This is a genomic window from Halorubrum persicum (genome assembly GCF_002727125.1).
In the GTDB taxonomy this organism is placed as follows: domain Archaea; phylum Halobacteriota; class Halobacteria; order Halobacteriales; family Haloferacaceae; genus Halorubrum; species Halorubrum persicum.
Genome location: NZ_NHOA01000149.1, coordinates 1 through 104,259, shown reverse-complemented (window position 1 = coordinate 104,259; position 104,259 = coordinate 1). Strand labels below are relative to the sequence as shown.

Here is a 104,259-nt window from a genome sequence, read left to right as displayed (position 1 = left end):
GCGTCGATCTCGTCGAAGAAGACGATCGCGGGCGCCGCCTGCCGGGCGCGGTCGAACAGCTCCCGGACCGCCTTCTCGGACTCGCCCACGTACCGGTCGAGCAGCTCGGGACCGGCCACCTGGATGAAGTTCACGCCGCTCTCGCCCGCGATCGCCCGCGCGAGCAGGGTCTTCCCGGTGCCCGGCGGCCCGTGGAGCAGGACGCCGGTCGGCGGGTCGGCGTCGGCGGCCTCGAACAGCGGCCCGTACGTCAGCGGCCACGTGACGGCGCGCTCCAGCCGCTCTTTCGCCTCCGGGAGGCCGCCCACGTCGGCGAAGTCGGTGGTCGGCTGCTCGGCGACGTACTCGCGCATCGCGCTCGGCTCGACGTTCGCGTGGGCGGCCTCGAAGTCGGCCTTCCCGACGGTCACGTCGTCGAGGGCCGCGGCGTCGGACTCGCGGGCGCGCCGCAGCGCGGTCATCGCCGCCTCCTGCGTGAGCCCCTCGATGTCGGCGCCGACGAACCCGTGGGTCCGCGACGCGATGCGGTCCAGGTCCACGCCGTCGGCGAGGGGCATCCGGCGCGTGTGCACGTCGAGGATCTGCCGGCGTCCCGCCTCGCCGGGGACGCCGATCTCGATCTCGCGGTCGAACCGACCGCCGCGTCTGAGCGCGGGGTCGAGGGTGTCGACGCGGTTGGTCGCGCCGATGACGATCACGTCGCCGCGGGCGTCGAGCCCGTCCATCAGCGAGAGGAGCTGCCCGACGACGCGGTTCTCCACGTCGCCGCCGTCGTCGCGCTTCCCCGCGATCGAGTCGATCTCGTCGAAGAAGATGATGGCGGGCGCGTCCTCGCTGGCCCGCTCGAACACGTCCCGCAGACGCTCCTCCGACTCGCCCTTGTACTTCGACATGATCTCGGGGCCGTCGACCGTGATGAACGTCGCGTCGACCTCGTTGGCGACGGCGCGGGCGATCAGCGTCTTCCCGGTGCCCGGCGGCCCGTGGAGCAGGACGCCCTTCGGCGGGTCGATCCCGAGCCGGGTGAACACGCCGGGCTCCGAGAGGGGGAGCTCGATCGTCTCGCGCACCAGCTCCAGCTCCTCGTCGAGTCCCCCGATGTCCTCGTAGGTCGCGCCCGCGGTGTGCTCCGCCGGAGGTGTGGTCCTGCTCCCGCCGGACCGAGCGTCGGGTCCGGAGGTCCCGGTTCCCGAGCTGTCGCCCCCGGCGGAGCCGGCGGACCGGTCCGCGGGAGAGTCGCCTCCCGATCGCGCTGCGGGAGCGCTCCGGTCGTCGCGCCGGGCGCTCGTGTCGGACCGCGACTCCGCCTCGCCCCCGTACGTCACCGACACGTCGGTCAGGGTCGTGACGCGGACCGTGCCCGCCGGCTCCGTCTCGGCGACGACGAACCGGATTCCGCCGAGCCGCTCGACGTGGACGGCCTCGTCCTCGGTGACGGGGCGGTCGCGGAGGTCGCGGGCGAGCGCGCGCTCGACCACCTCGCGGCTCACGTCGACGTCGGCGAGCTCCGCGGGCGCGGTGAGGACCACGCGGTCGGCGTCCCCGACCTCGACGGGAGCGACCGTGACCGTGTCTCCGACCTTCACCCCGGCGTTCGCGCGCGTGTCGGCGTCGATGAGGACGGAGCTCTCTCGCGCGTCCGCGCCGCCGGGCCACACCTTCGCGACCGCGGTGCGCTCGCCGCGGATCTCGACGGTGTCGCCGCTGAGGAGGCCGAGTCGCTTCCGGGAGGATTCGGGGAGCCGAGCGATGCCCCGGCCCGCGTCCCGCTTCTCGGCGGCACGCACCGTGAGCCGGAGGCCGGCGGTATCGTTCATACGCTCCGTTCCGGCCACTGACCCTTTACCCTTACCCGGCAGGGGCCCCTCCGCCGCCGAACGTCCGCTCCCGTCGCCGACCGCAACCCCCTTACCCCGGCCGGACCCGTCGTTCGATATGCAACCGACAGGGCACCTGCGCGGCGACGCCGTTCACGTCGCCGGCGACGCCCGCCAGCGGTTCCACGACTCCGGCGGCTACGGTCGCCCGCTCGAGGGCAACGAGATCGCGCTCTCGCGCGTCGAGGCCGCTCACCTGCTGTTCCGCGGGGACCTCTCGGGGGTCACGATCGACGCGGACGGCGACGAGGCCGGCTTCGAGCGCTTCTTCGTCGAGAGCGCCGCCGCGGCCGACCGCTTCGCGGTGCGCTACCTCGTCTACGCCGACCTGCGCGACCGCGGCTTCTACCTCTCGCCCGCCCGCGAGCCGTGGCCGGGCGGCGACATCGACGCGCCCGACGCGGTCGACTTCATCGCCTACGAGCGCGGCTCGACGCCCGACACGGGGAACGTCAAATACCCCGTGCAGGTCGTGGGCGAGCGCGAGTCGCTCCGGGCGGCCGGACTCGCGGGACGCACCCTCGCGGTCGTCGACGAGGAGTCGGACATCACGTACTTCGCGGCGACCGAGGGCGGCGTCTCTGGCGCGACCGACTACGAGCCGCCGAACCGCCTGCTGGGCGTCCTCCTCGCCGACCGCGTCGTCGTCTGGGACGCCCCCGAGGGGCTCTACGAGCGCGGCTTCTACGGTCAGCCGCTCACCGGCCGCGCCGCGGCGATCGAGGGCGCGGTCCAGCTCTCCCTCGTCGAGGCCGCGTCGCTCGCGGCCGACGGCGTGCTCTCGCTGTCGGCGTCGGTGGACGCGGCGGGCCACTCCGCCGGCGAGGCCGCCACAGAGGCGGACGGCCCCGCGGCCGCGGTCGTCGCCCGCGGTCGCGACGTGGAGGGCGAGCGCTTCGACCGCCGGCTCGCGGTGTACAGGCGCCTCCGGGAGGCCGACGCCGTCCCGAAGACCGGCTTCAAGTTCGGCGCGGACTTCCGGACCTACCTCGACGTGGAGACGGTCGAGGACCTGCCGCACTCCGAGCACCTCGTTCGCGTCGTCGAAGCCGATCACCGGTTCTCGCCGCGCGAGCTCTCGCTCGACGTGCGGCTCGCGGGCGGCGTCCGCAAGGAGATGGTGTTCGCGCTGACCGCGGTGGGCGACGACGGCCGCGGCGGGACCGCAGATGAGGGCGGGGTCCGCGACGCCGACGTGGAGTGGGCCTCGATCGGCCGGCTGACGCCGTAGCCGACTGGATATCCGGCCTGCGAACGGTTCACGACACCGTCACGGTGTCGTCGAACAGCGCGGAGAACAGCTTGCTTTCGGCCGCGCGGAGGTGCTGTGTGAACGTCGTCTGAGAGATGTCCATCATCGACGCCACCTCCTCGCCGGTGTGGTCGCGGGGCCACTCGAAGAACCCGGCGAAGTGCGCGGTGCGCGCCGCTTCGCGCTGTCGGTCCGTCAGCGCTCCGGCCAGCTGCTTCCGGAAGCCGGCCTCGGTCTGGATGTCTCGCTCGCGCTCGCGCTGCGCGATGAGCGTCAGCCCGTCGTACGCCGTCTGGAGGGCGTCGACGACCGACCGGATGTCGTTCGAACTGGCGACGTGGGCGACCAGCGTCCCGCTCGTCCCGGCGACCGAGAGAGCGTCGATGCCCGCCCCGTACTGCGCCAGCGTCGCGACGATCGACCGCTCGTCGATCGAGACCCGGAACAGAGAGCGCCCCTCGTGGGTGTAGACGTGCTGTGCCGCGTCGATGCGGTCGGTCTCGGCGACGTACTCGGCGACGGCCTCCGGCTCGGCGTCCGCGACGGTGACGTACTGGACGCGATCGCCTTCGCTGCCGCCGACGTACTCGACGCCGACCGTGCAGTCGAGCCGCGCCGCCATGTTCGCCAACGGCTCGTCGATCCCGGTCAGCTGGAACTCCAGTTCGGTGACGCTGTCCGCGGCGAGCGTCCGCTTGGTCTCGACGGCGCTGATCGCGTCCGCGACGGTGCGACCCAGTTCGGCGAAGATGTCGCGTTCGATCAGGTCGAACGCGTCGGCGTTGCGGGTCATCACGACGAGCACGCCGTACTCCGCGCCGCGGTACGCGAGCGGCACCACGACGCAGTGCGCCTCGCCGGGACGCCCGGCGAGGTCGTCCGTCTCGGTGAACACCGGACGGGAGCTGTCGAGCGCCGCTTCGATCGGCGTCGGATCGGTGTCACACAGCCCCTCGATATGGCCGTGGAGCGAGTCGATGTCGGTCCCCGCACACGAGCGCGGACTGACGGTGCCGTCGACGAGCCCGCGGCCGCCGGTCCACGCCACGTCGAAGAGCTCCGAGGACGCGAACTGCTCGCACACCTCGGATTCGATCTCCTCTCTCGTCGACGCCGCGACGAGCTCCCGATTGACGTCACGGAGCACCTCGTTGGTGTTGTTCAGGAGGGTCAACCGCTCGTTCTGGTCTTCGATGCGCAGCTCGCGCTCCTTCCGTTCGGTGACGTCGCGCTCGATCGCGACGTAGCGCTCCGGCTCCCCGTCTTCGGTGATCGGCGCGATCGTCGCGTCGATCCAGCAGAGCTCCCCCGATTTCCGGCGGTTCGTCAGCTCTCCCTCCCAGACCGAGCCGGATTCGATCTGTTCCCAGAGCCCTTGGTAGAACTCGTCGTCGTGTTTCCCCGACTGCCAGAGTCGCGGGTTCTCGCCGATCACCTCGTCCGGTTCGTATCCCGTGACCGTCTCGACGGCCGGGTTCGCGTACTCGATCGTCCCCTCCGGATCGGTGAGGAAGATCGCGTGACCGGCGTGTTCGATGGCTTTCCGGAACCCTCGGAGCCGCTCGTTCGCGCTCTGTAACTGCGCTTTGACGGCGTCCTCCTCGTCGATGTATTCGGAGAGGTAGTACACCGTCAGCAGGGTGAGCCCGCTCACGATGAGCCCGGGGAGCTCCTCGATCCCCGTTGTCGCCGTTCGGACGGTGAGCAGCTGCCGCAGCGTCATGAAGGCCAAAAGCAGCGTCAGGAAGCCGAACCGCCGATCGCGGGTGCTCGCGAGCAGCATGATCGAGTACCCGACGCCGAGCAGCCGAAGCCCGATCGAGAGCGCGATGATCCAGTTCATGCGCTCCGTCGCCCCCCTCGGCGGACGGTCGTCGCCGCTCCGCCGACCGTTCGTCTCGGTCGGTACGATTCGTTCATAATCGGGAGGTGTCAGTTCTCGTTGATAATGTCGGCGGTCGGCGGCGCGCGGCGCGAAGCGAACCCGTTCGGGGGAGCGACCCCCCGATCCAAACAGTATTGGTACCCGGAGTATGGGGTATCTCTTCGGGAGTCACCCGGGGCAAACTGTATTGGTATCACCCTTTCCACCGGGCTCTGTGTACGTTTACGTGTATGAGTTCCCGGACCAACCCGCCGGCGCGGCCCCGACCGCTCGGCGACGAGACGACTGGCAACGGGTGGTGGCGATGAGCACCGCTGACGACGGGGACACCCTCCCCGGTATCCCGAACGTCGGGAAGGCCGACCTCGACGCGATGGTGGAGAACGAACGGCCCGACCCGCGGGAGGAGCTCGCGGACGTCGAGGCGGACACCGACCTCGGCGTTTCGATGGCCGAAGACGCCCAGAGCGTCGCCCGGGGTGAGATCTCCGGCGACGAGTACTGGGAGAAGTACGACGAGGCCGCCGCCGAGGAGTTCGGCGACGCGTACCGCGAGACGCCGAACCCGGCGGTCGACGCCGGCGACCAGACCGTCTCGACGGAGACGGCCGAGTCGCTGAGCTGCGCCGTCGGATCGATGGACACGGTCTCGACGGAGACGGCGCAGGTCGACGACGGCGAGGGGGGGATCGGCACGGGCGGCGAGAAGTGGGGGATGGTGATCGACCTCCAGAAATGCGTCGGCTGTGACTCGTGTACGGTCGCGTGCAAGTCCGAGAACCGGACCCCGCCCGGGGTCTCGTACAACGTCGTGATGGAGGAGGAACACGGCGAGTTCCCGAACGTCACGCGGACGAACGTCCCGCGCCCGTGTATGCAGTGTGACAACCCGCCGTGCGTCCAGGTGTGTCCCGTCTCGGCGACGTACAAGATGGACGACGGCGTGGTCAACATCGACTACGACCGGTGTATCGGCTGCCGGTACTGTAACATCGCCTGCCCGTACGGCGCGCGGTACTTCGACTTCGGCGAGAACTACGACGACGAGGTCGAGGGAGCGGGCGAGATCACGAGCCCGGAGTACGGCGTCGACCGCGGATCACGCGAGGAGGGGAAGTCGCCGATCGGCAACATCCGCAAGTGTAGCTTCTGTACGCATCGGCTGGAGCGAGGCGAGGAGCCGGCCTGCGTCGAGACGTGCGTCGGCGACGCCCGGAACATGGGCGATCTCGAGAACCCCGACAGCGACGTCGCACAGATGGCCGACTCGTCGCGCGCGTTCCAACTGAAAGAGGACGAGGGGACCGACCCCAACGTCTACTACCTCAAGTGACCCATGTCAACACAACGCTCACGCTTCGAGTTCGATCCGGGGTTCGAGGACGACAGGTTACGCGTCGCCTGGTACGCGGTCGTCGGCGTTCTCGTCGCCGTCGGCGCGTACGCGACGTACCTCCGGCTCACGGGCGGCATGGCGAGTACCAACCTCACGAGCATCGTCCCGTGGGGCGCGTGGGTCGCCTTCTACATCTACTTCGTCGGCCTCTCCGCCGGGGCGTTCCTCGTGAGCACGATGGCCAACGTCTTCGAGGTCGAGGGGATGCACAGGATCGACCGCGAGGCGCTGTTCGCGGCCATAATCAGCATGGCGGTGGCGCTGCTGTTCGTCTGGATCGACCTCGGGCGGATGGACCGGATGTACTTCCCGTTCATCTGGCGCCAGCTGACCTCGGCGCTCTCGTGGGAGGTCCACGCCTACGTGGCCTACATCGGGATTCTGGTCACGGAGCTGTACTTCTCGATGCGGATCGACCTCGCGCGGGTCGCCGAGCGCACCTCCGGGCTCAGAGAGCGGTTCTACGCGGCGCTCGCGCTCGGCCGACTCGACACGAGCGAGGAGTCGCAGGCGTTCGACCAGCGCTGGCTCAAGCGGGCCGGCATCGTCGGCATCCCGCTGGCGATCTTCATGGTCCACGGCGGCACCGGCGTGCTGTTCGCCGTCTCGAAGGCCCGTCCGTACTGGAACAGCGGACTGTTCCCGGTGATCTTCGTCGTCTCGGCGCTGCTCAGCGGGACCGCGCTCGTGATGATGATCTACGTGCTTCGGACCCGACTGTTCGACGGCGATTCGGTCGATCCGGACCTGCTCGATCGGCTCGCACAGCTGCTGATCGGGTTCATCATCGTCGACGCCGCCCTGACCGCCATCGAGACGTTCATCGCGATCGCCAGCCTCCACCCTCACGAGATCGAGACCTGGCAGGTGATCATGTACGGCCCGATGTCGTGGTCGTTCTGGTGGTTCATGATCGGCTTCAGCTGGGTGTTCCCGATGGTGCTGTTAAGCAAGCGGTCCTGGCGGCGCACGCCGTCGGTGATGGTGCTGGCCGGACTGAGCGTCGTCATCGGAATCATCGCGGTGCGGTTCAACATCGTCGTTCCGGCGCAGGTCATGCCGGTGATGGAGGGGCTCCCCCACGGGTCCTACTTCCCGACCCTCGTCGAGTGGGGGACGAGCGTCGGCATGATCGGCGTCGGCCTGCTGTTGTACACGCTGGGTGCGGAGACGCTTCCGCTGACCCCGCTCTCTGGAGGTGACCACGAATGAGTACTGACGATTCCGGCGAGGACGGCGCGGGCATTTCGCGCCGCGACTTCGTCAAGGCGGCCGGGAGTATCGGAGTCATCGCGGCGGCGAGCAACGCCGCGGTCGAGGTCGACGTCGACGACCTGTGGACGGACGACGAACACCACTACGTCGGCGACGAGTACGGCGAGTACGGCGCGAGCGACGTGATACACACCACCTGCGGCCAGTGTAACACGTTCTGCCCGATCAAGGTACAGCTCGCGGACGGGAGCGGCACCGGCGAGTACAGCTCGCTCGTCCGGAAGCTCGCCGGGAACCCGTACTCGTTCCTCAACACGCAGCCGTTCTCGCAGGTGCCCTACGAGAGCGATCCGGAGGACGTGGCGATGGGCGACGTCGAGGGGAGCGGCGACGTCGACACCGATCGGTGGTCGCTCTCGGGCGGCCGGATCTGCCTGAAGGGACAGGCGGGCATCCAGACCGCTTTCGACAGCTACCGCGTCCGACAGCCGATGAAGCGCGTCGGCCCGCGCGGCTCGGGCGAGTGGAAGACCGTCTCGTGGGAGCAGGCGATTCAGGACATCGTCGAGGGCGACGACGACCTCGGCCACCCCGGACTCGAAGACATCTGGGGATACGCCCCGCAGGAGGCGGTGATGAGCGACTGGGAGGCCGTCCAGAACGGCGAGCTGTCCAAGTCGGAGTTCGACGAGAAGTACGCGGACGACCTCATCGACACCGACCACCCCGATCTGGGCCCGAAGTCCAACCAGATCGTCGACGTCGGCGGGTTCCGCCGAAACTTCATTCGAAACCGGCTCTGGCACCAGGGGCTCGGATCGATAAACAGCATCCACCACGCCGGGACCTGCGGGGTCTCGAGCGTGATGGGCAACGTCCGCTCCCACGGCGCCAAGAAGAAGCGGCAGTACCCCGACATCGAGAACTGCGAGTACCTCATCGCGTGGGGGACCAACCCCATGGTCGCCAACAAGGGGCCGACGTGGCTCGCGCCGAAGCTGACGAACGCCATCGAGGACGGCATGCGGATGGACGTCGTCGACCCGCGGCTGTCGAAGACCGCGGAGAAGGCCGACACGTGGGTGCCGGTCGAACCCGGCGCGGACGGCGCGCTCGCGCTCGGGATGGCGCGGTGGATCATCGAGAACGACCGCCACGACCTGACGTACCTCCAGAACCCGTCGCAGTCGGCCGCGAGCGACGACGACGAGCCCACGTGGAGCGACGCGACGCACCTCGTCCTCGTCGACGAGCCGGCGGGACCGAAGGCGCGCGCCGGCGACCTCGGGCTCGTTCCGGAGGACGCCGACACCGCCGACGACTTCGTCGCCGTCGACGCGGCGACGGGCGAGCCGCGCCCCGCGAGCGAGGTCGACACGGCGGTCCTCGACGTCGACGTGACGGTCGACGGGAGGGCGGTTCGAAGCGTCTGGAGCCAGTACCGCGAGCGCGTCTTCGAACACACCGTCGAGGAGTACGCCGAGATGGCCGGCGTGCCCGCCGACCAGATCGCCGAGATCGCGGACGAGTTCACCAGTCACGGCAAGCGCGCGGCGATCATGGCCTACCGCGGCCCGGCGAAGCACACCAACGGCTTCTACAACACGCGGGCGATCGCCACCCTCCAGCACCTCATCGGGAACTACGACTGGAAGGGCGGCCAGATCACGCCGTACGCGGGCTACGACACCATGTCCGGGCGGTACGAACTCGGCTCCGTCCCGGACGGGCACTCGCCGTGGGGGATCCCCCTGCTCCGGGGCGGCGTCAACTACGAGGACACCTCGCTGTTCGACCGCGACGACGGCTACCCGGCGAAGCGGCCGTGGTTCCCCGTCGCGCCGCCGCAGGCGACCCAAGAGCTCTACGGCAGCGCCGCCGACGAGTACCCGTACGGGGTCGAGGCGCTGTTCATCCGGCCCTACTCGAACAACCACGTGATGGCGGTCGCCGGCGGCGACGAGATCCCGGCGATCATCAAAGACACCGAGACGATCCCGCTGATCGTCGCCTCGGACACGGTCATCGGGGAGACGAGCCGGTACGCCGACTACATCCTGCCGGAGCCGACCTACCTCGAACGGTGGGAGAACTTCGGGACGTACCCGAACAAGCGGCTGGCCGACGAGAAGATCAGTCAGCCGGCGGTGTCGGTCGTCCCCAACGCGCGTCCGTTCGAGGACGTGCTCATCGAGCTGTGGTCGGAGCTCGACCTGCCCGGCGTTGGTGAGGGTGCCATCCCCGACGCGAACGGCGACCTGTGGCCGCTTGAACGGGCCGAGGACTTCTACCTGAAGCTGGCCGCCAATATCGCGTATAGCCGCGACCCGGTCGAAGACGCGAGCGAGGACGAGCGACGGGTGTTCCGGGAGAGCCACGAGAGCGGCCTCGGCGAGGGGTTCGACCTCGACCGCTGGAAGGCAGCGGTCACCGACGAGGAGTGGCCGAAGGTCGTCACCGTGTTGAACCGGGGCGGCCGCTTCGAGGAGCCGACCGAGGGCTACGACGAGGCGTTCGCCGAGCACGGTCACGGCTACGACTACGCCGAGCGCGGGGACGACTCGAACGCCTACGACGGCGATCACATGCGGTACAAACTCGGGTCGCGGGTCGACTTCTACAGCGAGGTCGTCCCGAACGGGAAACACTCCTTCACCGGCGAGCGGTTCGACCCGCTTCCGAAGGTCGACGACGTCGAGCACTACGACGGCACCGTACAGGCCGCGGTGAGCGGCGACGACGACCGGGAGCGGCCGTTCCGGCTGATCAACTGGAAGCCGCGGACCCAGGGGATGCACCGCACCCAGAACAGCCCGTGGCTCCGGGAGACGCGTCCCGAGAACCCGCTGTGGATCAACGCTCAGGACGCCGAGGAGCGGGGCATCGAGAACGGCGACGAGATCGCCATCGACGCCGGTCGCAAGACCGTCGACGGCGTCGCGATGGTCACGGGCGGCATCCGTCCGGGCGTCGTCGGCGCGATGTGGGGCTGGGGCCGGACCGGTGACGGGGCGACGGCCGAGACGATCGACGGCGAAACGCAGCCGGCGGTCGAGGCCGACGGCCACAGCGACTACCAGTTCGACGAGCCGATGAGCGAGGAGGCCGGGTACGCGAAGGGCCGCGACGCCGGCTTCGCGATCAACCACATCCAGCCGTTAGACGAGAGACTCGGCGACACCGGCCTCTCGGACCTGGTCGGCGGGAGCAACGCGCAGTACGACGCCTTCGTCGACGTGGAGCGGCGGTGATCCGCATGTCCGGACCCACTCCCGACACCCTCGACGAGGCGGCGATTGCGACGGCCCGTGCGCGGCTATACGGCCTGCTGGCCGCGACCTTCGACGGCGAGGCCGAGACGATCGCTGCCGCGCTCGAAGGGGAAGCGTTCGCGGCCGTCGCCGAGGCGTTCCCGATCGACATCGCGACGGCGAACCTCCGCGGCGACGGCCACGACGCGGAGTCGCTGAAGATCGGGTACGACAACCTGTTCGTCGTGCCGGGACGCCACTACGTTCCGCCGTTCGCGTCCGCCCACGCGGTCGACCCGAGCGAGGAGTTCGAGTCGGACTCCCGGTACCACACCGCCGGGGAGGCCGGCGAACTGCTCGGCGATCCGGCCGCCGACATGGCGCAGCTGTACGCCGCCGCCGGCTTCTCGCCCGAGCGGGGCGACGACATCCCCGACCACGTCGCCGCCTCCTTCGAGTTCATGCGCGCGCTCTGCGAGCGGGAGGCGGCGCTCCTCGAGGGCGACGGACGCGAGGGGAGCCTCGACGCGGTCCGCGACCTCCAGGCCCGGACGCTCTCCCGGCTGGGGTGGATCGACCGGTTCGAAGACGCCGTCGCGGACCGCGACACCGTCGAAGGCGTCTTCGCCGCGATCGCTCGCCTCGCGCGGACGTTCACCGCCTGGGACGCACAGGAAGTCGTCGACGCCGACGACCGGCCGTCCGAAACCACACCCGCGTAACCACACGACCAATGACAACCACCGACATTTCAGACGCAGACCTCCGCGATCGCCTCCGCGCCGTCGACGACCCGGCGCTCGGTACAGACATCGTCAGCGCCGGCCTCGTCACCGACGTTGCCGTCGAGGACGGGACCGCCGCCGTCGAGCTCGCGCTCGGCGCGCCGCACGCGCCGGACGAGGCCGCCATCGCGGAGCGCGTCCGCGAGGTCGCCGACGGCGCGGGGATCGACACCGAGCTCTCGGCGAGCGTGCCGCTGTTCGACGCCGCCGAGTCGTCGGTCCTGCCGGGCGTCAAGAACGTGATCGCCGTCGCCTCCGGCAAGGGGGGCGTCGGGAAAAGCACCGTCGCCGTCAACCTCGCCGCCGGCCTCGCCGACCGCGGGGCGAACGTCGGGCTGTTCGACGCCGACGTGTACGGCCCGAACGTTCCCCAGATGCTCGGCGCCGACGCCGACCCGGACGTGGCGACCGTCGACGGCGAGGACCGGATCGAACCGCCGACCGCTCACGGGCTCAAACTGATGAGCGTCGGCCTGCTGATCGACGAGGACGATCCGGTCGTCTGGCGCGGACCGGTCGCACAGAACACGCTCACCGACCTCTTCGAGGACGTGTCGTGGGGATCCCTGGACTACCTCGTGGTGGACCTGCCGCCGGGGACCGGCGACGTCCAGTTGACGGTGCTGCAGAACCTCCCCGTCACGGGGACGGTCGTCGTCACGACACCGCAGTCCGTCGCCGTGGGCGACACCCGCCGCGGCGTTCAGATGTTCGGGGAGTACCAGACGAACGTGTTGGGCGTCGTCGAGAACATGAGCGGGTTCGTCTGCCCCGGTTGCGGGGACACACACGACATCTTCGGCGAGGACGGCGGCCGGACGCTCGCCGATTCGGTCGATGTCCCGTACCTCGGATCGCTGCCGCTGGATCCGGCCGTCCGCGCGGGAGCCGACGACGGCGAGCCGATCGTGACCAGTGACGACGGCGACGCCGCGGCGGCGTTCCGCGACCTGTCGGCCGCGGTGGCGAACAAAGTCGGAGTCCTCCGCCGCCACCACCGACAGCAGCAGAGCGAGGAACCGAACTAAGCCGAGAGGCGCACCGGGGTCGACCCCGTCGTGCGGCGGTAGAGCGGAACCGAACTGCTACGCCGCGCCGCAGACGCGGAGCCCCTCGATCGGTCGGCTGACGCCGTCGTTCACTCCGTGATCCGGAAGGGGATGACGTAGGTCCGGTCGTTCGCCCGGAGCGAGAAGACGTACTCGCCCGACCGGTCGAGCACCGCGTCGCGGCGGTCGGACGCGTCCGACGCGGTCGGATCGTAGCGGAGCTCCCACGTCTGCGTCTCGTCGGGTGCCAGTTCGATCACGGTCAGGTTGTGCGTTCCCGCCGGCGCGTTCGCCGCCGTCCGCCACTCGGGCGCGTCTGCTCCCGAGCCGGCGGCGTTCCGGAAGACTGCCCACCGGTCCGGGTTGACCGGGACTGCCTCCTCGCCCACGCTCGTGGCGGTGACGCGGACGGTCTCGCCGTCCCGCTCGAGGGACAGCGAGAGGCCGCCCGCCTGTTGGTCAGGGCACACCGGATCGTCGACCCGTTCGCCGTCCGGTCCTATCTCGGGGCAGGCCGGAGCCCCGCCCGACAGGCAGCCGGCGACGACGACGAGGCACCCGATCGCGACGAGCGCGAGTCGAGACATTACCGTCACGACGGCGCGCCGGCGAAAAAGGTGTGCCGAAGGCTACGGCGATCGCTTGAGCCACCGCGTCCGGGCGCGGGCGCCGTCGGGAGAGCGGGAGGTTTTTCCGGCGGTGACGCGCTTCGACACCCATGACCGATCCCTCCAGGTCCCCGTCCGCGCCGAGCACGTACGACATCTCCACGGTCGACCTCGACGGCGACCGATACGAGGTGACGCAGTCGATGGTCCGAAACAAGTACACCGTCCGCGACGGCGCCGGCGACGTCGTCTTGCGCGGGAAACAGAAGCTGTTCAAACTGAAAGAGGAGTTCCCGTTCGTCACCGGCGACGGCGACGACGCGTTCTCGGTGAAGGCGGGCGGTATCATGGACATCGCGGGGAACTACGCGATCACCGACGCGGGCACCGGCGAGGAGGTCGTCGTCCTCGACGAGGACTACTCGCTGTTCATGGAAAACTGGACGATCCGCGACCCCGAGACCGGGGAGGCGCTGGCGACGATTCGGTCGAAGAACAAGCTCTTGGCGGCGCTCCGGCACCTCGTCGGCGCCGCGAACCTCGTCCCGAACAAGTACGAGATATTCGACGCCGACGGCGACCACGTCGGCGACATCGAGGGGAAGTTCTCCCTGCGCGACGCCTACACCGTCACCATCGACGACGCCAGCGACGTGCCGAAGGAGGCGGTCATCGCCTCCGCGTGTATCCTCGACGCGCTCGAAAACAAGTAGCGGCGGTGACGAGTTCGGCGGAGGACGCCTACTCGCCGCCCAGCTTCGACTCGCCGACCGCGTCGTGGCCCTCGATGACCTCCGTGCCGCCCATGTACGGGCGCAGCGCCTCGGGAACGGTGACGGTGCCGTCGTCGTTCTGGTAGTACTCCAGGATGGCGACGACGATCCGCGGGACCGCGAGCCCCGACCCGTTCAGCGTGTGCAGGAACTCCGCGGACTCGTGGTGCTCCTCGCGGTACCGGATCCCCGCGCGGCGCGCCTGGAAGTCACCGAAGTTCGAGACCGAGGAGACCTCCAGCCAGCGGCCGCCCCGTGCGGGGCCCTCGTCCATGTCGTCGGCCGGCGCCCACACTTCGATGTCGTACTTCTTCGCCTGCGTGAACCCCAGATCGCCGGTGCACATCTCCAGGATCCGGTACGGGAGCTCGAGGCGTCGGAGCACCTCCTCGGCCTCGTCGACGAGCCCCTCGAAGCGCTCGTCGCTCTCGTCGGGCCGCACGAAGTTCACCATCTCCACCTTGTTGAACTGGTGGACGCGGACGATGCCGCGCGTCTCGGTGCCGTGCTCGCCGGCCTCCTGCCGGAAGTTCGGCGTGTACGCCTGGTACTTCAGCGGGAGGTCCTCGCCCAGGAGGATCTCGTCGCGGTGGAGGTTGGTGACGGGCACCTCCGCGGTCGGGAGCAGCCAGAGGTCGTCGTCGTCGTACGCCTCCTCGTTGGTGCCCTCGACGCGGTAGGCGTCCTCGGTGAACTTCGGGAGCTGGCCGGTTCCCCGCATCGACGCGGAGTTGACCGGGATCGGCGGGAACACGTCTTCGTACCCCTGCTCGCGGTGCACGTCGAGCATGAACTGGATCAGCGCGTGCTCCAGCCGCGCGCCGTCCCCCTTCGCGACGTAGAAGCCGCCGCCGGCGACCTTCGCGCCGCGCTCGAAGTCGAGGATCTCGAGCTCCTCGCCCAGGTCGTAGTGCGGCTCCACGTCGGCCGGGAGCTCGCGGATGTCGTCGAACCCCTCGCGGCGCCGCTCCCGGTTCTCAGACTCGTCGGCGCCGACCGGCACCGACTCGTCCGGAATCTGCGGGAGCTCGAGCAGGGACGCCTCCAGTTCGGCCTCCAGCTCGTCGGCGCGCTCCTCGATCTCCTGCAGCTCCGACTTGAGCTCCTGCGAGTGCTCGATCGCCTCCTGGGCCGCCTCCTCCTTCCCGTCGGCCTTCAGCTCGCCGATCTTCGAGGAGACCTCGTTGCGCTCGTGCCGGAGGTCGTCGCCGCGGCTCTTCAGGTCTCGCCACTCCTCGTCGACGTCGAGTATCCGGTCGAGGTCCACGTCGACGCCCTTGTCGGCGAGCGCCTCGCGGACGACTTCTGGGTTCTCCCGGACGAACTGTCGAGACAGCATTTGTCGGGGATTCCGCGGGACGACCCAAAACCGTATCGGAGCGTCGGCACCGGTTGGCACGGGGTCGACCGGTGATCGGTCGGGATCGGCGGTCAGGGGAAGATCGCTTGGCTCGTGAACAGCATGAGCAGCGCGAGGCCGGCGACGACGACGCCCATGATCCGCATCAGCAGGAGCCGCGTCCCGCTCGGCTCGAGCCGTTGCGTCGAGCCGTCGGGGGAGCGCAGCTGCCACGCGGTCATCCGCCGGGGGAACGCGGCCATCGCCAGCGCGCCCGCCGCGACGAGGAGGGGGACGACGACGAAGAACAGTCGGAGGGGTGCGGGGAACATGTCGACTGGTAGCCCGCTCGGGTCAACAAAGTGTTACGATACTGAACGCACCCGGTACTGAACGCGCCCGGACCGCCCCTGCGATCCGCCGTGCCGGCCCGGCCACGGTCGTTGTCAGTACCCGCCCGGTAGCGCGAGCCCAATCGACAGCGCGATCAGCGGCACCGCGGCGACGAGCGCGTACCACAGCCCGGCGGCGACGAGAAGCGCCCACGTCCCCGGCCCGTATCCGGTCGGGTCCCAGTCGACGCCGAGCCGCGGGAGCCCGAGCACGGCGAGCGCCGGGACGCCGGCCCCGACGCCGATCCCGCCGAACAGCGCGGTGTCGATGAACCCCTCGCTCCAGCCGGGGCCCGCCGAGTCGACGAGTCCGACGGTGAGCAGGATCCCGGCGAGGTACGGGACCGAGAGGGCCAGCGCGACGCCGACGTACGATGGCACGAGCCGGTCCGCCGGCGGGAGCGCGACGAACAGCGCCCGGAACCGCGCCGCGAGCAGGAAAGGGGTCCAACACACGGCGGCGACGACGCCGGGGAGCGCGACCAGCACGAGCGTGAAGAGCCAGCCGATCGCCGTGTCGATGACCGCCGGGACGGCCGCGGCGACCGGAGCGAGGTCGCCGACGGGGACGGCGTCAAGGCCGGACCGAACGGTGTGAGGGTCGGGGCGAACGGGAACCGCGGAGAGCGCGGAAAGCGGGGGGAGGGCCATACCGCAACTGGGTCTCGCGCCCGACAAACGCTTTGTGGTGGGCCGCGCGTCGTCCTCACGGATCCGCCGAGGTCTCGACCGCCGCGACCGAGGCGTCCGAACCACACGGTTTAAGCGGCGCGCCGCGAGCGCGTACCCATGCTCATCACGGGTGCGGAGCTGGCCGACGGGCGGGTCCGCGACGTTCGGGTTCGCGACGGGACGGTGGACGCGGTCGAGCCGACGAATGCCGGCCTCGACGCCGACGCGGGCGAGCGCGTCGTCGACGCGCGGGGGCGCCATCTCCTGCCCGGCGCGGTCGACGTGCACGTCCACTTCCGCGAGCCGGGTGCGAGCCACAAGGAGACGTGGACCTCGGGCTCGCGGGGCGCGGCCGCCGGCGGCGTCACGACCGTCGTCGACCAGCCGAACACCTCGCCGCCGACCGTCGACGGCGACGCCTTCGACGAGAAGGCCGACCTCGCCGCGCCCGCGCTCGTCGACTACGGGATCAACGGCGGCGTCACCGCCGACTGGGACCCCGAGAGCCTCTTCGAGCGCCCCCTGTTCGCGCTCGGCGAGGTGTTCCTCGCCGACTCGACCGGCGAGATGGGGATCGCGCTGGACCTGTTCGCGGAGGCGCTCACCGAGGCCGCCGCCCGAGACGTGCCCGTCACGGTCCACGCGGAGGACGAGACCCTGTTCGACGAGGGCGCGCTCGACGGCGACCTCGGGGGCGTCGGCACCGCCGCGAACGCCGACGCGTGGTCGGCCTACCGGACCGCCGAGGCCGAGGCCGCGGCGGTCGAGCGCGCGCTCGAGGCCGGCGCGGAGAGCGACGCGCAGGTCCACATCGCGCACACGTCGACGCCCGAGGGGGTCGACGCGGTGACCGACGCGGGCGCGACCTGCGAGGTGACGCCGCACCACCTCTTCCTGTCGCGCGAGGACGCGGGGCGGCTCGGGACGTTCGGGCGGATGAACCCGCCGCTCCGCTCCGAGGAGCGGCGAGCCGGCGTCTTCGAGCGGCTCCGCGACGGCGACATCGACGTGGTCGCCACCGACCACGCGCCCCACACGGTCGCCGAGAAGCGGCAGGGGCTCGCCGACGCGCCGAGCGGCGTGCCGGGCGTGGAGACGCTTTATCCGCTCCTCTTGGAGTCGGTGCGGAAGGGCAACCTCTCGCTGGAGCGCGTCCGCGACGTGGTCGCCGCCAACCCGGCGTCGATCTTCGGGATCGAGAGCAAGGGTCGGATCGAGCCGGGCGCCGACGCCGACCTCGTGTTGGTCGACCTGACGAACCCCCGCGAGATCGAGGCCGGCGCGCTCCACGGCGCGGCCGGCTGGACCCCCTTCGAGGGGTTGCTGGGCGTGTTCCCGGAGCTGACGACGGTCCGGGGCGAGGTCGTCTACGAGCGGGACCCGGTCACCGGCGCGGAGTCGTTCGGCGAGCCGGTCGGCCGGAACGTGCGGGAGCCGTAGGCCGTCGAGGGCGGTCGGAACGCGCGCGAGCGACGGCGGTCGAGGAGAATCGGAGGCGTCCAGAGGTAGTCGGAGAGACGCCGACACGGCGTTTCGGCGGAACGCATATCCCGCTTCCATCCTAATCCGAGATACATCTATGTCAATGGGTGCCACTCGCATGGTCTCTCCGGCTGGTCGGCGTGCGCCCAGATCGGAGCGGTGCGTTCCCGGGCCGAGCCTGGCGGCTCGGCCCGCGACCCACGGTGTGGACGACGAGCGACGCCGATGACTGATCCGGGGGAGACGGGGCCGCTGGGGCCGGGTGTCGACGGCGACGACGGTGGTGACAGCGATAGCGGCGTCGGCAGCGCCGATGACGACGGCGCCGCGGACGCCGGAAACGCCACGATGGAGCCCGCGGCGGTGGCCGCCCTCGCCGAGCGCGTCGCCGACAACGTCGAGGAGGTGATCGTCGGGAAGCGGGAGGCGGTCGACCACGTCGTGGTCACCCTGCTCGCCCGGGGCCACCTCCTCGTCGAGGACGTTCCCGGCGTCGGGAAGACGACCCTCGCGAAGGCGGTCGCGCGCTCGATCGACGGCTCGTTCAAGCGCGTCCAGTTCACCCCGGATCTGCTCCCCTCGGACGTGACGGGCGTCAACGTGTTCGACCAGCGCACCGACGAGTTCCAGTTCCAGCCGGGGCCGGTGTTCGCGAACGTCGTGCTCGGCGACGAGATCAACCGCGCGCCGCCGAAGACGCAGTCGGCCCTCCTCGAAGCGATGGAGGAGCGGCAGGTGACGACCGACGGGGACACCCGCGAGCTGCCGGACCCGTTCTGCGTGATCGCGACCCAAAACGACGTGGAGCCCGGCCAGACGTACGACCTGCCGGTCGCCGAGGTCGACCGGTTCACCAAGAAGATCCGGCTCGGCTACCCCGACACGGACGAGGAGGCGGAGATCATCGGCCGGATGGCCGGCGACCACCCGGTCGAGGCGGTCGAGCCGGTGGCGACGATCGGAGACGTTCGGCGCGCCCGGGCCGCGGTGGCCGCGATCGAGGCGACCGAGGCGCTGCGCCGATACGTAGCGCGGCTGGCGGTCCACACCCGGCGGAACGCCCGCCTCGGCGTCAGCCCCCGCGGGAGCCTCGCGCTGCTGCGAGCCGCGCAGGCGCGCGCCGCCCTCGACGGGCGCGACTACGTGATCCCCGACGACGTACAGGCCGAGGCGCCGACGGTGTTCGCCCACCGGATCCGGTCCGACTCCGGCGACGCCGACGGCGCGGAGATCGTCGCCGACGCGCTCGACCGGGTCTCCGTGGAGTGAGCCGATGCCGAAGGCGACCCTCACCCGGCGCGGTCGCGTCGTCGGCGCGGCCTGCGTGATCGGCGGGCTCCTGGGGCTGGCGGCGGGCGGACGCGCGCTCGACGCGGTCGTCCTCCCGGGGGTCGTCGCGCTCGTCGCCGGGTACGTCCAGCTGGCGAGAGTGGAGGACCCCGAGGTGCGCCGGGTCCCGCCTCGGGACGGGTTCGTCGGGGAGCGCCGCGAGGCCCGGATCGAGCTCCGACCGGCGACCGCCGGCGCCGCCGGGACGTATCTGGCGGCGATCGACGACGAGACGGACGACGGGCTGGAGGACCCCGAGGGGCCGATCCGCGCGTCGATCGGGGCGGGGCCGGTGACGTATCGGGTCCGGTATCTGAAACGGGGGGAGCGTCGGCTGGGGCCGGTCAGGGTGACCGCGACGGACGTGTTCGGGCTCTTCGACCGCGAGGTGGTCGTCGACGACACGGACGCGGCGACCGCGTATCCGGTCTGCCACCCGATCCCCGCGCGGTTCCGGCGGGAGCTGTACGCCGACGACGCGGTCGGCGCGAGCCGGCAGCGCGAGGAGTTCGACCGGCTGCGGGAGTACGCGCGCGGCGACGCGCTCCGCGACGTGCACTGGCCAACGACGGCGAAGCGCGACGAGATCGTGGTCAAGGAGTTCGCCGCGGAGACGCGGCGCGGGCGGGTGGCGATCGCGGGAGAGACCACCGGCGAGCGCGGGGGGGCCGACGCCCTCGCGAGCGCGGCCGCGAGCCTCGCGCTCGCCCTGCTCGACGACGGGGTCCCGGTGGACCTGACGCTGCCGGCCGGGAGCGTGTCGGTCCGGCCGGGACCGCAGGGGCGACGCGCCGTGCTCGAGCTGGCGGCGGTGACCGGTCCGGGCGCGGTCGCGGTCGACGACGCCGACGTGGCGGTGCTCGCCGACGCGGACGGTGCGCGGTATCGGACCGGGGGCCGGACCGTCGCCGTCGACGACCTCCGAGCGGCGGCGGACGGTGAATCCGAGGCGGAGCGTTCGAGAGCGACGGCGGCCGCTCCGACCGAGACGGAGGTGCGCGGGCGATGAGCGGTGGCGCGTCCGGGGATCGGGGGCGGGCCGAGGCCGCGAGACGGCGCGCGTCGGGAGCGCTTCCGGACCTCGGCGGGGCGGTGGCCGACGAGCCGGCGGACGACTGGCGCGGCTTCGCGGACCCCGCGGTCGTCGGCGTCGCGCTCGTCACCGCGGCGTACCTCGCCGTGTTCCTCGGGGCGACCGACGTGGTCGGCGGGACGGCGCGCACCGCCGCGGCCGTCTCGGTCGCGGGGGCCGCCGGCGCGGTCCTCGCCCGGGTCGTCACCGAGCGCACCGCCGTGCGGCTGACGGCGGCGCTGTTCGCGGCGGCGCTCGCGGGGTACTACTTCGCGGTCCCCGCGAGCCGGCGGGCCCTCTTCTCGGTCGAGAGCGTCGCGATCGACGTGGTGTCGCTTCTGACCGGGCTCTCCATCCTCCGGCTCGCGCTCGCGGACGTGTGGATCCTCGCCGTCGCGCCGGCGCCGACGTTCCTCGTCGTGTACCTCGTCGGGCGGGGGCGCCACGTCGAGGCGACCGCGGTGGCCGGCGGAACCCTCGGGTTCCTCGTCTGCACCGGCGACGCTGGAGGGCTGGCCGCGCTGGTCGGCGTCGTCGGCGCCGCGCTCGCGGCCGGGCTCTCGACGCTGTCGACGCCCGACGCGCTCCGGAGCCACGGCGACCAGCTCGCCGCGGTGTTGGCGGCGATGATCCTCGTGAGCGCGACGGTGACCGTGCTGCCGGCGGCCACGGCGCAGCCGTGGACGGGCGACCGCAGCCAGACGCTGGAGTCGTCGCTCGGCGCCGGCGACGAGGTGGAAGTGGTCGGCCCGACGCGGCTCTCCCCCGAGGTACGGTACGAGATCGAGAGCCCGGTCGCGTCGAACTGGCACGTCGCGGCCTACGACACCTACACCGGCGACGGCTGGGTGCGGTCGGGCGATCGGTCGACGCTGGACGGCTCGCTCGACGGGCCGCCCGGCGAGACGACGGCGGCGAACGTCACGGTCACCGCGCGGGTGGAGTCGACCGCGCTCCCCGCGCCGTGGCAGGCCGTGGACGTGCGCGGCGCGGGCGCCTCGGCCGTGCAGGTCGACGAGCGCGGCACGCTCCGGCTCGGCGCCGCGCTACGGCCGGGCGAGTCGACGACCGTCGAGAGCCGGGTGCTCGACGCGGAGCCGGCGGCGCTCCGGAACGCCAGCGCGGCGTACGACCCCGCGATCGAGGACCGCTACACGCAGCTTCCGGAGAGCACGCCGGACCGGGTCGGCGAACGCACCGAGGCGATCGTCGAGGCGGCGGACGCGGAGAACCCCTACGATCGGGCGGCCGCGATCGAGCGGTACCTGATCGAGGAGTACGACTACTCGCTCGCCGTCGAGAAACCCGAGGGCGACGTGGCCGACGCGTTCCTCTTCGAGATGGACGCCGGCTACTGCACGTACTTCGCGACGACGATGGTCGCGATGCTGCGCTCGCAGGGGATCCCGGCGCAGTTCGCGACCGGCTACTCCGAGGGCGATCGGGTCGGCGACGACCGGTACGTCGTCCGCGGGCAGGACGCCCACGCGTGGGTGCAGGTGTACTTCCCGGACCACGGCTGGGTCGCGTTCGACCCGACCCCGCCGAGCGAGCGCGCCGAGGCCCGGAGCGAACGGCTCGCCGAGGCCCGCCAGAGCGACGAAGCGGGGGTCGACACCGCGGCGTCGGAGCCGAGCGGCGGCCCGACGCCGGACCCGGGGGACGACGCGCCCGCCGGCGCGGAAGGCGAGCCGTCCCGGGAGGCGAACGGGAGCAACGGGGCCGGCGGCGACGAGGCGGGCGACGCCAACGGGACCGGCGCCTCGCTCGCCGAGGGGGGGTTCCCACAGGAGCGGCTCATCCAAGAGGGAACGCCCGCCGGCGTCGGCGGCCCGGGCGCTGGCGAGGGCGACGAGGGCGGGCTGCCGGTCCCGTCGCGGGAGGCGGTCGCGTACTGGCTGTTCGTCGTGACGATCGGCGTCGCCGGCGCGCGGCGGCTCGGCCTCGGTGGGCGCGCGCGCCGCGCCGTCCGGATCCGGACGCCTTGGGGGCGCGGGGAGCCGACCGAGGACGCGAAGCGGGCGTTCGCCGATTTGGAACACCTGCTGGCCCGGCGCTACCGGGAGCGGCGACCCGGGGAGACGCCGCGAGCGTACCTCGACGACCTCCCGCTCCGCGACGGCTCCGTCGACGAACGCGCGCGAGCGGTCCGCGAGACCTACGAGCGGGCAACGTACGCCGGAGCGGTGACGCGCGCGGAGGCGGACGAGGCGCGGCGAACGGTCCGCCGGCTCGCGCTGGAGCGGACGCCCGTGATCGGCCGGCTGTTCGCCCGGGAGTGACCGCGGCGCGGGTGAGCGGTCGCCGCCCTCGGCGTGTGCGACGGCCGCACTCCCGACACTATTTAATACGGGCACCATGTAGATTCAGCCGTAATGTCGGAAGTCTGCTCGACGTGCGGACTGCCCCAGGAACTCTGCGTCTGCGAGGACGTCGCGAAGGAGTCCCAGCAGATCAGCATCCGCATCGACGAGCGCAGGTACGGTAAGGAGGTAACGGTCATCGAAGGATTCGACCCGAAGGACGTGGACATGAGCTCCCTCTCGTCGGACCTCAAGTCCAAGTTCGCCTGCGGCGGCACCGTCGAGGACGGGGCCATCGAGCTGCAGGGGAACCACTCGGGTCGCGTGGAGGACTTCCTCCGCGACAAGGGCTTCAACGTCGCGTGACCGTCACCTGACCGTCCGCCGTCGAGCGAGCGACGTATCGCTGATTTTTGCCGATCTCGTTGGAAGAGCGACAGCGATAGCGATCGCACGGAATCGTCGGCGATCGCACGACGGCGTCGGCGACCGCACGTTGTCGGCCAACGCGCACGCTCGTTTCCGTCTCCGTTTCAAACCAACAACGCGGCCCGGCCGACGACGAACGCGACCGCCGCGAGGAACGTCCCGTACTTGAATCGCTGCTGGGCCGCCGTCGGGTCGGCGAACGCCTCGTAGCAGGCGTACAGCATGACCGCGTCGGCGACCCCGACGAGGACGAGGTAGGCGCCGCCGAACGTCTCGGTGAGGTACGGGAGCGGGCTGGCGGCGACGGCGACGGAGAGCGACCCCGCCGCGATCCACAGCGACCGGCGCTCGCCGATCGCGACGGGGAGCGTCCGGAGCCCCTCCTCGCGGTCGCCGACCACGTCTTCGACGTCTTTGATCACCTCGCGGGCGAACGTCGAGAGCGCCGCGAGCAGCGCGAGGACGACGACCGCCCCGGGGCGGCCGACGGCGGCGCCGCCGAACAGGAAGGTCGACCCCACGAGATACGAGACGAGGGCGTTGCCGAGCCCCGGCGTCCCCTTGAACACCGTCGTGTAGGTGACGAGGGCGACGAGGTTGACGGCGGCGATGGCGAGCGCCAGCCGCGGGAGCGCCAGCGCGAGGACGACGGCGGCCGCGAACCAGACGGCGGAGATCCCGAGCGCGCCCCGCGGCGACACCGCACCGCGCGGAATCGGACGGTCGGGCTGGTTGATCACGTCGATCTCGCGGTCGAAGTAGTCGTTGATCGCGTTGCCGGCGGCGACCGCGAACGCGGTGGTGACCGCGGCGATCGCCGCGGGGGCGAGCGCGTCGCCGGCGCCGGCGACGAACGCCCCGGTCGCGGTGAGGACCGCGGCGGCGACGCAGTTGCCGAGGCGTGCCAGTTCGAGGGCTCCGCGTGCTGTCTCGCGCACGTCATCTCCGTTCACCGCGGCGCGGCACATAAACGGCGCGGGATCTGACGGGGGCAGGAGCGGGGCCGGACTCCCGTCAGCCGCGTTCGACTACCACGCGCTCGGACCGGCCACGCGCGGGCCGACGCCCGTCGCACGCGTTCTCGGACACTGGGGATCCGCCGAGCCGCTAAGCCGCCGGGCGGTCAAGTAACTCCATGGCCGAAGTCGCAGGGGACGAGCGTCGACTCCGCGTCGACCTCGACATCGATCCGAGCGACGACTGGGACTGCCCGATCGTCTCCGAGACCCCCGACGCCAGCGACGTGGCCGTCAACGCGGTGGGCCACGAGTGCACCGCCGACGTGCAGCCGGTCGACGGCGACGGGCCGGTGCGCGCCCGCGGCGAGGTCTCCGACGACTGCCTCTGCCGGACCTTCCAGCGGTTCGGCTGCGTGCCGCAGGTCCAGCGGGTCGAAGGCGGGACGATGCTCGTGACCACCTACGTCGACGACCGGGACACGGTTCGCGACGTGGTCGGCGCGCTCAGGGAGACGCTCGACTACGTTCGGCTGGTCCGACTCGCGGTCGTCGAGGGGCCCGAGGCGACCGAGCAGGCGACGTTCGACCTCTCCGAACTCACGCCGAAACAGCGGGAGGGGCTCGAACTCGCCGTCGTCCGCGGCTACTTCGACGACGACGGCGACGTGGCGCTCGGGGACCTGGCCGCCGAGCTCGACATCAGCAAGTCCGCGCTCTCACAGCGCCTGCGGACCGCGCAGGCGAAGCTCGTCACCGACGTGTTCGACGGGATCGAGCGATGAGGCGCGCGGCGCTCGTCGGTCCGACGGGCGCTGCTCTCAGACGTGCGGCACCGCCGAGGAGCCTCCGGAGAGGCGCGGTCGGGCGTCGACCACTCCCGACGGCGACCGACCGGGGCCTCAGTCCGCGTCGGCCGCGGAGCCGCCCTCGATCCGGCTCATCGCCGCGTTCCCGTCGCGCTCGGCCTCGGTGAGGTAACACTTCGGGTCGGGCGCGAAGGGGTCGCCGTGGGCCGCCAGCGCGCGGAGCCGCGAGCCGCCGCGGCAGATCTCCCGATAGGCGCACTCCGCGCACTTCCCGGAGAGGTGGTCCTCGCGCTCGCGGAGCCCCGCGAGCAGCGGGTTCGACTCGTCCGACCAGATCGCGCCGAACGACCGGTCCCGGACGTTTCCGGGCGAGTACCCCTGCCAGAACTGGGTGAGGTGGACGTTGCCGACCGGGTCCACGTCGGCGACGCGCTCGCCGGTCGGATCGCCGCCGTTGCGTTGGAGGTACCGGTGGATGAGCCGCGCCCGGTCGGTCCCCATCTCGCGGTCGGCGTACTCGACGAGGTGGCCCGCGTCGGCGTAGTTGCCGACGAGCAGCGTCTCGATCTCCTCGCCGGAGTCGTGGTACTCGCGGGTGAGGTCACACAGGTCGGTGACCGCCTTCCGCGTCGCCTCGGGGCTCAGGTCCACGTCGGCGATGTCGGCGCCGCGACCGCCGTAGTCGAGGTGGTAGAAGCAGAACCGGTCGACGCCAACGTCGACGAGGAGATCGACGACGCCGGCGAGGTCGTCGACGTTGTGCTCGGTGATCGTGTACCGAAGCCCCGTTTTGAGCCCCACGTCGAGACACGCCTCGATCCCCCGAACGGCGGCGTCGAACGCGCCCTCCTCGCCCCGGATGCGGTCGTTGCGCTCGGGGAGCCCGTCGACCGAGACGCCCGCGTACTTGAGTCCCGCCTCCTTCAGCTCGCGGGCGTTCTCGCGAGTGAGGAGGGTGCCGTTCGTCGAGAGGACGGGACGAACGCCGCTGTCGGCGGCGTGTGCGACCAGCTCCGGAAGGTCCTCGCGGACGAGGGGTTCGCCGCCGGAGAACAGGAGCACCGGCACCCCGAAGTCGGCGAGGTCGTCGATGAGCGCCTTCCCCTCCGCGGTGGAGAGCTCGTTCGGCGCGCCCGCTTGGTCGGCCGCCGCGTAGCAGTGCTCGCAGTAGAGGTTACACCGCTTCGTGGTGTTCCACACGACCACCGGGCGCTGCTGTTTGTCGTCGGTGATCTGGGGTTTCTTCGATCCGTCGGCGGCGTCGTACCGGAGCCCGTCGCTCTCGGCGTCGAGGTCGCAGAGGAGTTTGCTGACGGAGATCATCGGGACCCCTCCGTGTCGTCGACAGGCGCCCCGCCGCACGAGACCGTCGGGGCTCCCTCGGTCTCCTCGTAGACGCGCGGTTCGTCGGGATCGCGTCCCGCCGCGTCGGGGTCGCCGGATTCCCCGTCGCCGCCCGCCTCGGCCGCCGACTCCTCGTCCGCGAGCGATTCGGCGGAGTACCGGTGCGTTTCGTCGGCGGGACACACCCACACGTCGCGGGCGTACCACGCGAAGAGCTTGCTCGCCTCCTCGTGGGCGGCGTCGGGCGTCGGCGCCGCGACGGTGCCGACGTGACGGAGCGGGTCCGCCTCCTCCTCGCGGACGAACACTTCGAAGCGCCGGCCGTCCGCGGAGCGCGCCCCGTCCGATCCGCCGGTTCGGTCCGTCTTCTCGACCATACCCGGAGTACGCACGACTCACCGAACCCGCTTTCGAGGGTTCCCACGGCCGCGAAACGCGCCCGAACACGTTCGGATCCGGGACTCATAAACCGTTCTTCGGTATATCGAATCGTCATTCACGGGGAGTTCACGCCGGAGGGCGCACACAGATTCGGTCGCGGGGCGCGTGTTGCCGCGGCGGCGGCTCGGGACACGCGTTATTACCGCCGGGCGCGTATCGGGGGCCATGCGCGAACTCGTCTTCGCCCTGGAGTACGAGCCAGGGCGCAACAGGGTGGCCGACGCGCTGGCCGACCACTCGGGGGCTCGGGTCCGGTCGCTGTCGGTGCACGCCACCGACGACCACCTCTGGCGCGTCGACCACGCGACCGGCACCCCGGCCGCGCTCGACGACGTCGAGGCCGCCTTCCTCGACGGCGACTACTACGCCGACTGCCTCGCGTCGGAGCACTGCGGCGCGGCCCAGACCACTCGCGTCCTCGACCACACGGACGACACGCTGGTGTTGTACACCGACTGGGAGCCCACGCCGGTCTGCGCGTCCGTCCCGCACATCGCGCGCGACCATCTCGGGGAGAGCGTGCTGTTCGAGACGCGCCACGAGGGGCGCCACTACACCTGGCGACTCATCCACTCCGGCGAGGGCGACGTGGGCGACTTCTTCGACGCGCTCCGGGAAGCCGTGGGCGACGCCGCCCGGACCGAACTGCTCAAGACGGCGAGCGTGTCGGGCGCGACCGGCGGATCGGGAGCCAGCGAGAGCGATATCGGCCTCAGTCCCGAGCAGGAGGCCGCGCTCAGGGCCGCCGTCGAACACGGCTACTACGAGTCCCCCCGCGAGGTCGACGTCGGCGGGCTCGCCGACCACCTCGACGTGCCGCGGTCGACGCTCACCTACCGGCTCCGTCGGGCCGAGGAGCGGCTCGCGAAGGCGCACGTCGCCGAGGGCCGGGTCGTCGACGCCGGGCCGGCCTCGCGGTGAGATCGGCCGCCTGCGGGAGCGTCGGGTCCGATCGGAGCCGGCCAGTTGGAATGTTCCAACCAAGGCTTATCGAGATACGGCCCGTCTCTCCACGTAATGACAGACGGTTCGGACGACGGCGACGGGGCCGGCGAAGCGGGACGCCGCCGAGAGCTGACCGCCAGCCTCGCGGTCCCCGAGATGGACTGCCCCTCCTGCGCCGGGAAGGTCGACAACGCGCTCGGACGCCTCGACGGCGTGACTGACGCGGCGCTCAACCCGACCGCCGGGACGGCGAGGGTGACGTACGACCCGGAGGTCGCCGACGAGGCGGCCGTGATCGCGGCGATCGAAGGCGCCGGGTACGAGGTCACCGAGGGGCGGACGGGCGGCTCCGAGGACGCCGACGGCACCGAGGCCGGTGGCGACGGCGCGGGCGCCGGCGGGGTCGCCGTCGCGCCCCCCGCCGAGGTCTGGACGAGCGCGCGCGCCAAGAAGACGTGGGTGGGCGCCGGGCTCGTGACGCTCGGGCTCCTGTTCGAGTTCGTCTTGACGGGGCGGAACACCGCGGTGGCGAGCGTGCTCGGCGCCCCGCTCACGCTCGCCGACGCCCTGTTCATCGGCGCGGTCGCCGCGAGCGGGGTTCCCGTCATCCGCGGGGGGTTCTACTCGGCGCGCAACCGGAGCCTCGACATCGACCTCCTGATGGGGACGGCGATCATCGCGGCGACCGGGATCGGCTACTTCGTCGAAGCCGCCACGCTCGCCGTCCTGTTCAGCATCGCCGAGCTGTTGGAGGACTACGCGATGGACCGCGCGCGCGACTCCCTGCGCGAGCTGATGGAGCTGTCGCCGGACGAGGCGACCGTTAAGCGCGACGGCGACGAGGCGACCGTCCCCGCCGACGACGTGGCGGTCGGCGAGGTCGTGGTCGTCCGCCCGGGCGAGAAGATCCCGCTCGACGGGACCGTCGTCGAGGGGGAGAGCGCGGTCGACGAGTCGCCGATCACCGGCGAGAGCGTCCCCGTCGACAAGGCCCCCGGCGACGAGGCGTTCGCGGGCGCGATCAACGAGGAGGGGTACCTCGAGATCGAGGTCACCTCGACCGCCGGCGACTCCACGCTCGCGCGGATCATCGAACTGGTGCAGGGCGCGCAGGCCGAGAAGACCGAGACGGAGCGGTTCGTCGACCGCTTCGCGGGGTACTACACGCCGGTCGTGGTGGTGCTGGCGATCCTGACTGCCGCGGTCCCGCCGCTGGTCATCGCGGACCCGATCGCGGTCGAGATCGCCGGCTACGGGGTCACGTTCGCCGCGGACTGGGGGACGTGGTTCGTCCGCGGACTCACGCTGCTCGTGATCGCGTGTCCCTGCGCGTTCGTCATCTCGACGCCCGTCTCGGTCGTCTCCGGGGTCACGAGCGCGGCGCGGAACGGCGTCCTGGTCAAGGGGGGGAACCACCTCGAAGCGATGGGTGACGTGGACGCGGTCGCGCTCGACAAGACCGGGACGCTCACCGAGGGGCGGCTGACGGTCACCGACCTGCTCCCGCTGGGCGACGCCGACGAGACGGCCCTGCTGCGCCGGGCGGCGGCGCTGGAGCGCCGGAGCGAACACCCGATCGCGACCGCGATCCTCGACCGCGCCGAGCGGGCCGGGACGAATGACCTCCCCGAGGCGACCGGGTTCGAGAGCCTCACGGGGAAGGGGATCCGGGCCGAGATCGACGGCGAGACGTACTACGCCGGGAAGCCCGCGCTGTTCGAGGAGCTCGGGTTCGACCTGTCGCGGGCGCGGGCCGAGACCGACGGCGGGGTCGTGACCGGAGACGACGAAGTCGGAGCCGCGGCCGAGGGGGACGGTTCCCCCGGTGCGTTCGGCGAGGGCGCCCTCGCCGCGCTGGAACGCGAGGGGAAGACGGTGGTGCTCGTCGGGACGGCGACGGAGCTGACGGGCGCCGTCGCGGTCGCCGACGAGGTCCGTCGCGACTCGGCGCGCGCGGTCGAGCGCCTCCAAGCGCTCGGCGTGGAGCGCGTCGTCATGCTGACCGGCGACAACGAGGGGACCGCGCGAGCGATCGCCGAGCAGGTCGGCGTCGACGAGTACCGGGCGGACCTCCTGCCGGAGGAGAAGGTGGCCGCCGTCGAGTCGCTGCAGGCCGAGTACGGCGAGGTCGCGATGGTCGGCGACGGGATCAACGACGCGCCCGCGCTGGCGACCGCCGAGGTCGGCATCGCGATGGGCGCCGCGGGGACGGACACCGCCCTGGAGACCGCCGACATCGCGCTGATGGGCGACGACGTGGCGAAGCTCCCGTACCTCTACGCGCTCTCGCACACCGCCAACGGCGTCATCCGCCAGAACATCTGGGCGAGCCTCGGCGTGAAGTTCCTGCTGGCGCTCGGCGTGCCGCTGGGGCTGGTGAGCGTCGCCGTCGCGGTCGTCGTCGGCGACATGGGGATGAGCCTCGGCGTCACCGGCAACGCGATGCGGCTCTCCGGCATCGAGCCCGAGTCGTTCGAGTAGGGGGCCGGACCGGCCACCCCGCGACGCGAGAACAAACATGAACAATTATTAAGGATGCGCTCATCCGTGGGGATGTGCCACCCGTAGTACACGGCTGATCCAGGCTCGGAATCGGAGGCGGCGGTCGGTCCCGAGGGTCCGAGCACGTGCGAGACGAGTATCGAGACGGAGACAGCGGCGTCGACCGACGGAGACGCGGCCTGCCGCGAGGCGGGCGACGACCTCCCGACCGCGGCCGAGGCGGTCGCCCGCTCCGCGGCGACGTTCGACCCGACGGACACGGAGCGGATCCCGAACGGAACCGGCCGGTGGAACGCGTACGCGGGGTCGTGTCACGGCGACGAGTGACCGACCTCGGCCCGATTTTTCGATCGGCGAACGGCGCTCCGGGAGCGACCCGGCCCTTTTAGGCGACGAGCCGACTACGAGCCACCGGCCGATGACGATGCACCGCTCCGAGCTGCCTCGGCACCAGCGATGACGAGCCCTATGAGTGCCGAGGCCGCTATTTTTGACGGTAGAAGGAGCGTCTGAGACGATCTTGTTGGGACCACTGTGGTGGACAGAGGCCCCAGTCAGTCCCGTCCGATCAGGCAGACACGGATTTGACAACGTTGCTGAGCAGCTGTACCACATGGCCGCCGAAATTTCCGACCGGGTCCTCGACGGCGAACTCGACCGCGCGGAAGCCGTCGAGCGCGTCGGTCGGACGAGAGTCGAGCGAGCGGATCGAGAGCGTGAGGGCGTCGAGGAGGATGTGGACTGGGGCCTGAACGCGTGACGTTCGCAGCGGTTTCGGACACCGGACGCAAACATTGGCCGGCGCGTGAAAATCTCATCGACGCCATCACCCAAAACGCGTCACTTTGACTATCTGTTCCGGCAGACGGCGAAGACTCGTGGCCCTGGTCCTGCGGTCGTCGGCGCTGCGTTGCCGGATGTAGTCGAACCGGACGAGGAGCTTCGTTGTACGTTTCTACAGCCGCGGTTGCTGGCATTCCGACTTCCATGCCGAGTGGCGGCGATCGGATCGAGGGGCGTGCGAGCGCAGCCGTGAGATGTCCGCCAGCATCAACGAGAGACTGCACCTCGTCACCGCGGTGGACACGCGTTCGAGATCGACGATCGCAGACAGCTGGATAGACGCCGGACCTGTACTTGATATCGCGGTTATCGATTTATCGCCGCGAAACGGGGCGGTCGGACGACCCGATCGACGCCCTCGAAGAGTGGGTTCCGCCGGCTTCCGTCGCTCGGGGGAGCCGGCGGTCGCCTGCGTCCGCCGTTCAGAGCGGGGCGTCGATGGCGTCGTTCGCGCGCCCGATCCCGGCGAGCGCCTTCGGATCGATCGCCTCGACCGCGGCGTCGTCGTAGCCGGCTTGGTCGTCGGTCGCGAACGCGTCCCGGACCTCCCGCAGCGACGAGGCCGACGCCGAAAGCCGGTCGTCGGCCGCCCGCTCCTCGCCGTTCGCCGCGGCGTCGACCGCCCCGGCCGCCGACTCCCTCGCACGCGAGATACCGTCGCGCACCGGGTCGGACGCGGTTCGGTCGCGCTGCCGGTCCCCGTCCGTCTCGTTCTCGGCGGTTGTGTCTTCACCGTCGTCCCCGTCGGGACTGAGCGACGCCGCGAGCGCGGACAGCTCGTCGAGCTCGCCGCGGAGCGTCCGCGCGAGCGCGAGCTTCCCGGTCCGGACCTCCCGGCGAACCGCGTTGCCGTCGTCGTCGAAGGAGTCCGGCGTCACGCGGTACGCCCCGCGGGTCCCGTCGCGGTCGACCACCTCGACCGTGTACCGGCCCGCGCGGTGGACCGCGACCGCGAATCGGTCGGTCTCGACCGGCTCGCCCTCGTAGACGACGCCGGCGTAGTCCTCGACGACGCGCACGCGGTCGACCCCGTTCGCCTCCCTCGCGTCGCCCCGGATCCAGCCGGCGTCCTCGCGGGCGACGACCGTGAGCTCCCCGTCGCCGCCGACCCGAGCGAGCCCGCCCTCGTGGACGAACCGGGACGCGACCGGGGCGAGACCCGGACCGTTGGCGACGAGGAGATGCGGGCCGGGCTCGACGCGGAGGTACTCGAAGACCCCGCCGCGGGTGACCGTCGCGGTCGGGGCCTCGCTCGCGAGCCGGACGGCCACCTCCGTCGAGAGCGGGAACAGCGACACCCCGGCGACGTCCGCGACCGCGTCGGCGGCCCCGTCCGCGACCCCGTCGAGCGCGCCCGCCGCGCCGGCCCGGAGCCGCCGGACCCGACCGACGACGCGGTTCGCGAGCCCCGCCGGCTCCGCGCCGTCGATCCGCCGGCGGTGTGCGGGGTCGGTGACGTCCGAGAGCGGGTCCGTGAACCGCTCCTGCTCCCAGGGGATGCCGACCGACGTGATGTGGCTCGCGAGCGCGTCCTCGGCGAAGCCGGGGATCGCGAACTCGAAGCTCAGCTGCGGCCCGACGAAGTCGTCGATCGCCTCGCGGAGCGGCGGGAGGGGTTCGAGCGCGTAGGTCGCGTCGGCGTCGACGGCGCTGTCCGGGTGAGCGATCACGAGTCCGGGGTCGCGCAGGGGGAGGTCCGCGGGCGGGGTCGGGAGCCCGCGCCACGCGCCGACCGTCACCCGCTCGTCGATCAGGTCCGTCCGCTCGATCGACAGCGACGGGTGTTCGTGGAGGGGGGCGCCGTCGAGCTCCGGGAGGACGAACGGGAGCCGCGCCCCCTCGTCCCGGGGGAGGCCGTAGGCGAATGGGGCGCGGAGCGTCGCCGAGACGTCAATCGCGTCGTTGGTCACGTCGGAGACCAGATCCCCGGTCGGGAGCCGCTCGAAGCTGGGGACGAGCCCGTTGACCTCGCTGGCGCTGGAGTGTGACCCCACCTCGGAGAGGATCCCGGGACGCGACCCCTCGGGGATCTCCGGGCCGAGGAACTCGTTGTTCGGGCTGGCGCGGGAGTGCGCGCTGGCGGAGAGCAGCAGCGGGTCGCCGCTCTCGCGGTCCACGAACACCTGCAACAGCTCCCAGTCGTGCCAGTGGAAGTTGACCGTGAACTGGTCGAACGCCGAGTAGAGCCAGTACTGCACCGCGTCGACGCCCGGCGCCGCCTCGACGACGTTGTAGAACACGGTGGGCGCGGGCGGCGACCCGGTCTCGCGGAACGCCGCCGAGTAGTCGTCGAGCGCCGTGAACCCGTCGACGACGGCGCCGTCGTCGGTCTCGACGACGTACGGACGCGGGTCGGTGGGGTACCACCGCTCTAACGCGCCGAAGTACAGGTCCGGCGCGTATCGGCCGACCACCGCCGGGATCTCCTCGAGAGCGTCCGCGGGTGGCTCTTCCGCCCCGTCGGTGTCGTCGGGCTCGTCGGGCTCGTCGGCCCCCTCGTCAGTCGCGCCTCCGTCGGCGGAGTCCGGCCGCGAGACGTACCACGCGCCGGCGGCGCCGCCCGCCGCGAGCGCGGCGACTCCAGCGTACCCGAGCACGCGGCGTCGCCGGCGATCCGCGGGAGCCCCGCCGCTCGGCGCGGGCTCGGCGCTCGGCTCCGAGGTTTCCGTCCCGTCCGCGTCGTCTCGGCCGGTCATCTGATTCCGTGAGATGAGGGCCCGGAGTGCGTTAAACGTTACCAATAAACGATGGTTTCGAAACGCCGGAACCGTCCGGGGAGACGTTTAACATCCCGCCGGCGAACGTGTGGCCATGGATCCAGACGTGGACCGGTTCGGCTCCCGGCGGTCGACGGTGTACGGACAGCGCGGCGTGGTCGCGGCGAGCCAGCCCCTCGCGAGCGAGGCGGGGATCGAGGTGCTCCGCGACGGGGGGAACGCGTTCGACGCCGCGGTGGCGACCGCGGCCGCCCTCAACGTCGTCGAGCCCACGTCGACGGGGTTGGGCGGCGACGTGTTCGCGCTGTACCGCACCGCCGACGGCGAGGTCGGCGCCATGCGCGCCTGCGGCGGCGCGCCAGCGGGCGCGACGGTCGAGAAGGTCCGGGAGTCGCTCGCGGCCGACGACGACATCGACGAGGGCGACCCGAGCGGGGTCGAGATGCCGACGACCGGGGCACAGACGGTGACGGTCCCGGGGACCGCGCGGGGGTGGGAGGCGACCGCCGAGCGGTTCGGCGAGTTCGGCCTCGATCGGCTCCTGCAGCCGGCGATCCGCTACGCGACGGAGGGGTACCCGGTCAGCGAGGTGATCGCGGACCAGTGGACGCAGGGCGAGGACCTGTTCGAGAGCGACCACGCCCGCGAGGCGTACCTCTTCGACGGCGAGTCGCCCTCGGTCGGACAGCGGGTGACGCTCCCCCGGCTCGGCGAGTCGATGGAGCTGATCGCCGAGGCGGGCGCCGACGCCGTCTACGAGGGCGAGATCGGCGAGGCCATCGCCGCGGAGGTGCAGGCGGCGGGCGGCTTCATGACCGTCGAGGACCTCGCGGACTTCGAGGTGGAGTGGCCGGAGCCGGTGTCGACGACGTACAACGGGGCGGAGGTGTACGAGCTCCCGCCGAACAACCAGGGGCTCATCGCGCTGGAGGCGCTCAACGTCGCGGCCGAGGTGGGCGCCGGCGAGCACGACTACGACGCTCCCGAGCGCGTCCACTACTTCGCGGAGGCGCTGAAGATGGCCTTCCACGACGGCCACCGCTACATCACCGACCCGGCCTACGAGGAGGTCCCACCGCTCGCGTCCGCGGCGTGGGCGGAGCGACGGGCGGCCGAGGTCGGCGAGACGGCCAACCGCGACGCGAGCTTCGGCGTCCCCGACGCCAACGCCGAGGACGCCGACACCGTCCTGTTGACGGTCGCCGACGAGGCGGGCAACGTCGTCTCGTACATCAACTCGCGGTTCGCCGGGTTCGGGTCCGGGCTGGTCGCCGGCGAAACCGGGATCGCCTTACAGAACCGCGGCTCGTCGTTCTCGCTCGATCCGGACCACCCGAACCGGCTCGAACCCGGCAAGCGACCGTTCCACACCCTCATGCCCGGGCTGATCCGATTCGACGAGGACGACTGGGCCGCCTTCGGCGTGATGGGCGGCTACATGCAGCCGCAGGGGCACGTGCAGGTGGTCTCGAACCTCGTCGACTACGGACTGCCGCTCCAGCGCGCGCTCGACGAGCCGCGGTGGCGGTACCGCGAGAGCGGCGAGTTGGCGCTCGAACCGCGCGTCGACGGGGCGGTCGCCGCGAAGCTGTCCCGGAAGGGCCACGACGTCCGAACGCTCCCGCCGACCGCGTTCGGCGGCGCGCAGATCGCGCGATCCCGGGAGGGCGTCCTCTCGGCGGCGACCGAGCCCCGGAAAGACGGGAACGCGCAGGGGTACTGACCGAAACGGTCCCCGGCTGAGAAACCCCCTCGCGGCTCGTCACGCGGACCGTCCGCGCCGTCGCCGTCCTTGCGCCGTTGCGTCGTTCGGAACCCGATCAGTGGCCGGACCGGCGGACGCGTCGGAGCGCGCCGGCACCGTCGCAGTCGCCCCCATTGGTAGTCAATATCATATATACACTTGAGATTGTACTTACATGGCCAAATGAGGCATACGTCGGGTGATTTAGGGTAGAAAACGTCTTATACGTTGGTTCATACGCTATGGTGAGGAGTGTTATCACGTGAGTGTCTCTGAAACGTACGTCCGTTACCGCCAAACCCTCAGCGAGGAACCGCTCGCCATCGGGGTCCTGCTCGTGGCCCTCTGGATGGCGTGGTCGCTCGCCTCCGGGCTTCTGAGTGGGGGAATTCAGGTTAGCAGCCTCGCGTCCCTCATCTGGGACGGGTTACTCAGGGGGCTGATAATCGGTCTGGCAGGTATCGGACTCTCGATGACGTACAGTATTCTCAACTTCGCGAACTTCGCGCACGGCGACTACCTCACCACGGGGGCGTTCGCCGGGATGGCGACGAGCTATCTCGTCGCCGGGATCGGCGAAAACAGCGTCGGCGCGCTCCTGCTCGTCGGTGCGGGCGGTTCGGTGTTCGGCGGGGCGCTGGGTATCGGGGTCACGACCGCGCCGCTCGCCGTCGTGCTCGGGGCCCTGCTCGCGGGGATCGCCACCATCGCGCTGGCGCTGGTGATCGACCGGTTCGTCTACCGGCCGATCCGCGGCGAGAGCGGTATCGCGCTGCTGATAACCAGTATCGGCGTCGCGTTCGCGCTCCGATACCTGCTCCAGTTCGTCTTCGGAGCGGGCGTGCGCGGGACGACCGCCGCGGGGTCGGTTCCACGCGTCAACGTGCCCGCGATCGACGGGACGTTCCGGGTGACGGCGCACGACATCAGTCTCGTGGTCGTCGCGGCCGGCCTCATGCTCGGCGTCCATCTCCTGCTCCAGCGGACGAAGCTCGGGAAGGCGATGCGCGCGATGTCCGACAACGAGGACCTCGCGCGGATCACCGGGATCCCGACGGAGCGGGTCATCCGCACGACGTGGATCGTCGGCGCCGGGCTCACCGGCGTCGCGGGGTACATGTTCGTCCTCTGGAAGGGGACGCTCGGATTCAACGACGGCTGGCTGCTCCTGTTGCTCGTGTTCGCCGCGGTCATCCTCGGCGGTATCGGGTCGATCTACGGCGCGATCGGCGGGGGGATCATCATCGGGTTGACGGCCTCCGTCTCCGTGGTCTGGATCCCCTCGGAGTTTGGTCGCGCGGCCGCCTTCCTCGTGATGATCGTGATACTGCTGTTCAAGCCTGAAGGCATCTTCGCCGGGAGGACCACAGCATGAGCGCGAGTGACGTTCGCGCGCGCTTCAGGGGGCTCTTCGAGCGGGACGTGACGCTCGTCCTCGCCGTCCTCGGCGCGCTCTACGTGGCGTACATCCTCGCCGGAGTGGTGTTCGGCTACGGGCTCCGCGGACAGCTGAACTCGATCGCCAACCTCACCTTCTACATCGGCGTGTTCGGCATGCTCGCGCTGGCGTTGAACCTCCACTGGGGATACACCGGGCTGTTCAACATCGGCATCGTCGGCTTCATGGGAATCGGCATCTACGTGACGGCGCTGGTCTCGAAGCCGCCGGTCGCGGAGGGGGGCGCCGCGCAGGTCGGCGGCTTCGGCCTCCCGCTGGTCGTCGGGGTGGTCGCCGGCGTGGTCGCGGCCGGCCTCTTCGGTCTCCTCGTCGCGCTGCCGGCGCTCCGGCTCCGGGCGGACTACCTCGCGATCGTCACGGTGGCGTTCTCTGAGATCGTCCGGTTCACGATGATGTCCCGGACGTTCCAGACGTTCACGGTGCCGGACACGATCGACCTCTGGCTGTTCACGATCGACCCGACGGCCGACACGGTCGGGCTCGGCGGCGGAGGCGGGCTCATCCTGAACTACACCGACCCGCTCGAAGCGCTGTTGCGAACGCTGTTCCTCTGGGAGCCGTACCTCGGGTTCGTCGCGGTGGTCGAGCGGACCCTCATCCCGAACAACCCCAAGCCGGTGATCGACGGACTGGCGTACGGGGTCCTCCTGCTCATCGGCGTCGGGCTGTTCTATCTCCTCCTCTCGCGGACCGGAAAGTCGCCGTTCGGGCGCGTCCTGAAGGCGATCCGCGAGGACGAGGACGTCGCGAACGCCCTCGGGAAGGACACCGACCGGTTCAAGCTCACGGCGTTCGTGCTCGGCGCCGCGCTGATGGGGCTCGGCGGCATCCTGTGGTACTCGAGCCGCGGGAGCATCACGCCGCCGTCGTTCCGGCCGAACATCACCTTCTTCATCTGGATCGCGCTGATCATCGGCGGTTCGGGGTCGAACACGGGGAGCTTCCTCGGCGGCGCGATCTTCGCCGGAGTGTTGTACGAAGGGCCGCGGTACTTCAAGAACCTCGTTCAGGCGGCCTTCGATCTGGGCGACGCGCCGCGGAACTTCGGCGAGGCGATGGCCGGGTTCGCGTCGCTCGACCCGATGCCGTTTATCCTGTACACGCTCGACAGCGTCAGCCAGCTGCGGCTGGTGATCATGGGCGTGGTGCTGATCTGGCTGATGCACAACCGCCCCGAGGGGCTGCTCGGCCACCGCAAGGAGACGGCGTCGAGCGTCGACCTCGCTCGACCGGGAAGCGACGGCCCGACCGGGAACCCGGCGGCCGCGGACGGGGGTGAGAACCAATGAGCGAGACGGACGAGTCCCCCACCGAGTCGAAGCCGTCGGACCCCGAAGCGGGCAGCGACGCCGACGACGCCGCGTCCGGGGCCGACCTCTCCGGAGTGATGGGCACCGAGGCCGACGTTCCGAGCGCGGACGACGGGGCCCGGTACGCCCCCCTCGAAGTCGAGGGGCTCCGGAAGGAGTTCGGCGGTATCACCGCCGTCGACGGCGTCAGCTTCGACGTCGAGGAGGGGACGCTCACCGGCCTCATCGGTCCGAACGGCGCCGGGAAGTCGACGACGTTCAACCTCATCACCGGGATGCTCGACCCCACCGCGGGGACGGTCCGGTTCAACGGCGAAGACATCACCGGGCTCCAGCCCCACGAGATCGCGAACAGGGGGCTCGCGCGGACGTTCCAGATCGCCCGCGAACTCGAGGAGATGACGGTCCTCGAGAACATGATGCTCGCACCGAAGGGACAGGTCGGCGAGTCGCTGTGGCGATCGATCATGCCGATGACCCGCGGGTCGGTCCGCGAGCAGGAGACGGAGCAGCTCGAGCGGGTCTGGGAGGTGCTCGACTTCTTCGAGATCGACCACCTCGCCCAGGAGTACGCGGGGAACCTCTCCGGCGGGCAGCGGAAGCTGCTGGAGATGGCTCGGGCGCTGCTGACCGATCCAGACGTGCTGCTCCTCGACGAGCCGTTCGCGGGCGTCAACCCGACGCTCGAAAAGCGGCTCCTCGAGCACATCCACGAGCTCCGCGAGCGGGGGTACACGTTCCTCATCGTGGAACACGATATGGACCTCATCATGAACAACTGCGAGCGCGTCATCGTCATGCATCAAGGCCGGATCCTCAAGGACGGAACCCCCACGGAGATCAAAGAGAGCGAGGAGGTCATCGAGGCCTACCTCGGGGGTGAAGTGTGAGCCTGCTCGAAGTGCGCAACCTGGACGCCGGCTACGGCGACCTCCAGATACTCACCGACGTCGACCTCGACGTCGACGACGAGGAGTACGTCACCATCGTCGGCCCGAACGGCGCCGGCAAGTCAACCGTCATGAAGTCGGTGTTCGGGCTAACGACGCATATGGGCGGGACGGTGACGTTCGCCGGCGAGGACATCAGCGGGACGAAGCCCGAGGACGTGATCCACAAGGGGTTGGGGTACGTCCCGCAGAGCGAGAACGTCTTCGCGGAGCTCGACATCGAGGAGAACCTGGAGATGGGGGCGTATATCCTCGACGAGGTCCCGCAGGACGCGCTCCGGACGGTGTACGACCGGTTCCCGATCCTCGAAGAGCGGAAACACCAGCAGGCCGGCACGCTGAGCGGCGGCCAGCGGCAGATGCTCGCCATGGGCCGAGCGCTGATGCTCGATCCGGAGCTGCTCCTGCTCGACGAGCCCAGCGCCGGCCTCGCGCCGGACCTCGTCGACGAGATGTTCGACAAGATCGACGAGATCAACGAGACGGGGACGGCGGTCCTGATGGTCGAGCAGAACGCCAAGGAGGCGCTCCGGCGCTGCGACCGCGGCTACGTGCTCGCGAACGGCCAGAACCGGTTCGAGGACGAGGGGACCGCGCTGCTGAACGACGAGGAGGTCCGCCGGGAGTTCCTCGGCGGATAGCCGTCGGCGATCGCAGACTGCAGTACCGCGCGGCTCTTTTCCGGATCGACGCGAGATCAGCCGAGTGTCCACGGCCGTGCTCGCCGCTACGTGGTCGGTTCGCGCGAAAAATAACGGGGCTCCGCCGGAGCGCGCCGGGCGCCTCAGTTCCCGCCGGAGAGCGCCTGCTCGACGACGTTGGAGTACGACGACTCGCCGATGTTGAAGCTGATCTGGTCGTACACCGTGCCGCCGAACGTGTCCTCGAACACGCTGCTGAACCGCTCCGAGAGCTGCTGGCCGTAGTCGTTGTTGACGTACAGCGTCGCGGCGGTCGACGCACCGAGGCGCTCGGACGCGACCTGTGCCATGACCCGGCCCTGAAGCTGGTCGCTCGGGGCGGTCCGGAAGATGTAGTCGTCGTCTTCGAGGTTCGTCACCGACAGCGCGGTGCTGGACGGCGAGCAGCCGACGACCTCGTTCGGGATGAGCGTCTCCTGACAGACGGGGACGTTCACGCCCGAGGAGGCGGTCCCGCAAATCGCCGGGACCCCCGCGCTGACGAGGGACTCGGCGCCGCTGACCCCCTGGTCCGGGGAGGTGTTCGTGTCCTCGAACTGGGCGTTCACCGTCAGGTCGAGGTCGGACTCGTTGATCTGCTGGGCCGGGATCTCGGCCGCACGGATCATCGGCTGACCCGTCGACGCGAGGTCCCCGGTCTCGGGAAGCAGGATTCCGACGCTCACCTCGCGGCCGAAGCCGCCCGGCGAGGAGTCAGCAGTGGGACCGGCTCCGTCGGGGTTCTCGCCCTCGAAGCTCTGGGTCTCCTGGACGCTGACGGAGTCCGCGTCCAGCCCGGCGAACTCCCAGATGGAGTAGGCCGCCGACGCCGGATCGCCGTTCTGGTCGAAGTTGACGGCGCTCGACGCGCCCTGGTAGTTGATGTCCTCGCCGTTCGCCGCCGCCTCGACGGCGTCCAGGAACTCGCCCGGTCCGTACGAGGTGCCTCCCGGGTTCGCGATGCGACGGAGCTGGTCGCGGATCGCGGTGCCGCTGTTCTCGCCCGCCGCGACGTTCGCCAGGATCAGCGCCGCCGCGGAGTCGTACGACTGCGACGTGAACACGCCCGGCGTCTCGTCGTACTCGTCCTGATACAGGCTCTCGAACGCCGCCTGGTTCGGACCGCCCGCCGCCGGCGCCGTCCCGGTGACGTTGGCCATCTCGTTGCCGACCTGTCCGGGGAGCGAGGGGTCCTGTAGCCCGTCGGGGATGAGGATGTCCTCGGCCCCGTCGGACGCGGCGTAGTAGTCGCGGAACAGCTGGATCCCGCTCTCGGGGTAGCCGATGACGGTGATCAGGTCCGGACCGCCGCCGCCCGAGCCGCCGTCGCCGCCGTCGCCGCCGTCCATTCCGTCGTCGCCGTCGCCGCCGTCGCCACTGTCGCTCCCGTCGCTGCCGTCACCGCCGTCGCCACCGTCGCCACCGTCGCCGCCCGCACAGCCTGCGAGTCCGACCGCCCCGGCGACACCGACAGTCTTCAACACGTCACGCCGTCTTTTGTGGTATGACATAACCACTCATATAGAGCCCACTTTCATAAGTATATCCCTGTCAACATCCGCACAGGTAGTGTCAATAACATCCATATAAGGTGTATTACGTTCCGGGTCGACGGGTGTTTTTTCGCCGCGCAGCGTTTCAAAAGCGTGAGTGGTTGCGTCGGCTCCGGGTCGGGATGGGGCGACTCACACAGCGGCCGCTCGTTCCGGGGGAGACGGAGCGTCGAGAGCGCGTCGAGAGCCCGAGACGACACCTCGGTCGCGGCTCCCGCGGGTGCCGGTCGCTTCCGGCGGCTTCAGTCTCCGCCCGCGGCCCGCGCGTGTCGCCGGGCGTCTTCCGGGGCGCGTCCCTCCCGGAGCAGCGCCTCGACGAACAGCTCGCCGGCCTTGTACGACGAGCGGACCATCGGTCCCGAGGCGCAGTAGAGGAAGTCGAACTCCGCCTCGGCGACCGCGCGCCACGTCTCGAACACGTCGGGGTGGACGTACTCGAACACGTCGAGGTGCGAGCGCGAGGGTTGGAGGTACTGGCCGAAGGTGACCACGTCGACGCCGACTTCGCGGAGGTCGCCCAGCGTCCGGTACACCTCGTGGTCGTACTCGCCGACGCCCAGCATGAGGCTCGTCTTGGTGTGGATGTCCGACTGGCGGTCGACCCGATCGAGCACCGCGAGCGACTGCTCGTAATCGGCCCGTCGGTCTCTGACCGGCCACTGGAGCCGCTCGACCGTCTCGACGTTGTGGGCGATCACGTCCGGCCCCGCGTCGATGATCCGGTCGATCGCCTCGGGGTCGCCCTGGAAGTCGGGGATCAGCGTCTCGACGAGAATCTCCGGGTCGCGTCGTTTGATCTCGCGGATCGTCTCGGCGAAGTGCGCGGAGCCGCCGTCCGCGAGGTCGTCTCTGTCGACCGACGTGAGCACGACGTAGTCGAGCCCGATCTCGTCGACCGCGTCCGCGACGTTCGCCGGCTCGTCCGGGTCGAGCGGCTCCATCCCTCCCGTCTCCACGTCGCAGAAGTTACACCCGCGCGAGCAGCGGTCGCCCATGAGCATGAACGTCGCCGTGCCGGGGCCGGCCTCGGCGGCGTCCGCCGCCTCGCCGTTCGGGGGCGCGTTCGCGCCCCCGGACCAACACTCGCCCATGTTGGGACAGTTGGCCTCCTCGCAGACGGTGTGGAGGTCACGCTCGCGGAGGCGCTCTTTGATCTCCGTGAACCGAGAGCCGGACGGGGGACGCGACTTCAGCCAGTCCGGCTTCCGACGGCCGCGTTGCATACCCGAACCACGGCGGCCGGGCGCAAAAACGTGCGGGTCCGACCGACCGCCGGCGCGAGAAGACGTATGCTATCTAACATCAGTAGCGTTTTATTATCCCCAACCGATTCGGAACTATTCGATGTTCGACGTCGACCGCGAGGCGATCACCGGCGGGCCGGTAGGGAGGGTCCTCCTGCTGCTCGCGGCCCCGCTCGTCGCACAGAACCTCGTGTACGTCGCGAACGCCCTCGTCGACACGTTCTGGCTCGGTCGGGTGAGCGAGGACGCCGTCGCCGCGGTCGGGCTCAGCCTCCCCATCCAGTCGCTTCTGGGCGCGGCGGTGGTCGTCGCGGCCCTCGGGACCCAGATCCTCGTCGCGCAGCGCGCCGGCGACGGGGACGCAGCGGGGGCGCGCCGCGTCGCGGTCACCGGCGCGGCCGTCGCGCTCGCGGTCACGGGCGCGATCGCGGTTCCAGTCGTCGCGTACTCCGAAGAGCTGGTGCGGCTCCTCGGCGCGGACCCCGTCCTGGCCGGCACGACGGCGACGTACCTCGCGATCATCGTCGCGGTCCTCCCGCTCGGCGCGGTCGGTGACACGGTGGAGAACTGCTTCACCGCCTACGGCGACACGCGAGCCGTCCTGCACGTGAGCGTCGCCAGCGTCCTCGTCAACCTCGTCGCGGCACCCGTGCTCATCTTCGGCGCGGGGCCGGTCCCGGCGCTCGGGGTCGCGGGCGCGGCGCTCGCCACCGCGATCTCCGCCGTCGTCGGGCTCGGGCACGTCCTCGCGTACGCGGCGGGGATCGGGCGTGACACGTTCCGGCTCACTCGCGAGGCGGTCGCCGCCGATCGCTCGACCGCACGGGAGATCCTCCGGGTCGGGCTCCCGCTCGGCGGCCAGCGCGGGGCGAGCGAGCTGGTGCGCGTGCTCGTCGTGGGGCTGGTCGCGGTCGCCGGCGGCGCGGCCGGCGTCGCGGCGTACACGGTCGGCGCGCGCGTCGCCACGCTCGCCGTCGTTCCCGCGCTCGGGATGCAGCAGGCGGCCCAGTCGATGATCGGCCAGAACCTCGGCGCGGACGCCCCCGAACGCGCCCGGCGGACGACGGTCGTGGGGACCGGGATGGTCGTCGCGGCGTTCCTCGCGCTCGGCGCCGTCCAGTTCCTGTTCGCCGGCGCGATCACCGACTTTCTGGCACCCGACCTCACGGCGGCCGGTCGGTCGCTGTCCGCGTCGTACCTCCGGATTCTCGCGGCCTCCTACTGGGCGCTCGGAGGGACGTACACGCTGTTGGCGGGCTTCAACGGGGCCTCCCGCACCCGCACCTCCCTCGTCGCGGACCTGGTCAAGTACTGGGGGGTCCGGTTCCCCATCGCGGTGGGCTCGGTGCCCGCGACGGCGACGTTCGGCGCGTTCGGCGTCGCCGTCGCGCCCGGACTCGGATGGGGGGTCGAGGCCGTCTTCTGGGCGGTCGCCGTCTCGAACGTCGTCGGCTTCTGCGGGCTCGGCGCGTACTTCCGGTACACGACCCGACGGGGACTGTTCGGGAACGCCGCCGACCGCGCGAGCGACGACGGGAACACGGAGCCGGCCGGCGACTGAGGCGGCTTCGGGTCCGTCAGACCGTACGCGATCCCCGGCCGGTTCACGCGATGTCGCCGCTCTCGACCACGGTCGCGAACTCGCCGTCGAGGTGGGCGAGCGCGACGCGGTGAGAGGTCTCCGGGTCGATCCGCTCGCCGTCGTGGGTCGTCCTGGCGTGGGTCGCGGTGCCGTCGGCGACGACGAACACCCCGTAGCCGCGGTTCTCGGCCATCCGGGCCGTCGTCGAGACGCAGTGGTCGGTGGTGAGCCCGCAGACGACGAGGGTGTCGTGGCCCCGCTCGCTGAGCCACTCGTCGAGGCCGGAGTCGAGGAGCGCGCCGTTGACCGACTTCTCGAACGCGGGCTCGTCCTCGGCGGGCGCGGTCTCGGGCTTCCACGCGAACCCGGGGGCGTCCGGGCGCAGCGGGGAGCCGGGCTCGGTCGAGGCGTGTCGCACGTGCGCGACCGGGCGGTCGGCCTCGCGCCACCGCGCCAGCAGCGCGGCCGCGACCGCCTCCGCGTCGGGGTTGTTGCGCTCCCCCCACCCCGGCTCGTCGAAGCCGGTCTGGAAGTCGATCAGCAGGAGGACGGCGTCCGAGGGGAGCGCGGAACCCGCGTCGGAGCCCGTCACCGCCTCCGACGAGTCAGTCATCGCCCAACCCCGTGGTCAGGGTCGCGTCGTCGCCGGGCGCGGAGGGGTCGGCGAGCCGGCGCCACGCCCCCGGCTCCAGCAGCGCCTCCGGCGCCTTCGGGTGGTCGCGGGTCGGACGCAGGGGGCAGGCGTCCGGGCTCGCGTCGTCGTCCTCGCGGAACAGGTACTGGGTCCACTCGCGGTCGCCCTCGACGCCCCAGTCGCCGAGGTCGGCGTGGGGGCAGACCCCGTCGTAGTCGCCCATGCGGTCGCGGATGGTCTCGCGGGCCCGCTCGCCCGCCTCGGTGTCGGCGGTGATCCCCTCGAAGACGGCGCGGGGCTGGACGGTGATCTCGAGGCCGATCGGCGAGTACCGGCTCTTGCGCTCCTCGTAGAACGGCGCGCGGGAGGTCGGGAACAACGGCTCGCCGCCGAAGCAGAACTCCCACCGGGGGGTGTCGGGGTCGGTCGGGATCTCGTCCGGCCACGGCTCCGGGTCGTGGACGTGGAGGAACTCCAGGACGTGCCAGAGCCGCTCGTGGTAGTGCGCCTCGCCGCGGTCGCCGGCGGGCGGTTTGAAGAACACCGCGAGCGGCGCGCGGTCGGCGTGATCCTCGTAGGTGTCGAGGTACTCCAGGATCACGTCGCGCAGCCGGAGCAGGGCCGCGGGGTCGGTGGGCGACTCGCAGGCGGCGTACAGCAGGTCGCCCTCGCGCTCGACCTCGATACCGAAGTAACAGGGGAACGGGGAGCCGTCGCGCTCGCCGAGCATCGACTCGCGGAAGGTGCGGTAGTGGTCCCGCAGCCAGCCGGGTGCGTCGTCGAGCCGATCGTGGAGCGTCTCCTGGTCTAACAGCACGCCCTCGGTACCGGGCTCGTTCATACCGATCGTGGGGGGTAGATCGGCTTTTGGCTTTCGGCGGTCACCGGCGACCGGGAACGCCGCGACCGGGAACGCCGCGACCGGGAACGCCGCGGCTCGCGGACGACGGGGCGCCATCGGTCGCGAACCGATCCGCCGTCGCTCCGAGCGCGATCGCTGTCGGCCCCGCGCGGCAGCGGTTTTTTCACCGCGCGGACTCCTAAAACGAGTATGAGCGATCCCGATTCCGACGCCTCCGACGCGGCCGACGGTCCCGCGGTCGTCCTGTTGGACGTGATGCCCAACGGGCGGCCGGACGACGACCGCCCGCAGTACCGAAAGTCGCCGGTCGCGTACGGGCTCGGGACGGACACGTTCGGGCTGTACGAGCTCGCGCTCGACGAGGCGACGGACGTCTCCGTGAGCGACCGGATCGCGCTCGACGGCGCCGTGGTGGGCCGGTACCGCGAGGTGTCGTTCGACGACCTCACCCGGAACGCGGCGGCGGAGATTGAGTACGCGGTCGAGGACATCGTCGACGCCGACGAGGAGCGGTTCGTCGACTTCTACAACGAGGCCGGCCCGATCACCCTGAGACTCCACCAGCTCAACCTCCTGCCGGGGATCGGCAAGCAGCTCCGGAACAAGGTGCTCGACGAGCGGAAGCGCGGCCCCTTCGAGAGCTTCGCGGAGGTCTCGGAGCGCGTCGGCGGGCTCCACCGCCCGAAGGAGGTGCTCGTCGAACGGATCGTCGAGGAGATCCGCGAGGAGGACCTCAAATACCGGCGGTTCGTCGGCTACGAGGAGTGAGGCGGGACGGGGGACGAGTCGGGCGCGGGCCCCCTCGGACGCCCCGAAACGGGACTTTTACCCCGAACGGCGGAGTAACGCGGCCATGACCGACTCATCGACGGGCGCTGGCGCGGCGTACGGGGACCGCGACCCCGACGCGCTCGCCCGGCGGGCGGGGGAGCGCGCGAACCCCGACCGCGACCAACACTTCCTCGTCGACGACCGCGTGCTCGATCGGATCCCCGCGTACCTCCCAGACGACGTCGACGCGAGCCACCTCTTGGAGATCGGTGGGGGCGCGGGAGCGCTCACCGACCGGCTGCTGGCGGTGGCGGCCGACGACGGTTCCGCCGACACCGACGCCCAGCGCCGGCTCTCCGTGATCGAACGCGACGGCGTCTTCGCCGGCTTCCTCCGCGAGGAGTTCGCGACGGCGATCGACGACGGCCTCCTCGACGTGATCGAGGGCGACGCGCTCGACGTGGATCTGCCGCCGTTCACCGCCTGCGTCGCGAATCTCCCGTACGGCGTCTCCTCGGAGATCGCCTTCCGGCTGCTCCCCGAGGGGAAGCCGCTCGTGTTGATGTTCCAGGCCGAGTTCGCCGAGCGAATGGTGGCGTCGGCCGGCGACGCCGAGTACGGTCGGCTCTCGGTGTCCGCCCAACACTACGCCGCCGTCGAGATCGTCGAGCGCGTCCCGAAGGAGGCGTTCGCCCCCCAGCCCGCCGTCGAGAGCGCGGTGGTCCGGTGTACGCCCCGTGACCCCGACTACGAGGTGGGCGACGAAGCCTTCTTCCTCCGGTTCGTGAAGGCGCTGTTCACGCAGCGGCGCAAGACGGTCCGAAACGCGATCCGAAACACCGGCCACATCTCCGGGTTGGACGATCCGGAGGCGGTCGTCGACGCCGCGGACGAGGACCTGCTCCGACAGCGGCCCGGCGACCTCGACCCGTCGGCGTTCGCGGCGCTGGCCGAGTTGGCCCGCGATCACGGCTCCCCGACGGAGGTCTGAGTCGATGAGCTGGTCGATGGGGCCGCTCGCCGTCCAGATCCCGTGGTACTGGCGGTGGGCGCTCCGGATCCAACAGCGGTTCCGGAGTACGACCGAGCAGTACGTGGCGACGATCGCCGCGATCGCTGCGCTGCTGCTCCTCTCCGCCGCGCTGGTCGTCGGCGGGCGCTGGGCGAAAGAGCGGGTCACCGGCGACGTGGTTCGGACCGCCCAGTGGGCTATCGTCACCGCCGCGACGTTCGCGTTCACCGGCTTCCTCATCGGGGTCTGGGAGCTGACCGCCGAGGTCCAGGCCGCCTTCGAGTTCATCGCCATCGGCCCCGCCGACCTGATCCGCGTGTTGGTGACGGTGATCGTCTTCGCCGGCGCGTACACCGCCACGCTGCTGACGAGGCGGGCGATCGCGTACGGAACCGCCCACGAAGTCGTCTCGAAACACCAACAGGAGATCGCCCACCACGTCGTCCAACTGGTCCTGTTCGTCCCCGCGATCGCCTTCGTCGTCACGCTGTGGGGGATCCCCGTCCAGAGCCTGTTCCTCGGCGCGGGGGCGCTCGGCGTGGTCATCGGGTTCGCCGCACGGAAGACGCTCTCCGGGGCGCTCTCGGGGTTCGTCATCCTGTTCGCGCGCCCGTTCGAGGTCGGCGACTGGATCGCCGTCGCGGACCGGGAGGGGATCGTCACCGAGGTCACCCTCTACAACACCCAGATCCGGACCTTCAACGAGGAGCACGTCCTGATACCCAACGACGAGGTGACCGGCAGCGAGGTGGTCAATTTCACGCGAACGGACTCGCTCCGGCTGACGACCGACGTGGGGATCGACTACGACGCCGACGTCGCGACCGCCGCCCGCGTCGCGACCGAGGCCATGGAGGAGTGCGACGCGGTGAACGACACCCCCGCTCCGGACGTGATCCGGAGCGGGTTCGCCGACTCGGCGGTCGTGCTCCGGCTCCGCTACTGGATCCAGCCGCCGACGATCCAGCGCAAGTGGAACGCGCAAAACGCCGTGATCGAGGCCGTCAAGGCGGCGTTCGAGCGCGAGGCGATCCGGATCCCCTTCCCGCAGCGCGAACTGTCGACCCGACCGGGTACCGCGGTGTCACCGGGCAACGGGGAGTTGGGGGGCGACAGGGAGGCGGCGAGCGGCGGGGAGGCGGCTGATCGCAGCTCGGTCGCAGACGGAGGGGAGCCGTGATCGCCGCTCTCCTCGCGCAGAACGCGACCGCCCTTCCCGGCCCCCTCAGCGACTTCTACGGCGTCCTGACGGGGAACGTCCAACGCGCCGTGGTCTCCGCGCTGATCGTCGCCGCCGTGGTCGGCGTCCGGCTGCTCACCGGGTGGCTGAAACGGCGGAACGGGGAGCTCTCCTCGAAGCGCCGGCTCCTGCTGTCGGTCGCGGTCGCCGGGGCCACCGCGGTCGGGGCGCTCTCGCTGCTCGCGGTGTGGGACCGGAGCGGCGCGCTCCTCAACGCGTACGAATCGGCGGCGATCGCGGACCAGCTGTCGAACGTCGTGCTCGCGGTGGTGCTCTTGGCGAGCGCCTACGCGGTCACCGACTTCCTCGGGGGCGTCATCCGCGAGATCTCCGCCGAGAGTACGGCGCTGTCCGACCACCAAGAGGAGGTGATCCGGCGGCTCACGCAGCTCTCGGTGTACACCTTCGCGCTGCTGGTCGTGGTGGGGCTGTTCACCGACAACGTCGGTGGCCTCCTCGTCGGGGCCGGGTTCCTCGGGATCGTGGTCGGGATGGCGGCCCGCCAGACGCTCGGAGCCATCCTCGCCGGCTTCGTGCTGATGTTCTCGCGGCCGTTCGAGGTCGGCGACTGGGTGGAAGTCGGCGATCACGAGGGGACCGTCACGGAGATATCGATCATGAGCACCCGCCTCCGGTCGTTCGACGGCGAAGTGGTCACGCTCCCGAACGACACGGTTCGGTCGGGCTCGATAATCGACCGGTCGCGACGGAACCGCCTGCGGATCGAGGTCGAGGTCGGCGTCGACTACGACACCGACATCGAGCGCGCGGCGGCGGTGATCGAGGAGACCGTCACCGGGGTCGAGGGCGTGGCCGAGATGCCCGAGCCGAACGCCGTGACGAAGCGGTTCGCCGACTCGGCGGTCGTGCTCGGGCTCCGCTACTGGATCCGCAACCCGAGCATGCGCAAGCGCTGGCGCACCCAGACGGCCGCGATGAACGCGATCAAGGCGACGCTCGAGGACGAGGGGATCGTGATCCCCTTCCCGCAGCAGACGCTCTCGGCGCGGGCCGAGGGGGCCTCCGGCCCGCAGTTGGACGCCTCGGTCGAGGGGCGCGCGGCGACGCGGGGCGGGTCGCGCTCGGGCGGCGAGAGCGGGGGAGCGGACGCCGAAGGCGACGGAGCGTCGGAGGCCGACGGAAGCGACGGTGACGGCGACGATGGCAGCGGGAGCGGGGAAACGGGGGCGACGGACCGATGACCGGAGACGACCGCGACTCCGGCCTCGCGGAGCGGCGCGGGGTCGACGACGCCGTCGTCTACCAGCCGGCCGAGGACTCCGGACTGCTCGCGGAGGCGGCGATCGACCGGGCGCACGGGCGGGTGTTAGAGGTCGGCACGGGGTCGGGGTGGGTCGCCCAGCAGATCGCCGACGAGCGCGGACTCGACGTGGTCGGCAGCGACCTCAACCCCCACGCGGCGCGGCAGGCCAGCGAGCGCGGCGTCGAGGGGGTCGTCGCCAACCTCCTCTCGCCGTTCCGGGCGAACGCGTTCGACACGGTGTGTTTCAACCCGCCGTACCTCCCCACCGACCCGGACAACGAGTGGGACGACTGGATGGAGCACGCGCTCTCCGGGGGCGAGTCGGGCCGCGAGCTCATCGAACCGTTCCTCGACGACGTGGGGCGCGTGCTCGCGCCCGACGGCGTGGTGTTGCTGTTAGTCTCGTCGCTGACGGGGTACGACGAGGTGCTCGAGCTGGTGGCGGACGCCGGCTTCGCGGCCGAGCCGGCCGTCGAAGAGTCGTTCCCGTTCGAGACGCTCACCGTGTTGGCGCTGCGGCGGGAGTAGGACGGGCCCCGTCCCCCGGCAGTTCCGGCCGATCCAATTACTGTAGGACATAAAATGTATTAGCAAATATTATACGACGGCATACCGAACCAACGGTGATGACTGAACGAGTCGCGGCGACGCCGGGGTTGTATCCGCTCCCGGACTGGGCGAAGGAGACGCTCTCCGACCTCAAGGGGCACCAGAAGGGTGACCTCCTGAGCGGCGACGAGAGCGAGGCGATCGTCGAGGAGTACGCTGACGTGCGCGCCGAGTACGTCGACGACCAGCTCGACGCCGGCCTCGACCGCGTCGTCGAGGGACAGGGGCGCTGGGACGACATGATCGCACACCCCCTCACGGTCCACGACAGCGTCGAGACCGGCGGGATCGTGCGGTACTACGACAACAACAACTTCTACCGCGACCCGCGGGTCGTCGACGACCTCGACTTCTCCGGCGACGTGGCGCGCGAACTGGAGCGGGCGACCGACCTGATCGACGGCGAGGCCCCCCTCGCCGCGACGCTCCCCGGCCCGTACTCGCTCGCGGAGCTCGCGACCGACGAGCACTACCGCGACGAGGCCGAGTTCCAGGCGGCGATCGCCGAGTTCCTCGCGGGCGAGGTCGACGCGTTCCCCGCCCACGAGACCCTGTTCCTGCTCGAACCGTCGCTCGTCACGAACCCGCCCGCGGAGGGTGAGGAGTCCGCCGCGACCGACGCGATCGCGACGGTCGCCGCCGCGACCGACGCCGACGTGGTCGTCCAGACCTCGTACGGCGCGCTCGGCGAGAAGCTGTACGCCCACCTCGTCGACGAGGCGGGCGCGGACGCGCTCGGGCTCGACCTGGTCGCCGGCGACCGCGACGACACCGTCTACAACGTCCAGGAGTTCGGCGCCACCGACTCGCTCGCGCTCGGGCTCGTCGACGGGCAGAACACGCTCGTCGAGGAGCCGGAGACGGTCGCAGAGCGCGTCGAGTGGTTCGAGTCGCAGATCCCCGCCGAAGGGTTCGACCGGACCTACCTGACGCCGAACACCGAGCTGTTCTACCTGCCGACCAACAAGTACCGCGCGAAGCTGAACACGCTCGCCGCCGCCGCGGAGGTGCTCGACTAATGGTCCGAACCCCAGAAGCCAACCGCGAACAGTTCCGCCCGCACGACCACGCGAACGACGCGTTCCTGCTGACGACCGTCGTCGGGTCGTACCCGAAGCCGAAGTGGCTCAACCGGGCCGACGAGCTCGTCGACGACCCCGACTCGAAGTTCGACGCATCGGACCTCGAGGAGGCCCACGACGACGCCTGTCGGCTGATCACGCACGAGCACGAGCGCGCCGGGCTCGACACCGTCGTCGACGGCGAGATGCGCCGCAACGAGATGGTGGAGTTCTTCGCCGACCGCATCGACGGCTACGAGTTCAACGGCCCCGTGAAGGTGTGGGGGCACAACTACTTCGACAAACCCTCCGTCGTCGAGGAGGTCGAGTACGACGAGCCGTGGCTCGTCGACGAGTTCGCGTTCACGTCCGACGTGTCCGAGCGTCCCGTCAAGGTCCCGATCACGGGGCCGTACACGCTCGGGTTCTGGGCGTTCAACGAGGCGTACCCCTCCACCGAGGAGCTCGTCTACGACCTCGCGGACCTGGTCAACGAGGAGGTCGAGAAGCTCGTCGAGGCCGGCGCGCGCTACATCCAGATCGACGAGCCCGCGCTGGCGACGACGCCGGAGGACCACGCCATCGTCGGCGAGGCCCTCGAGCGCATCGTCTCGGGCATCGACGAGGAGGTCCGGATCGGCCTCCACGTCTGCTACGGCGACTACTCGCGGATCTACCCCGAGATCAACGACTACCCGATCGACGAGTTCGACGTGGAGCTGTGTAACGGGGACTTCGAGCAGATCCCGACGTTCACCGACCCCGAGTTCGAGCCCGACCTCGCGCTCGGCGTCGTCGACGCCCACACCGCCGAGGTCGAGCCGGTCGCGGAGATCAAAGAGAACATCCGGCAGGGGCTCCGCGTCGTCCCGCCGGAGAAGCTCACGATCTCGCCCGACTGCGGGCTGAAGCTGCTGCCCCGCGACATCGCGTACGGGAAGATGGAGAACATGGTCACCGCGGCCCGCGAGGTCGAGGCCGAGATCGACGCCGGCGAGATCGACGTCGACAATCCGCTCGCGGACGACTGAGTCCGGGCCGTCGAAACGCCGGCCCGCCGGTCGGTCCGCGCTCGTCGTCCTCGAACGAGCCCGAACAAGCCCGAACAAGCCCGACCGAGCGCAGTTAGTTGACCGCCTTGGACAGCTCGGCCCCCGCCTTGAACTTCACGACGCGCTTGGCGGCGATCTGGATCTCCTTCCCGGTCTGCGGGTTGCGCCCCGTCCGCGCGGAGCGCTTCGAGATACTCGAGACGCTCGAGACGCTGAACGAGCCGAAGTCGGCGATCGAGAGGCGATCGCCCTTCTTCAGCGCCTTCGTCGCCGCGCTGGTGAACCCGTCGAGCGCCTTCTTCGCGTCGGCCTTCGACAGTCCGGCGTGTCGTCCCATTCGCGTTTCGCGGGCGATCCGCTCCGCGTCGATCAGGACGTCCGCCTTGCGGCACCGGGAGCCCGCCTCGGCGCGGCGCCCGTCACCGTTGCCGGGGGTGAGGTCGAGCGCCGCGGCGAACTCCGGGCAGGCGTCGAAGTCGACCGGCGACCGCTCGACGACGTCGTTCCCCTTCCCGTCGAAGCCGTTCGACGACTCACCGGCGCGTCCGGCACCCGCCCGCTTACCGACGCGCTTCGGGACGCTGAAGGCGCCGAAGCCGGCCACGGCGACGCTGTCACCGTTCGTCAGTGCCGTCGTCGCGGCGCGGACGATACCGTCGAGAGCCGCCTTGGCGTCGGCCCCGGATACGCCGGCTTCGCTCGCCATCGCCTCGATCAGTTCCGCTTTGTTCATCGCCGCTACCCCGCCGGTCGACGTCGCCAAGCCCGCCCCGAGACACGCCGAGAGAACGGCTCCCCGTACGAGGACGGTCCGCCGCGAGATCGTGGTTTCGGCCGCGTTGTTCGCATTCATAATACTATAACGATCGATTAGTATATAAATATATTTGTAATATCAGCAGCAGTATATCTATCGCGTACTCCGTGGAGGAGCGGTCGACACGGTACCGCACATCCGGTCCGGTCGCGAGCGGACTCCGAGTTCGGTCCCGAGCAGACCTCGGCTTCGGTCCCGGTCGGCGTCCCGGATCCGGTTCCGGCATCCGTTCAAAGGGCGACGAACGGCGGGCGTGGGTCGGAGACACAGCGCGTCGCCGACACCGCAACAACATCGCCGAGTCGACAGCATCATTTATACAAACCCGCCGACCCCACCGTCGACATGGACATCGGCCTCACCGTCGGCGACGACCTCGATCGGCTCGCGGCGTCACCGACGCGGTTCGACTTCTGCGAACTCGGGGTCGGCGAGCCGACGCTCGTTCCGGGCGAGATCGACCGCGGACGCCTGACGGACGCGCTCGCCGGTCGGGACCTGCTCGTCCACCTCCCGTACAGCCAGCGGCTGGCCACCTACGTCCCCGAAGTCAACGACGCCATCGTCGACTACCAGCGTCGGCTGCTGGAGGCCGCCGGCGAGCTGGGCGCGGAGAAGGCCGTCCTCCACGCGACCTCCGCCGACCGCGACGACGTCGACTTCCGCGAAGTCGCCGCCGATCAGCTCCGGCGCGTCGCCGACGCCGGCCGCGACGCCGGCGTCGAGGTCGTCGTCGAGAACGTCGGCCACCAGCACGCGGGGCTCCAGCTGTCCGTCCTCGGCGACCTCGCTCGGGAGACGGACACCCCGATCTGCTTCGACGTGGGGCACGCGTACATGGAGGGCGACAACAAGGCGATAAAGCGGTTCCTCCGGAGCCACGGCGACCGCATCTCGCACCTCCACTGCCACGACGTGCGCCGCCGCGGCGACACCCACCTCCCCGTGGGGGCCGGCGAGGTCGACTACGACCTCGTGGAGTCGGAGCTCGGCGACTTCGACGGCACGGTCGCCCTCGAAGTGTTCACCGACGACCCGACCCTCCTCCTCGACTCCGCCGAGCGGGTCGCGGAGCGGCTGGGAGCGTCCTTCTGAACCCGCCTCTGTTTTAGGTCGGCCAAAGGATCGAAAGCGGTAAAAACATTTAGGGCAGCCTAAATCGTATGGGAACTGACCAGGCATCCGAAGCGAAGTCGACGCGGCGGAACTATCTCGCGACCGGCGGCGCGGTCGCGGCCGGCCTGCTCGCGGGCTGTGTCGGTGGCGACGCCGGAGCCGGCGACGGCGGGGACGCCCCCGCCGACGGGTCCGACGGCGGCTCGTCCGACGGAGAGTCGGCGGCGGACGAGGAGCAGTCGGACGACGCCCCCGCCGACGAATCGTACACCGTCTCGATGGCGTCGGTCGGCGAGGTCACCTTCGACGCCGTCCCCGAGAGCTGGGCCGCCAACAACGGCAGCTGGGCGGATATGGGGATCGCGCTCGGCCAGCAGCCGCCGGAGGCCGTCTACCTCGCTTCGCGGTACCACACGCAGCTCTACGACGACATTCCGGGCGTGAGCGTCGACAAAGCGGGAATGACATCGCTGTGGGAGAGCGAGCTCGACGTGGAGGAGTTCCTCGCGCTCTCCGAGACGGTCGACTTCTTCGCGATGGACCCGAACTTCCTGCTCGGGCGGACGAGCAACTGGGAGGCGGACGACATCGATCAGATCGAGTCTGCCGGCGCACCGTTCTTCGCCAACAGCATCTTCTCCCGCGGCTACGAGTGGCACGACTACGACTACCTCACGCTGTACGAGGCCTTCGAGAAGCTCGCGGAGGTCTTCCAAGAGGAGGAGCGCTACCAGGCCTTCGAGGCGCTCCACCAGGAGTTCCAGGCGGGGGTCGACGAGATCGTTCCCCCCGAATCGGAGCGCCCGTCGGTGGCGATCATGTGGCCCCAGCCGATCGATCAGCCGGAGGCGTTCTCCCCGTACCTCATCGACGAGGGGACGAGCTTCAAGCAGTGGCGCGACCTCGGGGTCAAGGACGCGTTCGCGACGACCGATGTCAAGGACTTCCACGCGGACCGCGGCCAGGTGGATTACGAGCTGCTGCTCGACATCGACCCGGACGTGCTGTTGCTCCGCGGAAACGAGGCGAAGACGGCCGAAGAGTTCCGCGACACCGTCGTCGCGTTCATGGAGGACCACTCCGTCGCCAGCAGGCTGTCGGCCGTCGAGAACGGCGACGTCTACCGCGGCGGGCCGCTGTATCAGGGACCGATCACGAACCTCGTGCTCACAGAGCGGGCGGCCGAGCAGGTGTACGGCGTCGACGAGGAGCTGTTCGACCGCGAGCGCGTCGCCGACATCGTCAACGGCGAGTTCTAGTCGGTCGATCGCCGACCTGTCCGTTACTCTCGATCGGGTTTTCCGGAGTCGTCCGTGTCGTCACCGCTTTCGGCGCTCTCGTCGTGCTCCTCTTCGGCGCCGTCGACGTCTCGCTTTATCGATTCCAGCTCGGACTCGACGTCGACCTCGGGCGACTCTGCGGCGTCGCCGCGGGATCCGTCATCGCGCGCCTCGTGATCGGACCGGTCCTTGGTGTCCGGGTCCGTCACGTCGATCCGGACGGCGCCGTCGTCGGTCGCCGCCCCCGACCCGCGGTCGGGCGACTCGTCGGGCGCAGTTCGGTCGCGCTCCTCGTCTCGGTCCCGCAGGCCCCCTCGATCGGCGTCGGGTCGACGGGCGCGCGCCGCGTCGGCCTCGCGGCGGCCGTCGTCGATCCGGGCCTCGATCTCCGCCGTGAGGTCGCGCGCGTCTTCGATGATCGAGCGGGAGGCGGCCTCCTCCGGAAGGTCGGCCTCGGAGAGCGCCGTGCGGAGCTCCGAGAGCGACCGCGACAGCCCGGCGCTCGCGCCGTCCCGGACCCCTCCGAGGCGGTCGGTCGCCGACCCCGCCTCGTCGAGGCTCCGACCGGGGTCGGCGAGCCGGAGCGTCCCCTGTACCAGTTCGAGCGACTTGATCGTCGTCTCGAGGAGCGCGATCACCGTGGGGATGGTGTACCGCTCGGTGAACCGAACGAGCTCGGAGAGCCGGGGCGGTCGAGGGGGGCCGCGGCGGTCCCGCTCGGTCTCGCGGAGGTCGCGGCGAAGGTCGCTCAACACGCCCTCGAGCTCGTCGAGCCGCTCCTCGAGCTCGTCGTCGCGTCGGTCGTCGCGGGAACTCATGTCGCGTCGTAGGCGGTCCGCGGGTAAAAAGCCCGCCCGGGGGAGACGAGACGGGGAAGACGGGCGCCCGCACCGACCGCCTCAGAACCCCTCGCGCAGGTGCGTCGTCCGCGGCGGGAACAGCGCGCGTAGGTCGGCGGCGACCCCGGAATCGACCGCGAGTCCGCCGCTCCGGACCGCCTCGTCGACCGACGCGTACCCGACGTACAGCTGCGAGAGGCTCCCGATGTCGACCGCGGCGTCGGCTCCGTCTGCTCCGCCGGCCGCCGACTCGACCGTCACCGCCCCGGCAGCGACGCCTACCCGGAAGGTGTCGTCGTTCCAGTCGACGAGGGGATCGGCGACCGACAGCGAGAAGGCGGTCTCGATCGCCGGGTCGGGGTCCAGCGCCTCGAGGGCGGCGGCGACGTCGACGAGGCGGACCATCGGTCCGGCCCGGAGCTTGCAGTCGATGGCGCGGGGGTCCTCGACGAGGTCGAGGGCGGGCGCGTCCGGCGGGGCGCGGATCCGGACCTCGGCGACCTGCGAGTCGTGGTTGCGGAAGAGCCGGAGGAGCTGGAACCACGCCTCGTCGTCCGCGGCGACGACGTCGGAGACGCGCATCACGGTGTCGTCCGCGTCGTCCGCGTCGTCGTCGAAGGAGTACCGGCAGATCGCTCGGAGCTCCCCGTCGCGCTCCCACCCGTAGACGAACGGGTCGGTGTTCCACCCCTGAAGGGCGCGCTCGCGCCACCACTCCTCGGTCCAGTCCATCGTCAGGTCGTAGCGGTCGGCCGCCGCCGCGATCACCGGTTTCACGGCCGCGTAGTCGTCCCCGTCGAGCCGGCGGAACGCACCCGCCCCCTCGCCGTCGGTCGCGATCAGGTCGTCGACGAACCCGAGTTGGTCCGGCGGCGCGGTGAGGAGGCGATAGCGGGAGGCGGTCGCCCACCCGTAGCCGGCGTAGAAGGGGTACTCGAAGGGCCACAGCGTCGAGACGTCGACACCGCGGTCGCGGTACTCGGCCAGCGACTCGCGGAGCATGCGACCGACGTTTCCCTGCCGGCGGTGCTCCGGGGGAGACGCCACGGCGGAGAGCCCCGCGACCTCGCGGTCCGCCCCTCGAAGCCGCAGCGAGAAGTAGTGGTGCGCACAGACCGCGACCGGGTCGCCGTCGGCGAACAGCCCACGAGTCTCCGCGATGGTGTCGTGGTCGTCTGCCTCTTCGGGGTCGTACGGCCCCTCCGCCGGAGAGAACGCGTACCGCATGAACGCGTCGAACTCGTCGGCGCGCTCGTCGGGGAACTCTCGGTACTCCATGTCCGGTCGGCTCGCGGGAGCGGAATAAGTCTTCCCGGCCCGTGCGAGGGAGTCCCGCGCGTCCCCCTCAGTCGAACTGCCCGCGCCGGTACTGCACCGGCCACTCAACGTCCGCGCCGAGCTCGTGGGCGGCCTCCAGCGGCCAGTAGGGGTGACGGAGCAGCTCCCGGCCGAGCGCGACGAGGTCCGCCCGCCCGTTTTGGACGAGGGCGTCGGCGTGGGTCGGCTCCGTGATCCCGCCGACGGCGGCGACCGGCACGTCGGTCGCCTCTCGGATCGCCTCGGCGTACGGCACCTGATACCCCGGCCCCGTTCCGGGGAGCTGCTGGTCCGGGTGGATCCCGCCGCCGGAGACGTCGATCAGGTCGGCGCCGGCCTCGGCGAGCAGGGGTGCCAGCCGCACCGAGTCGTCGGCGTCCCACGAGTCGCGGTCGGGGAGCCAGTCGGTCGCGGAGATGCGGACGAAGATGGGTTTCCCGTCGGGCCAGACGTCGCGGACGGCCTCGACGATTTCGCGGAGGAGCCGGGTGCGATTCTCGAAGCTCCCGCCATACGCGTCGTCGCGGTCGTTGGTGACCGGCGAGAGGAACTGGTGGAGCAGGTAGCCGTGGGCCGCGTGGACCTCGGCGATCTCGAAGCCGGCGTCCCGCGAGCGCTCCGCGGCGGCGGCGAACGCGTCGGTCACCCCGGCGATGCCCGCGTCGTCCAGCCGGCGGGTCGCCGCCAGCTCGTCCTCGTCGGCGTCCGGGTCCGGGTACGGCGCGTCGGTCGCGGAGACCGTCTCCCACCCCTGCTCGGCGTCGGCGGGGATGGGGGCACCGCCCTCGGCCGGTGGCCGGTGCGAGGCCTTCCGGCCGGCGTGAGCGAGCTGGATCCCGGGGGTCGCGCCCTGCGATTTGACGAACTCCACGATCGGCTCGATCGCCTCGGCGTGCTCGTCGGACCAGATTCCCAGACAGGCCGGGGTGATGCGGCCGCGGGACTCGACGGCGGTCGCCTCGGTCATCACGACTCCCGCCCCGCCGGCGGCCCGGGAACCGAGGTGGACCCGGTGCCAGTCGTTCGCGAGCCCGTCGTCCGCGGAGTACTGGCACATCGGCGACAGCATCACGCGATTCCGGAACTCGGTGTCGCGCAGCGTGAACGGGGTGAAAAGCGAGTCGGGCATGATATCGGCCGACGGTGGCCACGGGGTAATGGGCTCCGGTCCCCCACCCGGATCGCCGCCGAACTGCCCCCGTCGGTTTTCGAGGTTTAGGTCGACCGAAACCTATAACCCCCCGCTCCCCTGACCCAACGGTAATGACCGCTGGGGACCGGATCGAACACGAGGTCGAGGAGTCGTCGGACGCACGGCCGCGGGTCGAGGCGAGTCGCTGCTCGCCGGAACGCACCGTGTTCACGGAGGAGGGGAACACGGACGCGTGGATCGCGACCGATCTGACCGTCGAACTGGAGCGGTAGCGACGCGACGCGAACCGCGCGTTCTCGCCGGAGGCGCTCAGTCCAACCGCTTCTCTACCGCCCGCCACAGGCGACCGACGATCCCCGACTGGCTCGACCGCTCGGGCTCCGACAGCGCCCAATCCGCCTTCTCCGCCGCCTCGTCGATCGAGAGGTATTCGAAGCCGACGTGGGTGGCGACGCGCCGGTTCGCGTCGGACGCGCCGACGAACACCGCCCGCGGAGCGTCGGTCTCCTCGTAGACGTCTTCGAGCGTCCCCCACTTGTCCCAGTTGCGGAGCGCGTAGTCGTTCTCGACTCCCGTCTCGCGGACGAAGCGCTCGACCGCGTCCGCGTCGTTGGCGACGATCCCGACGTGGCGGCTCCACTCGCGCGCGTCAGCGAGCGTCGCCTCCGGCTCCGCGAGCCGCCGTGCGGCGCCCAGCGAGAGGACGAGCGTCACCTCGCCGGTGCGGTCGACCGGGTCCGGATCGTCGACATCGATCCCCATCGTTCGGAGGCCCGTTCGTGCCCGAGCGGCTAAACGGTGGGGGCGGAGCGCGGCGCGGACGACCCCCGTGTGGTGAGACTTATGCGCCGCGGGGGTCTTCGGTCGACATCATGGAGTTCGAGGCCACCTTCGGAACCCGCGCGCCCGTGATCGGCATGGTACACCTCCCGCCCCTCCCGGGAGCGCCGAAGGCGCCGGACGACGGTGCGACCGCGATGCGGGACGCGCTCGACCGCGCCGCCGCCGACGCCCGCGCGCTCGACCGGGGCGGCGTCGACGGGATCATGGTCGAGAACTTCGGGGATGCCCCGTTCTATCCGGACGACGCGCCGAAACACGTCGTCGCGGGCGTCACGCGGGCCGCGACGGCGATCGCGGCCGAGACCGACCTCCCGCTCGGGATCAACGTCCTCCGCAACGACGCGGACGCGGCCCTGTCGGTCGCCGCCGCGGTCGGCGCCGACTACGTCCGGGTGAACGTGCACACCGGCGCTCGGGTCACGGACCAGGGCGTCGTCGAGGGGAAGGCCCACGAGACGATCCGGCTCCGCGACCGGCTCGGCGTCGGCGTGGGCGTGTTCGCCGACACCGACGTGAAACACTCCGCGCCGCTCTCGGCCGAGGGGTTCTCCGCGGAGTCGTTCGCCGACACCGCCGAGCGGGGGCTCGCCGACGCCGTGATCGCCTCGGGGCGCGGGACCGGCGAGGCGATGGACCCCGAGGCGCTCGAGGCCGTCGTCGACGACCGCGACGCGCACGGGCTCGACACGCCGGTCCTCGTCGGCAGCGGCGTCCGCGCCGACACGATCGGCGACGTGCTCTCGGTCGCCGACGGCGCGATCGTCGGCACCGCGCTCAAGGAGGGCGGCGAGACGACCGCCCCGGTCGACGCCGAGCGGGTGGCGGAGGTCGTCGCACGGGCGGACGAGGTGCGGTGAGCCGGGTCAGCGGCGGCGAGCCGGTCTCCCGTCAGTGCGTCGGCCGCCGGGCTCCGCTCAGCGTCCCCGCTCAGCGAGGAACGCTTCCACTTCGTCTCGGGTCGGGAGTCCGCGCTGGGCGAAGCGGGACGTGCAGTTGATCGCGGCGACCGCGGCCGCGAACCGGACCCCGTCGGCGACGCCGACACGCCCGCCGTCGGCGAACCACCGATCGATCAGCCCCGCGACGAACGCGTCGCCGGCGCCGGTCGCGTCGACCCGGTCGACGTGGAACGCGTCGTACTCACTGACGTTCCCGTCGGCGACGACGGTCATGCCGTCGGCGCCGTGGGTGAGGACCGCACGGGGCCAGCCGTCGCCGCCGAGCGATGACCGATCGGGGTCACCGCGCGCGCGCTGTGCGGCCGCGATGCGATCCACCGCGGCGTCCGGCCCGCCGAAGTAGGCCGCGGCCGCCACGTCGCCGGCGACGAACAGGTTGGCGGCGCGGAGGAGCCGGTAGATCGTCTCCGGCTCGGTCCCGCGGCCGACGAGCTCCTCGACCGGACCCGAGAGGTCGAAGGCGAGCGCGGGCGGGTCGGCGGCCGACTCGACCGCATCGAGCACCGCCCGCGAGACCGAGTCGGGCGTGTACCCGGTGAGAAAGACGGCCTCGGTCGCGGCGAGCGCCTCGCGGTCCGCCGCGTCCAGCCGGAGGCGCCGGAAGCTCTCACCCGCCGTGACGATGGCGCGCTCGCCCGCGGGATCGCTGAGTATCACCGACCGCGTCGAGGGGTCCTCTCCGACCGAGACGCGAGAGGCGTCGACGCCGGTGTCGGCGAGGTACTCGCGGGCCCGCCGGCCGTACTCGTCGTCGCCGACGCGGCTCACGAGCCCGACCTCGCGCCCGAGCCGGTCGAGCGCGACGCAGACGTTGGCGCCGACGCCGCCGAACGCGGTCGTCACCTCCCTCGCGAACGCGCCGCCGTCGGGCTCGGGGAGGTTGCTGACGGCGTACCACTCGTCGATCGCCGCGGCGCCGACCGCGAGAACCGGCGGCGGTCCGGTCATCGGTGCCGCGCCCCCCTTCGCTGGGCCGAGCTACGCGTCACCGTACACCGACTCGTGGAGCTCCATCGCGGCCGACTCGGCGATCGGTCCGTCGACGTCCGTCTCGCCGTCGGCCCGCCGGATCACCTCCGCGCAGGGGATCGACACCACGTCGCCGGTGAGCTCGTCGAGGGTCTCGCCGGCGACGCCGAAGACGACCCGGCCGATCCCGGCGTAGTGGATCCCGGCCGCGCACATCGGGCACGGCTCGGTGCTGGCGTACATCGTGCAGCGTGCGCGCTCGTCGGCGTCGAGCTCGCGGCCGGCCCACCGCGCGAGCGTCAGCTCCGGGTGGGCCGCCAGATCGTCCTCGGTCAGCGTCTCGTTGTGACCCTCGCCGACGATCTCACCGTCGAGGACGAGCAGCGCGCCGAACGGGGTGTTCCCCATCTCGACGGCCTCCTCGGCGAGCTCGATCGCGCGATCGACGTACTCGCGGTCGGTCGCGTCGACGTCGGCGTCCTGGTCGGCGTCGTCCGGCGCGGCCTCGCCCGTCGCGTCGTCTTCCGGGTCGCTCATACGTCCGTGTTCATCCACGGGTACCTAACCCTTGTCTGACGCGCCGGCGGCGGGTCGTCTGACGCGGCGGTCGCGTTTATATGTCTCCCGGCGTTACCCCAGCCGTGTCCCGCGTCACCGTCAGCATCGACCCCCACGTCCACTCGGACGACAGCTACGACGGCCACGAACCGGTGGAGCTCATCTTGGAACACGCCGCGGAGATCGGGCTCGACGCGGTGGTCATCACCGACCACGACGTGATCGGCGAGTCGAAGCGCGCGGCCGAGATCGCCGACGAGTTCGGGCTGATCGGTATCCCGGGCGTGGAGGTGTCGACCGCGCACGGCCACCTGCTCGCGATCGGCGTCGAGCGCATGCCGCCGCGCCGGCGCCCCTACGACGAGACGGTCGCGTGGATCCACGACCACGGCGGCGTCGCGATCGTTCCGCACCCCTTCCAGCGGTCGCGGCACGGCGTCCGCGAGCGGAACATCCCCGTACCGGGCGCGGAAGACGGGGAGGCGGGGGCGAACGGCGCGAGCGTCGACGCCGCCGGGGACGGGGGATCGCCGGTGGCCCCGCCGATCCCCGAGGTCGACGCGATCGAGGTGTTCAACGCGTGGCTGTTCACCGGCTATCGCAACCGCCGCGCGCGGCGGTTCGCCGCCAAGTACGGCTATCCGGGGGTCGCCGCGAGCGACGCGCACCACTTAGAGTACGTCGGGCGCGCGTTCACCGACGTCGAGGTCAAGGGGCGCGAGTCGGTCGACGCCGTCACGGCGGACGACGTGCTCGACGCGATCCGGAACGGGACCACGCGGGTGGACGGTCGCCGCGCGCCGATCCGGATGGCGGCGAAACACTACGTCGGCGCGGCCGGCCGCAAGTCGGGGTACTACGCGCGGACCGGAGCGATCCGGAGCGCGACCGCCGCGCGCCGCGGCGTCGCCGAGGCCGTCTCGACCGCCCGGGTCGCCGTCTCGCAGGGCACCCACCGGGCCGCGCGCGTCCTCTCGTGGGTGACCTGACGGTCCCGCCGGAGACGGGTTTTTGCCTGCGCGCGCGAAACGACCGGCCATGAGCCACGACAGACGCGAGGCCGGCTTCAAACGGCGGACCCGCGTCGCGGACGCGCTGGCGACGCTGCTCGACGCCGCAGAGCCCCACGGCCGGACCGAGTCGGCGCCGCTCGCCGACGCGGACGGGCGGGTCGTCGCCGAGCGGATCGACGCGCCGAGGCCGGTCCCGAACTACGACCGCGCGGCGATGGACGGGTACGCGGTCCGCGCCGAGGACACGTTCGGGGCATCGGGTCGGTCGCCGGCAGTCCTGCGCGCGGTCGGCACCGAAGCCGATTCGATCGCGCCGGGCGAGGCCGCGCGGGTACACACCGGCAGCGCGGTCCCCGAGGGCGCCGACGCGGTCGTGATGATCGAGGAGGTGGAGGCGGTCGGCGACGAGGTCGAGACGTTCGACGCGGTCGCCGAGGGCGAGAACGTCGGCGAGGCGGGCGAGGACGTGGCGGACGGCCAGCGGCTCTTCGAGGCCGGGCATCCCCTCCGCCCCTCCGATCTCGGGCTCCTGCAGTCAGTCGGGCTCGACGCGGTCCCCGTCTACGAGCGCCCGACCGTCGCCGTGATCCCGACCGGCGAGGAGCTGGTCCAGTCCGACCCCGGTCCCGGCGAGGTGATCGAGACGAACGGGCTCACGGTCTCCCGGCTGGTCGAGCGGTGGGGCGGAACGGCCCGGTATCGCGACGTGGTCACCGACGACGAGGACGCGCTCGCGGCCGCGATCGAGGACGACCTCGACGCCGACGTGGTCGTCACCACCGGCGGGTCCTCGGTGGGCGAACGCGACCTGCTCCCGGAGGTCGTCGACGCCGTCGGCGAGGTGCTCGTCCACGGTGTCGCCCTGAAGCCGGGGCACCCGGTGTGTCTCGGCGTCGCCGACGACACGCCGGTCGTCTCCCTCCCGGGGTACCCGGTCGCCTGCATCGTCAACGCCGCGCAGTTCCTCCGACCGCTGCAGAAGCACGTCGGCGGGACGACCGCCGCGCCGTTCCCGACCCGGCGCGCGAGGCTCGCCCGGAAGATCCCGAGCGATCCGGGGACCCGGACGTTCGCCCGGGTGTCGCTCTCGGCGGACGCCGACGAGCCGGACGGCGACGGAACGGCGGAGCATCCCACCGCCACGCCGACCCGCGCCAGCGGCTCGGGGATCCTCTCGAGCGTCGCGCTCGCGGACGGGTGGGTCGTCGTCCCCGAGCCGCGAGAGGGGATCGACGCCGGCGAAGTCGTCGACGTGGAGCTGTGGGAGGCGAGCCCATGAGCGACCGCAAGGAGTTCCGCGACCTCGCGACGCCGGCGGCCGCCCGCGAGGCGATCGACTCGCTCGACCTCTCGCCGGAGCCGGAGGCGGTCCCGCTCGAGGACGCGCGCGGCCGGGTCCTCGCCGAGCGGATCGACGCCGCCATCGACGTGCCGGGGTTCGACCGCGCCTCGATGGACGGGTACGCGGTCCGGGCCCGCGACACCTTCGGCGCCGACGAGGCCGATCCGGCCGAACTCGACCTCGTCGGGGCGGTTCACGCGGGCGCGGCGCCGGACGTGACCGTCGACGCCGGGACCTGCGCCGAGATATCCACCGGGGCCGTGATGCCCGACGGCGCCGACGCCGTGGTGATGGTCGAGCGCACGGACGAAGTCGGCGCGGGAGGCGACACCGACCGAATCGCGGTTCGGACCGCCGTCGCCCCGGGCGACCACGTGATGAGCGCCGGCGCCGACATCGCCGCCGGCGCGCGCGCGCTCGGCCCCGGGACGCGCCTGACGCCCCGCGAGATCGGCCTGCTCTCGGCGCTCGGCGTCGACGAGGTGCCGGTCGTCGGGACGCCGCGGGTCGGGATCGTGTCGACCGGCGACGAGTTGGTTCGCCCCGGGGAGGCGCTCGACCCCTCGCGCGGCGAGATCTACGACGTGAACTCGACGACGATCGCGGCCGGCGTCGAGGAGGCGGGCGGTGAGCCCGTCCTCTACCCGCACGCCGGCGACGACTACGACGAGATGGAGCGGCTGCTCCGGCGCGCGGCCGACGAGTGCGACCTCGTGCTCTCGTCCGGGTCGACCTCGGCGAGCGCGGTCGACGTGATCTACCGGGTGATCGAGGAGCGCGGCGACCTCCTGCTCCACGGCGTCGCGGTCAAGCCCGGGAAACCGATGCTGATCGGGCGGCTCGACCGGCGCGACGACGTGGACGCGCCCGGATCCTCGGCGTACGTCGGCCTCCCCGGCTACCCCGTCTCCGCGCTCACGATCTTCCGGACGTTCGTCGCGCCGGCGATCCGCGAGGCGGCCGGTCGGCCGGAGCCCGCGACGGCGGCCGTGGACGGGGAGATGGCCGTCGCCGAGCGCTACGGCGAGGGCCGCATGCGACTGATGCCGGTCGGACTGCTCGACCCGGACGACGGCGGTCTCCCCCTCGTGTATCCGGTCGATAAGGGGTCGGGCGCGACGACGAGCCTCGTCGAGGCCGACGGCGTCGTCGCGGTCGACCCGGACACCGAGTACCTCGACCGGGACGAGCGCGTCTCGGTGCAGCTGTTCTCGCCCGACGTTCGCCCGCCGACGCTGCTCGGAGTCGGCGAGGACGACCCGGCGCTCAATCGCCTGCTCGACCGGCTCGAGCGTCCCCGATACCTCCCGGTCGGTTCTCGGGAGGGCCACCGCCGACTCCGCGACGGCGTGCCCGACGTGGCGGTCGTCGCCGGCCCGACTGACAGGGACGTCGAGGCCGTCGACCTCGGCGGATGGAGCCGCGAGTGGGGGGTGGTCGTCCCCGAAGGCAACCCCGACGGCGTGACGGACCTCGCGGACCTCGTCGACGGCGACATCCGCTTCGTGAACCGGTCGACCGACTCGGGGCTCCGCCGCAGCCTCGACGACGCGCTCGCCGACCTCGCGGCCGACCGCGACGAGTCGCGCCGCGACCTCACCGACCGGATCGACGGCTACGATCTGACGGTCCGCGCGTTCGAGAGCCCGGCGAGGACGGTTCTCGCCGGCGATGCCGGCGCCGGGCTCGGACTCCGCGAGACCGCGGAGCGGCTCGGCTGCGGGTTCGTCTCGCTCGGCGAACAGCCGGTCGTCGTCCGCGCCGCGTCCGACCGCGCCGACCGCGCCGCGGTCGAGGAGCTCGCGGCTGCGCTGGAGGACCTCGGTGACGCCGGAAGCGGCCTCGGCGAGGGCGACGGGATCCTCGCCGACCTCCCGGGCTACTCGCGGAACAGCCGGAACGACCCCTGACCGACGACGACCTCGGCGGTGTTGCCGTTCGTCGCGCTGGTGACCGTCATGTCGCTGACGCCGATCGAGCCGCCCGACCTGACGACCGTCGCCTCTGCGCGGAGGTCGCCGGTCGCCGGCCGGAGGTAGTTCGCGTTGAGGTTCACCGTCGAGACGCCGCCGGAAAACGGGTCCTCGAAGGCGGTACGCTGGACGATGCCACCCGCAGTGTCGGCGAGCGTGGCGGCCACCCCGCCGTGGATGGTGCCGCCGTCGCTGTTCGTCAACTTGTCGTCGAACGGGATCGAGAGGACGACCCGCCCGCGCTCGACGACGTCGATAGACGTGTTCAGCCACGAGAGATAGCCGTGCTCCTCCTCGATCCGCCGCTTGATGAGTTCGACCGCCTCCGTCGGCAGCGGCTCCATCGCTTCGACCTCGCTCCGGTCCATACCCCACCGTCGGCGTCGCCCCGCTTGTAGCCCCCGGAACTCGCAACAACGGCTGGGAGGTTGGGAACGGACGGACCGCGGCAGGACCCCAACACCGACGCCTTATCGGCGATCCCGCGCCATCCGCCCCGTGACCTGACCCGTCGCCCCGCGGCGGCCGAGGCGGGAGCCCGGCACACCGCCGCGGCGGAGCGTTCGCACCGGCTGTTCGCCACACGCCTCGGCAGCCGCCGGTTCCGCCGAGCTCACCCGACGCCGAGCCGGATCGGATCGTCGCTCGGAGAGAGCGCGAGCGAGACGGCTTCCCCGAGTTCGAACTGGCTGTCCGGGCAGACGACCTTCGCACCGAGCCCGTCGCCCCTGGCCGCGAACAGCGACAACCCGACCACGCGGTCGCCGTTCGCGAGCAGGTCGACGGGGTCCCACGAGAGGCCGCGTCCGCTCGCGACGCCGACGCGGGTCCCCCACAGCGACACCGCCGTCCCGTCCGCGAGCGCGTCGAACGCGCCGCCACCCGCGTAGTGCGCCAACCCGCCATCGACGGGGACCCCGCGGTCGCTCGCGAGCGCCGCGAACCGCCGGTCGGGAGCCGGATGGACCGGCGCGTCGAGGACGACGTGCGTCGGTCCCCGTTCGACGACCGTGCCGGTTCCGTCCCATCGGACCCCCTCGACCGGCACGTCGACGTCGACCGGGAGCGACCCGCTCGCTCGGAGCGCGTTCGCCCCTGGCGGTCTGAACCCGAGGTGGACGTGATCGTCGACCCACCGCCCGAAGAAGCCGGAGCGCGTCAGCGGACCGAGCGCGTCGCCGACGGCGATGCGGTCGCCGGGCGACACCGCCGGGACCACGTGGAGGATCCGCGCGAGGGTTCCGGGCGCCGCGCCCGCCCGTCGGCACCAGTCGTCGTCGAGTTCGACGACGATCAGGTGGTCCTCGTCGGCTGCGTACGATCGGTCCGGACAGCCGACGGTCCGCGTCTCGCGGACGACGCCGGCGACCGGCGAGATCCCCGCTTCGCCGTCCGGATAGAGGTCGATCGCACAGCCGTCGTCGTGTGCGGGATACGGGGAGTTGAACCGCGAGAACCGCCGGTAGCGGTCGAGCACCGACGGCGGGAGCGTGACGACCATCGGATCGGATCGACGGGCTCGACGGGCAAGTGGGCGTCGGAGCCGCCCGTCGCGACCGATCTCCGAGACGACCGTCCGCACGCCGAATCAGTCGTTCGCGGGCTCGATCCCCGAGATCACGAAACGGGCGCCGCCCGACGCCGATTCCTCGACGGAGAGCTCCCAGCCGTGCGCGTCGGCGATGTCGCCGACGATGGCGAGCCCGAGCCCGGTGCCGCCGGCGAGAGAGACGCCGCGTTCGGTCACCGTCGAGCGCTGGTCCGGCGGCACGCCGGGACCGTCGTCGGCGACCGCGAGCGCGACGCCGTCCTCCCGCTGCTCGATATCGACCCGCACCGCCACGTCGTCGCCGGCGTGTTCGATCGCGTTGCGGAACAGGTTCGAGAGGAGCTGTTCGAGCCGGTCGCCGTCGGCGAGTACGGGCACGTCCGTCCCGTTAACCGACAGCGTCGCCGCCGCGGTTTCGAGCCGGGACCAGACCCGTCTGGCGGTCCCGTCGATCGAGACGCGATCGACGGCGTCGACCGACTTCCCGGCGGTCGCCAGCGACAGCAGCCCCTCGATCAGGTCGTCCATCCGCTCGTGGGCGTTCGCGGCGCGGTCGAGCGCGTCCGCGTTGCTCCCGGTGTCGCTGCGGGCGAGCTCCACCGCCGCAGTCGCCGCGGCGAGCGGGTTCCGGAGGTCGTGGGAGACGACGCCCGCGAAATCTTCCAGCCGTTCGTTCTGCCGCTCTAACTCGGACTCACGGCGCTCCAGTTCGGTCTGGCGGCGCTCCCGCTCGGTCACGTCGCGGAGGAGGAACACGTGTCCGCGGTCGGTGCCGCGGGGGTCCGTGATCGGGTCCTCTTGGATGTCGAACTGGCGCTCGCCGATCGATATCGGGTGTTCCACGCCGACCTCGAGGCGCGGGAACACGTCCGACAGCGACGATCCGACCGCGTCCGGCGGCAGGAGCTCCTCCGCCGCCGGGTTGAGGTCCCGGATCCGGCCGTCGGAGCCGGCGACGATCACGGGGTCTTGCATCACCTCCACGGCGGTGTCGCGGGCGACGACGGCGGCGTCGAGCGTCCCGAGCCAGAAGACGGTCCCGTACAGGAACACGCCGTGGACCACGAGCCCCGCCGGGAACCACGCGAGGTTGGCGTAGCTCCCCAGGTCGACGACCGTGACGATCCCGCCAAGGAACGGGAACAGCGTTCCGAGCAGGATCACGAACGTCTGAAGCCGGTAGCGGTTCCCCGTCCGCCGGTACAGATCGACGACGACGAACGTGCCGGCGAGACACAGCCCGTAGGCGTACAGCAGGAACGCCGCGTCCGCGATCCCAAGTTCGAAGGAGAGCAGCGTGAACGGGCCGTCGGCGACGGCAGTCAGCGAGCGGCGCGAGAGGCCGTGCGTCCCGCTCGACCAGGCGGTCAACACCCAGACGAACGCCGGCGCCGCGAGCGCGACCGTCCGGTTCTCCGTGCGCCACCGGTCGTGGCCCGTGAACGCCAGCACGAACGCCATCCAGACGCCGGGGACCGCAGCGACGAGCGGCGTCGACAGGTTGAGCGCCACGATCATGGCCAGTTCGCTCGCGGCGGCGACTCTGACGGCGTACAGCAGCGATATTCCGCCGCCACAGAGCAGGTAGAGCGCGACTTCGGTGCCGCCGGGCTCCTCGCGGTCGGTCCACGCGACGTACCCGAGTCCCAGCCCGATGATCCCGGCGAGCAGGCAGGCTGCGAGATACGCCTGCACCGGCAGCGCGCCGAGATCGCTCATCGTTACCAGATACAGTCAGAGAGCCGGCAAAACATTTGTGTCACGGGCTCGCAGCCGCTCCCGTTCGCGGACGACGCGCGTCTGTCGCGCGTCGTAACCGGCTTGTTCGGTCGCCCCTTCACTATCCCCATGCGCGTGCTCAGAGGTCGCGACCCACGCCCCAGTGCGGACCGAGAGCACACCGCGACGCTGCTTGCGCGCGCGGGGGACGGGACTCCCGGACTCCGGGTGTGGACGCCCCCCAGACAGGTCGCGTTCGGCCGCCGCGACGCCAGAGAGTCGGGGTTCGACCGGGCGGAGCGGCTCGCCGCCGAGCGGGGGTTCGCGCCGATCGAGCGCGACGTGGGGGGACGCGCCGTCGTGTATCCGGGCGACACGCTCGCGTTCGCGCACGCGTTCCCGCTCGGTGACGGTCGCGGGGACGACCGAACTCTCGGGTCGATTCCGGCCCGGTACGAGCGCGCGACCGAGACGGTCCTCGAAGCGTTACGGGGCCTCGGTGCGGACGTGTCGCGAGGTGAGCCGCCGGAATCGTTCTGTCCGGGCGACCACTCGGTTCGCGCCGCAGGCGGCGGGAAGATCGCGGGGATCGCCCAGCGAGTCCGCGGCGACGCGGCGCTCGTGGCCGGCTGTCTGGTCGTCACGAGAGGCGACGCCGACCGTATCGCCGACACCACGGCGCCGGTGTACGACGCGCTCGGTGTTCCGTTCGATCCCGACACGGTCGGAAGCGTCGCGGCGGCGGGCGGTCCGGAGCGTCCGAAGGCCGTCGCCAGAGCGTTGGAAGGCGCGTTCGTCGACGGAGCGTGGGGCGACGGCGACCCGGCGATCCGGTGGATCGCCGGCGACGACTGACCGGCGATCGGCGGTCGCGACGCGGTTCGCGGGGCGGTTTCCGGCGGATCGAAGGGGATCGGAGACGGACGCTGCCGGATCGCGGTTTCGACGTGCTTTTTATTCGCGGGGGTCTCGGTTCGCCCATGGCCGAATTCAAAGTCGTCATCGCCGACCCCGACACCGGCGAGACGTTCCAGCGAGAGGTCGACGGACAGGACGCCAACCGGTTCCTCGGTCGCGAGATCGGCGACGAGATCGGCGGTGACGCCGTCGGGCTCTCCGAGCACACGATCGAGATCACCGGCGGCTCCGACGAGACCGGTCGCCCGATGCGCGAGGACGTCTCCGGCACCCGCCTGAAGGAACTGCTCCTCGAGGGTGGCGTGGGATTCGAGCCGTCCCGCGAGGGCGAGCGCAAGCGCGTCACCGTCCGCGGCCGCGAGGTCGACGACGACGTGGCGCAGATCAACGTCTCGGTCGTCGACGGCGACGATGTCGCCGCCGCGCTCGGCGAGGGCGACGCGGACGCCGACGAGGAGTAACCCCCTTTTCGATGCCCCGCGTCCCCTCCGACGACGAGGGCGTCGCCTCGATCCGCGTCTCGCTCGCCCGGAGCGGCGGCACTCGCCGACCCTGCGTCCGGCTCCCGAACGACGACGAGCTCGACGGGCGCGTCGAGTCCGGCGACTGCGAGTCGCTGGCGCTCTCCGCGGGCGACATCGTTCGCGTCGCCATCGATCGCGAGGAGTACTACGCGCCCGTCCGAAGCGACGGCGAGGGGCGGCTCCTCCGGGGCGCGTTCGACAACCGACGGCTCGCGCGCGAGCCCGGCGAGGGGGCGAACCGCCTCGCCGAGTGGCTCGACGACAACGACCGCGATCCGGGCGACGTGATCGTCTTCGACGTCGTCGTTGCCGGCGAGCAGTACGGGCTCCGGATTCCGGGCGAGCGGACGGTGTACGAGGCGACGCGCGGTCCTCGCTCGTCGCTGTCCGACATCGCTCGCAACCTCGACGGCTGAGTGTCGGCCGTCGGTTCGACCGGTCGGCGTCAGCGGCGACGCGGCGGTCGAATCGCTTATTCTCGCGCGGACCCGATGTCGGAGTATGCAAGAGGTCGACGCGGATCTGACGGCGCTCGACCGCGGGATCATCAACGCCTTCCAGGGCGGGTTCCCGGTGATCGAGCGCCCCTTCGAACCGGCCGCGGCCGCGCTCCGCGAGCACGGGGTCGACGTGACTGGCCCGGAGCTGTGCGAGCGCGTGCGCGAACTCGACGAGGAGGGGATCCTCTCCCGGTTCGGGGCGCTCGTCAACGCCGAGGAGATCGGCGGGGCGGCGTCGCTCGTGGCGATGCACGCGCCCGAGGACCGGTACGACGAGATCGCGGAGACGGTCAACGGGTTCTCCGCGGTGGCGCACAACTACGAGCGCGAGCACCCGCACCTCAACATGTGGTTCGTGGTGAGCGTCGCCGACCACCCGGACCCCGACAAGGACGGCGCCGACCGGGTCGACGAGGTGCTCTCGGAGATCGAGGTCGCGACCGGCCAAGAGACGTACAACCTCCCGAAGGTCCGCGAGTTCCACGTCGGCGCGAAGTTCCTCGTCGACGGGCCGGTCCCCGAGGGCGAGGTTGATCGCTCCGATCTCGGGCCCGCCGTCTCGCCGAGCGACCGGTCGACGCTCACGCCCGACGAGCGAGACCTCGTCGTCGAGATACAGGGCGGGCTCCCGATCACGGAGACGCCGTACGCCGACGTGGCGGCCGCGATCGGCGCCGACACCGACTGGGTGATCGAGACGATCAAACGGTTCAACGCGGAGGGGAAGGTGCGCCGCGTCGGCGTCATCCCGAACCACTACGCGCTCGGATACACGGAGAACGGGATGACCGTCTGGGACGTGCCCGAGGACGCGCTCGACGAGGTCGGGCCGGCGGTCGCCGGGCTCGACTTCGTCACCCACTGCTACCAGCGCCCCCGCCACGAGGGCGTCTGGGAGTACAACTTCTTCGCGATGACCCACGGGCGGACGGAGGCCGAGAGCGAGCGCCGGATCGCGGAGGTGAAAGAGCTGATGGACGAGTACTGGGAGGTCGACGAGAGCGACTGGGACACGCTGTTCTCGACCCGGATTCTGAAGAAGACGGGGATCCGCATCGCCGACCGCGCCGACAGCAACACCGCGTGATCCCGCTGTATCACGACTTCGCCGACGAGACGGTGCTGGTGTTCGGCGGCGGCGCCGTCGGCTCGCGGAAGGCGTCTCGCTTCGCCGACGAGGCGCGGGTCGTCGTCGTGAGCCCCGCGTTCGACGGTCGGCTGGTCGAACTCGCCGAGGCGGACGCGGAGTCGGTGGAGCTCGTCCGCGCGGCGCCGACCGCCGACGCCGTCCGCGGCTGGGTCGACCGCGTCGGACCGGCGCTCGTCGTCGCCGCCACGGACGACGCCGCCGTCAACGCGGCGGCCGAGGCGGCGGCGCTCGAGGCGGGCGCGCTCGTCAACCGAACCGACGTGTCGGCCGCGGACCGCTCGGGCGGGCGGGGAGCGCGAAGCGTCGTCGTCCCGGCGACGGTCGAGGACGACCCGGTCAGGGTGGCGCTCTCGACCGGGGGAGCGAGCCCCGCGCTCGCGAAGGCGCTCCGCGAGCGGATCGAGGCGGAGATCGACGGCGCCGGCGCGATGGCGGAGCTGTCGGGAACGCTCCGAGCGGAGCTCAAAGACCGGGATGTCGACCCCGCGAAACGCCGGGAAGCGATCCGCCGCGTCGTGCGATCCGAGGGGGTTTGGAAGGGTTTACAAAAGGGGGATTCCTACGGTCAGGAAGAGGCGTATTCCGTGATCGAGGAGGTACTCACCAGATGAAGGAGACGGGCGCTATCACCGGCGTGAGTGTCGCCCACTCCCGCGCGACGGTCGACGAGATCGAGGCCGCGGGCGGCGACGGCGTCCGCGCCACCGTCTCGGACCTGCTCGCGCGCGACGGCGTCGAAGAAGCGTTCGCGCTCCAGACGTGCAATCGCTCGGAGGCGTACGTCGTCACCGATCGGACCGTCGACGGCTCGGTCGCGCTGGAGTCGTTCGCGCCCGAGGTCCGCGGCGGCGCGGTCCGCCGGCTCGATCACGAGGAGAGCTTGGAGCATCTGATGCGGGTCGCCTCCGGGCTCGAATCGTTGGTGCTCGGCGAGGACCAGATCATCGGACAGCTCCGCGAGGCGTACGAGGAGTCGAAGTCCGCCGGCGGCATCGGCCCCGTGCTGAAAGACGGCGTGACGAAGGCGCTCCACGTCGGCGAGCGCGCGCGCAACGAGACGTCGATCAACGAGGGCGTCGTCTCGCTCGGCTCGGCCGCGGTGCGGCTGGCCGCCGACGAGATCGACCTCACCGACGGCTCCGCGGTCGTGGTCGGCGCCGGCGAGATGGGAACGCTCGCGGCCCGGACCCTCGACGACACCCCGGTCTCGGAGATCGTCGTGGCCAACCGGACGGTGCCGAACGCCGCGTTCGTCGCCGAGGAGGTCGACACTCCCGCGGAGGCCGTGCCGCTCGCCGACCTCCCGGCCGTGGTCCCGGACGCCGATATCGTGATCGCGGCGACCGGCAGCCCGGACCCGGTGATCCGGTCGCAACACGTGGCGGGCGCGGACCGGCTCGTCTGCATCGACATCGCGCAGCCGCGGGACGTGGACCCGTCGCTCGCCGACCGCGAGGGAGTGACGCTGTACGACATCGACGCGTTGGAAGACGTGACGCGCAAGACCCGCGAGAGCCGCGAGGAGGAGGCCCGGGAGGTCGAGGCGATCATCGACGAGGAGCTCGACCGCATCCTGGAGGCGTACAAGCGCAAGCGCGCCGACGACGCCATCTCGGCGATGTACGCCAGCGCCGACCGCGTGAAGGCAAGAGAGGTCGACCGCGCCGTCTCGAAGCTCGAAGCGCAGGGCGACCTGACCGACGAGCAGCGCGAGACCGTCGCGGACCTCGCGGATGCGTTGGTCGGCCAGCTGCTCGCCGCCCCGACCCGGTCGCTGCGCGACGCGGCCGGCGAGGACGACTGGGAGACGATCCGGACCGCGCTCCAGCTGTTCGACCCCGAGTTCGACGCGCTGCCGGAGGGGCCGGGCGGGAGCGAGTCCGGACACGACGCGGCGCCCGGCGACATGGAGTCCGCGCCCGACTCCGTCACCGAGGAGCTCGACGACTGATCCGCCTTACGGCCCGATTTTTACCAGTACTGACCGGCGACGGTCGGCTCAGTCGCCGGTGACCGCGAACCGCGAGGCGTCGCTGTCGGCGGTCCGCGCGGTGACGAGCGAGACGCTGACCGTGAGGAGCGCCGACAGCACCATCAGCCCGAGCGCCACGTCCCAGCCGCCGGCGACGGTGCGGGGCAGCGTCGGCACGTCGCCGACGACCGCGGACAGCACGACCGCGAGGTACGCGATCTGCGGCACGAGCACGCCGGCGATCATCCCGGTCCGCGTCGTCCGGTCCCAGTAGAGCGCGCAGAGCACGGGGAGCGCGAGCAGCGCGAACCCGGAGAACGCGGTGTCGCCGACCTCGATCAGCGTCCCGGGGCGGAAGAGGCTCGCGACGAACGCGAGCAGGGCGAAGACGGCGACGCCGATTCGAGCGACCCACGCCTCACGGCGCTCGGAGGCGTCGGCGTTGATCACGGGGCGGTACACGTCGCGGGTGAAGTACGACGACCCCGAGAGCAGCATCGAGTCCGAGGAGGACATCATCGCAGCCATCGCGCCCGCGACCACGAGCGCCGCGAACCACGCCGGCGTGTACTCGTTCAACACCACGGGGAGCACGTTGGCGCCCTCGGGCACGTCGACCGGCATCCCGACCGCCCACGCGCCGAGCATGAACGCGGGGAGGAAGAGGAGGAGGACGAGCACCGGCCACAGCACGAACGAGCGCTTCAGCGTCTCGCCGGAGTTCGCGACGAAGAAGCGCTGGTTGATCTGCGGGAACATCGTCACGCCGAACGCGATGGTGATCGCGGTGGAGATGATGAAGCCGGGCGTGTAGATCCCGCCGCCGAAGCTCCCGAAGTCGGGCCGGGCGTCGAGCATGGCGCCGGTGGCGGCGCCGGCGCCGCCGACCGCCGAGACCACCCACACGGCGGCGATCCAGACCACTGAGAGCATGAACAGTCCCTGTACCGTGTCGGTCCACGCGACCCCGCGCATCCCGGCGAGGACGACGTAGAGGATCATGAAGGCGGTGACCAGCGCCGCGCCGCCCCAGTAGGGGACGACGCCGTCGGTGAGCCCCACCAGCGCCTCGCCCGCGCCCATCTGCTGGAGCATGACGTACGGGAACAGCCAGAGGAGGCTCACCCCGGCGACGAGCGCGCGCAGGCCCACGGAGCCGAACCGGTCACCCAGCATCTCCCCGAGCGTGACGTACCCGTTCCGGTCGCCGATCAGCCACTGCTTGTAGCCGATAACGTACCACAACACCGCGAACAGCACGCCGTCGAGCGTCCCCATGACGATCAGCCACTCCGGGCCGGCGGCGAACGCGAGGTTCGGGCCGCCGAAGAAGGTGAACGCCGAGAGCAAGGTGGCGAACGTGGTGAACAGCAGTACGACCGTCCCGATCGAACGGCTCGCGAGGTAGTAGTCCTCGGCGGTGGTCTCGGAGACGCGGTACGCGACGAGGCCGACCGCGAGCGCGAACAGGAGGTACCCGACGACGATACCGAGCGACAGGCCGAGCGTCATCGCCGATCACCCCCGAGCGCCGAACCGGCGCCCGACTCCGGGCGACGGCCCATCCCGCGTTCCCACGCGCCGCTCCGAACGAACAGCGAGAACAGGACGGTACACAGCCCGAGCCACGCGACGTGCCACCAGATCCACACCGGCAGCCCGGCGACGGTTAGGTCGACTCCCCACAGCGGCCACGGCACCGCGAAGGCGACGAGGACCGCGAACGTCGGTATCCACGCGATATCTCTCCGTGATCGGCTCATGTGGAGCAATGTTAGAACTTTGTGACTAAATAGTGTTGGTATCGTTCGGTATTGACTATCGAAGAGAAATTTTCTTCGAACGCTGCCGACGCAGGCGCGTGCGATAACTATTTTCGCCGACGGACACAACGACGCACGGGCGGCCGGCTCCGCCCGATCATCACCATTCACCCATCATGAAAGACACCGAAAAATACCTCATTCACGCCACCATCGCGGCCGACGGCGTCGTCGAGCGGAGCGACGTCGTCGGCGCGGTGTTCGGCCAGACCGAGGGCCTCCTCGGCGACGAGTTGGACCTGCGGGACCTCCAGGAGTCCTCGCGGGTCGGTCGGATCGACGTCGCCGTCGAGTCCGAGAACGGCCAGTCGTTCGGCGAGGTCACGGTCGCGTCGAGCCTCGACAAGGTCGAGACCGCGATCCTCGCCGCCGCGCTAGAGACGATCGACCGCATCGGCCCCTGTCACGCCTCGGTGGAGGTGACGAGCATCGAGGACGTGCGGGCGGCGAAGCGCCGCGAGGTCGTCGAGCGCGCCAAGGAGCTCGTCGCCGGCGGCTTCGAGGAGACGAGCCTCAGGAGCGACGACATCCTAGAGGAGGTCCGCGAGGCCGCCCGCGTCGAGGGGATCGTCGACTACGAGGGACTCCCCGCCGGCCCCCGCGTCGGCGACTCCGACGCCGTCATCGTCGTCGAGGGGCGCGCTGACGTGCTCACGCTGCTGGAGTGCGGGATTAAGAACGCGGTCGCCGTCGAGGGGACGAACGTTCCCGACGCGGTCGCGGAGCTCACCGCCGACCGCACCGTCACGGCGTTCCTCGACGGCGACCGCGGCGGCGAGCTGATCCTCCGCGAGCTCGCGCAGGTGGGCGACGTGGACTACGTCGCGTTCGCGCCGCCGGGCGAGTCGGTCGAGGACCTCGACCGCAACGCGGTCTTCGAGGCGCTCCGCGGGAAGGTGCCGTACAGCAGCCTCGCGGACGAGCCGAACCTCCGCGAGGCGGCCGCGGACGAGCCGGGGGAGGCGTCCCCCGAGGGAGACCGCCCTCCCGAAGACGGAGAGACCGATCTCACCGACAGGGCGTCGGGTCCCGCCGACGGAGCGGATCGAACGACCGAGAGCGACGCGGAAACCGCGGCCGGAGCCGACCAGGCGAACGGCGGCAGCGACTCCGGCGCCGTCGCCGACGGGGCCCGCGGTGCGAACGCGGGCGGACTCGTGGAGGCGGTCGAGGACGCGCCGGGGCCCGCGGCGATCGACGCCGAGAAAGCCGAAGAGGAAGACGGGGCCGACAGCGACGACGCGCTCGACGACGGCGAGCGCGGCGGCGATACAGCAGACGGCGCCGCCCCGGATGACGCGGGCGACACAGAGGACACGGACGACGCGGACGAAACGGATACGCCGTCCGACGACGAGGCGAGCGCCGATACCGGCGGGTCGAGCGGCGAGGAACGCGGACCGGCGGACGACACCCCGATCGACGACGAGCCGCGCTCGATCGAGGAACACGTACAGGAGATCGTCGACGCCGGCAGCGACCGCGCCCGGCTGCTCGGCGACGACCGCGGGGTCCTCACCGAGGTCCAGGCGGCCGACGCCTTCGACGCGGTGGAGAGCGCCGAGACGGCCCCGCACACGGTCGTCGTCGACGGCCCGATCGACCAGCGGCTGCTCGACGTCGCCGCCCAGCGCGGAGTCAGCCAGCTGCTCGGCCGCGAGGTCGGGGAGTTCGTGAAGCGACCCGTGGGGACGCGAGTGCTCACGGTCGGCGACCTGCGCGCCGGGAGCTGACGGGGACGCGGGGGCGCTCGGACCGCGGTCGCCGGCCGCCTCAGACCAACCCGACGGCGCCCAGCACCGCGAACAGCGCGTCGCCGTACGTCAGCGAGACGAGCAGCCCGATCGCCATCGGAACGACGAACGGCATTCCCGGCGACACGAGCACGCGGTCCTTCCGGGCGACGACCGCCAGCCCGCCGCGGAGCGTCTCGGCGTCGGTGCCGTACGCGCCGTGGTCGATCTCGTCGAGGAAGCGCTCGGCGGCCCACGGGTCGTCGGACCGGTCCGCGGAGCGGTCGGCGCCGCTCTCACCGTCGGCACCGGTCGCCGTCCCCCCGTCCGTCCGCGGGCCGACGTGCGTCCCGCCGTCGGTCGGGTCGCGCGTCTCGGCGACGCTGTCGGGGTCGCGGAGGCGGGCCGCGTCCTCGCGCAACTCCGCGAGCGTCACCCCCCGCCAGCGGAGGTACATCCGAAGTGCGTCCAGATCGAGGCCGTTCCGGGTCGTTCCCGCGTCGCTCTCGAACAGGCGCCCGTGGCGGTCCGGCAGCGAGTCGGTCGCCACCGGTCGCGCGAGGAACATCGTCGCCGAGCGCTCCCCGCGGACGAGGTTAACCGCGGCGAGCCCGATCGGGTACGCGAGCGCGAGCAGGACCGTGTTCGTGAGCACCGTCAGCGAGAACACGCCGATCTGGGTGTCGACGAGCGGGAGCTTCGCCCCGGCGACGACGTACTCCGGGAACGTCGGGAACAGCACCGCGATCGCGATCAGCGCCTTCGCGTCGGCGCCGCCGAACGCGCCGAGGTACCAGAACGCGTAGCCCAGCGGGGCGACGAACAGCAGGCTGATCGCGGCCTGAACGAGGAACAGCCGCCCGTCGAGCCCCGCGAAGGGCCACAGCCGGGCGGCCTCCCAGACCAACAGGAGCGCCCCGAACGCGTACAGCGGCGGCCACAGCCGGTTCGGAAGCCGTCTGGTCCGAACGTCCCGCAGGGCCGCCCACGCGAAGACGGGGACGACGAACAGGCGGAGCGCGTCCGGCAGCGTCGCGAACATGTCATCACCGGCGGCGCGGCCACAATTAGGCGTTCGGGTTCGTATCTCGCGATCGATAGCGCGAGCCGAACCGCCGGCGCTTTGTGGGGTCGTCTCCGACCGGCGGGCGATGCGACGCCGCGTCGGAACCAGTCTGTACGCCGGGCTCCTCTTCACCGTCCTCGGCGCGATCGCGTGGGGGACCGGCCAGCCGTTCGTCTTCCCGAGCCTCGGGCCGTCGGCGTTCCTGATCGCCTTCGACAGGCGGAGCGAGCGCGATCGGGCCGCCCGGATCGTCGGGAGCCACCTCATCGGCGGCGTGGCCGGGTTCGCGGCGTGGTGGCTGATCGCGTCGGGCGCCAGCCTCACCGCGACCCCACCGGCGTTCTCCCCGGGGGGGTTCCGGCTCGCGGCGAGCGCGACCGTCTCGCTCGTGGCCACGAGCTGGGCGATGATCGCCACCGACGCGGTCCACGCGCCAGCCTGCGCGACGACGCTCATCGTGTCGCTCGGGCTGCTCCCGGCCCCGATCGAGGTTGCGACCATCGTCGCGAGCGTGACCGTCCTCGTGAGCGTTCACGCCGGCGTCATCGCGGTGTTCAGGCGGGTCGCGGGCGAGGCACACCCGCTCTACCGGGCGGAAAATCGGTGACCGCCGCGCGGTCGCCGACCGGTCGATCGGTCTCCCGTTCAGTCCGCGGGTCGCTCCGCACGCCTGTCGAACACCGACAGAACCGGTTCGGGGTCCGCCAATCCGGGGATCCGGTACTCGTCGTCTCGGAGTTCGATAACGACGGTCTCGGTTCCGAGCCGCCGGTCGAGTCGCCCCCGCGTCACCCGGAGGGCGGTCTCGTCCCACGGCTCGACGCGCCACAGCGTCGCGCCGAAGAGGCGGTCGTGAGCGACGAGCGCGTCCGCCCCGGCGCGGTACGAGACGAGCCCGTACCGGAGTTCGTGGTCGAGCGTCGCGACCCCCAGCGGGAGCCCGACGGCGGCCGCGGCGAGGGTGCCGACGGTCGCCCAGTTTCCCCCGATCGCGAACAGGAGGCCGACGAGCGCGAACGCCCCGGCGACGTACCACAGCCCCGGGTGAGCGAGGGGCGTCGTCAGCGCCCCGGCGAGGCGAGCGCGCCCGGACTGACGGACCGTACGGACCGGCTCCGCGAGCGAGCCGTCGACCGGCTCCGGCGATGGCGGGTCGGACGAGAACCCCAGATCGAGCGCCGAGGCGTCGTCGAACGCGGCCAGTCGGTCGCTGTACAGCCCCGCGAGGTCGAACGCGGCCTTCACCGCGACGACCCCGAGCAGGAGCGGGAGCCCGACCGCGTCCGGGTCGAGCGCGGCGATCGGCGTGTCGCCCTCCAGCGTCGCCGCGCCCACGATCGTAACGGTGAACAGCGCGCCGAGGAAGACCGCTGCACCGTGGGCGAACACGCCCCGTATCGCCGTCTGGGCGCTGTGGTCCCGGTACTCGCCGCGCCCGAAGTAGTCGACGAGCGTCGTCGTCCCCTCGCCGACGAAGACGGCGACAATCGCGAGCGCCACGGTGTCGAGCGCGCCCGGCGCCAGCCCGCCGTCGGCGACGACGCCGACCGTGAGCGCGCCGACGAACAGCCAGACGACGGCGAGGACCGGGACGATGACGGGGAGCACGAGCAGCGAGGAGAGCCGGATCTCGAGGCCGGTTCGAGGGATCGAAAGCGAGACGCGTCGCTGCGCGAGCGGCCCGACGAGCAGCGCGTCGCGCTCGATCTCGGAGGGGCGCCCGGCGAACAGCGCGCGGACGACGGCCCAGAGGGAGGCGATCCCGAGCTCGAACCAGTAGAGCGCCATCAGCGCCGCCGCGTTCCAGCCGAGCGCGACGACGCCGACGAGCGGGAGGGCGTTGGAGAGGACGAATCCGACCGCCCGCGGGCGACGGTCCTCAGCGCGGGCTTCCGGGCGCGGTGCGTGGTCGGTGGAGGGCATCCGTTCGAGCGATTCAGTCCCGAGGGGATAAGCGGTCGGTGCGAGTCACTGCGCCGGCCCCGCGTCGCGGTGGAGGTAGAGGTACGCGAGCACCGGGACGATCGTGAACACGAGCGTCGCGAGCGCCCAGACGAGCGCGTAACGGCTCCCGCGAGTCCTCGCGTCGCGGTAGATCCACGCCGCGGCGGCGACGACGACGCCGTAGATCACGAGGGTGAGGGGGAGCGACCAGGGAAGGGCGACGCCGAAGAGGCTCACGGCTCACCGGTGAGGTCCGCGCTCATCACGAAGTCCGGTTCGGCCGCCACCGGGACACGGTTCGCGCCCGTGTCGCTCACGTGTTCGACCGTCTCGGGGATCAGCACCCGAACGGCGTCGGCGTCGACCGCGGCGGCGTCGGCCGCGATCGCGTCGTACAGCGCTCCGGCCGCGTCGACGTCGCGCCACGCGGCGACGCCGTACGTCGCGGTTCGGGTCGTCTCGCCGTCAACCTCGCGCTCCGTCACGCGCGTTCGGACCGCGAACCCGGCGACCGCGTCCGCACCGGCGACCGCGAGGAGCCGGTCCTCGTCGGCCGCGGTCTGGAGGCGCTCGCGGGTGAGCGCCGAGCACGCCCACGACTCGTCGGGATCGAACGCGAGCCCGCGCAGGTGGTCGCGGGCGTCGCTGTCGTGCCAGAACGCCCACGCGGCGTTCGGGTCGGGGTCGTCGAGGGAGGGGTCGACCGCGTCCGCGTCCGGCTCCGGCTCGGCGAACCGGAACTCCGTCGCGGGGTCGAAGCCGACCGCCCGCGACTGCCCGAGCCCCATGATGTTCCACGAGAACACCATGTTGCGGCACACCCGCGCGCCGCGGTCGCGGGCCCAGTCGAGCGCGGCCTCCGAGAGCGCGGTCCCGACGCCGAACCCGCGGGCCGCGGGGTCGACGCGGATCCCCTGTCCCCACGCCTCCCACTCCGAGAGCAGGACGCCCTGGATGCAGCCGACGACCGCCTCCGGCTCGCCCGCCGCGGCCGCGCCCGTCCCGTCGCCCTCGACGAGGGTGTCGCCCGGCTCGCGTCCGTCGGTGGTGCCGATCGCGTCGCTCTCGGCGACCGCGTCCGGCGGCAGCGTCGCGACGAAGGTGCCGGCCTCGGGATCGTCGGCCGCGGCCCACTCCGGGAAGACGCGCGGGATGTAGTCCTCGTGGCGCTCGCCCCACGTGTCCCGCGCGAACGCGGTCACCGCGTCGGCGTCGGCGGGGCGGGCCTCGCGGATGACGGGGGCCGGATCGGCGCCGCTGGACTCCCGATCGCTCATCGCCAGGGCTGCGACTCCTCGGTGAGCTCGCCGGCGATGTCGCGGCCCATCGCCTCGGCGGGGTCGGACAGGTTCGCGAGCGCCCACATCAGCTTCACCTTCGCGGTGCCGGGGAGCGTGTCGCCCGCCTCGACGACGCCGGCGTCGAGCAGGTCGCGGCCGGTGTCGTACACCCGGTCGCAGACGCGTCCGGCGAGACACTGGCTCGTCATCGCGACGACGGTGCCGCTCTCGACCAGCTCCTCGATCCGCGGGATGAGATCGGTGTGGACGTGGCCGAGCCCGGTACCCTCGATAACGACGCCGTCCTTGTCGTCGAGGTAGTCCCACGCGGCCGGGTCCATGCCCGGCGTGAACTTCATCAGTTCCACGTCGCCGCTGAGGGCCGGGTCGAGGGCGACGGCGGCGCCGCCGTCGTCCGCGTCCCCCCGCGGGAGCGGCTCGCGGTTCCACGCGATGGCGCCGTCCGCGGCGTCGCCGTCGGCGCCCGCCTCGGCCGCNNGCGGCCGAGGGGCTCGGCGCCGACCGTCTCGAAGGCGTCCCGGCGGGAGGTGTGGTTCTTGCGGACGCGGGTCCCGCGGTGGAGCGCGCAGGCGTCGTCGGAGGGGCTCGCGTGCATGCAGACGAGCGTCTCGGCGTGGTCGGCCTTCGCGGCCTCGACCGCGCACACCGCGTTCATCACGTTGTCGGAGGAGGGTCGGTCCGCCGAGCGCTGGCTCCCGGTGAACACGATCGGCACCGGCGAGTCGAGCATGAAGGAGAGCGCGGACGCGGAGTACTGCATCGTGTCGGTGCCGTGCATCACGACGACGCCGTCGGCGCCCGCCTCGACCTCCTCGCGGACGGCCTCGGCGAGCTCCCGCCAGATCGGCGGCTCCATGTTCTCGGAGAGGATGTTGGCGACGACGCGCCCGCGGTAGTTGGCTCGGCCCGCCAGGTCGGGGACCGCCCGGAGCACGTCCTCGGCGTCGAACTGGGCGGTGACCGCGCCGGTCCGGTAGTCGACGGTGGAGGCGATCGTCCCGCCGGTCGAGATGAGCGACACCGTCGGGAGGTCCCCCTCGAAGGTGATCTCGGAGGCCTCGCCGCCGCCCGCGTCGGCGCCCTCGTCGACGTCGCGGGCGCCGGATTCGAGCACCTCCACGTCCGCCTCGTCGCGGTCGATACCGACGTTGTACCCCCCGTCGAGCTTGACGACGAGGTGGTCGCGAGTCGTCGAGGGGAGCAGTACCCCCTCGTTCGTGACGTCCCCGCGGTCGACGCGGACGCGATCTCCCGGTTGCATACCACCGGATTCCCCTCCGGCGGACTTGAATCCAACCGTTCGGCGGCGGAGCCGTCCCGTGTCGGCGTCGTTGATAGGTTTGCTAACAAATGACAAAAATAATAAGTTTTATTTCGAAGCGCAACCATACTGCCGGCTGCATTCGAGGTGGTCAACAATGGCGCTCCCACGACCAGCGAGTTCGTGGACAGAGGGACTCGACTTCCCGAGCAGACTGTTCGAGACCAGTGGTAACGACTACGAACTGTACGAACAGGACGACGAGTTCGTGCTCACGGTGGAGATCCCCGGGTTCGATCCCGAGGAGATCACGGCCTCGTGGGACAACGGCGTGCTCAACATCGCCGGCGAACGCGAGGGCCCGAACCGTGACGTGCGCCGGACCTACCACCGTCGGTCCGCTTCCCGAAGACGTCGACGAGGACGCCATCGAGGCGACCTACGAGAACGGCATCCTCACCGTCCGCCTGCCCGTCGTCGTCGACGCCGCGGTGACCGGCACCGAAATCGAGATCGAGAGCTGATCGGTCGGCCGAACGTCGGCGCCCGTCGCGACCGGCCGGTCCGCCGGACCGACCCAGTACGTCTTTTTACTCGCGCCACCGACCGTGAGCGCATGGACCGCGACGAGTTCGCCGCCAGCATCGACCACACCGTGCTCGGCCCGGAGACGACGTGGGGCGACGTCGAGACCGTGCTCGACGAGGCCGCCGATCACGGGATGAACGCCTGTATCCCCCCCTGTTATCTCCCCGAGACCGCCGAGTACGGGAACGCACCGGAGACGATCGCGACCGTCGTCGGCTTCCCGCACGGTCAGCACGCACCCGGGACGAAGCGCGACGAGGCGGTCGCCGCGTGGGACGCCTGCGCCGACGAGATCGACCTCGTGATCAACGTCGGGCGGCTCAAGGCGGGCGAGGACGACGCCGTCGCCGCCGAGATATCGGACGTGGTCGCCGCGGTGCCGGTCCCGGTGAAGGTGATCATCGAGACCGCGCTCCTGACCGACGAAGAGAAACGCCGCGCCTGCGAGGCCGCCGTCGACGCCGACGCCGACATGGTGAAGACCTCCACGGGATTCGCCGACGGCGGCGCCACCGTCTCCGACGTGGAACTGATGAGCGAGTACCTGCCCGTGAAGGCCTCCGGCGGCGTCGGCTCCTACGACGAGGCGACCGCCATGCTCGAGGCCGGCGCGGTGCGGATCGGCGCGTCCTCCGGCGTCGCCATCGTCGACGGCCACCCAGAGAGCGCGGAGTAGGTCGTCGGACGACGGCGCCCGCTCGTCGCCGCCGACGGCGAGGTCGCCGGAGCCGCGTGCGTTCCCTCGACGTGAGAACGCCGTTGTACCAATTTATACTCTGAGCGCCTACTGTGACGTATGAGCCACTCGGTCGAACCCGAATCGCACGGCATAGACCTGGACGCGGCGTTCAAGGCGTTCGGCGCGGTAGGCATCCTCATCGCCCTCGTTCTCATCGTCGGCGTGCTCGCGTTGACCGACCCGTTCGGCGAGCTCGTTACGACCTCACCGGCGGTGTTCGGAAGCCTGCTGTCCGCCGGCCTGCTCGCCGCCGTCGGCTACGCGGCGTACGCGCTGCGCCGCCGCTGAGCGAACGCGACTGACACCCGAAGCACGGCAGAAACGTCCACGGCAGAACCCGATCAGCTCGACGCGGTCGCCGAGCCGCTCTCCGATCGCTCGTACTTCTCTTCGAACTCCTGAATCAGCTGGCCCATCTTCGCGTACCAGTCGTTGAGCATGCGCTGCATCTCGTCGGTGATCTTCTCGGGATCGGTCGGCGAGTAGACGTGGTAGTAGCCGCCCTGATCGTAGTTGATCTGCTCTTTGGTGATGAACCCGGTCTGGAGCAGCCGCTGGACCGCCCGGTAGGCCGTCGAGCGCTCGCGGTCGACCGCATCGGCGATCGCGTCGATGGTCATGGCCTCCTCGCTCTCGACGAGCACGCTGAAGCACTCGCGATCGAGCGGCTTGAGCCCGTGAAAACACTCGAGTAGTCCCTCACACTCCATGTCGCTCTGGAGCTGTTCTGACAGAGAATCCGGCATGATGTTGTCTCTACGTACGATACGTTCCGTCAAAAGACTTGTGTGTAAATGACACAATTGTATGGTCCCCGCTACCAGAGCGCCCGAACAGTCGCCGAGGGGTATAACCGGGCGGCGATCGAACCGGCGGCCATGAGCGACGAGGCGATCGAGGCCGCGGTCGACCGGTTCCTCGACGAGACCGAGTCCACGCTGGACAGCTACGATCAGGGGTACGCGGACGCCGACGCGACGATCTCGGTGCTCCGGACACACATCGATGAGCTGGCGGCCGCGGTCGAGGAGGAGGGGTAGCCGTGTGCGGAGCGGCGCCCGCTTAGGGTCCCGCGCCGATCAGCTCCCGTACGCGAGCGACGTGCTCGCCGAAGGCGGGGTCGCCGCGCTCGCGGGGCCGCGAGACGTCGACGTCGACGATCTCGTCGACCCGTCCCGGCTCGGCCGCCATCACCACGATCCGATCGGCCAGCGTCACCGCCTCTGTCACGTCGTGGGTGACGAACAGGACGGTCTTGCCGGTCGACCCCCACACGTCGAGCAGCTCGCGCTGTAACATCTCTCGGGTCTGCGCGTCGACCGCGCCGAACGGCTCGTCCATCAGGAGCAGCTCCGGGTCGACCGCGAGCGACCGCGCGATGGCGACGCGCTGTTTCATGCCGCCAGAGAGCGACTTCGGGTACGAGTCGCGGAACTCGGTGAGGCCGACGAGGTCCAGCATCTCGTCGATCCGCCGCTCCCGTTCCGCCTCGCTCCGGTCGGTCCGCTCCAGGCCGAACCCGACGTTCTCCTCGACGGTGAGCCACGGGAACAGGTGGTACTCCTGGAACACGACCCCCATGTCCGTCGTCGGCCCGGTGACGGGCGTGCCGGCGACCCGGACCGCTCCGTCCGTGGCCTCCGTGAGCCCGGCGATGATCCGGAACAGCGTCGTCTTCCCGCAGCCGGACGGGCCGACGAGACAGACGAACTCCCCCTCGTCGACCGCGAACGACGCGTCGTCGAGCGCCCGAACCGGACTCCCGCCGTCGTCGTACGTCTTGCCGACCCCGTCGACGGCGACGCTGGCATCCGCCGCCGCTCCGGACCCGTCCGCCCCCGTCTCCGGCCCGGGGCCTCGGTTCACGCCTGCCATGCTAACACCCGTCGTTGGACCGCGCGAAACGCCACGTCGACGAGGAGGTACATCAGGCTCAACACGAAGATGTACGCGATCGCCCGGTCGACGCGGAGGTTGTTGCTCGCGCGCAGGATCTCGCGGCCGACCCCCGGCACGGAGAAGATCTCGGCGGCGATGACGAGCATCCAGCACCGACCGAGCCCGGTGCGGATCCCGGTCATGATCCCCGGCAGCGACGCCGGGAGGACGACGGACCGGACCATGTCGAGATCGCCGCGCACGCCCAGCGTCCGCCCCACGTCGATCAGGTCGTCGGAGACCTCCTCGACCGCGCCGTAGCTCGCGTAGAAGTTGATCCAGAACCCGCCGACGGCGATGATGAACGCCGCCCCGGCGTGGTTGAGCCCGAACCACGCGATCGCGAACCCGATCAGCGCCAGCGGCGGCACGGGTCGGAGCAGCCGAATCAGCGGGGCCGTCACGTCGTCGAGCAGGCCGCTCCACGCGAAGGCGACGCCGGCGGCCACGCCGAGCCCCGTACCGGCGATCGTGCCGGGGACCCAGTGGCGGACGCTCGACGCCAGCGCCGCGGGCATCGTCCCCGAGGCGAACTGCCCGCGGAACTCGGCCGCGACCGCGACCGGCGACGGCAACACGATCGCCGGCTGCGCGAGCGAGACGAGGTGCCAGAGCGCGACGAAGCCGGCCAACCCCGCGATGCCGCGGAGCAGCCGCTGCGGATCGCCGATGCCGACATCGGCCCGCAACCCGCTCCCGTCGAACTCCCCTCCGGTGTCGGTGGCCATCAGAGTGAGTCGTAAACCTCGAAGTCGAAAATCTGGTCGTTGCTGAGCTGTTCGTCGATCTGGCCGTTGCTCGCCGCGAACTCCGAGAACACCGGCGTCGCCTCGCTGATGGAGGCGGGGTCGGTGACGAAGTTCGACAGCGGCGAGTCGAGGGCCGTCCGCGCGCGGTCCGCCGGCATCCCGATCCCCGACTCGACGTGTTGTGCCGTCGCGTCAGGGCCCTCGCCGATGAACTCGGTGGCCCGGGCGTGCTGTTCGAGGAACTGCCCCGCGAGCGGGGAGTCGCGGACCGCGTCGCTCATCAGCGTGACCGCGGCCGGCTGTCCCGGCAGAATCTCGGCGGCCGTCCGGAGCATCGTGACCGACGAGCCCTCCTCTCGAGCGATCGTCGGCACCGGCTCCATGATCGAGGTCCCGTCGATGTCGCCGCCGTTGATCGCCTGCCACACCGCGTTGGCGCCGTTTATCTCGCGGATCTCGATGCTGTCGTTCGCCTCGGGGTCGACGCCGGTCTCGCGGAGCCAGTAGCGGAGCAGCACGTCGGGGACGCTCCCCTGCGGGAACGTCCCGAACCGGAAGGGGCGCCCCTGCTCCTCCTCCCAGACCCCGAACGCGTCCGCGCCGTGCTCCTCGAAGGTGTCGTGGAACGAGGAGTCGGCCATGACCCCCATCGGCTCGCGGATGTTCGCCGCGGTCACCTGTGCGGGGATGTCGTTGTCGATGACGATCATCGCCGGCACGATCCCGAACATGGCGATGTCGATGTCGCCGCCGCTGAACGCCTGCACGATCGCCGGGCCGTCGGTGAACTCCCGACCGTCGATTTCGGCGTCGATCTCGGAGAAATACCCCTCGCCCTCCATCACGTACCACTGCAGGTCGGGATAGATCGGCATATGCGCGACCGTCAGTTCGTCGAGGCCGCCGTCGTCGCCGCCGAGGCAGCCGGCGAGGCCGACCGTGGCCGCGCCGCCCGCGGCCGCGAGGAACGACCGCCGCGAGGCTCCCGCGTTTCGCTCGTACATACCCACTACAGTGGCCACGCGTGGAATACCTCCGCGCCACCAGCAACCGGGGCGGATACCAGTGACGGCCGATATCCCTCTAAAGCCGTCTTTTTCCGCTTTTCAATCGCTGATACGCCGGTATCGTTCAAACCAAACGTCAGCGATTAACGCAATACTTGCAGAGCGGTCGCCGCCCACCGCCGACCCGCCGTCGTTTATGAGTGCGCACACCAACACGCGCGTATGGTCTCGGAGCTATTCGACCCCGACGCGTGGGAGCCGGTCACCGACGAGTTCGACGACATCACCTATCACCGCGGCGTCGACGTGCCGGTCGTCCGGATCGCGTTCGACCGCCCGGCGGTCCGAAACGCGTTCCGCCCCGGAACCGTCGACGAGCTGTACGCCGCGCTCGACCACGCGCGCAAGCAGGCGGACGTGGGCTGCGTGCTCCTCACGGGCAACGGCCCCTCGGAAAAAGACGGCGGCTGGGCGTTCTGCTCGGGCGGTGACCAGTCGGTGCGCGGCGGCTCCGGCTACGAGTACCGCGACGACGACGAGGCGGGCGACGAGGACGACCCGCTCGTGAAGGAGGCGCGCGCCGGTCGGCTCCACATCCTCGAGGTCCAGCGGCTGATCCGGTTCATGCCCAAACCCGTCGTGGCGGTCGTGCCGGGGTGGGCGGTCGGCGGCGGCCACTCGCTGCACGTGGTCTGCGACCTCACGCTCGCCAGCGAGGAGCACGGGAAGTTCCTCCAGACCGACCCCGACGTGGGCTCCTTCGACGGCGGGTTCGGATCGGCGTACCTCGCGAAGCAGATCGGCCAGAAGAAGGCCCGCGAGGTGTTCTTCCGCGGGAAGACCTACTCCGCCGAGGAGGCCGAAGAGATGGGGATGGTGAACGAGGCGATCCCCCACGAGGAGCTGGAGGCGGTGGCGATCGAGTGGGCCGACGAGATGACGAAGAAGTCGCCGACGGCGATGCGGATGCTGAAGTACGCGTTCAACATGACCGACGACGGCATGGTCGGCCAGCAGGTGTTCGCGGGCGAGGCGACCCGCCTGGCGTACATGACCGAGGAGGCGCAGGAGGGGCGCGACGCGTTCTTGGAGAAGCGGGAGCCGGGATTCCGCGACTACCCGTGGCACTACTGAGGGCCGACCCCGCCCCGGCGGGTCGGTCGCGCGACTACCCGTGCGTGTACCCGCGGTCGGGGAGCGGGTCGCCGTCGGCGGTCACGCCGCCGTCGACGACGCGCCCCACGCGGGTCAGCCCGCCCGGACACGCCTCGCGGGCGCGCTCGACCGCCGCCTCGGGGACGGCGCAGACGAGCTCGAAGTCCTCGCCGAAGTGTGCGGCCAGCTCGAAGCGCTCGTCGGCCTCGGCGACCTCGTCGACGGCGGGGTGAACCGGGACCCGATCGCGGTCGAGCTCGAACCCGACCTCGCTCGCCTCCGCGAGCTGGTGGAGCGAGCGCGCGAGCCCGTCGGAGGAGTCCATCATCGCGGTCGCGCTGCCCGCGAGCGCCACTCCGTCGGCGACCCGGGGCGTGAACCGGAACAGGTCGTTGGCGCGCTCGACCGCCTCGTCGCTGTCGCTGTGAAATAACCGGAGCGCCGCCGCGGACCGCCCCCACTCGCCGGTGACACAGAGCGCGTCGCCGGGGCGCGCGCCCGACCGCGTGACGACGCCCGCGTCGGTGGCGTCGCCGACCGCGGTCGAGGCCGCGGTGAACTCGTCGTGGGTGTCGAGGTCGCCCCCGACGTACTCGGCGTCGACCGCCTCGCAGACGTCGACCGCGCCCGCGATGAAGCGGTCGAGTCGATCGTCGTCGAAGGCGGCGTCGGCGTACACCGCGACCGCGGCGGTCGCCGTCGCCCCCATCGCCGCCACGTCCGAGAGGGACGCGCCGACGGCGCGCCAGCCGGCGGTGTACCGCGTCGTTCCGGGCGGGAAGTCCGTCCGCTCGTGGAGCATGTCGGTCGTGATCACGGTGTCGTCCACGACCGCGGCGTCGTCGCCCGCGTGCGGGAGGTCGGCCGCGAGCGCCCGGAGCGCGTCTCGCTCGTTCACGATACCGTTGGATCGTGGGGGAACGGATTAGAAGGGATCGGTCCGGAGGAAGCGATCCGCGCCCCCGATCGGCGCCGATCTTGTTGCCCGTTACCAAGAAACATTTAAACGGATAATACACATTAACGTATATTATCATTATCAATCATTATGTTTATTACCAACCTCCCTCTCCTACCGAGTGCAATGACAGTATCCGTACGCGGACACGCAGCACCCCGACCCGCCGACAGCACGATCACCAGACGACCGCCGCAACCGCCCACACGACCCGATGACGACACCTAACGACACCACGCCCACCGACGAACCGACGAGTCAGACGACCCGATCGACCGACCGAACGTCGACCGACCGATCGACACCGGATCGGACGACGACCGATCCGACGAACGCCGACACTTCTCCCCGGACGATCCCCGGGCGCACGCCGACCACCGAGGAGGCGGGTGCCCCCATCGTCCCGACGACACGCCCGTCGACCGGGGGGCCGACTGCGACCGACACCGCTCGACGCCCGAGCCCCCCGCCGACAGAGGGCGAGCGGGACGCCCCGCTGGTCCCCGACCTGCGACCGGCTCGCCGCACGCGAACCGACGGGGGGTCGCGATGAGCGCCGTCCCCATGGCCGGGACCGGGCGCGGACCGCGACCGGACCCGACCACGTTCACGCGGCGCGCGGCCACCACGTTCGACGAGACGACCACCCAGTACACCGACGACGCGACGACGGAGTGACATCAATGCATCCCAACGAACTCGACGACGACGTCTTCACCAGAGATATCGACAACCCGGCCGGCCGCCAGCTCCGCGAGCTGTTCGAGGAGCAGGACTACACGTTCGCGCCCGGGATTTACCACGCGCTCGACGCCCGACTCGCCGAGATGGCCGGGCTCGACGCCGCCTACATGAGCGGGTACTCGACCGTCCTCGGCCAGTTCGGCTTCCCCGACCTGGAGATGGTCACGATGAGCGAGATGGTCGAGAACGCCAAGCGCATGGTCGAGGCGACGAACCTCCCCGTCATCGCCGACTGCGACACCGGCTACGGCGGCGTCCACAACGTCCGGCGCGCGGTCCGCGAGTACGAGAAGGCCGGCGTCGCGGCGATCCACATCGAGGACCAGACCTCCCCGAAGCGCTGCGGCCACATCGCGGGCAAGCAGATCGTCTCCCGCGAACAGGCGCGCTCCCGGTTCGAGGCCGCGGTCGACGCCAAGCAGAGCGAGGACACCGTCATCATCGCCCGCACCGACGCGTACGGCTCCGCGAACGGCGACTGGGAGGAGCACCTCGAACGCGGCCGGATCTACGCCGACGCCGGCGTCGACCTCGTCTGGCCCGAGATGCCCGACCCGTCGCGCGAGGACGCGATCGAGTACGCCGAGACGATCCACGAGACCCATCCCGATCTGGATCTCGCCTTCAACTACTCCTCCTCGTTCGAGTGGGGCGCGGAGGAGGACCCGCTCACCTTCCAGGAGCTCGGCGACCTGGGCTACCAGTACATCTTCATCACGCTGTACGGGCTCCACTCGGGCGCCCACGCGGCCTACGAGGACTTCGAGAACATCGCGCAGAACGACGAGGAGGCGCAGTTCGACCTCGAGGAGCGCTACATCGGCCACGAGACCGAGAGCCACCACGAGCTCTCCTTCGTCCCGCGCTACCAGGACATCGAGGCCGAGTTCGATCCCGAGGCGCGCGAGCGACAGGAAGAGTCCGCCGGCTTCACCGAAGACGAGAACGACCCGATCACGGCCGAGAGCACCGACGACGACTGACCGCGCCGGCCGACGATCGACCGAGCGCGCGCCGCCGGTCGCGTCACCGGTCCGGAATCGCCTCCTGTTTTTTCAGCTCCGCGATGTCGCCGTCGCCGTATCCGTGCTCCCGGAGCACCGTCTCCGTGTGCTCGCCGAGCGAGGGCGGGTGTTGGCGGACCGTCGTCGGCGTCCGCGAGAAGTGCATCGGCGAGCCCGGCACCTGCATCGGCCCGGCGGTCGGGTGGTCGAACTCGGCGACCATGTCCCGCGCGGCCAGCTGGGGGTCGTCGAAGACGTCGGCCATGTCGCGGACGGGGCTCGCGGGGACGCCGTGCTCGCCGAGCCGGTCGAGGGCCTCCTGGGTCGTGAGCTCCGCGAACGACTCCTCGAGCGCGGGGTCCAGCGCGTCCCGGTTGCGGACGCGCTTCTCGTTGGTCTCGAACCGCTCGTCCGCCAGCAGGTCGGGGCGGTCGAGCGCCTCGCAGAGCCGCGGCCAGAACGCGTCGGACGCGCAGGCGACGACGACGTAGCCGTCGCGGGTCTCGAACGCCTGGTAGGGGGCGATGTTCGGGTGTTTGCTCCCCATCCGCCCCGGCGGCTCGCCGCTCGCGAAGTAGTTCGCCGCCATATAGCTGGTCCACGCGGCCTGCCCGTCGAGTAAGCTCACGTCGATCTTCTGTCCCGTTCCGTCGCCGAGCTCGCGCTCCAACAGGGCCGCGAGGATCGCCTGCGTCGCGTACATCCCGGCGCCGATGTCGGCGAGCGCGACCCCGATCCTGACCGGCGCGCCGCCCTCGACGCCCGTGATCGACATGAACCCCCCACGGGCCTGCATCACGAGGTCGTACGCGGGCTCGTCGCGGTCCGGTCCCCACTCGCCGTATCCGGAGAGCCCGCAGTAGACCAGCTCGGGGTTCTCCTCGGCGAGGTCGGGGTAGTCGAGCCCCCACTCGGCCATCTTCCCGACCCGGAAGTTCTCGACGACCACGTCGGCCTCGCGGGCGAGGTCCCGGAACACCTCCCGCCCGGTCTCGTTCGCGAGGTTCAGCTCGACGGAGCGTCTGTTGCGGTTGACGCTGGCGTAGTAGGCGCTCTGGGCGTCGTCGCCCTCGCCGAAGGCCGGCGGGCGCCACGTCCGCGTCTGGTCGCCCTCGCCCGGTCGCTCGATCTTGATCACGTCGGCGCCGAGGTCGCCGAGCTGCATCGTACAGAACGGCCCCACCAACACCCGCGAGGCGTCGAGCACCGTGACCCCGTCGAGCGGTCCCGTGTCGCCGTCGGGGTCGCGCGCCTCACCGACCACGCGGCATCACCCCCGTCGGACCCCCACAGGTCGGCGCGGCGGTCGCTCGTCGAGTCGGTCCAGTGGTCGCTCGTCGGTGCGCTCCCGCGTCGGGCCGGCGGGCCGATCCCGCGTCGGGCCCTCCTATCGCGTCCATGCCTCCGACTCGAGCGGACGGGTTATGAGCCTCCCGGCAGAGCGCGGGCGCCCGCGAGCCGCACCACCCGAGGCGTCGACCGCTTCGCAGACCAGCCGGGGCGCCGACCGGGTCGCAGGCGCGACGGGGCCTCGGCTCTCGGGGAGGCGACGGATGCGTGTGCAAGAACGTCGAAAAGGCTCTACGAAGCGGTCGACGGCGATTCAGGCCGGCAGCGTGTCGATCCCGTCGACCTCGATGTAGCCGTACCCGCACTCGGGACAGCGCCACTTCGTCTTCTCGCCGAGGTGGATCGTCATCGCCGCGGTCCGGTAGAACGACTGGGTCTCTCCGCACGAGGGACAGTCCACGTCCTTTTCGAGCGCCATACGCCCGCATCCGTCCGGCGCGGTTTTGAAGGTACTGATTCGACGGCCGGCAGAGGGTGATCAGGCCTTTCGATCATCGCTTCGCCGGCCTTGCCGACCGCCTCCATCTCGTCGCCTTCCGCGAGTCCGGGCCGGTCTGCGGTCGACCGGTAATCGACCGCCGGCCGTCGCGCCGCGTCGGCGTTACTGCGTCTCGTCGACGTGCCGGACCTCGCTGGCGACGCCGCGCGTCGACTCGACCATCTCCGGGCCGGACATCTCCGCGCGGCCCACCGCGAACGCGTTCGGTCCCTCGATAACGACCTCGTCGCCGACGCGGATGTCGTCGTCCGCGTCGACGACGCCGGGGGCCAAGACGGAGCCGTGCGGGACGAACGGGTCGATCTCGACCCGCTTGGTGGGGGCGTCGCTCTCGACCCACCGACGCGCGCCGGCGAGGGTGAAGGAGAGCGTGCCGTACTGCGGCACCATCGTCGCGAGCTGTTCGCCCGGCTCGCCCTCCCGACCGGCGTCGGGGTCGTCGCCCCACACCTGGAGCTTGGGGTAGCGACCGGTGGTCCGGATGTCGGCCTCGCCGCCGTATCGATCGCCCTCGGCGCTCGCGCCGCTCGCGCCGCTCGCGCCGCGCCCGCCGAACAGGTCGTCGCCGGCGCCGTCGCCGAGCAGGTAGTCCGCGAGCGCCCGGACCGTGTTGTGCTCGCGCTCGCGCTTGCTGTAGGCGGGCTCGCCCTGCAGGGCCGCGTTCAGCTCGCCGAGCGACTCGTCGCTCGTCGGGTGGCCGACGCAGGTGTACTCGAAGGGCGCGTCGACGTCGGGGTCCCGCTCGACGCGCTCGCAGATCTCGCGGTAGCCGTGGTCGGGGACGTGCGCGATCACCCGCGAGTAGTCGTTGCGCCGCAGGTACCGCCGGAGCACCTCGGCGACGAACTCGATCTCGTCTTCGCTCCAGTCGCCGGTGACGACCGCGTCGTAGTGCTGGGCCGGGTAGGTCGTCTCCAGCTCCTGGGGCACCACGCCGATCGGCGAGGTCATCGAGACGGTGTGGCCGCGCCACTGGATCGCGTCGTGGAACTGCCGGTGGCTCTGGGAGTCGCTGTACGGCTTGGTGGCCGAGCAGGGGACCAACACGAGCGGCTGGTCGGCGAAGCGGTTCCGGTACCGGCTCGTCACGCGGTCGGCGAACCGCCGGATCTCGACGCGGTCGAGCGTCTCCGCGGTCGCCGCCGTCACCTCGGCGTCGCGCATGAGCGGGGTCCGCTCTTCGAGGTACCCCCACTGGTCGTCGAACTCGCGGAACGCGGCCGTGAGCCACTGTTCGTGGCGGGTCTGGCCCTCGATGTAGTCGCGGAGGCGGCCGGCCCGGATGCGCTCGCGCACGCGCCGCAGCTCGGCGCGGAGCGCGTTGACGTTGTGCTCGGCGCAGTCCGCGCGCGTGAACTCCGCGCGGGGTTGCGCGCAGGCCGGACAGGCGCACGGCAGCTCGTCGAGGTCCTCGAGGAAATGCTCCGCGTCGGCGGTGCAGTACATCCCCTGCGTCCCCTTCGTCCGCGCCAACGCCGCGTCGACGAGGTCGACGCCGGCGTACGCCAGGAGCGCGACGTTCCGCGGCGTGGCGACGCCCGAAAGCGTGAGCGCGGTGTCGGCCGGCAGGGACTCCTTCGCCGCGACGAGCGCGTCGCGGAACGCCTCGCCGTGGCCGACGAAGCCGGCGGCGTCGGCGAGGACGTACGCGTCGGCGCCCACCTCGCGGGCGCTCTCGCTGTCGACGACCGCGGCCGAGGGGTAGTCGACGTCCGGGTGATCGACCGCGAACGACTCGCGGACCTCCTCGCGGGTGCCCGCGGGGAACGCGCGGTGCGGCAGGACGGTGAGCGACGACTCGTCGCCGTCGGGGACCTCGCGGCTCTCGGCCCAGAGGCTGCCCGCGTCCCTGAGGAACGGATCCGCGAGCGCCGGCGTCGCCACCGGCTCTGCGAGTCGGAGCTCGCCGAGCCGGGCGGCGCCGTCGCGCTCGTGGACCTCGAAGTACTCGGTCATACTCCCCCTCGCGGGGGGACGGTCAATTCTCTTGTGTTCCGCGACCGCGGGGCGGACAGCGGGGTCTCCGGCCCGCGTTCCGAGTTCCACCGGCTGATACTCGCGTGCGAAGCGTTTTATTTTGGAGCGACGTCCGCAGAGGGAATGGCAGGACGATATGACACGCGAGACGCGGGGGAGGGACGGCTGCAGGAACTGCTGGTGACGCTCGGAGTGGTCGATCCGGACCACGTCTCCGAGGAGCCGGAGGGGGGCGTCGCCCGTGCCGCCGCCGCGCTGTTCGTCTCGCTTTCCGGGTTCGCCCTGCTGATACCGAACGTGACCCCGCTGGTCTCGGGCGCCGAACCACCGATCGGCGTCGTGCTGTCGGTGCTCGGGACCGTGCTCTCGGTGGCGCTGGTGGTCGTCGGCGGGCTCCTGTACCGGAGCACGTTCACGACGCGCAACGCGGTCCGAATCGCCGTCTGGAGCCTCTTCGGGATCATCGTGCTCGGAGCGATCATGCTCGGGGTCATCCGGTACCAGTCGCAGCTCGGGACGCCGATGGTCGCACCGACCTTCACCGTCGCGAAGGTGCTCGCGATCGGCGCGGTCGCGCACGTGATCATCGGCGTCTACGACGCCCGACGGGTCCGCGCCCAGCAGCTCGCCAAGGAACAGCGCCGGGTCTCCGTGCTGAACCGGATCATCCGACACAACCTCCGCAACGAGACGACGGTGCTCGGCGGCCACGCGTCGCTCATCGCCGAGGGCGTCGACGACCCGGAGCTCCGCGACTCGGCCGAGGCGGTGGCGAAGAGCGCCGCGGTGATCGGCGGGCTCGCGGAGGACGCGAAGCGCCTGCAGGCGGCCTTCGAGCGCCGCCCCAGCGAGCGCGAGTCGGTGCCGGTCGAACCGCTGCTGGAGGACGCCGCCGAGGCCGCCCGCGAGGCCGGCGCCGAGACCGTCGCGGTCGACGTCGAGTCCTGCGCCGCGCTGGCCGACGACCGACTCGCGACCGCGGTCGAGGAGCTCGCGACGAACGCGCCCGAACACGGCGCCGACACGGTGGAACTGTCGGCACGCGAAGTCGACGGCGACGTGGCGATCGCCGTCGCCGACGACGGCCCCGGAATCCACGAGGCCGAGAGCCGCGTGATCACCGGCCGGGAGCCGGAGACGCAGTTGGAGCACGCCAGCGGGCTCGGGCTCTGGATCGTCCGGGCGACCGCCGACGCGTTCGACGGGTGGCTGTCGATCGAGACGACGCGGGCGGCCGACGACAGCGCGAGCGACGACGACACCGGCACGACGGTGACGATGGGGATTCCGGCGGCGTAGGGAGGGCGAGGGGTTCGAAGCCGGTAGCCGTCGGCGCCTCCGAGTGAATCGCTGGATGTCCGAGCGAACCGCTATCCCCCCGGCCGAACCGTTAGGTCCCCAGCCTCCCTACGGCGCGTATGGAGATCACCGGGCCGTGGGACCGGAAGCGCGTCGACGAGTTTCTCGACGGCGCGCGGATTCCGGTCCGCATCGGCTGCCGCACCCCGAACGACGCCCCGTGGATCGTCTCGCTGTGGTTCTCGTGGGACGGCGCCGTCAACTGCGCGACGAGCGCGAGCGCCGATCTCACCGACTTCCTCGCGCACGACGACCGCGTCTCGTTCGAGGTGTCGACGAACGATCCGCCGTACAAGGGCGTCAGGGGGCGGGGGCGCGCGACGGTGAGCCCGGACGGGGACAAGGAACTGCTCCGCGCGCTGTTGGAGCGCTACCTCGGCGGCGTCGACAACCCGACCGGCGACCGACTCCTCCGGCCCGAGCGCGAGGAGGTCCGGGTCCGGATCGAGCCGAAACGGCTCCACTCGTGGGACTACTCGAAGCGGATGGGGTGAGCGGCCGCCGAGCGCCGCGCCCGCGTTCTCAGCGGCCGAGATGCCGGAGGTTCTCCGTCTCGACGCGGTCGGGAACCGCGTCGAGCGCGCGCGCCGCCCAGTCGTCGTGCCCGAGCGTGAGGTCGCTGTCGGGGTTGGCGTCGGCGAGGCTCGCGACGCCCTCGGCGGCGGCGACCTGCGCCGCCCCGTCGAGCCGCTCGGGGACCTCCGCGGTGAGCGGGTACGTCTCCGAGAGCGCCCGCGGGAAGGGACCGAACGGCGGTTTCACGCGCCACACCGCGTCGTACTCGTGGTCGGAGGGCGCGTCGGACTCGGTGAGGAGGAGCCGGTCGGGGACCGCGAGCCGCGAGAGCCGGTCGTGGTGTCGCCGGACCTCGGGGCGGCGAGCCGACTCGTGGGAGGTGTAGAAGAACGCGTCCTTCGACACCGGGTCGGTCCGTTCGATCTCGTCGGCGTGGTCGAGGAGGGTCCGGAGCCCGTCGAGCATCGCGGGGTGGCCGCGGGCGCGGCGGTCGACGAGCTGGAGCAGGTCGCCCGAGCGGATCGCGGCCTTCACGCGCCGCAGCTCCTCGAAGGTGACGTGGAGGTTGTGCTCGGCGAGGAGCTCCTCCGCGGACCGGTCGGCGGTTCCGCCGCCGTCCATCTGCCGGAGCTCCGCCGGCGTGTGCTCGGCGCAGACGGGACACGAGCAGGGGAAGTACTCCATCTCCTCGAGGTGTTCGGTCCCCGAGACCGTGAGGTAGCGCCCGTCGCGCGCCATCAGCGCGTAGGCCGCCGAGTCGAACAGGTCGCAGCCCGCGGCGACCGCCAGCGCGAGCATCATCGGGTGGCCGGCGCCGAAGAGGTGGACCGGCGCGTCCGGGTCGAGGCCCCGCTTCGCGGCGCGCACCGCCTCGACGACCTCGGCGTAGCGGTAGGAGTTCAGGAGGGGGACCATCGCGCCGACGGGGAACACGTCCAGATCGGTCGCGCTCGCGTGGCGCCCCGCCTCCTCGCGGAGGTCCGGGAACGTCGACCCCTGGACGGGGGCGTTGAGGAGCATGTCACCGGTGTCGGCCGCCTCCGCGTCTGCGAGGGCCGTCCTGGTGGTCTCGAGCTCGCGCTCGGCGCGGTCGCGGTCGACGTCCGGCGGCGTGGGCACGTCGACCGGGGTGGCCACGTCGCTCCCGATCTGCCGTTGGAACTCGATTATCTCCTCGGTGGTCACGTCGATGTCGCCGTACTCGGCGAGCTGGAAGGAGCCGGAGTCCGTCATGATCGCGCCGTCGAACCCGAGGAACTCGTGGAGCCCCTGATCGAGGACGCGGCCGCGGATCCGGTCGGTGCTCCGGATGATGTAGGAGTTGGTGATCAGCATCTCCGCGCCGAACTCCTCGGCGAGCCGCCGCGGCTCGATCGTGAGGACGTTGGGGTTGACGACGGGCAGGAGCGCCGGCGTCTCGACGGTCACCCCGGCACGGGGGACCTCCAGCCGCCCGATCCGCCCGGCGGCGTCGTGGTCCCGGATCTCGAAGTGATCGCGCATACCCGGAGTGCGGGGACGCGGGCGGTAAGGGTTGCGTTCGGGGGCGACGAGCCGGCGACGACCGCCGCGCTCTCGGCGGCGAGGCGCGCCGTCGTCGCCCGGCTCAGAGCCCCGTCGGGTGGCTCACGTACGTCGTCTCCACGCCCCACTCCTCGGTCAGCGCCTGCAGCGACCGGACGCCGAACGTCTCGGTCGCGTAGTGGCCGGCGAGGAAGACGGTGAGGCCGGCCTCGCGGGCGTCGTGGTAGACCTGCCCTTTCCCCTCGCCCGTGATCAGCGCGTCGGCGCCCGCCTCGACCGCCTCGTCGAGCCAGTCGGTCCCGGAGCCGGTGACGACCGCGACGCGCTCGATCTCGTCGGGGCCGAACTCGATGGCCCGCGTCGGCGATTCCTCGCCGTCCGGCTGTCCCTCGAACCCGTCCAGCGTCTCGCGGATCGCCGCCGCCGACCGCGGCGAGTCCGTCTCGCCGATCGTCCCGATCGTGACCGGTCCGATCTCGCCGAACGGCTCCCGGTCGGCGAGGCCGACCGCCGCCGCGACGCCGGCGGCGTTGCCGAGCTCCGGGTGCCCGTCGAGCGGGAGGTGCGAGACGTACAGGGCGATGTCGTGTTCCGCGAGCGCCGCGACCCGGTCGTACGTTCGGTCCGTGACGCGGTCGATCCCGCCCCACGAGATGCCGTGGTGGACGACGAGCACGTCGGCGCCCGCGTCGGCCGCGGCCTCGATCGTCGCGTCCGCGGCGTCGACCGCGAAGGCGACGCGCTCGACCGATCCCTCGTCCGATCCAACCTGCAATCCGTTCGCGCTGGCGTCGACGTCGGCGTACGCCGCCGTCTCCAGCCGGTCGTCGAGCCGCCGCACGTAGTCGGAGCGATCCATACCGACGCGTGCGCCGGGCCGGAAATAAAGCGCGCGGCTCTCCCCGGCCGTCGCGGCCATGCCGCGACGACGGCTCACGCGGTTACTCCCGCTCGGCGAGGAAGGCGTCGGCGGCCTCGCGGTCGGGGAGCGCCGCCATCCCCCCGTGGTCCCGCACCGAGAGCGCGGCCGTCGCGTTGGCGAACGCGAGCGCGTCGGCGAGGTCGGCCTCGGCCGCCGTCGAGGCGGTCGTGCCGTCCGTCAGCGCGGCGAACCGGCTTATCAGCCCGGAGGTGAACGCGTCGCCGGCGCCGGTGGCGTCGACCGCCTCGACGGAGAACCCCCCGTGACGCGCGGTCGTCTCGCCCCACGGCGCCGCGGTCGAACTCGCCGCGACCGCGCCGTCGGAGCCGAGCGTGACGGCCGCCGTGTGCGGTCCGTGCCCCAGCAGGTCGCCGGCCAACTCCTCGCCCTCGTGCGAGGAGATGCCGGTCGCCGCCACGTCTTCGTCGCTGGCGAACGCCACGTCGGTGTCCCCGAGGATGTCGCGGATCGCTTCGACCACCGCGTCCCGGTCTCCTTCCGGAACCAGATCCGGGCGGTAGTTCACGTCGAACGAGACGGTGCAGCCGCGCTCGTCGGCCGCCGCCGCCAGCCGGCGCATCGCCGTCCGCCCCGCCGGATGCGTCAGGGCGACGCCGCCGAGGTGGACCCACGAGACGGCGGTCAGCGCGTCGGTCGGGAGTCCCTCGGGCTCGAACCCGAACGTCACGTCCCGCGAGCCGTAGAAGCGGAAGCGGCGGCCGTCGGCGCTCGCTGGAGAGACCACCGCGAGGGTGGTGTTGCCGCCGACGCGCCGGGAGAGCGCGTCCGAGACGCCCTCCCCGTCGAGCGTCTCCCGCAGGAAGTCGCCGAAGGGGTCGTCGCCGAGCCGGGTCCAGAACGCCGGGCGCTCGCCGAGCCGGGAGAGCCCGACCGCGACGTTGGCCGGGGCGCCGCCCGGTCGGTGCGTGAAGCCGTCCACGTCGCGCAGCGTCTCGCCCGCCCCGGGGAGCAGGTCGACGAGCGTCTCGCCCGCCACGAGAATGTCTGTCATGCGTGAACCGAGGGGCGCCGACCGGTATGAAAGTTCGCGGTTCGCTACTCGTCGGCGTCGCTCGCCTCGTCGCCCTCATCAGCCGCGACCTCCGCCGCGACCGTCTCGAACGCGGTGAGGATGACCCGCTTGCACGCCTGCCCCTCGGTCGTCCAGTGGTGCGCGTAGTCGAGCATGTCGTCGTAGATGTCGGGCTTGCAGCCGGCCGCCTGCGGGTGGCCGCCCCCGTTCACCTTCCCGGCGACCTCGTGGGCGTGCTGGAACTCCTCGGAGCCGCGGATCGAGGCGGAACCGGCGGGCTTGACGATCACCGCGGCGTCGGCCCCCTGTTCCCGGAGCGTCTCCGCGACCTCGTTCTGCGAACACCGCCCGTACGTCACCGCGACGGTCCAGTCGCCGATCTCGTGGGTGACCGCGCGGTCGACGGCGGCGCCGATCCGGGCCTCCTTCTCGACGCGCCGATCGGCGACGAACTCCCGGACTGTCTCGGGGAGGTCGGCGCCGTACGCGCCGACGATCGCCGCGTACTCCTCGCTGCCGGCCCAGTAGGAGTAGTCGGCCAGATCGTCGGATCGGGGGTCCTCCTTGATCCAGAGGTCGTGGTCGCGGGCCACGGTCGCCAGCTCGCTCCACCGCTCGTCGAAGTCGTGGTCGAGCGAGCGGAGCGCCACGTCGGCGGTGCACTCCTCGTCGGACTCGCCGACCACGAGGTCGACGCCGAGGTCGCGGACGGCCGCGGCGGTCGACTCGTCCCACTGGTGGTGGTCGAACCACCGGATCGAGGCGGTCGACTCCGCGAGCGCCTCCAGCGGCTCGGCGATCCACTCGTAGTCGTCGGGGCACAGATCGCAGACGAACAGGTCCACGTCGTCGTCGGCGTACGCGAGCACGCGCTCGAGCGACGTGTCGATAGAGTACGGCCCGGCGGCGACCAGCCCGACCGGCGACTGAGCGTGGGCGTCCTCGGTGGGGTCGGCCTCGGAGTCGGACGCTCCGCGCTCGTCGTCCTCGTCCGCCTCGTCGTTACCCCCCTCGTCGTCGAGCCGCGCCGCGATGGCCGCCTCGAACGCCGCGGCGTCGAGCGCGGCGTCGTACGCCTCCCGGATCATCGCCGCGCAGGCGAGCCCGTCGGCGTCGGCGTCGGCGATCACGACCGCCTCGCTCCCCTCGATCGCCTCCCGCGCGCGCCGCTCGGCGCGCTCCTCGTCCAGCGAGTCCGGATAGAAGAATCCCTTGCCCGGCAGCCGCGTGTACCGCGATCGGGGGATGTCCCCCTCGTCGATGAGTTCGTCGTCCATACCGTCGCGCCGGGCGGGAGCGGGAAAACTCCGCCGTTCTCGCACGGTCGGGAGCCGACCGCTCGGACGCGAACCGCGGGGTTCGGCCCTCAGATCGTCGTCCGGCGGGGGTCCTCGTCGGTGAGCTGCCGGACGGTGAGCACGGGGATGGGGCACGTCCGGACGACCCGCTCGGCGACCGAGCCGATGAGGAACCGGTTCTCCCCGTGCCGACCGCGGGTTCCCATCGCGACGACGCCCGCGTCGACCTCCCGCGCGTACCCGGCGATCTCGGGAGCGGGGCGGCCCTCTCGCACCTCGGACGTGATGTCGAGGTCGGCGTCGCGCGCGATCGCGGCGTCGGTCACCTGCTCGAGCGCGTCTTCTCCGTGGTCGTCGAGCGCGTCGCGGAGGTCGTCGCGGACCTCGTCCGGCGTGGACTCGACCTCGCCGCTGTCGACGACGTAGAGGGCGTGGACCTCTGCGTCGAACCGCACAGCGACATCGACCGCGACATCGACGGCCCGGCGGACGCTGTCGGAACCGTCGGTCGCGACCACGATCGTGTCGAACATACCACCCCGTTCGCCGAGGGAGTAGTTAAAAACA

96 protein-coding genes and 2 pseudogenes are annotated in these 104,259 nt (G+C 71.2%); 54 read left to right on the top strand and 44 right to left on the bottom strand.

Annotated elements, in window-relative coordinates; translation table 11 throughout:
* A partial coding sequence (locus DJ69_RS16685) for an AAA family ATPase (protein ID WP_099256648.1) occupies positions 1-1,817 on the bottom strand: 1,817 nt, incomplete at its 3' end.
* Between the two features lie 118 nt (positions 1,818-1,935).
* Here DJ69_RS16685 and endA point away from each other — a divergent pair.
* Positions 1,936-3,108 (top strand): tRNA-intron lyase, encoded by a 1,173-nt coding sequence (endA, locus tag DJ69_RS16680; protein ID WP_099256647.1) that lies wholly within the window; start codon positions 1,936-1,938, stop codon positions 3,106-3,108.
* A gap of 28 nt (positions 3,109-3,136) precedes the next feature.
* Here endA and DJ69_RS16675 read toward each other — a convergent pair whose 3' ends face one another.
* Positions 3,137-4,972, bottom strand: coding sequence for a bacterio-opsin activator domain-containing protein (locus DJ69_RS16675; RefSeq protein ID WP_099256646.1), 1,836 nt, complete (start codon positions 4,970-4,972; stop codon positions 3,137-3,139).
* Positions 4,973-5,318: 346 nt separating this feature from the next.
* Here DJ69_RS16675 and DJ69_RS16670 point away from each other — a divergent pair, with 346 nt between their 5' ends.
* The 5 genes from DJ69_RS16670 to DJ69_RS16650 are packed head-to-tail and all read left to right on the top strand — an operon-like array spanning position 5,319 to position 12,689.
* A complete protein-coding gene (locus DJ69_RS16670) occupies positions 5,319-6,347 on the top strand; it encodes a 4Fe-4S dicluster domain-containing protein (protein WP_180271857.1) in 1,029 nt (342 codons plus the stop codon).
* Between the two features lie 3 nt (positions 6,348-6,350).
* Positions 6,351-7,622 (top strand): NrfD/PsrC family molybdoenzyme membrane anchor subunit, encoded by a 1,272-nt coding sequence (gene nrfD / locus DJ69_RS16665; protein WP_099256645.1) that lies wholly within the window; start codon positions 6,351-6,353, stop codon positions 7,620-7,622.
* The gene (locus tag DJ69_RS16660; RefSeq protein ID WP_099256644.1) at positions 7,619-10,876 is read left to right on the top strand and encodes a molybdopterin-dependent oxidoreductase; all 3,258 of its coding nucleotides are present in this window, start codon (positions 7,619-7,621) and stop codon (positions 10,874-10,876) included. The genes nrfD and DJ69_RS16660 overlap by 4 nt, the downstream gene beginning before the upstream one ends.
* Positions 10,877-10,881: 5 nt before the next feature.
* Positions 10,882-11,598 carry a TorD/DmsD family molecular chaperone gene (locus tag DJ69_RS16655; protein ID WP_180271856.1) on the top strand — a complete coding sequence of 239 codons (717 nt, stop codon included), beginning with the start codon at positions 10,882-10,884 and terminating at the stop codon, positions 11,596-11,598.
* A gap of 11 nt (positions 11,599-11,609) precedes the next feature.
* Positions 11,610-12,689, top strand: a complete 1,080-nt coding sequence (locus tag DJ69_RS16650) for an Mrp/NBP35 family ATP-binding protein (RefSeq protein ID WP_180271855.1) — start codon at positions 11,610-11,612, stop codon at positions 12,687-12,689.
* Positions 12,690-12,799: 110 nt separating this feature from the next.
* Here DJ69_RS16650 and DJ69_RS16645 read toward each other — a convergent pair whose 3' ends face one another.
* Entirely contained in the window at positions 12,800-13,297 is a 498-nt protein-coding gene (locus tag DJ69_RS16645) for a hypothetical protein (RefSeq protein ID WP_099256643.1), read from the bottom strand.
* A 131-nt stretch (positions 13,298-13,428) separates the two neighbouring features.
* Between DJ69_RS16645 and DJ69_RS16640 the strand changes: the two genes are divergently transcribed.
* Complete coding sequence (locus DJ69_RS16640; RefSeq protein WP_099256642.1) at positions 13,429-14,031, top strand: LURP-one-related/scramblase family protein; 603 nt, start codon at positions 13,429-13,431, stop codon at positions 14,029-14,031.
* A gap of 28 nt (positions 14,032-14,059) precedes the next feature.
* Here the strand turns inward: DJ69_RS16640 and serS are convergent, their stop codons facing one another.
* From serS to DJ69_RS16625, 3 genes are all read right to left on the bottom strand, one after another.
* Positions 14,060-15,430 carry a serine--tRNA ligase gene (gene serS / locus DJ69_RS16635; RefSeq protein ID WP_099256641.1) on the bottom strand — a complete coding sequence of 457 codons (1,371 nt, stop codon included), beginning with the start codon at positions 15,428-15,430 and terminating at the stop codon, positions 14,060-14,062.
* Between the two features lie 92 nt (positions 15,431-15,522).
* Positions 15,523-15,762, bottom strand: coding sequence for a hypothetical protein (locus DJ69_RS16630; RefSeq protein WP_099256640.1), 240 nt, complete (start codon positions 15,760-15,762; stop codon positions 15,523-15,525).
* Between the two features lie 114 nt (positions 15,763-15,876).
* Positions 15,877-16,473, bottom strand: coding sequence for a hypothetical protein (locus tag DJ69_RS16625; protein WP_245851748.1), 597 nt, complete (start codon positions 16,471-16,473; stop codon positions 15,877-15,879).
* Between the two features lie 138 nt (positions 16,474-16,611).
* Here DJ69_RS16625 and DJ69_RS16620 point away from each other — a divergent pair, with 138 nt between their 5' ends.
* From DJ69_RS16620 to yciH, 5 genes are all read left to right on the top strand, one after another.
* Positions 16,612-17,934: a dihydroorotase gene (locus tag DJ69_RS16620; RefSeq protein ID WP_099256639.1), complete on the top strand. Its 1,323-nt coding sequence runs from the start codon at positions 16,612-16,614 to the stop codon at positions 17,932-17,934.
* Between the two features lie 390 nt (positions 17,935-18,324).
* Entirely contained in the window at positions 18,325-19,245 is a 921-nt protein-coding gene (locus tag DJ69_RS16615; RefSeq protein ID WP_394338371.1) for an AAA family ATPase, read from the top strand.
* A gap of 4 nt (positions 19,246-19,249) precedes the next feature.
* The gene (locus DJ69_RS16610; protein ID WP_099256637.1) at positions 19,250-20,314 is read left to right on the top strand and encodes a DUF58 domain-containing protein; all 1,065 of its coding nucleotides are present in this window, start codon (positions 19,250-19,252) and stop codon (positions 20,312-20,314) included.
* Positions 20,311-22,659: a transglutaminase domain-containing protein gene (locus DJ69_RS16605; RefSeq protein ID WP_099256636.1), complete on the top strand. Its 2,349-nt coding sequence runs from the start codon at positions 20,311-20,313 to the stop codon at positions 22,657-22,659. The genes DJ69_RS16610 and DJ69_RS16605 overlap by 4 nt, the downstream gene beginning before the upstream one ends.
* A 93-nt stretch (positions 22,660-22,752) precedes the next feature.
* Complete coding sequence (gene yciH / locus DJ69_RS16600; protein ID WP_004046732.1) at positions 22,753-23,046, top strand: stress response translation initiation inhibitor YciH; 294 nt, start codon at positions 22,753-22,755, stop codon at positions 23,044-23,046.
* Between the two features lie 167 nt (positions 23,047-23,213).
* On the opposite strand, the gene DJ69_RS16595 is transcribed toward yciH, so the two are convergent.
* Positions 23,214-24,077, bottom strand: a complete 864-nt coding sequence (locus DJ69_RS16595) for a geranylgeranylglycerol-phosphate geranylgeranyltransferase (RefSeq protein ID WP_180271854.1) — start codon at positions 24,075-24,077, stop codon at positions 23,214-23,216.
* Between the two features lie 167 nt (positions 24,078-24,244).
* Here DJ69_RS16595 and DJ69_RS16590 point away from each other — a divergent pair, with 167 nt between their 5' ends.
* Positions 24,245-24,850, top strand: coding sequence for a helix-turn-helix domain-containing protein (locus DJ69_RS16590; protein WP_099256634.1), 606 nt, complete (start codon positions 24,245-24,247; stop codon positions 24,848-24,850).
* 117 nt (positions 24,851-24,967) lie between these two features.
* On the opposite strand, the gene DJ69_RS16585 is transcribed toward DJ69_RS16590, so the two are convergent.
* Positions 24,968-26,197: a TIGR04347 family pseudo-SAM/SPASM protein gene (locus DJ69_RS16585; protein ID WP_099256633.1), complete on the bottom strand. Its 1,230-nt coding sequence runs from the start codon at positions 26,195-26,197 to the stop codon at positions 24,968-24,970.
* Complete coding sequence (locus DJ69_RS16580; protein WP_099256632.1) at positions 26,194-26,595, bottom strand: Htur_1727 family rSAM-partnered candidate RiPP; 402 nt, start codon at positions 26,593-26,595, stop codon at positions 26,194-26,196. Before DJ69_RS16580 ends, DJ69_RS16585 begins: the two co-directional genes overlap by 4 nt.
* Positions 26,596-26,824: 229 nt before the next feature.
* Between DJ69_RS16580 and DJ69_RS16575 the strand changes: the two genes are divergently transcribed.
* From DJ69_RS16575 to DJ69_RS18585, 3 genes are all read left to right on the top strand, one after another.
* A complete protein-coding gene (locus DJ69_RS16575; RefSeq protein WP_099256631.1) occupies positions 26,825-27,580 on the top strand; it encodes a helix-turn-helix domain-containing protein in 756 nt (251 codons plus the stop codon).
* Positions 27,581-27,676: 96 nt separating this feature from the next.
* Positions 27,677-30,085 (top strand): heavy metal translocating P-type ATPase, encoded by a 2,409-nt coding sequence (locus tag DJ69_RS16570; RefSeq protein WP_099256630.1) that lies wholly within the window; start codon positions 27,677-27,679, stop codon positions 30,083-30,085.
* Between the two features lie 634 nt (positions 30,086-30,719).
* Complete coding sequence (locus tag DJ69_RS18585; RefSeq protein WP_180271853.1) at positions 30,720-30,866, top strand: hypothetical protein; 147 nt, start codon at positions 30,720-30,722, stop codon at positions 30,864-30,866.
* A 505-nt stretch (positions 30,867-31,371) separates the two neighbouring features.
* Here DJ69_RS18585 and DJ69_RS16565 read toward each other — a convergent pair.
* On the bottom strand, positions 31,372-33,645 hold the full coding sequence (locus tag DJ69_RS16565; RefSeq protein ID WP_099256629.1) for a hypothetical protein: 2,274 nt from the start codon (positions 33,643-33,645) through the stop codon (positions 31,372-31,374).
* 115 nt (positions 33,646-33,760) lie between these two features.
* Between DJ69_RS16565 and ggt the strand changes: the two genes are divergently transcribed.
* From ggt to DJ69_RS16540, 5 genes are all read left to right on the top strand, one after another.
* Complete coding sequence (gene ggt, locus DJ69_RS16560) at positions 33,761-35,389, top strand: gamma-glutamyltransferase (protein ID WP_099256628.1); 1,629 nt, start codon at positions 33,761-33,763, stop codon at positions 35,387-35,389.
* A gap of 283 nt (positions 35,390-35,672) precedes the next feature.
* Positions 35,673-36,785 (top strand): branched-chain amino acid ABC transporter permease, encoded by a 1,113-nt coding sequence (locus DJ69_RS16555; RefSeq protein WP_099256627.1) that lies wholly within the window; start codon positions 35,673-35,675, stop codon positions 36,783-36,785.
* Positions 36,782-38,158, top strand: a complete 1,377-nt coding sequence (locus tag DJ69_RS16550; RefSeq protein ID WP_099256626.1) for a branched-chain amino acid ABC transporter permease — start codon at positions 36,782-36,784, stop codon at positions 38,156-38,158. The genes DJ69_RS16555 and DJ69_RS16550 overlap by 4 nt, the downstream gene beginning before the upstream one ends.
* A gap of 98 nt (positions 38,159-38,256) precedes the next feature.
* Positions 38,257-39,069, top strand: a complete 813-nt coding sequence (locus DJ69_RS16545; protein WP_245851749.1) for an ABC transporter ATP-binding protein — start codon at positions 38,257-38,259, stop codon at positions 39,067-39,069.
* A complete protein-coding gene (locus tag DJ69_RS16540; protein ID WP_099256624.1) occupies positions 39,066-39,770 on the top strand; it encodes an ABC transporter ATP-binding protein in 705 nt (234 codons plus the stop codon). The genes DJ69_RS16545 and DJ69_RS16540 overlap by 4 nt, the downstream gene beginning before the upstream one ends.
* A 143-nt stretch (positions 39,771-39,913) precedes the next feature.
* On the opposite strand, the gene DJ69_RS16535 is transcribed toward DJ69_RS16540, so the two are convergent.
* Positions 39,914-41,320: an ABC transporter substrate-binding protein gene (locus DJ69_RS16535; protein WP_099256623.1), complete on the bottom strand. Its 1,407-nt coding sequence runs from the start codon at positions 41,318-41,320 to the stop codon at positions 39,914-39,916.
* A gap of 284 nt (positions 41,321-41,604) precedes the next feature.
* Positions 41,605-42,585: a lipoyl synthase gene (lipA, locus tag DJ69_RS16530; protein ID WP_099256622.1), complete on the bottom strand. Its 981-nt coding sequence runs from the start codon at positions 42,583-42,585 to the stop codon at positions 41,605-41,607.
* A gap of 121 nt (positions 42,586-42,706) precedes the next feature.
* Here lipA and DJ69_RS16525 point away from each other — a divergent pair, with 121 nt between their 5' ends.
* Entirely contained in the window at positions 42,707-44,167 is a 1,461-nt protein-coding gene (locus DJ69_RS16525; protein WP_099256621.1) for an MATE family efflux transporter, read from the top strand.
* A 43-nt stretch (positions 44,168-44,210) separates the two neighbouring features.
* Here the strand turns inward: DJ69_RS16525 and DJ69_RS16520 are convergent, their stop codons facing one another.
* Together DJ69_RS16520 and DJ69_RS16515 are read right to left on the bottom strand one after the other, a co-directional pair.
* Entirely contained in the window at positions 44,211-44,801 is a 591-nt protein-coding gene (locus DJ69_RS16520; RefSeq protein ID WP_099256620.1) for a cysteine hydrolase family protein, read from the bottom strand.
* Positions 44,794-45,663 (bottom strand): YqcI/YcgG family protein, encoded by an 870-nt coding sequence (locus DJ69_RS16515; RefSeq protein ID WP_099256650.1) that lies wholly within the window; start codon positions 45,661-45,663, stop codon positions 44,794-44,796. Before DJ69_RS16515 ends, DJ69_RS16520 begins: the two co-directional genes overlap by 8 nt.
* 210 nt (positions 45,664-45,873) lie before the next feature.
* Here DJ69_RS16515 and DJ69_RS16510 point away from each other — a divergent pair, with 210 nt between their 5' ends.
* The 7 genes from DJ69_RS16510 to DJ69_RS16480 all read left to right on the top strand — a co-directional run bounded on the left by DJ69_RS16510 (position 45,874) and on the right by DJ69_RS16480 (position 52,672).
* Complete coding sequence (locus DJ69_RS16510; RefSeq protein WP_099256619.1) at positions 45,874-46,452, top strand: DUF655 domain-containing protein; 579 nt, start codon at positions 45,874-45,876, stop codon at positions 46,450-46,452.
* 85 nt (positions 46,453-46,537) lie between these two features.
* Positions 46,538-47,446 carry a 16S ribosomal RNA methyltransferase A gene (locus DJ69_RS16505; protein WP_099256618.1) on the top strand — a complete coding sequence of 303 codons (909 nt, stop codon included), beginning with the start codon at positions 46,538-46,540 and terminating at the stop codon, positions 47,444-47,446.
* Between the two features lie 4 nt (positions 47,447-47,450).
* Positions 47,451-48,647, top strand: a complete 1,197-nt coding sequence (locus tag DJ69_RS16500; RefSeq protein WP_099256617.1) for a mechanosensitive ion channel family protein — start codon at positions 47,451-47,453, stop codon at positions 48,645-48,647.
* Complete coding sequence (locus DJ69_RS16495; protein ID WP_099256616.1) at positions 48,644-49,909, top strand: mechanosensitive ion channel family protein; 1,266 nt, start codon at positions 48,644-48,646, stop codon at positions 49,907-49,909. The genes DJ69_RS16500 and DJ69_RS16495 overlap by 4 nt, the downstream gene beginning before the upstream one ends.
* Entirely contained in the window at positions 49,906-50,499 is a 594-nt protein-coding gene (locus DJ69_RS16490) for a HemK2/MTQ2 family protein methyltransferase (RefSeq protein ID WP_099256615.1), read from the top strand. The genes DJ69_RS16495 and DJ69_RS16490 overlap by 4 nt, the downstream gene beginning before the upstream one ends.
* Positions 50,500-50,597: 98 nt before the next feature.
* Positions 50,598-51,599, top strand: a complete 1,002-nt coding sequence (locus tag DJ69_RS16485) for a 5-methyltetrahydropteroyltriglutamate--homocysteine methyltransferase (protein ID WP_099256614.1) — start codon at positions 50,598-50,600, stop codon at positions 51,597-51,599.
* On the top strand, positions 51,599-52,672 hold the full coding sequence (locus DJ69_RS16480) for a methionine synthase (RefSeq protein ID WP_099256613.1): 1,074 nt from the start codon (positions 51,599-51,601) through the stop codon (positions 52,670-52,672). Before DJ69_RS16485 ends, DJ69_RS16480 begins: the two co-directional genes overlap by 1 nt.
* 94 nt (positions 52,673-52,766) lie before the next feature.
* Here the strand turns inward: DJ69_RS16480 and DJ69_RS19320 are convergent, their stop codons facing one another.
* Complete coding sequence (locus DJ69_RS19320; RefSeq protein ID WP_218962334.1) at positions 52,767-53,546, bottom strand: HU family DNA-binding protein; 780 nt, start codon at positions 53,544-53,546, stop codon at positions 52,767-52,769.
* 309 nt (positions 53,547-53,855) lie between these two features.
* Between DJ69_RS19320 and DJ69_RS16470 the strand changes: the two genes are divergently transcribed.
* Both DJ69_RS16470 and DJ69_RS16465 read left to right on the top strand, forming a co-directional pair.
* On the top strand, positions 53,856-54,605 hold the full coding sequence (locus DJ69_RS16470; RefSeq protein WP_099256612.1) for a sugar phosphate isomerase/epimerase family protein: 750 nt from the start codon (positions 53,856-53,858) through the stop codon (positions 54,603-54,605).
* A 68-nt stretch (positions 54,606-54,673) separates the two neighbouring features.
* Positions 54,674-55,885, top strand: coding sequence for an ABC transporter substrate-binding protein (locus DJ69_RS16465; protein WP_099256611.1), 1,212 nt, complete (start codon positions 54,674-54,676; stop codon positions 55,883-55,885).
* Between the two features lie 23 nt (positions 55,886-55,908).
* Here DJ69_RS16465 and DJ69_RS16460 read toward each other — a convergent pair whose 3' ends face one another.
* The 3 genes from DJ69_RS16460 to DJ69_RS16450 form a co-directional block, all read right to left on the bottom strand.
* Entirely contained in the window at positions 55,909-56,724 is an 816-nt protein-coding gene (locus tag DJ69_RS16460; RefSeq protein ID WP_099256610.1) for a DUF7547 family protein, read from the bottom strand.
* An 81-nt stretch (positions 56,725-56,805) separates the two neighbouring features.
* Positions 56,806-58,023, bottom strand: a complete 1,218-nt coding sequence (locus tag DJ69_RS16455; protein WP_099256609.1) for a GNAT family N-acetyltransferase — start codon at positions 58,021-58,023, stop codon at positions 56,806-56,808.
* A gap of 67 nt (positions 58,024-58,090) precedes the next feature.
* Positions 58,091-59,191: an NADH:flavin oxidoreductase/NADH oxidase gene (locus DJ69_RS16450; protein WP_099256608.1), complete on the bottom strand. Its 1,101-nt coding sequence runs from the start codon at positions 59,189-59,191 to the stop codon at positions 58,091-58,093.
* A 134-nt stretch (positions 59,192-59,325) separates the two neighbouring features.
* Here DJ69_RS16450 and DJ69_RS18580 point away from each other — a divergent pair, with 134 nt between their 5' ends.
* Positions 59,326-59,487: a hypothetical protein gene (locus DJ69_RS18580; RefSeq protein WP_180271852.1), complete on the top strand. Its 162-nt coding sequence runs from the start codon at positions 59,326-59,328 to the stop codon at positions 59,485-59,487.
* A 37-nt stretch (positions 59,488-59,524) separates the two neighbouring features.
* Here the strand turns inward: DJ69_RS18580 and DJ69_RS16445 are convergent, their stop codons facing one another.
* The gene (locus DJ69_RS16445; protein WP_099256607.1) at positions 59,525-59,977 is read right to left on the bottom strand and encodes a DUF7124 domain-containing protein; all 453 of its coding nucleotides are present in this window, start codon (positions 59,975-59,977) and stop codon (positions 59,525-59,527) included.
* 110 nt (positions 59,978-60,087) lie between these two features.
* Here DJ69_RS16445 and DJ69_RS16440 point away from each other — a divergent pair, with 110 nt between their 5' ends.
* Complete coding sequence (locus DJ69_RS16440) at positions 60,088-60,915, top strand: BtpA/SgcQ family protein (protein ID WP_099256606.1); 828 nt, start codon at positions 60,088-60,090, stop codon at positions 60,913-60,915.
* Positions 60,916-60,972: 57 nt separating this feature from the next.
* Here the strand turns inward: DJ69_RS16440 and DJ69_RS16435 are convergent, their stop codons facing one another.
* Both DJ69_RS16435 and DJ69_RS16430 read right to left on the bottom strand, forming a co-directional pair.
* Entirely contained in the window at positions 60,973-61,965 is a 993-nt protein-coding gene (locus DJ69_RS16435) for a carbohydrate kinase family protein (RefSeq protein ID WP_099256605.1), read from the bottom strand.
* Positions 61,966-61,995: 30 nt separating this feature from the next.
* Positions 61,996-62,523, bottom strand: coding sequence for a nucleoside deaminase (locus DJ69_RS16430; protein ID WP_099256604.1), 528 nt, complete (start codon positions 62,521-62,523; stop codon positions 61,996-61,998).
* A 104-nt stretch (positions 62,524-62,627) separates the two neighbouring features.
* Between DJ69_RS16430 and DJ69_RS16425 the strand changes: the two genes are divergently transcribed.
* From DJ69_RS16425 to DJ69_RS16415, 3 genes are read left to right on the top strand one after another with little or no spacing between them, the layout of a single operon-like run.
* Positions 62,628-63,533, top strand: a complete 906-nt coding sequence (locus tag DJ69_RS16425; protein WP_099256603.1) for a CehA/McbA family metallohydrolase — start codon at positions 62,628-62,630, stop codon at positions 63,531-63,533.
* A 49-nt stretch (positions 63,534-63,582) separates the two neighbouring features.
* Positions 63,583-64,836 (top strand): molybdopterin molybdotransferase MoeA, encoded by a 1,254-nt coding sequence (locus tag DJ69_RS16420; protein ID WP_099256602.1) that lies wholly within the window; start codon positions 63,583-63,585, stop codon positions 64,834-64,836.
* A complete protein-coding gene (locus DJ69_RS16415; RefSeq protein WP_099256601.1) occupies positions 64,833-66,809 on the top strand; it encodes a molybdopterin biosynthesis protein in 1,977 nt (658 codons plus the stop codon). The genes DJ69_RS16420 and DJ69_RS16415 overlap by 4 nt, the downstream gene beginning before the upstream one ends.
* Here DJ69_RS16415 and DJ69_RS16410 read toward each other — a convergent pair.
* From DJ69_RS16410 to DJ69_RS16400, 3 genes are all read right to left on the bottom strand, one after another.
* Positions 66,779-67,240: a PaaI family thioesterase gene (locus tag DJ69_RS16410; protein WP_099256600.1), complete on the bottom strand. Its 462-nt coding sequence runs from the start codon at positions 67,238-67,240 to the stop codon at positions 66,779-66,781. The genes DJ69_RS16415 and DJ69_RS16410 overlap by 31 nt on opposite strands.
* 245 nt (positions 67,241-67,485) lie before the next feature.
* On the bottom strand, positions 67,486-68,373 hold the full coding sequence (locus tag DJ69_RS16405) for a hypothetical protein (protein ID WP_099256599.1): 888 nt from the start codon (positions 68,371-68,373) through the stop codon (positions 67,486-67,488).
* Between the two features lie 87 nt (positions 68,374-68,460).
* Positions 68,461-70,140: a sensor histidine kinase gene (locus DJ69_RS16400; RefSeq protein WP_099256598.1), complete on the bottom strand. Its 1,680-nt coding sequence runs from the start codon at positions 70,138-70,140 to the stop codon at positions 68,461-68,463.
* Between the two features lie 129 nt (positions 70,141-70,269).
* Here DJ69_RS16400 and DJ69_RS16395 point away from each other — a divergent pair, with 129 nt between their 5' ends.
* The 6 genes from DJ69_RS16395 (at position 70,270) to hemA (ending at position 75,183) form a co-directional block, all read left to right on the top strand.
* Positions 70,270-70,995: a lipoate--protein ligase family protein gene (locus DJ69_RS16395; RefSeq protein WP_099256597.1), complete on the top strand. Its 726-nt coding sequence runs from the start codon at positions 70,270-70,272 to the stop codon at positions 70,993-70,995.
* A gap of 125 nt (positions 70,996-71,120) precedes the next feature.
* Positions 71,121-71,519, top strand: a complete 399-nt coding sequence (locus tag DJ69_RS16390; RefSeq protein WP_099256596.1) for a 30S ribosomal protein S6e — start codon at positions 71,121-71,123, stop codon at positions 71,517-71,519.
* A gap of 11 nt (positions 71,520-71,530) precedes the next feature.
* Entirely contained in the window at positions 71,531-71,998 is a 468-nt protein-coding gene (locus tag DJ69_RS16385; RefSeq protein ID WP_099256595.1) for a DUF7112 family protein, read from the top strand.
* An 85-nt stretch (positions 71,999-72,083) separates the two neighbouring features.
* Positions 72,084-73,169, top strand: coding sequence for a siroheme decarboxylase subunit beta (gene ahbB, locus DJ69_RS16380; protein WP_099256594.1), 1,086 nt, complete (start codon positions 72,084-72,086; stop codon positions 73,167-73,169).
* On the top strand, positions 73,166-73,843 hold the full coding sequence (locus tag DJ69_RS16375) for a precorrin-2 dehydrogenase/sirohydrochlorin ferrochelatase family protein (protein ID WP_099256593.1): 678 nt from the start codon (positions 73,166-73,168) through the stop codon (positions 73,841-73,843). Before ahbB ends, DJ69_RS16375 begins: the two co-directional genes overlap by 4 nt.
* The gene (gene hemA / locus DJ69_RS16370; RefSeq protein ID WP_099256592.1) at positions 73,840-75,183 is read left to right on the top strand and encodes a glutamyl-tRNA reductase; all 1,344 of its coding nucleotides are present in this window, start codon (positions 73,840-73,842) and stop codon (positions 75,181-75,183) included. Before DJ69_RS16375 ends, hemA begins: the two co-directional genes overlap by 4 nt.
* 48 nt (positions 75,184-75,231) lie before the next feature.
* Here hemA and DJ69_RS16365 read toward each other — a convergent pair whose 3' ends face one another.
* Complete coding sequence (locus DJ69_RS16365) at positions 75,232-76,716, bottom strand: sodium:solute symporter family protein (protein WP_099256591.1); 1,485 nt, start codon at positions 76,714-76,716, stop codon at positions 75,232-75,234.
* Entirely contained in the window at positions 76,713-76,967 is a 255-nt protein-coding gene (locus DJ69_RS16360) for a DUF3311 domain-containing protein (RefSeq protein WP_099256590.1), read from the bottom strand. Before DJ69_RS16360 ends, DJ69_RS16365 begins: the two co-directional genes overlap by 4 nt.
* Positions 76,968-77,143: 176 nt before the next feature.
* On the opposite strand from DJ69_RS16360, the gene dnaG reads away from it, so the two are divergent.
* Positions 77,144-78,760, top strand: coding sequence for a DNA primase DnaG (gene dnaG, locus DJ69_RS16355; protein WP_099256589.1), 1,617 nt, complete (start codon positions 77,144-77,146; stop codon positions 78,758-78,760).
* A gap of 40 nt (positions 78,761-78,800) precedes the next feature.
* Here the strand turns inward: dnaG and DJ69_RS16350 are convergent, their stop codons facing one another.
* On the bottom strand, positions 78,801-79,802 hold the full coding sequence (locus DJ69_RS16350; RefSeq protein ID WP_099256588.1) for an A24 family peptidase: 1,002 nt from the start codon (positions 79,800-79,802) through the stop codon (positions 78,801-78,803).
* Between the two features lie 109 nt (positions 79,803-79,911).
* Between DJ69_RS16350 and DJ69_RS16345 the strand changes: the two genes are divergently transcribed.
* On the top strand, positions 79,912-80,433 hold the full coding sequence (locus tag DJ69_RS16345; protein ID WP_099256587.1) for an HPP family protein: 522 nt from the start codon (positions 79,912-79,914) through the stop codon (positions 80,431-80,433).
* 38 nt (positions 80,434-80,471) lie between these two features.
* Here the strand turns inward: DJ69_RS16345 and DJ69_RS16340 are convergent, their stop codons facing one another.
* The 4 genes and pseudogenes from DJ69_RS16340 to gatD form a co-directional block, all read right to left on the bottom strand.
* The gene (locus tag DJ69_RS16340; RefSeq protein WP_099256586.1) at positions 80,472-81,749 is read right to left on the bottom strand and encodes a DUF6498-containing protein; all 1,278 of its coding nucleotides are present in this window, start codon (positions 81,747-81,749) and stop codon (positions 80,472-80,474) included.
* Between the two features lie 45 nt (positions 81,750-81,794).
* On the bottom strand, positions 81,795-82,007 hold the full coding sequence (locus tag DJ69_RS16335; RefSeq protein WP_099256585.1) for a hypothetical protein: 213 nt from the start codon (positions 82,005-82,007) through the stop codon (positions 81,795-81,797).
* Positions 82,004-83,047, bottom strand: a complete 1,044-nt coding sequence (locus tag DJ69_RS16330) for a GNAT family N-acetyltransferase (RefSeq protein WP_099256584.1) — start codon at positions 83,045-83,047, stop codon at positions 82,004-82,006. Before DJ69_RS16330 ends, DJ69_RS16335 begins: the two co-directional genes overlap by 4 nt.
* A pseudogene (gene gatD / locus DJ69_RS16325) lies at positions 83,044-84,332 on the bottom strand (Glu-tRNA(Gln) amidotransferase subunit GatD). Before gatD ends, DJ69_RS16330 begins: the two are co-directional and overlap by 4 nt.
* 157 nt (positions 84,333-84,489) lie before the next feature.
* Here gatD and DJ69_RS16320 point away from each other — a divergent pair.
* The 3 genes and pseudogenes from DJ69_RS16320 (at position 84,490) to DJ69_RS16310 (ending at position 85,947) form a co-directional block, all read left to right on the top strand.
* Positions 84,490-84,856, top strand: a pseudogene (locus DJ69_RS16320) (Hsp20/alpha crystallin family protein).
* 92 nt (positions 84,857-84,948) lie between these two features.
* Positions 84,949-85,596, top strand: a complete 648-nt coding sequence (gene deoC, locus DJ69_RS16315; RefSeq protein WP_099256583.1) for a deoxyribose-phosphate aldolase — start codon at positions 84,949-84,951, stop codon at positions 85,594-85,596.
* 120 nt (positions 85,597-85,716) lie between these two features.
* The gene (locus DJ69_RS16310) at positions 85,717-85,947 is read left to right on the top strand and encodes a hypothetical protein (protein ID WP_099256582.1); all 231 of its coding nucleotides are present in this window, start codon (positions 85,717-85,719) and stop codon (positions 85,945-85,947) included.
* 53 nt (positions 85,948-86,000) lie between these two features.
* Here DJ69_RS16310 and DJ69_RS16305 read toward each other — a convergent pair whose 3' ends face one another.
* Positions 86,001-86,405: a helix-turn-helix domain-containing protein gene (locus DJ69_RS16305; protein WP_099256581.1), complete on the bottom strand. Its 405-nt coding sequence runs from the start codon at positions 86,403-86,405 to the stop codon at positions 86,001-86,003.
* A gap of 132 nt (positions 86,406-86,537) precedes the next feature.
* Here DJ69_RS16305 and DJ69_RS18575 point away from each other — a divergent pair, with 132 nt between their 5' ends.
* The gene (locus DJ69_RS18575) at positions 86,538-86,699 is read left to right on the top strand and encodes a hypothetical protein (protein ID WP_180271851.1); all 162 of its coding nucleotides are present in this window, start codon (positions 86,538-86,540) and stop codon (positions 86,697-86,699) included.
* Positions 86,700-86,721: 22 nt separating this feature from the next.
* Here the strand turns inward: DJ69_RS18575 and DJ69_RS16300 are convergent, their stop codons facing one another.
* Genes DJ69_RS16300 through DJ69_RS16290 form a run of 3 tightly spaced genes read right to left on the bottom strand, consistent with a single transcriptional unit; the run spans position 86,722 to position 89,350 of the window.
* Positions 86,722-87,534: an ABC transporter ATP-binding protein gene (locus DJ69_RS16300; protein ID WP_099256580.1), complete on the bottom strand. Its 813-nt coding sequence runs from the start codon at positions 87,532-87,534 to the stop codon at positions 86,722-86,724.
* Positions 87,522-88,325 carry an ABC transporter permease gene (locus DJ69_RS16295; RefSeq protein WP_099256579.1) on the bottom strand — a complete coding sequence of 268 codons (804 nt, stop codon included), beginning with the start codon at positions 88,323-88,325 and terminating at the stop codon, positions 87,522-87,524. Before DJ69_RS16295 ends, DJ69_RS16300 begins: the two co-directional genes overlap by 13 nt.
* Entirely contained in the window at positions 88,325-89,350 is a 1,026-nt protein-coding gene (locus DJ69_RS16290) for an ABC transporter substrate-binding protein (protein WP_099256578.1), read from the bottom strand. Before DJ69_RS16290 ends, DJ69_RS16295 begins: the two co-directional genes overlap by 1 nt.
* A 225-nt stretch (positions 89,351-89,575) precedes the next feature.
* Between DJ69_RS16290 and DJ69_RS16285 the strand changes: the two genes are divergently transcribed.
* Complete coding sequence (locus tag DJ69_RS16285; protein WP_099256577.1) at positions 89,576-90,487, top strand: 1,4-dihydroxy-2-naphthoyl-CoA synthase; 912 nt, start codon at positions 89,576-89,578, stop codon at positions 90,485-90,487.
* A gap of 34 nt (positions 90,488-90,521) precedes the next feature.
* Here the strand turns inward: DJ69_RS16285 and thiL are convergent, their stop codons facing one another.
* Positions 90,522-91,406 carry a thiamine-phosphate kinase gene (thiL, locus tag DJ69_RS16280; RefSeq protein ID WP_099256576.1) on the bottom strand — a complete coding sequence of 295 codons (885 nt, stop codon included), beginning with the start codon at positions 91,404-91,406 and terminating at the stop codon, positions 90,522-90,524.
* Between the two features lie 274 nt (positions 91,407-91,680).
* On the opposite strand from thiL, the gene DJ69_RS18960 reads away from it, so the two are divergent.
* The 3 genes from DJ69_RS18960 to aceA are packed head-to-tail and all read left to right on the top strand — an operon-like array spanning position 91,681 to position 93,193.
* On the top strand, positions 91,681-92,019 hold the full coding sequence (locus DJ69_RS18960; RefSeq protein ID WP_099256575.1) for a hypothetical protein: 339 nt from the start codon (positions 91,681-91,683) through the stop codon (positions 92,017-92,019).
* Positions 92,016-92,144, top strand: a complete 129-nt coding sequence (locus tag DJ69_RS19065) for a hypothetical protein (RefSeq protein ID WP_275539533.1) — start codon at positions 92,016-92,018, stop codon at positions 92,142-92,144. The genes DJ69_RS18960 and DJ69_RS19065 overlap by 4 nt, the downstream gene beginning before the upstream one ends.
* A gap of 5 nt (positions 92,145-92,149) precedes the next feature.
* Positions 92,150-93,193, top strand: a complete 1,044-nt coding sequence (aceA, locus tag DJ69_RS16270) for an isocitrate lyase (protein WP_099256574.1) — start codon at positions 92,150-92,152, stop codon at positions 93,191-93,193.
* 43 nt (positions 93,194-93,236) lie between these two features.
* On the opposite strand, the gene DJ69_RS16265 is transcribed toward aceA, so the two are convergent.
* From DJ69_RS16265 to arcS, 3 genes are all read right to left on the bottom strand, one after another.
* Complete coding sequence (locus DJ69_RS16265) at positions 93,237-94,478, bottom strand: CaiB/BaiF CoA transferase family protein (protein WP_099256573.1); 1,242 nt, start codon at positions 94,476-94,478, stop codon at positions 93,237-93,239.
* Positions 94,479-94,817: 339 nt separating this feature from the next.
* A complete protein-coding gene (locus DJ69_RS18565) occupies positions 94,818-94,982 on the bottom strand; it encodes a DUF7838 family putative zinc beta-ribbon protein (RefSeq protein WP_180271849.1) in 165 nt (54 codons plus the stop codon).
* 183 nt (positions 94,983-95,165) lie between these two features.
* Positions 95,166-97,019: an archaeosine synthase subunit alpha gene (gene arcS, locus DJ69_RS16260; protein WP_099256572.1), complete on the bottom strand. Its 1,854-nt coding sequence runs from the start codon at positions 97,017-97,019 to the stop codon at positions 95,166-95,168.
* A 144-nt stretch (positions 97,020-97,163) separates the two neighbouring features.
* Between arcS and DJ69_RS16255 the strand changes: the two genes are divergently transcribed.
* Together DJ69_RS16255 and DJ69_RS16250 are read left to right on the top strand one after the other, a co-directional pair.
* A complete protein-coding gene (locus tag DJ69_RS16255; protein ID WP_099256571.1) occupies positions 97,164-98,339 on the top strand; it encodes a sensor histidine kinase in 1,176 nt (391 codons plus the stop codon).
* A 119-nt stretch (positions 98,340-98,458) separates the two neighbouring features.
* Entirely contained in the window at positions 98,459-98,893 is a 435-nt protein-coding gene (locus DJ69_RS16250) for a pyridoxamine 5'-phosphate oxidase family protein (protein WP_099256570.1), read from the top strand.
* Between the two features lie 28 nt (positions 98,894-98,921).
* Here DJ69_RS16250 and tgtA read toward each other — a convergent pair whose 3' ends face one another.
* The 5 genes from tgtA to DJ69_RS16225 form a co-directional block, all read right to left on the bottom strand.
* A complete protein-coding gene (tgtA, locus tag DJ69_RS16245; RefSeq protein ID WP_099256569.1) occupies positions 98,922-100,418 on the bottom strand; it encodes a tRNA guanosine(15) transglycosylase TgtA in 1,497 nt (498 codons plus the stop codon).
* Between the two features lie 103 nt (positions 100,419-100,521).
* The gene (locus tag DJ69_RS16240; RefSeq protein ID WP_099256568.1) at positions 100,522-101,298 is read right to left on the bottom strand and encodes a Nif3-like dinuclear metal center hexameric protein; all 777 of its coding nucleotides are present in this window, start codon (positions 101,296-101,298) and stop codon (positions 100,522-100,524) included.
* Between the two features lie 82 nt (positions 101,299-101,380).
* On the bottom strand, positions 101,381-102,373 hold the full coding sequence (locus DJ69_RS16235) for a carbohydrate kinase family protein (RefSeq protein WP_099256567.1): 993 nt from the start codon (positions 102,371-102,373) through the stop codon (positions 101,381-101,383).
* A gap of 44 nt (positions 102,374-102,417) precedes the next feature.
* Positions 102,418-103,671: a DHH family phosphoesterase gene (locus DJ69_RS16230; protein ID WP_099256566.1), complete on the bottom strand. Its 1,254-nt coding sequence runs from the start codon at positions 103,669-103,671 to the stop codon at positions 102,418-102,420.
* A gap of 89 nt (positions 103,672-103,760) precedes the next feature.
* Positions 103,761-104,225: a universal stress protein gene (locus DJ69_RS16225; protein ID WP_099256565.1), complete on the bottom strand. Its 465-nt coding sequence runs from the start codon at positions 104,223-104,225 to the stop codon at positions 103,761-103,763.
* Positions 104,226-104,259: the final 34 nt, after the last annotated feature.

Coding starts and splice junctions, on each gene's coding strand:
- DJ69_RS16575 (WP_099256631.1), top strand. CDS start 26,825: ATGCGCGAACTCGTCTTCGCCCTGGAGTACGAGCCAGGGCGCAACAGG.
- DJ69_RS16230 (WP_099256566.1), bottom strand. CDS start 103,671: ATGGACGACGAACTCATCGACGAGGGGGACATCCCCCGATCGCGGTAC.
- DJ69_RS16285 (WP_099256577.1), top strand. CDS start 89,576: ATGGTCTCGGAGCTATTCGACCCCGACGCGTGGGAGCCGGTCACCGAC.
- tgtA (WP_099256569.1), bottom strand. CDS start 100,418: ATGCGCGATCACTTCGAGATCCGGGACCACGACGCCGCCGGGCGGATC.
- DJ69_RS16435 (WP_099256605.1), bottom strand. CDS start 61,965: ATGACCGGACCGCCGCCGGTTCTCGCGGTCGGCGCCGCGGCGATCGAC.
- DJ69_RS16465 (WP_099256611.1), top strand. CDS start 54,674: ATGGGAACTGACCAGGCATCCGAAGCGAAGTCGACGCGGCGGAACTAT.
- aceA (WP_099256574.1), top strand. CDS start 92,150: ATGCATCCCAACGAACTCGACGACGACGTCTTCACCAGAGATATCGAC.
- DJ69_RS16545 (WP_245851749.1), top strand. CDS start 38,257: ATGGGCACCGAGGCCGACGTTCCGAGCGCGGACGACGGGGCCCGGTAC.
- DJ69_RS16440 (WP_099256606.1), top strand. CDS start 60,088: ATGGAGTTCGAGGCCACCTTCGGAACCCGCGCGCCCGTGATCGGCATG.
- DJ69_RS16300 (WP_099256580.1), bottom strand. CDS start 87,534: ATGGCAGGCGTGAACCGAGGCCCCGGGCCGGAGACGGGGGCGGACGGG.
- ggt (WP_099256628.1), top strand. CDS start 33,761: ATGGATCCAGACGTGGACCGGTTCGGCTCCCGGCGGTCGACGGTGTAC.
- DJ69_RS16305 (WP_099256581.1), bottom strand. CDS start 86,405: ATGCCGGATTCTCTGTCAGAACAGCTCCAGAGCGACATGGAGTGTGAG.
- DJ69_RS19320 (WP_218962334.1), bottom strand. CDS start 53,546: ATGAATGCGAACAACGCGGCCGAAACCACGATCTCGCGGCGGACCGTC.
- DJ69_RS19065 (WP_275539533.1), top strand. CDS start 92,016: ATGAGCGCCGTCCCCATGGCCGGGACCGGGCGCGGACCGCGACCGGAC.
- DJ69_RS16485 (WP_099256614.1), top strand. CDS start 50,598: ATGACTGAACGAGTCGCGGCGACGCCGGGGTTGTATCCGCTCCCGGAC.
- endA (WP_099256647.1), top strand. CDS start 1,936: ATGCAACCGACAGGGCACCTGCGCGGCGACGCCGTTCACGTCGCCGGC.
- DJ69_RS16330 (WP_099256584.1), bottom strand. CDS start 83,047: ATGAGCGATCGGGAGTCCAGCGGCGCCGATCCGGCCCCCGTCATCCGC.
- yciH (WP_004046732.1), top strand. CDS start 22,753: ATGTCGGAAGTCTGCTCGACGTGCGGACTGCCCCAGGAACTCTGCGTC.
- DJ69_RS16585 (WP_099256633.1), bottom strand. CDS start 26,197: ATGATCTCCGTCAGCAAACTCCTCTGCGACCTCGACGCCGAGAGCGAC.
- DJ69_RS18575 (WP_180271851.1), top strand. CDS start 86,538: ATGAGCGACGAGGCGATCGAGGCCGCGGTCGACCGGTTCCTCGACGAG.
- DJ69_RS16360 (WP_099256590.1), bottom strand. CDS start 76,967: ATGAGCCGATCACGGAGAGATATCGCGTGGATACCGACGTTCGCGGTC.
- DJ69_RS16295 (WP_099256579.1), bottom strand. CDS start 88,325: ATGGCCACCGACACCGGAGGGGAGTTCGACGGGAGCGGGTTGCGGGCC.
- serS (WP_099256641.1), bottom strand. CDS start 15,430: ATGCTGTCTCGACAGTTCGTCCGGGAGAACCCAGAAGTCGTCCGCGAG.
- DJ69_RS16550 (WP_099256626.1), top strand. CDS start 36,782: ATGAGCGCGAGTGACGTTCGCGCGCGCTTCAGGGGGCTCTTCGAGCGG.
- DJ69_RS16480 (WP_099256613.1), top strand. CDS start 51,599: ATGGTCCGAACCCCAGAAGCCAACCGCGAACAGTTCCGCCCGCACGAC.
- DJ69_RS16525 (WP_099256621.1), top strand. CDS start 42,707: ATGTTCGACGTCGACCGCGAGGCGATCACCGGCGGGCCGGTAGGGAGG.
- DJ69_RS18580 (WP_180271852.1), top strand. CDS start 59,326: ATGACCGCTGGGGACCGGATCGAACACGAGGTCGAGGAGTCGTCGGAC.
- DJ69_RS16570 (WP_099256630.1), top strand. CDS start 27,677: ATGACAGACGGTTCGGACGACGGCGACGGGGCCGGCGAAGCGGGACGC.
- DJ69_RS16510 (WP_099256619.1), top strand. CDS start 45,874: ATGAGCGATCCCGATTCCGACGCCTCCGACGCGGCCGACGGTCCCGCG.
- DJ69_RS16650 (WP_180271855.1), top strand. CDS start 11,610: ATGACAACCACCGACATTTCAGACGCAGACCTCCGCGATCGCCTCCGC.
- DJ69_RS16395 (WP_099256597.1), top strand. CDS start 70,270: ATGCGCGTGCTCAGAGGTCGCGACCCACGCCCCAGTGCGGACCGAGAG.
- DJ69_RS16460 (WP_099256610.1), bottom strand. CDS start 56,724: ATGAGTTCCCGCGACGACCGACGCGACGACGAGCTCGAGGAGCGGCTC.
- DJ69_RS16520 (WP_099256620.1), bottom strand. CDS start 44,801: ATGACTGACTCGTCGGAGGCGGTGACGGGCTCCGACGCGGGTTCCGCG.
- DJ69_RS16445 (WP_099256607.1), bottom strand. CDS start 59,977: ATGGGGATCGATGTCGACGATCCGGACCCGGTCGACCGCACCGGCGAG.
- DJ69_RS16415 (WP_099256601.1), top strand. CDS start 64,833: ATGAGCGACCGCAAGGAGTTCCGCGACCTCGCGACGCCGGCGGCCGCC.
- DJ69_RS18565 (WP_180271849.1), bottom strand. CDS start 94,982: ATGGCGCTCGAAAAGGACGTGGACTGTCCCTCGTGCGGAGAGACCCAG.
- DJ69_RS16365 (WP_099256591.1), bottom strand. CDS start 76,716: ATGACGCTCGGCCTGTCGCTCGGTATCGTCGTCGGGTACCTCCTGTTC.
- DJ69_RS16225 (WP_099256565.1), bottom strand. CDS start 104,225: ATGTTCGACACGATCGTGGTCGCGACCGACGGTTCCGACAGCGTCCGC.
- DJ69_RS16420 (WP_099256602.1), top strand. CDS start 63,583: ATGAGCCACGACAGACGCGAGGCCGGCTTCAAACGGCGGACCCGCGTC.
- DJ69_RS16490 (WP_099256615.1), top strand. CDS start 49,906: ATGACCGGAGACGACCGCGACTCCGGCCTCGCGGAGCGGCGCGGGGTC.
- DJ69_RS16645 (WP_099256643.1), bottom strand. CDS start 13,297: ATGTCTCGACTCGCGCTCGTCGCGATCGGGTGCCTCGTCGTCGTCGCC.
- DJ69_RS16470 (WP_099256612.1), top strand. CDS start 53,856: ATGGACATCGGCCTCACCGTCGGCGACGACCTCGATCGGCTCGCGGCG.
- DJ69_RS16455 (WP_099256609.1), bottom strand. CDS start 58,023: ATGGAGTACCGAGAGTTCCCCGACGAGCGCGCCGACGAGTTCGACGCG.
- DJ69_RS16350 (WP_099256588.1), bottom strand. CDS start 79,802: ATGTTCGCGACGCTGCCGGACGCGCTCCGCCTGTTCGTCGTCCCCGTC.
- DJ69_RS16400 (WP_099256598.1), bottom strand. CDS start 70,140: ATGAGCGATCTCGGCGCGCTGCCGGTGCAGGCGTATCTCGCAGCCTGC.
- nrfD (WP_099256645.1), top strand. CDS start 6,351: ATGTCAACACAACGCTCACGCTTCGAGTTCGATCCGGGGTTCGAGGAC.
- DJ69_RS16410 (WP_099256600.1), bottom strand. CDS start 67,240: ATGGACCGGAGCGAGGTCGAAGCGATGGAGCCGCTGCCGACGGAGGCG.
- DJ69_RS16450 (WP_099256608.1), bottom strand. CDS start 59,191: ATGCCCGACTCGCTTTTCACCCCGTTCACGCTGCGCGACACCGAGTTC.
- DJ69_RS16385 (WP_099256595.1), top strand. CDS start 71,531: ATGCCCCGCGTCCCCTCCGACGACGAGGGCGTCGCCTCGATCCGCGTC.
- DJ69_RS16595 (WP_180271854.1), bottom strand. CDS start 24,077: ATGTGCCGCGCCGCGGTGAACGGAGATGACGTGCGCGAGACAGCACGC.
- DJ69_RS16235 (WP_099256567.1), bottom strand. CDS start 102,373: ATGACAGACATTCTCGTGGCGGGCGAGACGCTCGTCGACCTGCTCCCC.
- DJ69_RS16500 (WP_099256617.1), top strand. CDS start 47,451: ATGAGCTGGTCGATGGGGCCGCTCGCCGTCCAGATCCCGTGGTACTGG.
- DJ69_RS16240 (WP_099256568.1), bottom strand. CDS start 101,298: ATGGATCGCTCCGACTACGTGCGGCGGCTCGACGACCGGCTGGAGACG.
- DJ69_RS16505 (WP_099256618.1), top strand. CDS start 46,538: ATGACCGACTCATCGACGGGCGCTGGCGCGGCGTACGGGGACCGCGAC.
- DJ69_RS16615 (WP_394338371.1), top strand. CDS start 18,325: ATGGAGCCCGCGGCGGTGGCCGCCCTCGCCGAGCGCGTCGCCGACAAC.
- DJ69_RS16255 (WP_099256571.1), top strand. CDS start 97,164: ATGGCAGGACGATATGACACGCGAGACGCGGGGGAGGGACGGCTGCAG.
- DJ69_RS16625 (WP_245851748.1), bottom strand. CDS start 16,473: ATGGCCCTCCCCCCGCTTTCCGCGCTCTCCGCGGTTCCCGTTCGCCCC.
- DJ69_RS16675 (WP_099256646.1), bottom strand. CDS start 4,972: ATGAACTGGATCATCGCGCTCTCGATCGGGCTTCGGCTGCTCGGCGTC.
- DJ69_RS16515 (WP_099256650.1), bottom strand. CDS start 45,663: ATGAACGAGCCCGGTACCGAGGGCGTGCTGTTAGACCAGGAGACGCTC.
- DJ69_RS16310 (WP_099256582.1), top strand. CDS start 85,717: ATGAGCCACTCGGTCGAACCCGAATCGCACGGCATAGACCTGGACGCG.
- DJ69_RS18960 (WP_099256575.1), top strand. CDS start 91,681: ATGACGACACCTAACGACACCACGCCCACCGACGAACCGACGAGTCAG.
- DJ69_RS16610 (WP_099256637.1), top strand. CDS start 19,250: ATGCCGAAGGCGACCCTCACCCGGCGCGGTCGCGTCGTCGGCGCGGCC.
- DJ69_RS16655 (WP_180271856.1), top strand. CDS start 10,882: ATGTCCGGACCCACTCCCGACACCCTCGACGAGGCGGCGATTGCGACG.
- DJ69_RS16535 (WP_099256623.1), bottom strand. CDS start 41,320: ATGTCATACCACAAAAGACGGCGTGACGTGTTGAAGACTGTCGGTGTC.
- DJ69_RS16620 (WP_099256639.1), top strand. CDS start 16,612: ATGCTCATCACGGGTGCGGAGCTGGCCGACGGGCGGGTCCGCGACGTT.
- DJ69_RS18585 (WP_180271853.1), top strand. CDS start 30,720: ATGGCCGCCGAAATTTCCGACCGGGTCCTCGACGGCGAACTCGACCGC.
- DJ69_RS16390 (WP_099256596.1), top strand. CDS start 71,121: ATGGCCGAATTCAAAGTCGTCATCGCCGACCCCGACACCGGCGAGACG.
- DJ69_RS16670 (WP_180271857.1), top strand. CDS start 5,319: ATGAGCACCGCTGACGACGGGGACACCCTCCCCGGTATCCCGAACGTC.
- dnaG (WP_099256589.1), top strand. CDS start 77,144: ATGAAAGACACCGAAAAATACCTCATTCACGCCACCATCGCGGCCGAC.
- hemA (WP_099256592.1), top strand. CDS start 73,840: ATGAAGGAGACGGGCGCTATCACCGGCGTGAGTGTCGCCCACTCCCGC.
- DJ69_RS16565 (WP_099256629.1), bottom strand. CDS start 33,645: ATGACCGGCCGAGACGACGCGGACGGGACGGAAACCTCGGAGCCGAGC.
- deoC (WP_099256583.1), top strand. CDS start 84,949: ATGGACCGCGACGAGTTCGCCGCCAGCATCGACCACACCGTGCTCGGC.
- DJ69_RS16640 (WP_099256642.1), top strand. CDS start 13,429: ATGACCGATCCCTCCAGGTCCCCGTCCGCGCCGAGCACGTACGACATC.
- DJ69_RS16405 (WP_099256599.1), bottom strand. CDS start 68,373: ATGGTCGTCACGCTCCCGCCGTCGGTGCTCGACCGCTACCGGCGGTTC.
- DJ69_RS16660 (WP_099256644.1), top strand. CDS start 7,619: ATGAGTACTGACGATTCCGGCGAGGACGGCGCGGGCATTTCGCGCCGC.
- DJ69_RS16340 (WP_099256586.1), bottom strand. CDS start 81,749: ATGCCCTCCACCGACCACGCACCGCGCCCGGAAGCCCGCGCTGAGGAC.
- arcS (WP_099256572.1), bottom strand. CDS start 97,019: ATGACCGAGTACTTCGAGGTCCACGAGCGCGACGGCGCCGCCCGGCTC.
- DJ69_RS16630 (WP_099256640.1), bottom strand. CDS start 15,762: ATGTTCCCCGCACCCCTCCGACTGTTCTTCGTCGTCGTCCCCCTCCTC.
- DJ69_RS16590 (WP_099256634.1), top strand. CDS start 24,245: ATGGCCGAAGTCGCAGGGGACGAGCGTCGACTCCGCGTCGACCTCGAC.
- ahbB (WP_099256594.1), top strand. CDS start 72,084: ATGCAAGAGGTCGACGCGGATCTGACGGCGCTCGACCGCGGGATCATC.
- DJ69_RS16250 (WP_099256570.1), top strand. CDS start 98,459: ATGGAGATCACCGGGCCGTGGGACCGGAAGCGCGTCGACGAGTTTCTC.
- lipA (WP_099256622.1), bottom strand. CDS start 42,585: ATGCAACGCGGCCGTCGGAAGCCGGACTGGCTGAAGTCGCGTCCCCCG.
- DJ69_RS16430 (WP_099256604.1), bottom strand. CDS start 62,523: ATGAGCGACCCGGAAGACGACGCGACGGGCGAGGCCGCGCCGGACGAC.
- DJ69_RS16290 (WP_099256578.1), bottom strand. CDS start 89,350: ATGTACGAGCGAAACGCGGGAGCCTCGCGGCGGTCGTTCCTCGCGGCC.
- DJ69_RS16345 (WP_099256587.1), top strand. CDS start 79,912: ATGCGACGCCGCGTCGGAACCAGTCTGTACGCCGGGCTCCTCTTCACC.
- DJ69_RS16605 (WP_099256636.1), top strand. CDS start 20,311: ATGAGCGGTGGCGCGTCCGGGGATCGGGGGCGGGCCGAGGCCGCGAGA.
- DJ69_RS16580 (WP_099256632.1), bottom strand. CDS start 26,595: ATGGTCGAGAAGACGGACCGAACCGGCGGATCGGACGGGGCGCGCTCC.